At 55.5% G+C, this 113794-nt stretch carries 114 protein-coding genes, 1 tRNA gene and 1 pseudogene (1 of these 116 cut by a window edge); 79 read left to right on the forward strand and 37 right to left on the reverse strand.

Annotated features, from left to right (window positions below; all coding sequences use genetic code 11):
- Positions 1 to 171: 171 nt before the first annotated feature.
- Positions 172 to 1164: a hypothetical protein gene (locus ABLN87_RS12675; protein ID WP_353010750.1), complete on the reverse strand. Its 993-nt coding sequence runs from the start codon at positions 1162 to 1164 to the stop codon at positions 172 to 174.
- A gap of 349 nt (positions 1165 to 1513) precedes the next feature.
- Between ABLN87_RS12675 and rpsJ the strand changes: the two genes are divergently transcribed.
- The 10 genes from rpsJ to rplP all read left to right on the forward strand — a co-directional run bounded on the left by rpsJ (position 1514) and on the right by rplP (position 7766).
- Positions 1514 to 1828: a 30S ribosomal protein S10 gene (rpsJ, locus tag ABLN87_RS12680; protein ID WP_008756422.1), complete on the forward strand. Its 315-nt coding sequence runs from the start codon at positions 1514 to 1516 to the stop codon at positions 1826 to 1828.
- An 18-nt stretch (positions 1829 to 1846) separates the two neighbouring features.
- Entirely contained in the window at positions 1847 to 2572 is a 726-nt protein-coding gene (rplC, locus tag ABLN87_RS12685) for a 50S ribosomal protein L3 (protein ID WP_008758167.1), read from the forward strand.
- Positions 2569 to 3186 carry a 50S ribosomal protein L4 gene (rplD, locus tag ABLN87_RS12690; RefSeq protein ID WP_010437039.1) on the forward strand — a complete coding sequence of 206 codons (618 nt, stop codon included), beginning with the start codon at positions 2569 to 2571 and terminating at the stop codon, positions 3184 to 3186. Before rplC ends, rplD begins: the two co-directional genes overlap by 4 nt.
- Positions 3183 to 3479 carry a 50S ribosomal protein L23 gene (locus ABLN87_RS12695; protein WP_008757532.1) on the forward strand — a complete coding sequence of 99 codons (297 nt, stop codon included), beginning with the start codon at positions 3183 to 3185 and terminating at the stop codon, positions 3477 to 3479. The genes rplD and ABLN87_RS12695 overlap by 4 nt, the downstream gene beginning before the upstream one ends.
- Positions 3480 to 3679: 200 nt before the next feature.
- The gene (locus ABLN87_RS12700) at positions 3680 to 4906 is read left to right on the forward strand and encodes a hypothetical protein (RefSeq protein WP_353010753.1); all 1227 of its coding nucleotides are present in this window, start codon (positions 3680 to 3682) and stop codon (positions 4904 to 4906) included.
- Positions 4907 to 5121: 215 nt separating this feature from the next.
- Positions 5122 to 5964 carry a 50S ribosomal protein L2 gene (gene rplB, locus ABLN87_RS12705; protein ID WP_120633917.1) on the forward strand — a complete coding sequence of 281 codons (843 nt, stop codon included), beginning with the start codon at positions 5122 to 5124 and terminating at the stop codon, positions 5962 to 5964.
- 3 nt (positions 5965 to 5967) lie between these two features.
- A complete protein-coding gene (gene rpsS, locus ABLN87_RS12710) occupies positions 5968 to 6246 on the forward strand; it encodes a 30S ribosomal protein S19 (RefSeq protein ID WP_005980699.1) in 279 nt (92 codons plus the stop codon).
- A 3-nt stretch (positions 6247 to 6249) separates the two neighbouring features.
- Positions 6250 to 6630 (forward strand): 50S ribosomal protein L22, encoded by a 381-nt coding sequence (rplV, locus tag ABLN87_RS12715; protein WP_039538267.1) that lies wholly within the window; start codon positions 6250 to 6252, stop codon positions 6628 to 6630.
- Positions 6630 to 7340 (forward strand): 30S ribosomal protein S3, encoded by a 711-nt coding sequence (rpsC, locus tag ABLN87_RS12720; RefSeq protein WP_008758042.1) that lies wholly within the window; start codon positions 6630 to 6632, stop codon positions 7338 to 7340. Before rplV ends, rpsC begins: the two co-directional genes overlap by 1 nt.
- Positions 7341 to 7352: 12 nt before the next feature.
- The gene (rplP, locus tag ABLN87_RS12725; protein ID WP_010437070.1) at positions 7353 to 7766 is read left to right on the forward strand and encodes a 50S ribosomal protein L16; all 414 of its coding nucleotides are present in this window, start codon (positions 7353 to 7355) and stop codon (positions 7764 to 7766) included.
- A gap of 104 nt (positions 7767 to 7870) precedes the next feature.
- Here the strand turns inward: rplP and ABLN87_RS12730 are convergent, their stop codons facing one another.
- Positions 7871 to 8542 carry a DUF1194 domain-containing protein gene (locus ABLN87_RS12730; protein ID WP_353010755.1) on the reverse strand — a complete coding sequence of 224 codons (672 nt, stop codon included), beginning with the start codon at positions 8540 to 8542 and terminating at the stop codon, positions 7871 to 7873.
- A gap of 325 nt (positions 8543 to 8867) precedes the next feature.
- On the opposite strand from ABLN87_RS12730, the gene ABLN87_RS12735 reads away from it, so the two are divergent.
- From ABLN87_RS12735 to ABLN87_RS12885, 31 genes are all read left to right on the forward strand, one after another.
- On the forward strand, positions 8868 to 9488 hold the full coding sequence (locus tag ABLN87_RS12735; protein ID WP_353010757.1) for a 2OG-Fe(II) oxygenase family protein: 621 nt from the start codon (positions 8868 to 8870) through the stop codon (positions 9486 to 9488).
- A 75-nt stretch (positions 9489 to 9563) separates the two neighbouring features.
- Positions 9564 to 10346 carry an SDR family NAD(P)-dependent oxidoreductase gene (locus ABLN87_RS12740; protein ID WP_353010759.1) on the forward strand — a complete coding sequence of 261 codons (783 nt, stop codon included), beginning with the start codon at positions 9564 to 9566 and terminating at the stop codon, positions 10344 to 10346.
- A 270-nt stretch (positions 10347 to 10616) separates the two neighbouring features.
- Entirely contained in the window at positions 10617 to 10823 is a 207-nt protein-coding gene (gene rpmC / locus ABLN87_RS12745; RefSeq protein ID WP_037311745.1) for a 50S ribosomal protein L29, read from the forward strand.
- A gap of 4 nt (positions 10824 to 10827) precedes the next feature.
- Positions 10828 to 11058 carry a 30S ribosomal protein S17 gene (gene rpsQ / locus ABLN87_RS12750; RefSeq protein WP_008757253.1) on the forward strand — a complete coding sequence of 77 codons (231 nt, stop codon included), beginning with the start codon at positions 10828 to 10830 and terminating at the stop codon, positions 11056 to 11058.
- A gap of 75 nt (positions 11059 to 11133) precedes the next feature.
- On the forward strand, positions 11134 to 11502 hold the full coding sequence (gene rplN / locus ABLN87_RS12755; protein ID WP_008757934.1) for a 50S ribosomal protein L14: 369 nt from the start codon (positions 11134 to 11136) through the stop codon (positions 11500 to 11502).
- Between the two features lie 2 nt (positions 11503 to 11504).
- A complete protein-coding gene (gene rplX, locus ABLN87_RS12760; protein WP_170531626.1) occupies positions 11505 to 11816 on the forward strand; it encodes a 50S ribosomal protein L24 in 312 nt (103 codons plus the stop codon).
- Positions 11809 to 12369 (forward strand): 50S ribosomal protein L5, encoded by a 561-nt coding sequence (gene rplE / locus ABLN87_RS12765; RefSeq protein WP_353010762.1) that lies wholly within the window; start codon positions 11809 to 11811, stop codon positions 12367 to 12369. The genes rplX and rplE overlap by 8 nt, the downstream gene beginning before the upstream one ends.
- Before the next feature lie 19 nt (positions 12370 to 12388).
- On the forward strand, positions 12389 to 12694 hold the full coding sequence (gene rpsN / locus ABLN87_RS12770) for a 30S ribosomal protein S14 (RefSeq protein WP_010437098.1): 306 nt from the start codon (positions 12389 to 12391) through the stop codon (positions 12692 to 12694).
- 13 nt (positions 12695 to 12707) lie between these two features.
- Positions 12708 to 13100, forward strand: coding sequence for a 30S ribosomal protein S8 (gene rpsH, locus ABLN87_RS12775; RefSeq protein WP_039523381.1), 393 nt, complete (start codon positions 12708 to 12710; stop codon positions 13098 to 13100).
- Positions 13101 to 13111: 11 nt separating this feature from the next.
- Entirely contained in the window at positions 13112 to 13645 is a 534-nt protein-coding gene (gene rplF, locus ABLN87_RS12780) for a 50S ribosomal protein L6 (RefSeq protein WP_353010764.1), read from the forward strand.
- 11 nt (positions 13646 to 13656) lie between these two features.
- The gene (rplR, locus tag ABLN87_RS12785) at positions 13657 to 14016 is read left to right on the forward strand and encodes a 50S ribosomal protein L18 (RefSeq protein ID WP_039523386.1); all 360 of its coding nucleotides are present in this window, start codon (positions 13657 to 13659) and stop codon (positions 14014 to 14016) included.
- Positions 14017 to 14128: 112 nt separating this feature from the next.
- Positions 14129 to 14698, forward strand: a complete 570-nt coding sequence (rpsE, locus tag ABLN87_RS12790; RefSeq protein WP_170419378.1) for a 30S ribosomal protein S5 — start codon at positions 14129 to 14131, stop codon at positions 14696 to 14698.
- A gap of 12 nt (positions 14699 to 14710) precedes the next feature.
- Positions 14711 to 14899, forward strand: coding sequence for a 50S ribosomal protein L30 (rpmD, locus tag ABLN87_RS12795; RefSeq protein ID WP_008757946.1), 189 nt, complete (start codon positions 14711 to 14713; stop codon positions 14897 to 14899).
- Between the two features lie 193 nt (positions 14900 to 15092).
- Complete coding sequence (locus ABLN87_RS12800) at positions 15093 to 15863, forward strand: VOC family protein (protein WP_353010767.1); 771 nt, start codon at positions 15093 to 15095, stop codon at positions 15861 to 15863.
- 242 nt (positions 15864 to 16105) lie between these two features.
- Entirely contained in the window at positions 16106 to 16321 is a 216-nt protein-coding gene (locus tag ABLN87_RS12805; RefSeq protein ID WP_170531617.1) for a DUF1127 domain-containing protein, read from the forward strand.
- A 202-nt stretch (positions 16322 to 16523) separates the two neighbouring features.
- The gene (rplO, locus tag ABLN87_RS12810; protein WP_353010770.1) at positions 16524 to 16997 is read left to right on the forward strand and encodes a 50S ribosomal protein L15; all 474 of its coding nucleotides are present in this window, start codon (positions 16524 to 16526) and stop codon (positions 16995 to 16997) included.
- Between the two features lie 109 nt (positions 16998 to 17106).
- Positions 17107 to 18471 carry a preprotein translocase subunit SecY gene (secY, locus tag ABLN87_RS12815; RefSeq protein WP_170531614.1) on the forward strand — a complete coding sequence of 455 codons (1365 nt, stop codon included), beginning with the start codon at positions 17107 to 17109 and terminating at the stop codon, positions 18469 to 18471.
- A complete protein-coding gene (locus ABLN87_RS12820) occupies positions 18468 to 19043 on the forward strand; it encodes an adenylate kinase (protein ID WP_353010772.1) in 576 nt (191 codons plus the stop codon). Before secY ends, ABLN87_RS12820 begins: the two co-directional genes overlap by 4 nt.
- 412 nt (positions 19044 to 19455) lie before the next feature.
- Positions 19456 to 19824 carry a 30S ribosomal protein S13 gene (rpsM, locus tag ABLN87_RS12825; RefSeq protein ID WP_008757392.1) on the forward strand — a complete coding sequence of 123 codons (369 nt, stop codon included), beginning with the start codon at positions 19456 to 19458 and terminating at the stop codon, positions 19822 to 19824.
- 15 nt (positions 19825 to 19839) lie between these two features.
- Positions 19840 to 20229, forward strand: coding sequence for a 30S ribosomal protein S11 (rpsK, locus tag ABLN87_RS12830; RefSeq protein WP_008757289.1), 390 nt, complete (start codon positions 19840 to 19842; stop codon positions 20227 to 20229).
- Between the two features lie 114 nt (positions 20230 to 20343).
- Positions 20344 to 21360 (forward strand): DNA-directed RNA polymerase subunit alpha, encoded by a 1017-nt coding sequence (locus ABLN87_RS12835; protein ID WP_353010775.1) that lies wholly within the window; start codon positions 20344 to 20346, stop codon positions 21358 to 21360.
- 118 nt (positions 21361 to 21478) lie between these two features.
- A complete protein-coding gene (gene rplQ / locus ABLN87_RS12840; RefSeq protein WP_170334079.1) occupies positions 21479 to 21898 on the forward strand; it encodes a 50S ribosomal protein L17 in 420 nt (139 codons plus the stop codon).
- A gap of 142 nt (positions 21899 to 22040) precedes the next feature.
- On the forward strand, positions 22041 to 23426 hold the full coding sequence (locus tag ABLN87_RS12845) for a trypsin-like peptidase domain-containing protein (RefSeq protein ID WP_353010777.1): 1386 nt from the start codon (positions 22041 to 22043) through the stop codon (positions 23424 to 23426).
- Positions 23427 to 23430: 4 nt separating this feature from the next.
- Complete coding sequence (locus tag ABLN87_RS12850) at positions 23431 to 24744, forward strand: replication-associated recombination protein A (RefSeq protein ID WP_353010779.1); 1314 nt, start codon at positions 23431 to 23433, stop codon at positions 24742 to 24744.
- Positions 24745 to 24924: 180 nt separating this feature from the next.
- The gene (locus ABLN87_RS12855) at positions 24925 to 25968 is read left to right on the forward strand and encodes an RluA family pseudouridine synthase (protein ID WP_353010781.1); all 1044 of its coding nucleotides are present in this window, start codon (positions 24925 to 24927) and stop codon (positions 25966 to 25968) included.
- A complete protein-coding gene (locus ABLN87_RS12860) occupies positions 25965 to 26636 on the forward strand; it encodes an HAD-IA family hydrolase (protein ID WP_353010783.1) in 672 nt (223 codons plus the stop codon). Before ABLN87_RS12855 ends, ABLN87_RS12860 begins: the two co-directional genes overlap by 4 nt.
- 3 nt (positions 26637 to 26639) lie before the next feature.
- The gene (locus ABLN87_RS12865) at positions 26640 to 27347 is read left to right on the forward strand and encodes an ATP12 family chaperone protein (protein ID WP_353010785.1); all 708 of its coding nucleotides are present in this window, start codon (positions 26640 to 26642) and stop codon (positions 27345 to 27347) included.
- A 207-nt stretch (positions 27348 to 27554) separates the two neighbouring features.
- On the forward strand, positions 27555 to 28571 hold the full coding sequence (locus tag ABLN87_RS12870) for an amino acid ABC transporter substrate-binding protein (protein WP_353010787.1): 1017 nt from the start codon (positions 27555 to 27557) through the stop codon (positions 28569 to 28571).
- A 122-nt stretch (positions 28572 to 28693) separates the two neighbouring features.
- Positions 28694 to 29926, forward strand: coding sequence for an amino acid ABC transporter permease (locus ABLN87_RS12875; protein WP_353010789.1), 1233 nt, complete (start codon positions 28694 to 28696; stop codon positions 29924 to 29926).
- Between the two features lie 3 nt (positions 29927 to 29929).
- A complete protein-coding gene (locus ABLN87_RS12880) occupies positions 29930 to 31228 on the forward strand; it encodes an amino acid ABC transporter permease (protein ID WP_353010791.1) in 1299 nt (432 codons plus the stop codon).
- Between the two features lie 12 nt (positions 31229 to 31240).
- Positions 31241 to 32032, forward strand: coding sequence for an amino acid ABC transporter ATP-binding protein (locus tag ABLN87_RS12885; protein WP_353010793.1), 792 nt, complete (start codon positions 31241 to 31243; stop codon positions 32030 to 32032).
- Between the two features lie 46 nt (positions 32033 to 32078).
- Here ABLN87_RS12885 and ABLN87_RS12890 read toward each other — a convergent pair whose 3' ends face one another.
- The 13 genes from ABLN87_RS12890 to rpmH form a co-directional block, all read right to left on the reverse strand.
- Positions 32079 to 32576, reverse strand: coding sequence for a SixA phosphatase family protein (locus tag ABLN87_RS12890; protein WP_353010795.1), 498 nt, complete (start codon positions 32574 to 32576; stop codon positions 32079 to 32081).
- Positions 32573 to 33247: a ferredoxin gene (locus ABLN87_RS12895; RefSeq protein WP_353010797.1), complete on the reverse strand. Its 675-nt coding sequence runs from the start codon at positions 33245 to 33247 to the stop codon at positions 32573 to 32575. Before ABLN87_RS12895 ends, ABLN87_RS12890 begins: the two co-directional genes overlap by 4 nt.
- Positions 33248 to 33265: 18 nt before the next feature.
- A complete protein-coding gene (gene argB / locus ABLN87_RS12900) occupies positions 33266 to 34129 on the reverse strand; it encodes an acetylglutamate kinase (RefSeq protein ID WP_353010798.1) in 864 nt (287 codons plus the stop codon).
- Between the two features lie 114 nt (positions 34130 to 34243).
- Entirely contained in the window at positions 34244 to 35647 is a 1404-nt protein-coding gene (locus ABLN87_RS12905; protein WP_353010800.1) for a PepSY-associated TM helix domain-containing protein, read from the reverse strand.
- A 66-nt stretch (positions 35648 to 35713) separates the two neighbouring features.
- A complete protein-coding gene (locus ABLN87_RS12910; RefSeq protein ID WP_353010802.1) occupies positions 35714 to 36082 on the reverse strand; it encodes a DUF2946 domain-containing protein in 369 nt (122 codons plus the stop codon).
- A complete protein-coding gene (gene yihA / locus ABLN87_RS12915) occupies positions 36079 to 36732 on the reverse strand; it encodes a ribosome biogenesis GTP-binding protein YihA/YsxC (protein WP_353010804.1) in 654 nt (217 codons plus the stop codon). The genes ABLN87_RS12910 and yihA overlap by 4 nt, the downstream gene beginning before the upstream one ends.
- Entirely contained in the window at positions 36729 to 37466 is a 738-nt protein-coding gene (locus tag ABLN87_RS12920; RefSeq protein WP_353010806.1) for an MOSC domain-containing protein, read from the reverse strand. Before ABLN87_RS12920 ends, yihA begins: the two co-directional genes overlap by 4 nt.
- Positions 37463 to 39292, reverse strand: coding sequence for a membrane protein insertase YidC (yidC, locus tag ABLN87_RS12925; protein WP_353010808.1), 1830 nt, complete (start codon positions 39290 to 39292; stop codon positions 37463 to 37465). The genes ABLN87_RS12920 and yidC overlap by 4 nt, the downstream gene beginning before the upstream one ends.
- Positions 39293 to 39403: 111 nt before the next feature.
- On the reverse strand, positions 39404 to 40957 hold the full coding sequence (locus ABLN87_RS12930) for a putative bifunctional diguanylate cyclase/phosphodiesterase (protein WP_353010810.1): 1554 nt from the start codon (positions 40955 to 40957) through the stop codon (positions 39404 to 39406).
- Positions 40958 to 41021: 64 nt separating this feature from the next.
- The gene (ttcA, locus tag ABLN87_RS12935; protein WP_353010812.1) at positions 41022 to 41915 is read right to left on the reverse strand and encodes a tRNA 2-thiocytidine(32) synthetase TtcA; all 894 of its coding nucleotides are present in this window, start codon (positions 41913 to 41915) and stop codon (positions 41022 to 41024) included.
- 57 nt (positions 41916 to 41972) lie between these two features.
- Entirely contained in the window at positions 41973 to 42218 is a 246-nt protein-coding gene (yidD, locus tag ABLN87_RS12940) for a membrane protein insertion efficiency factor YidD (RefSeq protein WP_353010813.1), read from the reverse strand.
- A complete protein-coding gene (rnpA, locus tag ABLN87_RS12945; RefSeq protein ID WP_353010815.1) occupies positions 42215 to 42640 on the reverse strand; it encodes a ribonuclease P protein component in 426 nt (141 codons plus the stop codon). Before rnpA ends, yidD begins: the two co-directional genes overlap by 4 nt.
- A gap of 26 nt (positions 42641 to 42666) precedes the next feature.
- The gene (gene rpmH, locus ABLN87_RS12950; RefSeq protein WP_005980833.1) at positions 42667 to 42801 is read right to left on the reverse strand and encodes a 50S ribosomal protein L34; all 135 of its coding nucleotides are present in this window, start codon (positions 42799 to 42801) and stop codon (positions 42667 to 42669) included.
- Positions 42802 to 43096: 295 nt separating this feature from the next.
- Between rpmH and ABLN87_RS12955 the strand changes: the two genes are divergently transcribed.
- The 5 genes from ABLN87_RS12955 to ABLN87_RS12975 all read left to right on the forward strand — a co-directional run bounded on the left by ABLN87_RS12955 (position 43097) and on the right by ABLN87_RS12975 (position 48261).
- Positions 43097 to 43828 carry a TVP38/TMEM64 family protein gene (locus ABLN87_RS12955; protein ID WP_353011071.1) on the forward strand — a complete coding sequence of 244 codons (732 nt, stop codon included), beginning with the start codon at positions 43097 to 43099 and terminating at the stop codon, positions 43826 to 43828.
- Between the two features lie 4 nt (positions 43829 to 43832).
- Positions 43833 to 45251, forward strand: coding sequence for a dihydrolipoyl dehydrogenase family protein (locus ABLN87_RS12960; RefSeq protein ID WP_353010817.1), 1419 nt, complete (start codon positions 43833 to 43835; stop codon positions 45249 to 45251).
- A 67-nt stretch (positions 45252 to 45318) separates the two neighbouring features.
- A complete protein-coding gene (locus ABLN87_RS12965; protein WP_417750399.1) occupies positions 45319 to 46653 on the forward strand; it encodes an ATP-binding protein in 1335 nt (444 codons plus the stop codon).
- A gap of 64 nt (positions 46654 to 46717) precedes the next feature.
- Positions 46718 to 46794: transfer RNA gene (locus tag ABLN87_RS12970), tRNA-Arg, on the forward strand.
- 432 nt (positions 46795 to 47226) lie between these two features.
- Positions 47227 to 48261 carry a winged helix-turn-helix domain-containing protein gene (locus tag ABLN87_RS12975; RefSeq protein ID WP_353010821.1) on the forward strand — a complete coding sequence of 345 codons (1035 nt, stop codon included), beginning with the start codon at positions 47227 to 47229 and terminating at the stop codon, positions 48259 to 48261.
- On the opposite strand, the gene ABLN87_RS12980 is transcribed toward ABLN87_RS12975, so the two are convergent.
- The 3 genes from ABLN87_RS12980 to ABLN87_RS12990 all read right to left on the reverse strand — a co-directional run bounded on the left by ABLN87_RS12980 (position 48248) and on the right by ABLN87_RS12990 (position 52356).
- Entirely contained in the window at positions 48248 to 50119 is a 1872-nt protein-coding gene (locus tag ABLN87_RS12980; RefSeq protein ID WP_353010823.1) for a hypothetical protein, read from the reverse strand. The genes ABLN87_RS12975 and ABLN87_RS12980 overlap by 14 nt on opposite strands.
- A gap of 3 nt (positions 50120 to 50122) precedes the next feature.
- Complete coding sequence (locus tag ABLN87_RS12985) at positions 50123 to 51403, reverse strand: HD domain-containing protein (protein ID WP_353010825.1); 1281 nt, start codon at positions 51401 to 51403, stop codon at positions 50123 to 50125.
- A gap of 353 nt (positions 51404 to 51756) precedes the next feature.
- Positions 51757 to 52356, reverse strand: a complete 600-nt coding sequence (locus ABLN87_RS12990; protein WP_353010827.1) for a helix-turn-helix domain-containing protein — start codon at positions 52354 to 52356, stop codon at positions 51757 to 51759.
- A 275-nt stretch (positions 52357 to 52631) separates the two neighbouring features.
- Between ABLN87_RS12990 and ABLN87_RS12995 the strand changes: the two genes are divergently transcribed.
- The 12 genes from ABLN87_RS12995 (at position 52632) to ABLN87_RS13050 (ending at position 66685) form a co-directional block, all read left to right on the forward strand.
- Positions 52632 to 52826, forward strand: a complete 195-nt coding sequence (locus ABLN87_RS12995) for a helix-turn-helix domain-containing protein (RefSeq protein ID WP_353010829.1) — start codon at positions 52632 to 52634, stop codon at positions 52824 to 52826.
- Between the two features lie 209 nt (positions 52827 to 53035).
- Positions 53036 to 53734, forward strand: coding sequence for a hypothetical protein (locus ABLN87_RS13000; RefSeq protein ID WP_353010831.1), 699 nt, complete (start codon positions 53036 to 53038; stop codon positions 53732 to 53734).
- Positions 53731 to 55866, forward strand: coding sequence for a hypothetical protein (locus ABLN87_RS13005; RefSeq protein WP_353010833.1), 2136 nt, complete (start codon positions 53731 to 53733; stop codon positions 55864 to 55866). Before ABLN87_RS13000 ends, ABLN87_RS13005 begins: the two co-directional genes overlap by 4 nt.
- Positions 55853 to 56809 carry a TniB family NTP-binding protein gene (locus ABLN87_RS13010; RefSeq protein WP_353010835.1) on the forward strand — a complete coding sequence of 319 codons (957 nt, stop codon included), beginning with the start codon at positions 55853 to 55855 and terminating at the stop codon, positions 56807 to 56809. The genes ABLN87_RS13005 and ABLN87_RS13010 overlap by 14 nt, the downstream gene beginning before the upstream one ends.
- The gene (locus ABLN87_RS13015; RefSeq protein ID WP_353010837.1) at positions 56806 to 58611 is read left to right on the forward strand and encodes a TniQ family protein; all 1806 of its coding nucleotides are present in this window, start codon (positions 56806 to 56808) and stop codon (positions 58609 to 58611) included. The genes ABLN87_RS13010 and ABLN87_RS13015 overlap by 4 nt, the downstream gene beginning before the upstream one ends.
- Positions 58612 to 58677: 66 nt before the next feature.
- Positions 58678 to 59025 carry a hypothetical protein gene (locus ABLN87_RS13020; protein WP_353010839.1) on the forward strand — a complete coding sequence of 116 codons (348 nt, stop codon included), beginning with the start codon at positions 58678 to 58680 and terminating at the stop codon, positions 59023 to 59025.
- Between the two features lie 671 nt (positions 59026 to 59696).
- The gene (locus tag ABLN87_RS13025; protein WP_353010841.1) at positions 59697 to 60923 is read left to right on the forward strand and encodes a phage tail tip lysozyme; all 1227 of its coding nucleotides are present in this window, start codon (positions 59697 to 59699) and stop codon (positions 60921 to 60923) included.
- A 13-nt stretch (positions 60924 to 60936) separates the two neighbouring features.
- Complete coding sequence (locus ABLN87_RS13030; RefSeq protein WP_353010843.1) at positions 60937 to 62268, forward strand: YcbK family protein; 1332 nt, start codon at positions 60937 to 60939, stop codon at positions 62266 to 62268.
- A 224-nt stretch (positions 62269 to 62492) separates the two neighbouring features.
- On the forward strand, positions 62493 to 63545 hold the full coding sequence (locus ABLN87_RS13035; RefSeq protein ID WP_353010844.1) for a hypothetical protein: 1053 nt from the start codon (positions 62493 to 62495) through the stop codon (positions 63543 to 63545).
- 314 nt (positions 63546 to 63859) lie between these two features.
- Positions 63860 to 64336 (forward strand): glycine cleavage system protein H, encoded by a 477-nt coding sequence (locus ABLN87_RS13040; protein ID WP_353010845.1) that lies wholly within the window; start codon positions 63860 to 63862, stop codon positions 64334 to 64336.
- 151 nt (positions 64337 to 64487) lie between these two features.
- Positions 64488 to 65390: a GTP-binding protein gene (locus ABLN87_RS13045; protein ID WP_353011073.1), complete on the forward strand. Its 903-nt coding sequence runs from the start codon at positions 64488 to 64490 to the stop codon at positions 65388 to 65390.
- A 116-nt stretch (positions 65391 to 65506) separates the two neighbouring features.
- Positions 65507 to 66685 (forward strand): hypothetical protein, encoded by a 1179-nt coding sequence (locus ABLN87_RS13050; protein WP_353010847.1) that lies wholly within the window; start codon positions 65507 to 65509, stop codon positions 66683 to 66685.
- A gap of 887 nt (positions 66686 to 67572) precedes the next feature.
- Here ABLN87_RS13050 and ABLN87_RS13055 read toward each other — a convergent pair.
- Positions 67573 to 68457, reverse strand: coding sequence for an ImmA/IrrE family metallo-endopeptidase (locus ABLN87_RS13055; protein WP_353010848.1), 885 nt, complete (start codon positions 68455 to 68457; stop codon positions 67573 to 67575).
- A complete protein-coding gene (locus ABLN87_RS13060) occupies positions 68454 to 68840 on the reverse strand; it encodes a helix-turn-helix domain-containing protein (RefSeq protein WP_353010850.1) in 387 nt (128 codons plus the stop codon). Before ABLN87_RS13060 ends, ABLN87_RS13055 begins: the two co-directional genes overlap by 4 nt.
- 135 nt (positions 68841 to 68975) lie before the next feature.
- On the opposite strand from ABLN87_RS13060, the gene ABLN87_RS13065 reads away from it, so the two are divergent.
- Positions 68976 to 69914 carry a hypothetical protein gene (locus ABLN87_RS13065; RefSeq protein ID WP_353010852.1) on the forward strand — a complete coding sequence of 313 codons (939 nt, stop codon included), beginning with the start codon at positions 68976 to 68978 and terminating at the stop codon, positions 69912 to 69914.
- A gap of 600 nt (positions 69915 to 70514) precedes the next feature.
- On the opposite strand, the gene ABLN87_RS13070 is transcribed toward ABLN87_RS13065, so the two are convergent.
- The gene (locus ABLN87_RS13070) at positions 70515 to 71030 is read right to left on the reverse strand and encodes a hypothetical protein (protein ID WP_353010854.1); all 516 of its coding nucleotides are present in this window, start codon (positions 71028 to 71030) and stop codon (positions 70515 to 70517) included.
- Positions 71031 to 71241: 211 nt separating this feature from the next.
- Here ABLN87_RS13070 and ABLN87_RS13075 point away from each other — a divergent pair, with 211 nt between their 5' ends.
- The 7 genes from ABLN87_RS13075 (at position 71242) to ABLN87_RS13105 (ending at position 79293) form a co-directional block, all read left to right on the forward strand.
- Positions 71242 to 71466, forward strand: a complete 225-nt coding sequence (locus tag ABLN87_RS13075; protein ID WP_353010856.1) for a helix-turn-helix domain-containing protein — start codon at positions 71242 to 71244, stop codon at positions 71464 to 71466.
- A gap of 258 nt (positions 71467 to 71724) precedes the next feature.
- On the forward strand, positions 71725 to 72420 hold the full coding sequence (locus ABLN87_RS13080) for a TnsA endonuclease N-terminal domain-containing protein (RefSeq protein ID WP_353010857.1): 696 nt from the start codon (positions 71725 to 71727) through the stop codon (positions 72418 to 72420).
- The gene (locus ABLN87_RS13085) at positions 72417 to 74555 is read left to right on the forward strand and encodes a Mu transposase C-terminal domain-containing protein (protein WP_353010859.1); all 2139 of its coding nucleotides are present in this window, start codon (positions 72417 to 72419) and stop codon (positions 74553 to 74555) included. The genes ABLN87_RS13080 and ABLN87_RS13085 overlap by 4 nt, the downstream gene beginning before the upstream one ends.
- Complete coding sequence (locus ABLN87_RS13090) at positions 74548 to 75540, forward strand: ATP-binding protein (RefSeq protein WP_353010861.1); 993 nt, start codon at positions 74548 to 74550, stop codon at positions 75538 to 75540. Before ABLN87_RS13085 ends, ABLN87_RS13090 begins: the two co-directional genes overlap by 8 nt.
- A gap of 35 nt (positions 75541 to 75575) precedes the next feature.
- Complete coding sequence (locus ABLN87_RS13095; RefSeq protein WP_353011075.1) at positions 75576 to 77363, forward strand: TniQ family protein; 1788 nt, start codon at positions 75576 to 75578, stop codon at positions 77361 to 77363.
- Positions 77364 to 77496: 133 nt separating this feature from the next.
- A complete protein-coding gene (locus ABLN87_RS13100) occupies positions 77497 to 77847 on the forward strand; it encodes a hypothetical protein (protein ID WP_353010863.1) in 351 nt (116 codons plus the stop codon).
- 459 nt (positions 77848 to 78306) lie between these two features.
- Positions 78307 to 79293 carry a LysR substrate-binding domain-containing protein gene (locus tag ABLN87_RS13105; RefSeq protein ID WP_353010864.1) on the forward strand — a complete coding sequence of 329 codons (987 nt, stop codon included), beginning with the start codon at positions 78307 to 78309 and terminating at the stop codon, positions 79291 to 79293.
- Positions 79294 to 79301: 8 nt separating this feature from the next.
- Here the strand turns inward: ABLN87_RS13105 and ABLN87_RS13110 are convergent, their stop codons facing one another.
- On the reverse strand, positions 79302 to 80198 hold the full coding sequence (locus ABLN87_RS13110) for a LysR family transcriptional regulator (protein WP_353010865.1): 897 nt from the start codon (positions 80196 to 80198) through the stop codon (positions 79302 to 79304).
- A 184-nt stretch (positions 80199 to 80382) separates the two neighbouring features.
- On the opposite strand from ABLN87_RS13110, the gene ABLN87_RS13115 reads away from it, so the two are divergent.
- The 3 genes from ABLN87_RS13115 to ABLN87_RS13125 all read left to right on the forward strand — a co-directional run bounded on the left by ABLN87_RS13115 (position 80383) and on the right by ABLN87_RS13125 (position 84661).
- Positions 80383 to 81780 (forward strand): aspartate ammonia-lyase, encoded by a 1398-nt coding sequence (locus tag ABLN87_RS13115; protein WP_353010867.1) that lies wholly within the window; start codon positions 80383 to 80385, stop codon positions 81778 to 81780.
- Positions 81777 to 83210: an aspartate/glutamate racemase family protein gene (locus tag ABLN87_RS13120; RefSeq protein ID WP_353010868.1), complete on the forward strand. Its 1434-nt coding sequence runs from the start codon at positions 81777 to 81779 to the stop codon at positions 83208 to 83210. The genes ABLN87_RS13115 and ABLN87_RS13120 overlap by 4 nt, the downstream gene beginning before the upstream one ends.
- Before the next feature lie 152 nt (positions 83211 to 83362).
- On the forward strand, positions 83363 to 84661 hold the full coding sequence (locus tag ABLN87_RS13125; protein ID WP_353010870.1) for a dicarboxylate/amino acid:cation symporter: 1299 nt from the start codon (positions 83363 to 83365) through the stop codon (positions 84659 to 84661).
- 998 nt (positions 84662 to 85659) lie between these two features.
- On the opposite strand, the gene ABLN87_RS13130 is transcribed toward ABLN87_RS13125, so the two are convergent.
- From ABLN87_RS13130 to ABLN87_RS13180, 11 genes are all read right to left on the reverse strand, one after another.
- Entirely contained in the window at positions 85660 to 86964 is a 1305-nt protein-coding gene (locus ABLN87_RS13130) for a TRAP transporter large permease (protein ID WP_353010872.1), read from the reverse strand.
- Entirely contained in the window at positions 86957 to 87466 is a 510-nt protein-coding gene (locus ABLN87_RS13135; protein WP_353010874.1) for a TRAP transporter small permease, read from the reverse strand. Before ABLN87_RS13135 ends, ABLN87_RS13130 begins: the two co-directional genes overlap by 8 nt.
- A gap of 3 nt (positions 87467 to 87469) precedes the next feature.
- Entirely contained in the window at positions 87470 to 88453 is a 984-nt protein-coding gene (locus ABLN87_RS13140; protein WP_353010875.1) for a TRAP transporter substrate-binding protein, read from the reverse strand.
- A 237-nt stretch (positions 88454 to 88690) separates the two neighbouring features.
- Positions 88691 to 90601, reverse strand: a complete 1911-nt coding sequence (locus ABLN87_RS13145) for an FAD-binding monooxygenase (RefSeq protein ID WP_353010877.1) — start codon at positions 90599 to 90601, stop codon at positions 88691 to 88693.
- Between the two features lie 158 nt (positions 90602 to 90759).
- On the reverse strand, positions 90760 to 91932 hold the full coding sequence (locus tag ABLN87_RS13150; protein WP_353010879.1) for a LysR family transcriptional regulator: 1173 nt from the start codon (positions 91930 to 91932) through the stop codon (positions 90760 to 90762).
- A gap of 115 nt (positions 91933 to 92047) precedes the next feature.
- Positions 92048 to 93100 carry a 4-oxalomesaconate tautomerase gene (locus ABLN87_RS13155; RefSeq protein ID WP_353010880.1) on the reverse strand — a complete coding sequence of 351 codons (1053 nt, stop codon included), beginning with the start codon at positions 93098 to 93100 and terminating at the stop codon, positions 92048 to 92050.
- Entirely contained in the window at positions 93093 to 93764 is a 672-nt protein-coding gene (locus tag ABLN87_RS13160) for a 4-carboxy-4-hydroxy-2-oxoadipate aldolase/oxaloacetate decarboxylase (RefSeq protein WP_353010881.1), read from the reverse strand. The genes ABLN87_RS13155 and ABLN87_RS13160 overlap by 8 nt, the downstream gene beginning before the upstream one ends.
- Complete coding sequence (locus ABLN87_RS13165; RefSeq protein WP_353010883.1) at positions 93764 to 94729, reverse strand: VOC family protein; 966 nt, start codon at positions 94727 to 94729, stop codon at positions 93764 to 93766. Before ABLN87_RS13165 ends, ABLN87_RS13160 begins: the two co-directional genes overlap by 1 nt.
- 17 nt (positions 94730 to 94746) lie before the next feature.
- Positions 94747 to 95478: a PIG-L deacetylase family protein gene (locus tag ABLN87_RS13170; protein WP_353010884.1), complete on the reverse strand. Its 732-nt coding sequence runs from the start codon at positions 95476 to 95478 to the stop codon at positions 94747 to 94749.
- 1168 nt (positions 95479 to 96646) lie between these two features.
- Positions 96647 to 98014: a sensor histidine kinase gene (locus ABLN87_RS13175; RefSeq protein WP_353010885.1), complete on the reverse strand. Its 1368-nt coding sequence runs from the start codon at positions 98012 to 98014 to the stop codon at positions 96647 to 96649.
- Complete coding sequence (locus tag ABLN87_RS13180; RefSeq protein ID WP_353010887.1) at positions 98011 to 98679, reverse strand: response regulator transcription factor; 669 nt, start codon at positions 98677 to 98679, stop codon at positions 98011 to 98013. The genes ABLN87_RS13175 and ABLN87_RS13180 overlap by 4 nt, the downstream gene beginning before the upstream one ends.
- Before the next feature lie 139 nt (positions 98680 to 98818).
- On the opposite strand from ABLN87_RS13180, the gene ABLN87_RS13185 reads away from it, so the two are divergent.
- The 5 genes from ABLN87_RS13185 to ABLN87_RS13205 all read left to right on the forward strand — a co-directional run bounded on the left by ABLN87_RS13185 (position 98819) and on the right by ABLN87_RS13205 (position 104377).
- Complete coding sequence (locus ABLN87_RS13185) at positions 98819 to 99907, forward strand: tricarboxylate transporter (RefSeq protein WP_170714077.1); 1089 nt, start codon at positions 98819 to 98821, stop codon at positions 99905 to 99907.
- Positions 99908 to 99983: 76 nt separating this feature from the next.
- On the forward strand, positions 99984 to 102014 hold the full coding sequence (locus ABLN87_RS13190) for a tripartite tricarboxylate transporter permease (protein WP_353010889.1): 2031 nt from the start codon (positions 99984 to 99986) through the stop codon (positions 102012 to 102014).
- 10 nt (positions 102015 to 102024) lie between these two features.
- Positions 102025 to 103113: a 4-oxalomesaconate tautomerase gene (locus ABLN87_RS13195; RefSeq protein ID WP_353010891.1), complete on the forward strand. Its 1089-nt coding sequence runs from the start codon at positions 102025 to 102027 to the stop codon at positions 103111 to 103113.
- A gap of 50 nt (positions 103114 to 103163) precedes the next feature.
- Complete coding sequence (locus ABLN87_RS13200) at positions 103164 to 103400, forward strand: hypothetical protein (protein WP_353010893.1); 237 nt, start codon at positions 103164 to 103166, stop codon at positions 103398 to 103400.
- On the forward strand, positions 103397 to 104377 hold the full coding sequence (locus tag ABLN87_RS13205) for a D-2-hydroxyacid dehydrogenase family protein (RefSeq protein ID WP_353010895.1): 981 nt from the start codon (positions 103397 to 103399) through the stop codon (positions 104375 to 104377). Before ABLN87_RS13200 ends, ABLN87_RS13205 begins: the two co-directional genes overlap by 4 nt.
- On the opposite strand, the gene ABLN87_RS13210 is transcribed toward ABLN87_RS13205, so the two are convergent.
- Entirely contained in the window at positions 104346 to 105410 is a 1065-nt protein-coding gene (locus ABLN87_RS13210) for an AbrB family transcriptional regulator (RefSeq protein ID WP_353010896.1), read from the reverse strand. The genes ABLN87_RS13205 and ABLN87_RS13210 overlap by 32 nt on opposite strands.
- A gap of 78 nt (positions 105411 to 105488) precedes the next feature.
- On the opposite strand from ABLN87_RS13210, the gene ABLN87_RS13215 reads away from it, so the two are divergent.
- The 4 genes and pseudogenes from ABLN87_RS13215 to ABLN87_RS22580 all read left to right on the forward strand — a co-directional run.
- Positions 105489 to 106169, forward strand: a complete 681-nt coding sequence (locus tag ABLN87_RS13215; RefSeq protein ID WP_353010898.1) for a GntR family transcriptional regulator — start codon at positions 105489 to 105491, stop codon at positions 106167 to 106169.
- Positions 106170 to 106180: 11 nt separating this feature from the next.
- A complete protein-coding gene (gene tcuA, locus ABLN87_RS13220; RefSeq protein WP_353010899.1) occupies positions 106181 to 107575 on the forward strand; it encodes an FAD-dependent tricarballylate dehydrogenase TcuA in 1395 nt (464 codons plus the stop codon).
- Positions 107565 to 108644, forward strand: a complete 1080-nt coding sequence (gene tcuB, locus ABLN87_RS13225) for a tricarballylate utilization 4Fe-4S protein TcuB (protein WP_353010900.1) — start codon at positions 107565 to 107567, stop codon at positions 108642 to 108644. Before tcuA ends, tcuB begins: the two co-directional genes overlap by 11 nt.
- A gap of 673 nt (positions 108645 to 109317) precedes the next feature.
- Positions 109318 to 109392 (forward strand): annotated as a pseudogene (locus ABLN87_RS22580) (IS6 family transposase); the annotation flags it as partial.
- Between the two features lie 82 nt (positions 109393 to 109474).
- Here ABLN87_RS22580 and xylB read toward each other — a convergent pair.
- The 3 genes from xylB to ABLN87_RS13240 are packed head-to-tail and all read right to left on the reverse strand — an operon-like array spanning position 109475 to position 112741.
- Entirely contained in the window at positions 109475 to 110938 is a 1464-nt protein-coding gene (gene xylB / locus ABLN87_RS13230; RefSeq protein WP_353010902.1) for a xylulokinase, read from the reverse strand.
- A 34-nt stretch (positions 110939 to 110972) separates the two neighbouring features.
- A complete protein-coding gene (locus ABLN87_RS13235) occupies positions 110973 to 111713 on the reverse strand; it encodes an HAD family hydrolase (protein WP_353010903.1) in 741 nt (246 codons plus the stop codon).
- Positions 111714 to 111724: 11 nt separating this feature from the next.
- Positions 111725 to 112741, reverse strand: a complete 1017-nt coding sequence (locus ABLN87_RS13240) for an ABC transporter ATP-binding protein (RefSeq protein ID WP_353010905.1) — start codon at positions 112739 to 112741, stop codon at positions 111725 to 111727.
- Positions 112742 to 112888: 147 nt separating this feature from the next.
- Here ABLN87_RS13240 and ABLN87_RS13245 point away from each other — a divergent pair, with 147 nt between their 5' ends.
- A protein-coding gene (locus tag ABLN87_RS13245) for an ABC transporter substrate-binding protein (RefSeq protein ID WP_353010906.1) crosses the window boundary here: on the forward strand, positions 112889 to 113794 show its 5' portion. Its footprint extends 438 nt past the window's final position; the window shows 906 of its 1344 coding nt (coding positions 1-906); the start codon lies at positions 112889 to 112891; the stop codon falls past the right edge of the window.

A 113794-nucleotide genomic window follows, 5' to 3' on the forward strand; every position in this document is an offset into this window, starting at 1 on the left:
GTAAGGCGCGCTTGCCGCGCCTGGTTGCGGCAGGCGATTTTCCACAGGAAAATCTGCCGAGAGCAACTCGGTTGAACGAAAGAAGGCCGTCCCAAAAAGGGGCGGCCTTTTCGATTACTCTAACGATACGCCGAAGAACCTTGGCTCAGAAGGCGGTGCAGCCGCGAATTTTTATAGTGTGGAAAAATCGATGTTGAGATAAAGTAGCTCCTCCCCGTCTTCGCTAAAGGTGGCTCTCACACCCATGCCATAAGGTACTGCCTTTAGAATGCGAGTCACAATGCCGGATGTTGGAAAGCGTGGGCCATTTCTCTTGATCGACCATCCGCCGTCGACGCGTAATGTGCCATCTCGGTTCTCATAGGGTTTTTCGGAATTGAAATTCTCGCCCACACGAAAGCCTTGGGCTTCTAGCCAAGATGCAGCCTCAGCCACTCCACCCCATTCGTGTAGCAACCTGAACATGCAGACCTTTGCGTCTCCGGTCGTCGAAATCTCATCCCAATCCATTCGCAGCAGATCTTCGCGGATTCCAGCATCTGCGCCGCTCTCAAGGCAGGATTGTGTATCTGGAAACCTGTATGATGCACGCACAACACTGATGTTCATTCTGTGTGAAAACTGTAACTGGAACTCTGGCTGACCAGTATTTAATGGCACCGCTGAAAAATACAGTGCCGTTGCGAGTGATTTCAGAAAGTAAAGAAGTAGGCCCAGAATCAAGAGTGCAAAGGTTTTCTTTGGGAGGTTTGCATTCCGAAAACCCTCAGGTTGCCAGAGATACTCTTGCTTGATCTTCGGACTTTTCATCCAACGAAGCGCCACCAAGCTTAGTAAGGCCAGAACAAGGAATACGCCCAGCAAAATGTAGGAAAAGCCCATTGGCGCACTTAGTAAAAGCGCGATTGCAAGTAACATGGCCCAAGGTGCAACCAATCGTTCTGGATCGATGATTCTGGGCGAAAGACAGAAGGCGAGAATTGAACCCAAAAGGAAGAGGGGGGAAGTCAAAGTAAACAACAGCATCAGTAAAAAAAACTGTATAGCGATTGCGTGGGTATAATGGATGTTGGGATCGTCGTTAAACAGGTGTGCAATATCAAACGCGCCCACATGCAACAAAGCGGGGAAAACAAGTGAATTGGATAACAAGGCTTCCGTCAAAGCGTTGGGTTTCCCACTGATTATAAAAGCAAGTGCGGGTAAGTCTGTCAGATACTTAGAGCCAAGGACTACTCAGTTTAGAGTGGTATTCAAGTCGGGTATTCCCAACCATAAAGTGAAAATTCAGATGCTTCGCGTCGATGTCGTTCTCGGTTCGACACGTGTGTCTCAGCTGCCGTCTGAGAGAGAACCAACTTCGCCCTTGCCAAACCCCACCAACCCCACTAATACGCGCGAGTTCTCACTAAGAACATCAAGGCGGGGTGATTCCCGCCTTTTGGGTTCGATGAGGGTTGGCGATGCGCGTCTGTCCTCCTCTCAACCTCAACGCCTAAAAAAGGCTGTTAATATGCAAAGCCAAAACATCCGTATTCGGCTGAAGGCATTTGACTATCGCGTTCTGGATGCCAGCACGCAAGAGATCGTCAACACTGCCAAGCGGACCGGCGCGAACGTGCGCGGCCCGATCCCGCTGCCGAACAAGATCGAGAAGTTCACGGTTCTCCGTGGCCCTCACGTTGACAAGAAATCCCGCGACCAGTTCGAGATCCGTACGCACAAGCGTCTCTTGGACATCGTTGATCCGACCCCCCAGACCGTTGACGCGCTGATGAAGCTCGACCTCGCTGCTGGTGTGGATGTCGAGATCAAGCTGCAGTCGTAAGATCGGAGGGTATAGATTATGCGCTCTGGTATTATCGCAAAAAAAGTTGGCATGACCCGCCTGTTCATGGAAGACGGCAAGCAGATTCCTGTGACCGTTCTTCACCTGGACAACCTGCAGGTCGTTGCACAGCGTACCGCTGACAAAGACGGTTACACCGCCGTTCAGCTGGGCGCCGGTGCTGCCAAGGCAAAACGCACCTCGAAAGCCATGCGCGGTCACTATGCCGCTGCCAAGGTTGAGCCCAAGCGTAAGCTGGCCGAGTTCCGCGTCTCCGAAGATGGCCTGATTGATGTGGGCGCCGAGATTTCGGCAGAACACTTCCTGGAAGGTCAGAAAGTTGACGTTTCGGGCACCTCGATCGGTAAAGGCTTTGCCGGTGCGATGAAGCGCTGGAACTTCGGTGGTCTGCGCGCCTCGCATGGTGTTTCGATCAGCCACCGTTCGCACGGTTCGACCGGTCAGTGTCAGGACCCGGGCAAGGTTTTCAAAGGCAAGAAGATGGCCGGTCACATGGGTGCTGCCCGTGTAACCACCCAGAACCTGGAAGTCGTCAAAACCGACGCCGACCGGAACCTGGTCTTCATCAAAGGCGCCGTTCCCGGACCGAAATCGGGCTGGGTCACCGTCAAGGACGCCGTGAAGAAGAAAGCACCGGAAGGCCTGCCTTTCCCGGCTGCTGTGAAATCGGCTGCAACCGAAGCACCTGCGGAAGAAGCTCCCGCGGAAGGTGGTGAAGCATGAAACTTGATGTAATCAAACTGGACGGCGGCAAAGCCGGCAACATCGAGCTGGATGCAGACCTGTTCGGCCTCGAGCCGCGCGCGGACATCCTGCACCGTGTGGTCCGTTGGCAGCGTAACAACGCGCAGGCCGGCACCCACAAGGTGAAGACCCGCTCGGAAACAAGCTACTCGACCAAGAAGATCTATCGCCAGAAGGGCACTGGTGGCGCACGCCATGGTGACCGTAACGCGCCGATCTTCCGTGGTGGTGGTATCTACAAAGGCCCCGTCGTGCGCTCGCACGGCCACGACCTGCCCAAGAAGTTCCGCAAGCTTGGCCTGCGCCACGCTCTGTCGGCCAAAGCCAAGGCAGGTGAACTGGTTGTGATCGAGAACGCCGAAGCCGAAGGCAAGACCGCCGCTCTGGCCAAACAGGTTGCAAACCTGGGCTGGAAACGCGCTCTGGTCATCGACGGCGCGACCGTGAACGAAGGGTTCCTGAAAGCGTCCAAAAACATCGAAGGTCTGGATATCCTGCCGTCGATGGGCGCAAACGTCTATGACATCCTCAAGCGTGACACCCTGGTGCTCACCAAAGCGGCTGTCGAAGCACTGGAGGCTCGTCTGAAATGAGCGCGAAGGCAGAACACTACGACGTGATCCGCAAGCCGATCATCACCGAAAAGTCGACCATGGCGTCCGAAAACGGCGCGGTTGTCTTTGAAGTGGCGATCGACAGCAACAAGCCGCAGATCAAAGAGGCCGTTGAGGCGCTGTTTGGTGTCAAGGTCAAGGCGGTGAACACCACGGTGACCAAAGGCAAGGTCAAGCGGTTCCGCGGCCAGCTGGGCCGTCGGAAAGACGTCAAAAAAGCATATGTGACCCTGGAAGAGGGCAACACCATCGACGTGTCCACCGGTCTCTGATCGGACCCGTCTTTGGAGAGAGATAAAGGCCCCCGCGAAAGCGGGGGCTTTTTTTGGTTCTAAATCTAGCAGCGCCTGCTGGCGTATGCATAAGGTGTGCAGAATGTAGGATGAAAGGGCTTAAGTTGTCTCGCTGGTCGAATGAATTTGAGAGTCACCCACTTCACGAAACGCTTCGTCAATCGACTGAGTGGTTGGATATGGACGTAGTAGACACTGATGCAGAGTTTGAGGATGAGCGCCGTCGCCTCAAGAAAGTACTTAGCAGTATCCAAGAAATTGTCTCGGGCTTGGATGCTGAATTCTACCCAAAAGCCTGGCTTGACCAAATCAATCAGCATCTACGCAATGGGCAGTTCTTCCAGCAACTTCAAAACTATTCCAGTTCTCCCCAGACTGCTCAGCTGCAAACGGCAAATAATCACCTTACGCAATATGCACCGCAAGTATTCCACTTGGCAGCAATGTCCCGGATACCAGAGTCTGAAAAGGTAATTAAGAGCGCGGAAGAAGCCTACCGTTCTTTCTCTGAATCGATGGACGATTTCACAAAGAAAGCGGAAGAGAAACTTGAGGAAAGCGCCGGTGAGCATATGAAGCTCGAAGGCAAGGCTCAAGAGCTAGAAAAAAAACTTGGAGACTTAGCTGCGGTTGCTGATGCCAAGCTCTCGGAGTGGCAATCAGAGTTTACAGAAAAGCAAACGACGCGAGCAGAAGAGCATTCTGAAGCACAAATAAACCGCGAAGCCAAGTTCGAGGATTTGCTGTCAGAGTGGCGAAAAGCTATTGAGAGCCAACACACGGTAATTGGCAAGGCGCAAACCGACAAGCTAGTAGCGTTATTAGATCGGTTCACCAAACAAGGTGAGGCTGCCCTGAAAGACGTTAACGAGAAGCATCAATCAGTACTGGAAATTCACAAGCTGGTCGGGAGAGATAGTGTCGCAGGCGGTTATCAAAAAAGCGCCGGAGAAGAAAAAAAAGAGGCAGATCTATGGCGCTGGATATCTATGGGCTCACTCGCGGCCGCTATAATTTGGCTAGGCTTCAAGTATTGGATGGGATTTGAACAAATCGACAACGGTGCCCTGAACTGGGCCAGCATTATTACCGCGTCGTCGCTGACGGCAATCCTCCTCGTAGCTGCTGGATATGCTTCTAGGCAGTCCAAGTTGCATCGAGACAACGAAAAACAGATGAGATCGTTTGCGCTTGAAACAAAAGCACTCGACCCCTTCATCGCCAATTTAGGTGAGAAAGAGCAAAGGGAAATCAAGGCTGAGTTGATTAGAAGGATGTTTGGTCAACAAAATAGCCATAATTCACTTCCAGCGGGCAGAATTGATGATGAAACTCTACAAACCGTTGCAGAGAGCGTTTCAAACAAAGTTTCGCAGACACTTTTGAAGTTGGTCGATAAAAGTTAGCACAGCCTTGGATTTGAGCTTATTTAGGCCCGTTTCCACTATAGACACCCACCCCCAACCCTGTTACACGCTCCCAATCTTGCGGCCTCGGATTCGTTCCGGGGCCTCTGATATTTGTAACCGGGGACCTTCGGGGCCCTATACCCTTGGCACCTACGGGGGCCTATCACATAGCAGGGAAATCCCCTGCACTTGCTAAACGGAAGACAGAAAGCATGGCACTCAAGTCGTACAAGCCGACGACGCCGGGCCAGCGCGGGCTGGTGCTGATCGACCGTTCGGAGCTTTGGAAAGGACGTCCGGTCAAGTCTCTCACAGAGGGTTTGACCAAATCGGGCGGCCGGAACAACACCGGACGGATCACTTCACGCCGCCGCGGCGGTGGCGCAAAGCGTCTCTACCGGATCGTTGACTTCAAACGGAATAAATTTGATGTCGCGGCAACCGTCGAGCGGATCGAATATGACCCGAACCGGACCGCATTCATCGCACTGGTAAAATACGAAGACGGCGAGCAGGCATATATCCTGGCTCCGCAGCGTCTGGCTGTTGGTGACAAAGTCGTGGCTTCGGCCAAGGCCGACATCAAGCCGGGCAACGCAATGCCGTTCTCGGGCATGCCCATTGGTACCATCGTCCACAACATCGAGATGAAGCCTGGCAAAGGCGGTCAGATCGCACGTGCGGCCGGTACTTACGCTCAGTTCGTTGGTCGCGATGGCGGCTACGCTCAGATCCGTCTGAGCTCGGGTGAGCTGCGCATGGTCCGTCAGGAATGCATGGCCACCATCGGTGCCGTGTCCAACCCCGACAACAGCAACCAGAACCTCGGTAAAGCCGGTCGTATGCGCCACAAGGGCGTTCGTCCGTCGGTTCGTGGTGTTGCAATGAACCCGATCGATCACCCGCACGGTGGTGGTGAAGGTCGTACCTCGGGTGGCCGTACGCCGGTTACGCCGTGGGGTAAGGACACCAAGGGTAAGCGTACCCGCAACAAGAACAAAGCGTCCCAGAAGCTGATCATCCGCTCGCGGCACGCCAAGAAGAAGGGACGTTAATCTATGTCTCGCTCTGTTTGGAAGGGTCCTTTCGTCGATGCTTACGTGCTGAAAAAAGCCGAAGCAGCGCGCGAGTCGGGCCGCAACGAAGTCATCAAAATCTGGTCGCGTCGTTCCACCATTCTGCCCCAGTTCGTGGGTCTGACCTTTGGTGTGTACAACGGCCAGAAGCATATCCCCGTCAACGTCTCGGAAGACATGATCGGTCAGAAGTTCGGTGAATACTCGCCGACCCGTACCTATTATGGCCACGCCGCAGACAAAAAAGCGAAGCGGAAGTAAGTCATGGGCAAGGAAAAGAACCCCCGCCGCGTGGCTGAAAACGAAGCAATGGCGAAAACCCGCATGCTTCGCACCAGCCCGCAGAAACTGAACCTGGTTGCGCAAATGATCCGCGGCAAGAAAGTTGAGAAGGCTCTGACTGACCTGACTTTCTCGAACAAGCGTGTCGCGCAGGACGTCAAGAAGTGCCTGCAGTCCGCAATCGCGAATGCCGAAAACAACCACAACCTGGACGTTGACGAGCTGATCGTCGCCGAAGCATGGGTTGGCAAGAACCTTGTTATGAAGCGCGGTCGTCCGCGTGCCCGTGGCCGTTTCGGCAAGATCATGAAGCCGTTCTCGGAGATCACCATCAAGGTGCGTCAAGTTGAGGAGCAAGCCTAATGGGTCATAAAGTAAATCCGATCGGCATGCGCCTGCAGGTCAACCGCACCTGGGACAGCCGCTGGTACGCCGACACCAAGGACTACGGTGATCTTCTGCTGGAAGACCTCAAGATCCGTGAGTTCATCAACAAAGAGTGCAAGCAGGCCGGTGTTGCCCGTGTGATCATCGAACGTCCGCACAAGAAGTGCCGCGTTACGATCCACACGGCTCGTCCCGGTGTCATCATCGGCAAGAAAGGTGCAGACATCGAAGTTCTGCGCAAAAAGCTTGCTCGTATGACCGACAGCGAACTGCACCTGAACATCGTCGAAGTGCGCAAGCCCGAGCTTGACGCGCAGCTGGTTGCCGAGTCCATCGCTCAGCAGCTGGAACGTCGTGTTTCGTTCCGTCGCGCAATGAAGCGCTCGGTTCAGAACGCCATGCGCATGGGCGCCCTGGGTATCCGGGTGAACGTCGCTGGTCGTCTGGGCGGCGCCGAAATCGCACGGACCGAATGGTACCGCGAAGGCCGCGTGCCTCTGCACACGCTGCGTGCCGACATCGATTACGCACATGCCGAAGCGATGACTCCTTACGGGATCATCGGGATCAAAGTCTGGATCTTCAAAGGTGAGATCATGGAGCACGATCCGCAGGCACGTGACCGTAAAGCACAGGAACTCCAGGACGGCCCTGCACCTCGTGGTGCTGGTGGCGGTCGTCGCTAAGGAGGGAAAGATATGCTTCAACCAAAGCGTACTAAATTCCGCAAGATGCACAAAGGCCGGATCAAGGGTCTCGCCAAGGGCGGCTCTGATCTGAACTTTGGCACCTACGGCCTGAAAGCTCTTGAGCCTGAGCGTGTAACTGCACGCCAGATCGAAGCTGCACGTCGTGCCATGACGCGTCACATGAAGCGTCAGGGTCGTGTCTGGATCCGCATCTTCCCCGACACTCCGGTCACGGCTAAGCCGATCGAAGTTCGTATGGGTAAAGGTAAAGGTTCGGTCGACCGCTGGGCCTGCAAGGTCAAGCCTGGCCGCGTGATGTTCGAGATCGACGGCGTCAATGACGACATCGCCCGCGAGGCCCTGCGCCTGGCTGCGATGAAGTTGCCGATCAAGACTCGCGTTGTGATCCGCGAAGACTGGTAAGCGATCCGGGGACACCCGTTCGTGACTAAATTGACCCCCGTTGGGAAACCGGCGGGGGTTTTCTTGTTGGCGACCATCTGGCTTCAGGCGCGCCACCGCGTGCCTCAGTCGAGACGCGACAGATTCGGCGTAAGCTCTCGCAGCAATTTCCGCTTCATTGCTTGGTCGTAGTCATCATAGCTATGCGTTACTTCCACAAAAGACAGAGGCCCGCGGACAACTTCGGACAAGTAGTAGACCACCGGATCAGGGCGGGCCCCTGCAACGACCAAACCATTTATGGTGATTCCCCGTGTGGCAATCGTGTCCGAGATCGGTTTGGCCTCGGGCCCGGCGTTCGAGATCCCATCGCCTGACACATCAATCACCTGACGTCGACAGGGATTTTCAAGCTGATGAAACATCAGGTCGGCATGAAGCAGGGCCTCGGAAACGGATGTTTCAGCCATCCAAAAACCACGATTGATCGTGATCAGATCTTCGACAAATTCGATGACGCTTTGCCGGTTGGACAGTCGACGCCAGGCGATCGGCTGACGCTGCTGACCAGAACCACCCCACTGCGTTACAGTGACCTGCATGCCGCCGGGCATCCAGGAAATCAAGCGAATGATATCGTCATCCAGAAACGCGTGGCCGATGCCATTTCGCATCAGAACATATTCGAACTTGTCGACCGAGCGCGATACGTCGAGCGCAACAACCAGCGCAATTTCACACGCACGGGACCCCAGCGGCACAAGCGTGATAAAAAGTGATAGAACCAGAGCTTTCACAGGAAAAGACGCTAGCAGTGGCCGCTGTGATCGGCAATTCAATTCATCGAGACCGGTTTCGGTTGCCGGCATAGCGAAGAGCAAACAGAAGCCATTCATCCCATATTTGGCCAGGTTGAATGGGTCCAGACTTATTTGGACGGCCTGCTCGGGATCATGGCCCAGAAGACCAAGAAGCACATCGGGTTGGACAAGTTCGCGCTCCTGACCCTGTTGGTCGCAAACGACTAGACCTGGCTGCACTTCTTGTGAAACACCCCCAAACACGCGATTTTCTAAGCCGGCTGGTCTCGCTCTCCTGTCCCGGCTGGTCTATAGCCGGGGCATGGCACAGATTGAATCGCTCTTCGTCACCCGTCTATACCGCGCCGCTTTGTCCGAGTTCGATCCCAAGATCGACCCGGAAGAACTGGAAAATTCCTGCATTGTCATCGCCGAGGATGATGAGGCCGGGCAGGAATGGTGTGAGGAGAACGGCTATCCCGGTTATACCAGCTATGCCTCGCTGACCGATCTGCCGTGGCGGTTCCCGATTTTTTCCGATCTGGTTGCGGCGCTGGATCAGCACGTCGCCGCATTTGCCAAGGATCTGGAGTTTGATCTGGGCGAGGGGAAGCTGGTGCTGGAAGACCTTTGGATCAACATCCTGCCGGAGGGTGGAATGCACTCCAGCCACATCCACCCGCACAGCGTGATCTCGGGCACGACCTATGTCGCGATGCCTGAAGGGGCGAGTGCGTTGAAACTGGAGGACCCCCGCTCAGGCCGCATGATGGCTGCACCAACGCGTCTGAAGGGCGGACGGCGCGATTTGCAGCCTTTTATCTATGTGAAGCCGAAGGTGGGAGACGTTCTGCTGTGGGAAAGCTGGCTGCGTCACGAGGTTCCGATGAATATGGCGGAAGAAGAGCGTATTTCGGTGAGTTTCAACTACAAGTGGGAGTGAGCGTCTAAGTTTCCTGAAGAAAACCGCGCGGTTCTGGAGTATTATCATTTCAATCTGAATTGATCGGAGAACACCATGCCGAAAATCGCACTCGTCACCGGCGCATCTTCGGGAATTGGTCGTGAAATAGCCCGATATCACGCGTCGCAAGGCGGAGATGTCATTATTACTGCGCGGCGTGCCGACGTGTTAGACGCTTTGAAGGCAGAGCTTGAAGCCGCCTACAGTATTACGGTCACTGCGATTGCGCTCGATCTGGGCGCACAAAGTGGGGCAAAAAAACTGTATGAGGCCGTCAACGCCGAGGGTCTGAAGGTTGATTATCTTATCAACAATGCCGGGTTTGGAGGGCACGGGGCCTTTCTGGATCGTGATCTTTCAGAGGACCTGAGCATGATCCGCCTGAACGTCGAAGCGCTTGTCTCTCTGTGTCACATGTTTGGCAGGGATATGGTTAGCAGTGGCGGTGGCAAGATACTAAATGTCAGTTCGACCGCGGCGTATCTGCCGGGCCCGCTGCAAGCCACTTATTTTGCTACGAAGGCCTATGTTTCTAGTTTCAGTCAGGCTTTGGCCGAAGAACTGAAAGACAAAGGTGTCTCCGTTACAGCCCTGGAACCCGGCTATGTAGCGACTGCGTTCGCCGCATCAGCTGATCTTGAGGGCACTAAACTCGTATCCCAGAAAGGGGCAACTGCTGAAGCTGTGGCCAAGTTTGGCTATGACGCCATGATTGATGGAAAGCTGGCCGTAATAAATGACAGGCCTCTCGCATTTATGACGGGTTGGATCATTCCATTGCTGCCACGCAAGACTCGTCTGAAGATGGTTCGGAAGATGCAGGAGAAAGGGACCTGAACAGAAGGTCGTTCTGGTTTGAATCAAACTGGATTGGCCTAGCAGAGCTAACTGGCGGTGCTGCTTCCGGCCATCGCCAAAATTTGTCGGAAGCCGCTTGCAAAGACAGCGCCAAACTTTCCCTTGCCACCCACCCCCCAAACCCTTATACGGCGGCATCCTACGATCTCCCGGCGTTGTCGGGCGATTCGTATGTCTATCATTCATCCACCAGGTCCAAGGTGACCCTGCAAGGGGGCCTTCTGGTGTTTTGAGCAAAGGAAAAAGGCGATGAACGCCCAAGAACTGCGTGACAAGACCCCGGACCAGCTCCGCGAGGAACTGGCCAACCTGAAGAAAGAAAGCTTTAACCTGCGCTTTCAACAGGCCACCGGTCAGCTGGAAAGCACAGCCGGCATCAAAGCGGCCCGCCGCAACGCTGCCCGCGTCAAAACCATTCTGAACGAAAAGGCCGCTGCTGCGGCATCCGAGGAGTAATCAGATGCCCAAGCGTATCCTGTCCGGCACCGTAACCAGCGACGCCAACGAACAGACCGTAACCGTATCCGTCGAGCGCCGCTTTACGCATCCGGTTCTGAAGAAAACCATCCGTAAGTCCAAGAAATACCGGGCTCACGATGAAAAGAACGCCTTCAAGGTCGGCGACACAGTCCGCATCATCGAATGCGCGCCGAAATCGAAGACGAAACGTTGGGAGGTTCTGGAGGCGTAAGCTTCCAGGACTTTTCATTTGTCGAAACCCTGGGGGATTTAACGAGACCAGCCCCCACAGGTCGGGAGAAACCACATGATCCAGATGCAGACCAATCTGGATGTCGCTGACAACTCCGGCGCACGCCGAGTTCAGTGCATCAAGGTCCTGGGTGGTTCCAAGCGTAAATACGCCTCCGTTGGCGACATTATTGTCGTCTCGGTGAAGGAAGCCATCCCGCGCGGCCGCGTAAAGAAAGGTGACGTCCGTAAGGCCGTCGTCGTACGCACCGCCAAGGAAGTCCGTCGCGAAGACGGCACCGCGATCCGTTTCGATCGCAACGCCGCCGTCATCCTGAACAACAATAACGAGCCAGTCGGTACACGTATCTTTGGCCCCGTTGTTCGTGAACTGCGCGGCAAGAACTTCATGAAAATCATCTCGCTGGCTCCGGAGGTGCTCTAATCATGGCTGCTAAACTCCGCAAAGGCGACAAGGTCGTCGTGCTGGCCGGCAAGGACAAGGGCAAAGAGGGAACCATTTCCTCGGTTGACCCGAAGGCCGGTAAAGCTGTTGTCGAAGGCATCAACATTGCCATCCGTCACACCCGCCAGTCGCAAGCTTCGCAAGGTGGTCGCCTGCCTCAGGCAAACCCGATCCAGCTGTCGAACCTGGCACTGCTGGACAAAAACGGCAAAGCAACCCGCGTTGGCTTCCGCATGGAAGGCGACAAGAAGGTGCGCTTCGCCAAGACCACAGGGGACGTGATCGATGCTTGATAACGCAACCTATACCCCGCGTCTGAAGGCTCAGTACGCTGAAACCATCCGTGCTGCTCTGAAAGAAGAGTTCGGCTACAAGAACGACATGCAGCTGCCCAACGTGGAAAAAATCGTTCTGAACATCGGTTGTGGTGCTGAGGCGGTCAAAGACTCGAAGAAAGCGAAAGCTGCTGTCGAGGATCTGACTGCGATTGCTGGCCAGCAGGCCGTTGCAACCAAGGCGAAGAAGTCGATCGCGGGTTTCCGTGTTCGTGAGGACATGCCGCTGGGTGCGAAAGTAACCCTGCGCGGTGACCGGATGTACGAATTCCTGGATCGTCTGATCACGATCGCAATGCCGCGTATTCGTGACTTCCGCGGTGTGAAGCCGTCTTTTGATGGTCAGGGCAACTTTGCCATGGGCATGAAAGAACACATCGTGTTCCCGGAAATCGACTTCGACAAGGTCGACGAGGTCTGGGGCCTGGATATCGTAATTGCCACCACAGCGAAAACCGACGCTGAAGCTAAGGCACTGTTGAAAGCGTTCAACATGCCATTCAACGCATAAGCGCCGGGAGGATTGAGACATGGCTAAAAAAGCAATGATCGAACGCGAGAAGAAGCGCGAACGCCTGGTGGCCAAATATGCCGCAAAGCGTGCCGAGCTGAAAGAAATCGCGAATGACGAGAGCAAGCCGATGGAAGAGCGCTTCAAAGCGCGTCTGAAACTGGCGAAACTGCCGCGCAACAGCTCGGCTACCCGTCTGCACAACCGTTGTCAGCTGACCGGTCGTCCCCACGCTTACTACCGTAAGCTGAAGGTCAGCCGTATCGCGCTGCGCGAGCTGGGTTCTGCTGGTCAGATCCCCGGCATGGTGAAATCGAGCTGGTAAGGGAGACATAGATATGAATGATCCTATCGGCGATATGCTCACCCGTATCCGCAACGCGCAAATGCGCGGCAAGTCCACCGTTTCCACCCCCGCATCCAAGCTGCGCGGATGGGTTCTGGACGTGCTGGCGGACGAAGGCTACATCCGTGGCTATGAAAAGACGACCGGTGAAAACGGTCATCCGGCCATCGAAATCAGCCTGAAATACTACGAAGGCACCCCTGTTATTCGCGAACTGAAGCGGGTCTCGAAACCCGGTCGTCGCGTGTACATGGGCGTCAATGACATCCCGCAGGTCCGTCAGGGTCTGGGCGTGTCGATTGTCAGCACTCCGAAAGGTGTGATGTCGGACCAGAACGCTCGCTCCAACAACGTTGGCGGCGAAGTGCTCTGCACCGTCTTCTAAGGAGGTCTGCAATGTCTCGTATTGGTAAAAAACCGGTCGAGCTGCCCAGCGGCGTTACCGCCTCTGTGTCGGGTCAGACCATCGAAGTCAAAGGTCCGAAAGGCACCCGCAGCTTCACCGCAACTGATGACGTAACGCTGTCGGTCGAAGACAACGTTGTGCAGATCAACCCTCGCGGTATGTCCAAACGTGCCCGCCAGCAGTGGGGCATGAGCCGCACCATGGTTGCCAACCTGGTAACCGGTGTGACCCAGGGCTTCAAAAAAGAGCTGGAGATCCAGGGTGTTGGTTACCGGGCTCAGATGCAGGGCAACACCCTGAAGCTGAACCTGGGTTACAGTCACGATGTTGATTTCACTGCTCCGGAAGGTGTCACCATCACCGCGCCGAAGCAGACCGAGATCGTTGTGGAAGGTATCGACCAGCAGCAGGTGGGCGAAGTCGCGGCCAAAATCCGCGAATGGCGCCGTCCTGAGCCGTATAAAGGCAAGGGCATCCGCTACAAGGGCGAGTTCATCTTCCGCAAGGAAGGCAAGAAGAAGTAAGGACGCAAACAATGGCAAACAGCAAAAGAACCCTGTTTCTGAAGCGCCGCCTGCGCGTTCGGAACAAACTTCGCAAAGTCAACGCCGGCCGTGTACGCCTGTCGGTTCATCGTTCGAACAAGAACATCAGCGTTCAGCTGATCGACGACGTTCGTGGCGTGACCCTGGCATCGGCCTCGACCCTGGAAAAAGATCTGGGTGTTGTTGGCAAGAACAACGTCGAAGCGGCCACCAAAGTGGGCGCGGCCATCGCCGAGCGTGCCAAGAAGGCAGGCGTCGAAGAGGCCTATTTCGATCGTGGTGGCTTCCTGTTCCATGGCAAGGTGAAGGCAGTCGCCGACGCCGCGCGTGAAGGTGGTCTGAAGATCTAAGACTTGCGGGCAGCTTTGTGGCTGCCCCGATGATCCGGGGGCCTCGGCAACAGTCGGGGCTCACTTGGATTGAACAAACGGCGCCGAGCGCCACAGTAAAAGGGATGCCAAGATGGCAGAACGTGAAAACCGTCGGGGCCGTGGCCGCGACCGTGAAGAAGCACCGGAATTTGCTGATCGTCTGGTCGCAATCAACCGCGTGTCGAAAACCGTAAAAGGTGGTAAGCGCTTTGGCTTCGCCGCTCTGGTGGTTGTCGGCGATCAGAAAGGCCGCGTCGGCTTTGGCAAAGGTAAAGCGAAAGAAGTACCTGAAGCCATCCGTAAGGCGACTGAGCAAGCCAAGCGTCAGATGATCCGCGTGCAACTGCGCGAAGGTCGTACCCTGCACCACGACATCGAGGGCCGTCACGGCGCCGGTAAAGTGGTTATGCGCACCGCACCCGAGGGTACTGGTATCATCGCCGGTGGTCCGATGCGTGCTGTGTTCGAAATGCTGGGCGTAAAGGACGTTGTGTCCAAGTCGCTGGGCTCGCAGAACCCCTACAACATGATCCGCGCCACCATCAACGGCCTGCAGAAAGAGCAGAGCCCGCGTTCGGTTGCACAGCGTCGCGGCAAAAAAGTTGCTGACATCCTGCCCAAGCGGGACGAAGCCCCAGCTGCTGCTGAAGCAGAAGCATAAGGAGAGCGACCCATGGCAAAAACCATCGTCGTCAAGCAGATCGGTTCTCCGATCCGTCGCCCCGCCGAACAGCGCGCAACTCTGATCGGTCTGGGCCTGAACAAGATGCACAAAACCCGTGAGCTGGAAGATACCCCTTCGGTCCGTGGCATGGTCAACAAGATCCCGCATCTGGTTGAGATCATCGAAGAACGCGGCTAAGCGCGAGCTCATTGAAGAATTTGAAACGCCCTCGACATTGTCGGGGGCGTTTTTTTGTTCGCACTCTAGCTTGTTCGGGAACTCTTCTTCTAGCCCGGGCCTCCGAGGTGCGATGTTCTGATTGATTTGTATCAATGACCATTTGGATTGTGTTGGACTACCCAGCGCGTGTGGCGCAGGAGGTTTTTTTAAGATGAATGCGGATAATACAGGACAGATCGTATGGCATGACCTCTTCACGCCTGATCTGAGCGCTTCTGAGACTTTCTATGGCAGTGTAGCGTCGTGGGATTTTATCAAGGAAAGCACCGATGAATACGTCTGGGGCCAAGGAAAAGGGGAGTTCACTCTTGCTCTTCTAAAAGGAGAATCCGGAAGCGGATTGGTTGAAACTCCAGCGGGCTTTGATGCCGGATGGCTTCCCTATTTTGAAGTTCCCGATGTTGATAGGTATGCAGGGCGTGCTGAGAAGCTGGGCGCACGTGTAATTCGGAGCCCCTTTGATGTGCCCGGAGTCGGGCGAAACTGCTTATTATTGGACCCGTCGGGCGCCAGATTTGGCATTTCCGTTTCACAACACGAATACCCAATACCTACACAGCAGTTTGCGGCAGAGATTTATCTAAGCGGAGGCTCGGAGTTTCCTGTTGAATTCTACCAGGCGTTGTTTGATCGCACATATTCGACGACGGATGGCGGTGAAGGTGCCGAGTCAAGCCGGTGGCTTTCGCAAAGTCTTGTGGTTGCTTCACGAGATATGAAGATGCGCGAGAAATGCGCCTGGCTGCCTGTGATCAAAGTGGTCGCAATCGAGAAGGCGGTTCGTGATGCTTTGACGCTTGGAGCGTCTGAAACGCGTGTTCGATCACTGCAAAGTGCTCAGCAGGTGCCGCGTGTATTTCGTGATCCGATGGGACTTTATTTTGCATTTCAGCAGGTGGACCCAACTCTAACAACAGGCTAGCGGTCTGCAAAAACGCAGATGGCCATCGAGCTGATCAGCAGGTCAGCTGTAAGTTACGTGCCAATTGAATAGCAACCAGGCTAGGAACAAGCCAACCATCGAAAGTTATTCGCAAAATGCATAGCGGCTAGACCAAAACGCGCGTTGTTAGCGGTATCGACTATGCCTATCTGAGCTTTGTCCACAAAGGAACAAATGGAAACAACCGGGGAATACGCCTCGGAACAGAAAGGAATAAAGATATGGCACATACAGCTACACTGACACATGGCGGCTTCAACCTGAGCGCCCGTTTCGCGAACCTAGTTGAGCGCGTCAAAGCGGCCCGCGCACGCGCGGCGGAATATCAGCGCACTTACACCGAGCTGCAGCGTCTCACCAACCGTGAGCTGGACGATATTGGCGTCCGCCGTTGCGACATCGCGGATATCGCGCGTGAGCATGCGTACTGCTCCTAACAATACCCCACCACTCACAAAGAAAGAGGCGTCGTTCGGGCGCCTCTTTTGCATCGCGCTCCAATTGACAACAAACCTTGCATCAAAGGCCGCAACGCTGTAGAGCGCTCCGGTGGATTTCCGTCCACGAGAATCAAAACCAAGAAATGCCGTGGTTGGCCCATCACGCTTCGGGGGTCACATCCGGCTAAGGAGAAGCGAAATGAAACTGAATGAATTGCGCGACAACCCCGGCGCAAGCCCGAAACGCACTCGTGTTGGCCGTGGTCCGGGTTCCGGCAAAGGTAAAATGGGTGGCCGTGGTATCAAAGGCCAGAAATCCCGTTCGGGTGTGGCTATCAATGGCTATGAAGGCGGCCAGATGCCCCTGTACCAGCGTCTGCCCAAGCGTGGTTTCAACAAACCGAACCGCAAGGCATTTGCTGTTATCAACCTGGGTCTGATCCAGAAATTCATCGATGCCAAGCAGCTGGACGCCAAAGCCGCGATCACCGAAGACGTGCTTGTTGCATCCGGTCTGGTTCGCCGCAAATTGGATGGCGTGCGCGTTCTGGCCAAAGGTGAAATCACCGCCAAGGTGAACCTGGAAGTGACCGGTGCTTCGAAAACTGCCATCGAGGCAGTCGAAAAAGCGGGCGGTTCACTGAAAGTCACAAAAGCTGCTGCGGCAGAGTAAGCGCTTGTGAGCGGGCTCAGACCCGCTTACATAGACGTCAGAGTTTTCCAAGACGCCGTCCGAGCCGGAAAACGGTTCCGGGCGGCGTTTGCATAAGAGAGACCGACTTATGGTATCAGCAGCAGAACAAATGGCAGCCAACACAAGCTGGGCTGCTTTGGGCAAAGCCACCGATCTGCGCAACCGCATCCTGTTCACGCTGGGTTTGTTGATCGTCTATCGCCTGGGCACTTTCATTCCGGTGCCGGGGATCGACGGGCAAGCCCTGCGCGAGTTCATGGAACAGGCGGGGCAAGGCATCGGCGGCATGGTTTCGATGTTCACCGGCGGGGCGCTGGGTCGAATGGGTATCTTTGCCCTCGGCATCATGCCTTATATCTCGGCCTCGATCATCGTGCAGCTGCTGACATCGATGGTTCCCGCGCTTGAGCAACTTAAGAAAGAGGGCGAGCAGGGGCGCAAGAAGATTAACCAATACACGCGTTTTGGTACCGTGGCGCTGGCCACCGTTCAGGCTTATGGACTGGCCGTTTCGTTGGAATCGGGTGATCTGGCAACCGATCCGGGCCTGTTCTTCCGCATGTCCACCATGATCACACTGGTTGGGGGCACCATGTTCCTGATGTGGCTTGGCGAGCAGATCACCGCACGTGGCATCGGCAACGGTATCTCTCTGATCATCTTCGTCGGCATCATCGCCGAGGTTCCGGCTGCCCTGGCTCAGTTCTTTGCCTCTGGCCGTTCGGGCGCAATCAGCCCTGCTGTTATCGTTGGCGTGATTGTCATGGTGATCGCTGTGATCACCTTTGTCGTGTTCATGGAACGCGCCTTGCGCAAGATCCACATTCAGTACCCGCGCCGTCAGGCCGGTATGAAAGTGTATGAGGGCGGCTCCAGCCACCTTCCTGTCAAGGTCAACCCAGCGGGTGTGATCCCGGCCATCTTCGCAAGCTCGCTGTTGCTGCTGCCGGTCACCATCTCGACCTTCTCGGCCGGGGCGACCAACGGTCCGATCATGTCGTGGCTGCTGGCCAATTTCGGCCCGGGTCAGCCGCTTTATCTGCTGTTCTTTGCCGCGATGATCGTGTTCTTCGCCTATTTCTATACGTTCAACGTGTCGTTCAAACCGGATGATGTGGCGGACAACCTGAAGAAGCAAAACGGATTTGTGCCGGGGATCCGTCCGGGCAAAAAGACCGCCGAGTATCTGGAATACGTGGTCAACCGCGTTCTGGTTCTGGGCTCGGCCTATCTGGCAGCGGTTTGTTTGCTGCCTGAAATTCTGCGGAACCAGTTTGCTATCCCGTTCTATTTTGGCGGCACCTCGGTTCTGATTATCGTCTCTGTGACCATGGATACCATCCAACAGGTACAGAGCCATCTTCTCGCGCATCAATACGAAGGTCTTATCGAAAAGTCCCAATTGCGCGGTAAAAGCAAGAAACGCGGAAGGAAGGGACCCTCTCGTCGATGAACATTATTCTTCTTGGCCCCCCGGGGGCGGGCAAAGGGACGCAAGCCTCCCATCTGGTCAATACACGCGGCATGGTTCAGCTGAGCACCGGCGATATGCTGCGCGAAGCCAAAAGCAGCGGTACCGAAATGGGTAAGCGCGTAGCCGAAGTGATGGACAAGGGCGAACTGGTTACGGATGAGATCGTGATCGGCCTGATCCGCGAAAAGCTGGAGCTGGGTGCCGATGGTGGTTTTATCTTCGACGGCTTTCCCCGGACCCTGGCGCAAGCAGATGCACTGGGCGCCTTGCTGGCCGAGAAGGGCGAGACACTGGATTTTGTGATCGAGCTTCAGGTGGATGACGAAACGCTGGTTCAGCGCATCGTCAACCGCGCTGAAGAAGCCCGCGCCGCTGGTCAGCCTGTACGCGCAGATGACAACGAAGACAGCGTGCGCATCCGCCTGATGGAATACTACAAAAAGACCGCTCCGTTGATTGGCTACTATCACGCCAAGGGCGATCTGCGCCCGGTGGATGGTCTTGCGGATATCGGTGACGTTACCGCTTCGATTGAGGCCGTTCTGGGCTGAGCGCCCAGCGATGGCGCTTCGGAGAGTATACACCAAAACACCTCTATGGTTCGTCATTGGGGTGTTGGTGGGCCTAATATTTGGCACTTTGATAGGTGGGCTGAGCGTGGTTGGCCTGGGTGGGTTGAACACCCATATTGATTTTTGCTCAGACCAAACCAGCAAACATTTCATCTTTGATCAGCATGTCAGAGAGAAGGTTTGCTGGCCGGACTGATAAGGGCTTGACGGCCCCTTCAAAACCCCATATCGACCCACATCCCTATGGGAATCGCACTTGCGTGTGGGATTCGCCCCGCGCGCATAAACTACCTCGTACAAATGCTGGACCCTCTGGCCTCACTGCCAAGGTAAAGTGTTGTGAAAAAAGGTTCTGGAGCTACGGAACCGCAACAAAAAAGGAAAGTGACACGTGGCACGTATTGCCGGCGTAAACATCCCGACTGCAAAGCGGGTACCTATCGCCCTCACATATATCACCGGTATCGGAAACACATCGGCCAAAGCGATCTGCGAAGCCGTAGGCATTGAAGCGCACCGTCGCGTCAACGAACTGTCCGACGCCGAAGTTCTGGCCATCCGCGAGCACATCGACGCGAACTTCACCGTCGAAGGTGACTTGCGTCGTGAAGTTCAAATGAACGTCAAGCGCCTGATGGACCTGGGCTGCTACCGCGGTCTGCGTCACCGCCGCAACCTGCCGGTTCGCGGTCAGCGCACCCACACCAACGCTCGTACCCGCAAAGGCCCCGCAAAGGCCATCGCTGGTAAGAAGAAATAAGGGAGGGTCTGACTGATGGCACGTGATAAGACTCGCGTTAAGCGCAAAGAGCGTAAGAACATCGCATCGGGCGTTGCCCATGTGAACTCGACCTTCAACAACACCAAGATCCTGATCTCGGACGTACAGGGCAACGCCATTTCATGGTCGTCTGCCGGTACCATGGGCTTCAAAGGGTCGCGGAAATCGACACCCTACGCTGCTCAGATGGCTGCAGAAGATGCAGGCAAGAAGGCGCAGGAACATGGCGTCAAGACGCTGGAAGTCGAAGTTCAGGGTCCCGGTTCGGGTCGTGAATCGGCTCTGCGCGCGCTGGCTGCCGTGGGTTTCAACATCACGTCGATCCGCGACGTGACCCCGATCGCTCACAACGGCTGCCGCCCGCCGAAGCGCCGCCGCGTCTAAGCGATTTTGAATTCAGCTGGGGCTGCGTTTTTACGCGGCCCCAGCACGTCATTTTGAACCTCGGGCGTCTGCACCTTGTTGGTCATGGGGCGCGGACAGGAATGGAGGGATTACATGATCCACAAGAATTGGGCAGAATTGATCAAGCCGACCCAGCTTGACAGCAAGCCGGGCAACGACCCTGCACGTCAGGCAACCCTGGTTGCCGAGCCGCTGGAACGTGGCTTTGGCCTGACCCTGGGCAACGCGCTGCGCCGCGTTCTGATGAGCTCGCTGCAAGGCGCGGCCATCACCAGCGTTCAAATCGACAATGTCTTGCACGAGTTCTCCTCGGTTGCGGGCGTGCGTGAAGACGTCACCGACATCATCTTGAACCTCAAAGGCGTGTCTCTGCGCATGGAAGTCGAAGGACCCAAGCGTCTGTCGATCAATGCCAAAGGCCCCGCAGTTGTCACCGCTGGCGACATCAGCGAAAGCGCTGGCATCGAGGTTCTGAACCGCGATCATGTCATTTGCCACCTGGATGATGGCGCCGACCTGTTCATGGAACTGACAGTCAACACCGGCAAAGGTTACGTCTCGGCTGAGAAGAACAAGCCAGAAGACGCACCCATCGGCCTGATCCCGATCGATGCGATCTATTCGCCGGTCAAAAAGGTTGCTTATGACGTTCAGCCGACCCGTGAAGGTCAGGTTCTGGACTATGACAAGCTAACCCTGAAGATCGACACTGACGGTTCGATCACGCCGGAAGACGCGCTGGCTTTTGCCGCTCGTATTCTGCAGGATCAGCTGTCGATCTTCGTCAACTTCGACGAGCCGGAATCGGCTGGCCGTCAGGACGAGGACGATGGTCTGGAGTTCAACCCGCTGCTGTTGAAGAAAGTCGACGAGCTGGAGCTGTCGGTCCGTTCGGCAAACTGCCTGAAGAACGACAACATCGTTTACATCGGCGATCTGATCCAGAAAACCGAAGCCGAGATGCTGCGCACCCCGAATTTCGGTCGCAAGTCGCTGAACGAGATCAAAGAAGTGCTGTCCGGCATGGGTCTGCACCTCGGCATGGATGTCGAGGATTGGCCGCCCGACAACATCGAAGATTTGGCGAAGAAATTCGAAGACGCGTTCTAAGCGCGTCTTCCCCAATGCCCGGGTTGCCGGGGACTGTAAGGGCACTTCCGCCCCAAGGAGAGCCGGTGACACGCATCGCCGGCCAGACAAAGCAAAACGCGAAAGAAGGAACTAGAAAATGCGTCACGCACGTGGTTACCGCCGCCTGAACCGTACTCATGAGCACCGCAAGGCTCTGTTTGCGAATATGGCTGGCTCGCTCATCGAGCATGAACAAATCAAAACAACTCTGCCCAAGGCAAAAGAACTGCGCCCGATCATCGAAAAGCTGGTCACTCTGGGCAAGCGCGGCGACCTGCACGCCCGTCGTCAGGCCGCAGCACAGCTGAAAGAAGACAAAGACGTCGCAAAGCTGTTCGAAGTTCTGGGTCCCCGCTACGCGGAGCGTCAGGGCGGTTATGTCCGTATCCTGAAAGCTGGCTTCCGTTATGGCGACATGGCCCCGATGGCGATCATCGAATTCGTTGATCGTGACGTCGACGCCAAAGGCGCGGCTGACAAAGCCCGCGTTGCAGCCGAAGAAGCTGCAGAAGAATAAGCCGATCCGTCGATCTGATTGTGAAACCCCTGCGTCCCGGACGCGGGGGTTTTCTTTTTCTTGTTGGCAGTCGCGGGTGCCGAGCTTGCAATGCCGGCTGTCTGGCCGCATATCCTACGGGTCTCTGAAGATTGAGGTCGGAATGCTTCGCGCGACAGTTTTAGCTTTCTCCATTCTATCGGCATCCTTTGCCACGGCCGAAACACGGGTTCCGCAATCGCAGGCCGAAATCAGTCTTGGTTTTGCGCCGGTTGTGAAACAGGCGGCGCCGGCGGTGGTGAACATCTATGCCAAGATCATCCGACAGGGACGTAACAATTCCCTGTTCTCGGATCCGTTCTTTCAGGATTTCTTCGGCGGTGGATTTGGGGCGCCACAGCCGCGCGTCCAGAACTCTCTGGGTTCTGGCGTTATCCTGTCTGGTGACGGGTATGTTGTGTCAAATTTCCATGTTGTGGGCTCGGCGACCGAAATCCGTGTGGTCACAACTGACCGGAGGGAGTTTTCGGCGACCGTTGTTCTTGGGCATGAGGAAAGCGACATCGCGATCCTGCGCCTAGAAGAGGCTTCCGATCTACCCCACCTGAACTTGCGCGATTCCGATCAGGTTGAGGTGGGTGAACTCGCGTTGGCGATTGGGAACCCCTTTGGCGTTGGGCAGACCGTATCGTCGGGCATCATCTCAGGGTTGGCCCGCACAGGCACGGCCACGGGTAACGCACGGGGCTATTTCATTCAGACCGACGCGGCGATCAATCCGGGCAACTCGGGCGGCGCGCTGATCGATGTGAATGGCGATCTGATCGGAATCAATACCTCGATTTTGACCCGGTCGGGCGGCTCGAACGGGATCGGATTCGCGATACCGGCCAATCTGGTGGCGGAATTTCTGCGGCAGGCGCAAGAAGGCAATAACAGTTTCATCAGCCCATGGGCCGGGATCACCGGCCAGCACATGAGTGCCGATATCGCCGAGTCGCTGGGTCTGGCCATCCCATTGGGTGTCGTGATTTCCAACCTGCATGAGCTTAGCCCTTTGGCAGAAGCCGGGCTGAGGGTTGGCGATGTCGTGACCCATGTGGACGGGGATGAGGTTAACTCTCCAGCTGAAATGAAGTTCCGCATGTCAGTTGCGGGGGTTGGCGGGACATCGATACTGACTCGGCTACGCGGCGATGAGAGTGCCGAGGTCGAAGTTGCACTGATTCAAGCTCCAGAAACACCGGATGCCGAGAAAACGACCACAACCGAAGACACCGTGCTGCCCGAATTGACGATTGCACGGGTCAACCCAGCGGTGGCATCTGATCTGGGCTTGCGCATCTCGCAAACGGGGGTCGTTGTTGTTGACCCCGGCCCGTATGGTGCGCGTGCTGGTCTGCGCGCCGGAGACATCTTGGGGGAAATCAACGGTGACAGGATTGAGCGTCCGCGCGATGCGGTTCGCGCCCTGACCGATCCCGGGCGTCGGGTGCAAATGACGCTAGAGCGTGATGGGCGTTCTTTGTCATTGCGGTTCAGGCTCTAGGGGCATGAGCGATCTGTTCGATACTACAGGTTCAGACTCCGCGCCGGCCAAGCACCGTCCGCTGGCAGACAGACTGCGACCGCAGACACTGGCCGAGGTCATCGGGCAGGAACAGGTGCTTGGGCCGGAGGCTCCCCTAGGGGTGATGCTGGCCTCTGGCAGCCTGTCCAGCCTGATCTTCTGGGGGCCGCCGGGCGTTGGCAAGACAACGATTGCCCGATTGCTGGCGCAGGAAACCGATCTGCATTTCGTCCAGATCAGCGCGATCTTCACTGGTGTTCCAGATCTGAAGAAGGTGTTCGAGGCTGCCAAGATCCGGCGTCAGAACGGGCAGGGCACGTTGTTGTTCGTCGATGAAATCCATCGGTTCAACAAGGCCCAACAGGATGGGTTTTTGCCTCATATGGAGGACGGCACCATCCTGCTGGTAGGGGCAACGACCGAGAATCCTTCATTCGAGCTGAATGCCGCTGTGCTCAGCCGGTCTCAGGTGCTGGTGCTTGAACGGCTGGGGTTGGCTGATCTGGAGCGGTTGACACAGCGTGCAGAAAAGGAACTGGGCAAAGCGCTGCCTTTGACACCCGCTGCGCGGGATGCGTTGCAGGAAATGGCAGATGGGGACGGGCGGGCCCTGCTGAACCTGATCGAACAGGTGGCCGCCTGGACGGTGGATGCACCGCTGGACCCGGATGCACTGTCGACGCGCCTGATGCGCCGGGCCGCGAAATACGACAAATCGGGTGATGAGCACTACAATCTGATTTCGGCGTTGCATAAATCCGTGCGGGGCTCGGATCCTGACGCTGCGCTCTACTGGTTTGCCCGAATGCTGGCCGGGGGTGAAGACCCACGTTTCTTGGCGCGGCGTATCACCCGGATGGCGGTCGAAGATATCGGGCTGGCCGATCCGCAGGCGCAGGCAGTTTGCCTGCAGTCTTGGGAAACCTACGAACGGCTCGGTTCACCCGAGGGTGAGTTGGCGCTGGCACAGGCGCTGGTTTATCTGGCGCTCGCACCGAAATCGAACGGGGCCTATGTGGGCTATAAGGCTGCGATGCGGTTGGCCAAGAAGACCGGCAGCACGCCACCGCCCAAACACATCCTGAACGCGCCGACATTGCTGATGAAGGATCAGGGCTATGGTGCGGGCTATGCTTATGATCATGACGCCGAGGATGGGTTTTCTGGCCAGAACTACTTTCCCGACGGCGTGGAGCGAGAACCGCTCTATCAACCGGTCGAACGCGGGTTCGAGCGTGAGTTGAAGAAGCGGCTCGACTATTTTGCCAAGCTCCGAGCGCAGCGCAACAGCGGGTAACGCAGGATAGACCAGATGCTTCCACACCAGAGTTGGTGGAATTGGTGTTTGCCGAGCATTTGGTGGGCCGCCGGTTGCTTGACTCTTGCGCCGTTGCAGGCGACAGACGCGCATGTTTTCTAGGATAGTTGGCAAAGCACAATCCGGGCGGGACAGACGCCCGGTACGAAGGGCAATGGCATGAGCGGTGTTCAGATGATTACGGTCGCAGAGGGCGACGGAGATCAGCGAGTGGATCGCTGGCTGCGCCGCCTGTTCCCGCATGTCAGCCAGGGGCGTATCGAAAAGATGTGCCGCAAAGGTGAACTACGCGTGGATGGCAGCCGCGCTAAGGCCTCGACTCGGCTGGAGGTGGGGCAGATTGTGCGCGTGCCGCCTTTACCTGATGCGGATCACAAACCTGTTGAGGTGAAACGACGCGTTTCCGATGCGGATGCAAAAATGATCCAGTCCTGCGTGATCTACCGCGACGATCATGTGCTTGCGCTGAACAAGCCGCATGGCCTGCCGGTCCAGGGTGGCAGCGGTCAGACACGCCATGTGGACAGCCTGTCCGAGGCCTTGCGCTTTGGCTATGATGAGAACCCGCGGCTGGTACATCGCTTGGACAAGGACACCTCGGGCGTTTTGTTGTTGGCCCGCACGCGTGAGGCTGCCAAGGGTCTGACTGCTGCGTTCCGCCACCGCGATACACGCAAAATCTATTGGGCTTTGGTTGCTGGGGTGCCGACGCCTTATCTGGGCGAGATCAAGACTGGTCTGGTCAAGGCATCGGGCCATGGCAAGCAGGGTGAGGGTGAAAAAATGATCCCCGTCCATATGGGTGACATCGACAGCACGCCCGGTGCGAAACGTGCCCATACGCTTTATGCCACGCTCTACCGTGTTGCAGGTCGTGCCGCCTGGGTGGCGATGGAGCCAATTACAGGTAGAACCCATCAACTGCGCGCACATATGGCTGCGATCGGGCATCCGATCATCGGAGATGGCAAATACGGCGGCTCTGGTCAGGAAAACCTTGGTGATGGCTGGGGCGCGCAACTGGGCGGGATTATCAGCAAGAAACTGCATCTGCACGCACGCAGCGCGTCTTTCCAGCATCCCGTGACGCGCAAGCCGGTCACAATCGAAGCGCCCTTGCCCGAGCATATGAAACACAGCTGGGACACGTTCGGTTGGACCGAGGATCTGGCCTCGGATGACCCGTTTGAGGAACTGCAATGAGCACACCCTTGCGATTGGTCCTGTTCGATGTCGACGGCACTCTGGTCGACAGTCAGGGCAGCATCGTCCATTGCATGACCACGAGTTTTCAGGACGCATCAGTCCCCGCTCCGTCGCGTGAGGCAATCCTGTCGATTGTGGGCCTATCGCTGCCACAAGCGATTGCGCGACTGGTTCCGGATCAATCCGATTTGGTGCAGGCGCAGTTGGTCGATGGCTATAAGCGGGCCTTCCACGCGCATCGCTCGAACCTTGGGGCGGCCAGTTCGCCGCTCTATCCCGGTGCGCGCGCGGCGATTGAAGCCCTGCATGCGGTGCCGGACATCCTGCTGGGAGTGGCAACAGGCAAGTCGCAACGTGGACTGGACGCGTTGATCGAGGCGTATGGGCTCCAAGGGTATTTCGTCACCCGTCAGGTGGCTGATCATCACCCGTCGAAACCGCATCCTTCGATGGTTCAGACCGCGTTGGCCGAAACCGGGGTTGAGGCCGTGAATGCCGTGATGATCGGGGATACCAGCTATGACATGGATATGGCTGCCGCAGCAGGGGTGGCCGGGATCGGTGTCGATTGGGGCTACCATGATCGATCTGCATTGAACGCGGCTGTCTGCGTTATTGAAACCTTCGACCAGTTGCCTGAGGCGCTGGCCCATATCTGGAACTGACACATGAGCGATTGGAAACCGAAACGCTTTTGGACGCACAGCGCAGTGGTCAAGGTCGATGGTGGGCATACGGTTGAGCTGGATGGCCGCCGGGTCAAAACCCCTGCTAAACAGGCGTTGATCTTGCCCACAGAGGCCATGGCCATGGAGATCGCCGCCGAATGGGACGCGCAAGAGAAAGAGGTGGATCCCGCCACCATGCCTTACACGCGTTCAGCCAATGCTGCTATTGATAAGGTTCGAACCCAGCATAGCGAAGTGGCTGCGATGTTGTCCGACTATGGGGATTCCGATCTGCTCTGCTATCGCGCAACGCATCCTCAGGCGCTACAAGACCGTCAAGCGGTCGAATGGGACCCGGCCTTGGATTGGGCCGCTGAAACCCTGTCAGCCCGGTTGGTCCCGGTGTCAGGCGTCTTGCACAAACCGCAATCCGAAGACGCGCTGGAGCGGCTGCGGGAACGGGTTCATGGGATGGATGCGTTTCAATTGGCTGCATTCCATGACCTGGTGGGTCTGTCGGGGTCGTTGATTCTGGGCTTTGCAGCTGCCTTGAATTGGCGCGAACCGGATGAGATTTGGCGCATTTCGCGTCTGGACGAAGACTGGCAGATCGAACAATGGGGCCACGATGACGAGGCCCACGCCGCAGCCGAGACCAAGAAAGCGGCCTTTCTGCATGCTAAATCCTTCTTTGATCTATCGTTTTGATCGCTCTCGGCTAAAAAACTGGCCGTGTTAACGCTGCCGTAGGGTGTGATAAATCGATTTCCATGATCGGGCACTTGACGTTTGTTTATGAATGCGACCAAACTCGTGCCCACTAAAGGGGAGACACCTTTGGGGTAACCTTACCGGCATCCACTTTGCCGGATAGAGCCGTCCCGCAAAGGGGCGGAAAATCAGGAAGAGGTAAAAATGAAAAAATCCGTAATCTTGGGCGCGGCAACAGTTGCCGGTCTGGCCGCAAGCGCTGCAGTGGCGGGTACTATCGATGACGTCAAGGCGCGCGGTACTCTGAACTGTGGTGTGACCACCGGTCTGGTTGGCTTTGCGGCACCAGATGCGAATGGCGAATGGAAAGGCTTTGACGTTTCGCTGTGCCGTGCCGTTGCAGCCGCAGTTCTGGGCGATGCAAACGCTGTTGAATTCGTGCCGACCACCGGCAAGACGCGCTTTACCGCGCTTGCGTCGGGTGAGATCGACATGCTAGCCCGTAACACCACATGGACCTTCAGCCGCGACGTTGACCTGAAATTCGAATTCACTGGCGTGAACTACTATGACGGTCAAGGCTTTATGGTTCCCAAGGCATTGGGCGTGACTTCGGCCAAGGAGCTGGACGGCGCAACCGTCTGCATCCAGACCGGCACCACAACCGAGCTGAACCTGGCCGATTTCTTCCGTGCCAACAACATCAGCTACGAACCGGTACCGATCGAAACCAACGCCGAAGCCCAACAGCAGTATCTGGCTGGCGCATGTGACGTTTACACCACCGATGCTTCGGGCCTGGCCGCAACCCGCGCCACGTTCGAAAACCCCGGTGACCACGTCCTGCTGCCCGAAATCATCTCGAAAGAGCCGCTGGGCCCGCTGGTCCGTCACGGCGATCACGAGTGGGGCGATGTTGTCCGCTGGACCCTGAACGCGCTGGTTTCGGCTGAAGAGCTGGGCGTGACCTCGGCGAACATCGACGAGCTGGCAGCTGGCACCGACAACCCGGAAGTGAACCGTCTGCTGGGCACCGAAGGTACCCTGGGCGAGATGCTGGGTCTGGACGCACAGTGGGCTATGCGCGCCATCAAGGCGGATGGTAACTACGGCGAAGTGTTTGCCAAGAACATCGGTGAAGAAACTCCGATCGGTCTGGCACGCGGCCTGAATGCTCAGTGGACCGAAGGCGGCCTGCTGTATTCGCCGCCTTTCCGCTAAGACATCCACGGGAAAGGGCGCGGGGCAACCTGCGCCCTTTTCTTTCATAACAGCTGCGGACGCTACAGAGCGGGGAATACCTCGCCGGGGTTAAAAGTCCGCAAGCCACGGGGATTCCATATATGTCGACTATGACTGACCCACCGAAAGCTGATTTTCGGTTGTCGATGCTCATTAACGATACCCGCTACAGATCACTCACATTCCAGGTGATTGCGGCCATCGCTATTGCGCTATCCATTTGGTATCTGGGCAACAACCTGATCCAGAACCTTCGGGCCGCAGGGCTCAATATCTCATACACGTTCCTTGGCGATGCCGCCGGATATGACATCAACCAGCGTCTGATCGAATATGACAGCCAGGCCTCGCATGGCCGTGCTGCTGTCGTTGGGATCCTCAACACGCTGCTGGTAGCATTTCTCGCCTGTATCACTGCCACGGTATTCGGTGTGATCGCGGGTGTCTTGCGCCTGTCCAACAACTGGCTCGTTTCAAAACTGATGGCGGTGTATGTCGAGATTTTCCGGAACATTCCGGTTCTGATCTGGATCATCATCATCTTCACCATCATGACAGCCGTGCTGCCGGGGCCACGCGCCTTCCGAGGTGAAGATCCGACGTCGACGATGCTGTTTGACGCGTTTGCCTTCACCAACCGGGGTGTTTACGTTCCGCGGCCAGAATTCACGAATGCGTTGTTTGGCTCAACATTGCTAAGCTGGCTTCTGGTGATAGCGGGCCTTGTCGGGTCCTGGTTTGCCTCACGTGAGATTGAAAAACGCGCGGCGCTTAAGCAGGAACAAACAGGTGAACGGCCGCAGACGCTCCTGGTGAAACTAGGCGTTTGGCTTGTTCCTTTTGTGGTTCTGATGGTCCTGATGGGGTTGACCTGGAATATTCCAGAGCTCAAGGGCTTTAACTTCAGTGGCGGTATCAAAGTTGGTGGTCCGCTGATCGCCCTATGGTTTGCCTTGTCGATCTACACCGGTGCCTTCATCGCCGAAAACGTGCGGGCAGGTATTCAGGCGATCAACAAAGGTCAGACCGAGGCCGCAGCGGCGCTGGGCTTGCGCCCGGGTCGGATCATGAACCTTGTGGTTCTGCCTCAGGCCTTGCGGGTGATCATCCCGCCGCTGATTTCGCAGTACCTCAACATCACCAAGAACTCGTCGCTGGCGATTGCCGTGGGTTACGCAGATATCACCGCAACCTTGGGCGGTATCACGTTGAACCAGACAGGTCGCGCGATCGAGTGTGTTCTGTTGCTGATGCTGTTCTACCTGACAGCCTCGCTGCTGATCTCGATGGTGATGAACCTCTACAACGCATCCGTCAAGTTGAAGGAGCGCTGAGCCATGACCGATCAAACAACAAATCCGATCGCATTTGTGGCCGACGGGACCATTCCGCCTTCACCCCCACCGGCAAATGAAGTTGGTGTGGTCAAATGGATGCGCGATAACCTGTTCTCGGGTGTCGCAAACACCATCCTGACAGTTCTGTCGCTGATCTTGATCTACATCCTGCTAAAAAACACGCTACCATGGTTCCTGAACGGGGTCTGGAACGCGAACTCTCTGGCTGAATGCCGCGAGATTCTGGCGGGCAAGACAGGGGCGTGTTTCGCGGTTCTGACGGAACGCTGGCCACAGCTGATCTATGGGTTCAAATACCCGGTTGACGCCTATTGGCGCCCAAATCTGGCCTTTGTGCTGATGTTGGTTGCCTTCGCACCGGTGCTGTTCTTCGACCTGCCGCGCAAGATGCTGATCTTTACTGGTCTCTATCCCTTCATTGCCTTCTGGCTGATCTGGGGCGGTACGATCCTGGCACCTTTGGTGGCGCTGGTGGGCTGTGTGGCTGCAGGTGCAGTCTTCCAGAAGTTTGGCAAGAACAGCTTTGCCGCCGGGTTCTTTGGCGCCATCGTGGTTGCACTTGTTATCTGGAACGTGGGCGCTGCTCTGATCCCGGAAGGGGCGTCAGACGATGCCTGGCTGACATACGTGCCCAGCCGTGATCTGGGCGGCTTCATGCTGAACATGATGCTGGGCGTAACCTGTGTGTCCCTGTCGGTGCCTCTGGGCATTGCCCTGGCGCTGGGCCGTCAGTCAGACATGCCGCTGATCAAGTGGGTTTGTGTCATCTTCATCGAGTTTATCCGTGGCGTGCCTCTGATCACGCTGCTGTTTGTGGCTTCGGTGATGCTGGCCTATTTCTTCCCGCCTGACAGCACGGTCGACCTGTTCCTGCGCGTTGTGATCATGATCACCATGTTCTCAGCCGCCTATATCGCCGAGGTAATCCGCGGCGGTCTGGCAGCGCTTCCACGTGGACAGTATGAGGCAGCAGACAGCCTTGGTCTGGATTACCCTCAGGCGATGCGTCTGATCATCCTGCCACAGGCTCTGAAGATCTCGATCCCCGGAATCGTGAATGTGGCCGTTGGCCTGTTCAAAGACACCGTTCTGGTTTCGGTCATCTCAATGTTCGATCTGTTGGGCATGATCCGGGGTCCCATTTTGGCATCAACCGAATGGAATGGTGTGTATTGGGAACTCTTAGGGTTCGCTTCGCTCCTGTTCTTCGTCGTCTGTTACGGCATTTCTCAATATTCTCAGTGGCTCGAGCGTCGCCTTGCCACAGATCATCGTTAAGGAGTTCAACACATGTCTGAACTTGCAATTGAACGCGAAATCGACCGCTCGAAGATGCAGGTGAGCGACGAGGTCGCCATCGACATCAACGGAATGAACAAGTGGTACGGCTCGTTCCACGTGCTGCGTGACATCAATCTGACCGTCAATCAGGGCGAGCGGATCGTGATCGCGGGCCCGTCGGGCTCGGGCAAATCCACCCTGATCCGCTGTCTGAACGCGCTGGAGGAACACCAGCAGGGCAAGATCGTGGTGGACGGGATCGAGTTGTCGAATGACCTGAAAAACATCGACAAGATCCGGTCCGAGGTTGGCATGGTGTTCCAGCACTTCAACCTGTTCCCGCACCTGACCATTCTGGAGAACTGCACGCTGGCCCCGATCTGGGTGCGCAAAACGCCGAAGAAAGAGGCCGAAGAGCGCGCGATGCATTTCCTGGAAAAGGTGAAGATTCCGGATCAGGCGCTGAAGTACCCCGGTCAGCTGTCCGGTGGTCAGCAGCAGCGTGTGGCGATTGCCCGTTCGCTCTGCATGATGCCACGGATCATGTTGTTCGATGAACCGACATCGGCGCTGGACCCCGAGATGATCAAAGAGGTGCTCGACACCATGATCGAGCTGGCCGAAGAAGGCATGACCATGCTGTGCGTGACCCATGAAATGGGCTTTGCCCGTCAGGTCGCCAACCGCGTGATTTTTATGGATGCTGGCCAGATTGTTGAGCAGAATGAACCGGAAGAGTTCTTCAACAATCCGCAGAGCGAACGGACCAAGCTGTTCCTGAGCCAGATTCTGGGGCACTGATCCCAGAGAAACGAATAGAAAAGGCGGGGTTTGACCCCGCCTTTTTTCATGCCAGAAGCTCACGCGGGATCGTAAAGCCCAAAACCAACCCACTGTTCCAATTCACTTGCGCCCAGTCATCGCTTTCAAAGCGGATCACAGTCGTCGCACAGGTAGGGTAGTCGTAGAAGCGCGGGTGATCCGGTGGCTGGCGAACAATGCGGTTGGCGAAGTCGGCAATGCCGGGGTTGTGTCCCAGCATCAGAACGGTGGGCTCGGTGGCCCCGGATAGCACGTCTAGCATATCCTTCGGGCCTGCGTGATAGAGCGTGCGCAGAAAACGCGCTCTATCGGCTTGCAGCCCCATCCGGTCCCAGGTTTCGCGCGTACGAGCTGCAGTGGAACAAAGCACCTCATCCGGCAGCCAGCCATTGCTGCGCAGCCATTCGGCGACTGCCGGCGCAGATTTACGCCCGCGTTTGTTCAAGGGCCGGTCGTGATCCGGCAGTATGAGGCTGTCCCAACTGGATTTTGCATGTCGGGTCAGGATCAGCGTACGGGTCATGAGGGGTGAAATGCTCTCATATGGTGGGCGGATTGTTCCGGGTCCCGCCCGGACTGCGCGCTGATCGGGCAGGCCAGCCGAGCAAGGCAGCCGCCTGTCATGCAGGTTTGGCCTTCGGGTGTGGAAAGGTGCTGGTGGCAGGTGTCCACATTGTAAAAACTTAGATCGTTCAAGGCCCCCACCGGGCAGGTTTGCGTGCAGGGCGCAGTGCAGGTAGTGCAAGGAGATGCCGCTTCGGCTTTGGGGATGTCAAACTCCTGCAAAAAATGCAGCGCGCCGCGAAATGAGATCATCATGCCCATAGTATCATGAACCAAGGCGCCAACAGGGCTACTGAAGGTCCGCCCGGATTTAAGCGCCCAATCGATGAATGGGGCATAGGGCGGGCCACCGAATGGGAAATGTGCCTCGGCACGCATCTGCTGCGCCAACTGTCCGACAACGCGCAGAGACCAACTGTCTACCGGATCGCGACCTCGCCACTCAGGTGCGGATTTGAGCGCGGGCCAGAACTCTGGTCCTGCGCCCAGCAGGATCAACGTTCCCCCGTCAAGCTGCTTTGCGTCGGTCTTATGCGGATGCAGTGCGCCCATGACAATCAGGCCGACCTGCTGCGCCGCGTGTTCAACGCTTTCATATGTGACCTCTGCGGAGTGTGCCTGGTCTGTCATATCCCCTCCGCGCTCAGATCAATCGGGCCGGATCAAAGACCCGGCACCGTGTTCGGTGAACAGCTCCAGCAGCACCGCATTGGGTGCGCGCCCGTCCAGAATGACCACCGCGCGAACGCCACTGTGCAACGCGTCTAGCGCCGTTTCGGTTTTGGGGATCATACCGCCTGCAATCGTGCCTTCTCGGGTCATTTCGCGGATTTGACCGGCTTTCAACTCGGTGACCACGTCACCGGCCGCGTTTTTAACGCCAGATACGTCGGTCAGCAGCAACAGGCGATCCGCTTTCAGGGCAGAGGCGATAGCCCCGGCAGCTGTATCGCCATTGACGTTGAATGTCTCTCCGTCTGTGCCAGCGCCCAGCGGTGCGATGACCGGGATCACATCATGCGAGAACAGGTCGTGCAGGACCTTTGGGTTCATCTCGGACGGCGTGCCAACAAAACCCAGTGAGACATCTGTCTGCTCGCAGGTCATCAGGTTGGCGTCCTTGCCGGACAGGCCCACTGCGGTGCCCCCTTGACGGTTGATCGCTTGAACGATGCGTTTGTTGACCAGGCCAGACAGGACCATCTCAACCACCTCAACAGTGGCTTTGTCGGTGACACGTTTGCCGTTCACGAAGTCCGATTGGATATCCAACTGCTTCAGCATCGCGTTGATCATTGGCCCACCGCCATGCACGACGACCGGGTTCACACCTACCTGACGCATCAACACAACATCGCGGGCAAAGCTCTCCATCGCTTCGTCACTGCCCATGGCGTGCCCGCCCAGCTTGATGACAACGATGGCGCCGTCATAGCGCTGCAGATAAGGCAAGGCGCTATTTAGGGTTGCAGCAGTGGCGATCCAGTCCCGGTTCATGTCTCGTGTCTTCATGGCTGTCAGTCCTTTGATCCACCCTGTTAGGGCGTTTGGACCGGGCTGCCAAGACCATACCGGGCAATTGCCGCAATCTGAGGCCGCGCCGGCTTGGCGCGGCCCGTGTTCAGGTTAGCTCATCGCGCGCTTCATCGCGGGAATGTTGCTGAGGATGAGCAGGTCAAAGGCAAGAACGGCCACTAGGGTCAAACCGACCAATGGGAAGGCCATCGCCGTGAACAACCCGATCAGAACAGCACCTTTCCATAAGGGCAATTCTGCCGGCATTGGAGGTGCAGCCAGACGCCCGGCCTTTTGCGGGCGTCGCTTGACCCACATCACCACGCCCGAGACGCAGACAAAGATCACCGACAGGCAGAAGACCAAGTTCAAGACAAAGTTCCATATGCCCATCAGCCCCATATGCAGCGGGATGCCAACAGCCATGGCCTTGCCCATCAGCGAATAATCCGCATACCGCACATCGGCCAGGATTTTGCCTGTGTACTGATCCACATGTACGGTCCGATCGTTCACCGGATCGGTCGAGTCACTGCTCATGCTGTCGCGGTTCAACGTCCATACCGCCGCTTCTCCGCCGGGATAGGCCACCCGGAACCGTTCAGCCATGCCCAGAGCAGTGCCGAGTTCGACCAACGCGTCGATATCGACGGTTGCCCCCTCTGGCACGCCTGTGATCCCCACATCCGAACCCGAAGCGGGCATTGGGGTCTGTTCTAACACCCAAGGGACATCGTTCTGATGCCCATGGTTCATGCTGGCGTGGATTTCGTCCGATAGCGGAACATCGTCCCATTTCTCGGCGGGGAAACTGCTCCAGGGTTGGACGATCATGCCGCCCCAGACCCCGGCCCAAGATAGGCCAGAGATCAGGAATACGATCAGCAGCAGCGACATCCAGAAGCCAACCACAGCGTGCAGCGATTTCCAAAGCCCCCGACCGCGCGCCTTCAGGTTCGGGACAAGGGCGGCCAGTGTATTGCCACGGGGCCACCACAGATAAAGGCCAGTGAAGACCAGAACCAAACTTAGACCCGCAGCAATTTCCAGAATACGGTCACCGGTGGTGCCGATCAAAAGGGTTGAATGGATATTGTCCGCCAGATCGTACCAACCCGCACGGCGATCCCAGACTTCGATCACCTGACCGGCATAGGGGTCGACGGCAACCATACGGTGCCCGGCTTCGGTCTTGATGCGGAACACGGTGGCCAGATTTTCGGCCTTGGGACCGATCCATTCCACGACCTGACCGGGCATTTCATTCAGCGCGACCTCGGCCTGTTGCGAGACGGGCAGGGCGGTGCCGTCAATCGTGACGCCGATTTTTTCTCCGTCACGTCCATCGAACTGGGTGATGAACATCATCATCAAACCGGTCACGGCCAATATGATGAGGAACGGGATCACGAAAATCCCGGCATAGAAGTGCCACCGCCAGGCGGCGAAGTAGAATTTTTGCGCAATTGTATCCTGCGCTTGGGCCGTGCCCGGATTTTGGCTATCGATTGCCATTAGAAAATCTCCATATGCAGACATGCCCCGCACGCGTGGCACGCAGGGTGAAAAGTGGTTGCTGTTTCAGGAGACTTGAGGTGGCCCGCGGGCGTCGTAGCGCGTGTAGAAACCAGCGCTGCGATGGGTGAAGTCCGAATGGTCCCAGCGAGGCTGAATATGAAGATCCGCCGGAATGATCACAGAGTAACTGGGTATGTTTGCGTCAGCTGTCAGCCCTGCAAAAGGGCACATGATGCGCGTGTCGCCATCGTCGTGAACTGGTTCATCCGCGTCTAGGTCGACCCATTGTTCAACTGTGCCTTCTCCGGTGCAGAGCACCAGCAGTATCTTGCCGTTATTGTCCTGCGCTGGCATCCAACCCTGAGGGATTGCACCGGTCGTCAGCAGTGCAAGCAGGGTCAGAGCGCCTATGGCACGCAGGATCAGGGTCATTCGAGATGTGCAATTATAGAGCGGAGTGTTGGGACACCGTCACCCTTCTCGGACGAGGTCAGCACAATCTCGGGGTAGGCTGCTGGATGTTTGGACAGGGCCGTGCGGACCTGATCCAGCACCTTTTCCCGATCTTGTGCTTTGACCTTATCGGCCTTGGTCATCACGCATTGAAAAGTCACCGCGCTCGTATCCAGCAGCTTCATGATCTCATCGTCGACGGCTTTTACGCCGTGGCGTGAATCGATCAGCACAAAGGCCCGTCGCAGGGTTTGCCGCCCGCTTAGGTATTGTTTGAGCAGTCGCTGCCATTTCTCAACCACCTTAACCGGAGCGTTTGCGTAGCCATAGCCGGGAAGGTCTACCAGATACAGCTCGGGGCCCTGGGTGAAAAAGTTGATCTCTTGCGTGCGGCCGGGGGTGTTTGAGGCGCGTGCCAGACCCTTGGTCCCGGTCAGCGCGTTGATCAGGCTGGATTTGCCGACGTTGGACCGCCCGGCAAAACAGACCTCAAGCCTGTCAGGGGCAGGCAGGCCGTTCATGGCCACGACGCCTTTGACGAATTCCGACGGTCCTGCAAACAGCTTGCGCCCGCGCTCCAGCGAAATTTCATCTGGGTCTTCGGTTAGGGGAAAGGGCAGGACGGTCATAGCACCTGAACCTTGTCATCCAGGCTGATCCTGCCGCCTTTGATCACCTCGGCATAGACGCCGAAATCCTGATGATCCCAGCTGTTTAATGCGCCCAGCGTGTCTGCATCCCGCACACCGGTTTCAGGATTGGCTGTGGTGGCCATGCAACGCACGATCCGCTCGCGCACATGCAGCACGGCCTCGCCAATCTGAACCTTCTTGCCCAGCCACTCGAATTCTTCCCACAGAGGCAGACCATCGAACCAGATATTGCCGCGCCAGCGTGCGATCGACAAATCCTGCCCCAGCTTCTGCGCAACCGCGCGGTGCGAAGCCATGTTGCACAGGCTGATTGAGGGGTAGTCACTGTCCGTCATGCCGCGACCGGGAACACGAATGATCCGCGCCGAGGCGGCTCGGTCAGCAGGCATCAAAGGCTTCACCCAGTCCAGAAACACCTCCTGTTCATTCTCCGGATCAAAGCGCAGATCGGGCCTGTCGGGATGGCTGAGGGTAAGTGTTTCCCCTTCAAGCTCAGCCGATATCGCCATCAGGCCGGGCGCTTTCGACCCACGGCTGAAATTGGCGCAGGGCACCCATTTTGATCCATCAGCCTTTGAGGCTTCATGTGCGACCGCCCAGACGCGATCCCCGGGCATGGTCTGCCCGGGGGTCAATGTCACTTCAGTCAGGCTCTCCCGCCCATGGCTTTTGATGGGATGCCGCCATATGCAGCTTACCGTGCCGCTCATTTGTCATCCGTCTTAGGTGTGCGCTTGAAGCCCGATTTAATATTGCCGAACACATCCGGCGTATATCCCTGGCTGCGCATGATCAGATATTGCTGCGTGAATGTGATGGTGTTGTTCGCAATCCAGTAGACGACCAGACCGCTGGCAAACCCGCCCAGCATGAACATGAAGACCCAAGGCATCCAGGCAAAGATCATCGCTTGGGTCGGGTCGGTTGGGGCCGGGTTCAATTTCTGCTGCATCCACATCGAGATACCCAACAGCAAGGGCAGGATGCCGATGAAGACCAGTGCCATCAGGCTTTCGGGCGCAGGTGCGGCCCAAGGCAGCAGACCAAAGAAGTTGAAGATCGAGGTCGGATCAGGCGCGCTGAGGTCTTGGAACGGGCCGAACCAGGGGGCCTGCCGCAGTTCGATGGTGACAAAGATCACCTTGTAGAGCGAGAAGAAGATAGGGATCTGCATAAGGATCGGCAGACAGCCCGCAGCCGGGTTCACCTTTTCCTTCTTGTACAGCTCCATCATGCCCTGCTGCATCTTCTGACGGTCATCGCCAGCGGCTTCTTTCAGGGCCTCCATCTGCGGCTGCAATTCCTTCATCTTCGCCATCGAGATGTAGGATTTGAACGCCAGCGGGAACAGAATGGCCTTGATGATCAGCGTCAGACCGATGATCGACCAGCCCATATTGCCGATCAAGGCATGGATATTGTGAAGCAGCCAGAAAATCGGCTTGGTCAGGAACGAGAACCAGCCCCAATCAATGCTCTCAAGGAATTTCTGAACGCCCGCAGTTTGATATTCGCGAATGGTTTCCCACTCTTTCGCTCCTGCAAACAGCTGCGTCGTAGCCTCTTCAGTGGTCCCCGGAGCAACGGTGATCGTGGGCAATACCGTCTCGGTCTGATAGATTTTGCGGCGCGCGTCGTATTTTGCCGCGGCCTTGAAAGTCGCATCTTTTTCTGGGATCAGGGTCGTCATCCAATAGTGGTCTGTGAAACCAACCCAGCCGCCGTCTTTGATTTGATACACCTCCGCCTGTGCGCGTTCGTTCGGATCGATGTCGAAATCGCGGACTTTCTTGTAGGCAACTTCGTCTAGAACACCGTCTGCCATGACCATCACGCCTTCATGCAGGATGAAGAAGTTTTTCAAGCCAGGCAGATCGCCATCCTCGCCAATGCCGTGGCGGGCCAGAATGCCATAGGGGGCCATGCTGACCTCGGACGCGGTGGCGTTTTCGACGGATTGGGTCACCGAGAACATGTAGTTGTCATCAACCGAGATGGTGCGGCGAAAGGTTAGCCCGTTACCGTTCTCCCACGCCAGCGTTACGGGGCTGTCCGGGCTCAGGGTTTCACCCTTTTCGAGTACCCACAACGTGTTGGGGCCGGGGACGTCTTCGCCCGAAACGCCCGTGCCCGGCGCCCAGCCATACAGCGCGTAGTAGGCAGAATTTGATCCAACCGGCGACAGCAGTTCGACAATCGGTGCGTCTTCTTCAATCGAGACCTTGTAATCTTTCAGGAACAGCTCATCGATACGTCCGCCCGACAGTGAAAGGCTGCCTTTTAGGCGGGGCGTATCGATGTCTACGCGCGGGGCCTGTTCTTCGGGTAGCGTGTCTTCGGCGGCGGCGGTTGCTTCACCTACGGTGCCACTTGCAGTGGCGCTGGGCGTTTGAATCTCGGCCTCATCTATTGCCGCGATCTCGGCATCCTCTGCCACTGTGCTGGGCTCCGGCGGGGGGAACAGCACGAACCAGACCAGGATCACCAGAAAGCTGAGCGCGGTTGCGAGGATGAGATTCTTATTCTGATCGTCCATCTGGGACAGCCACCTTGAGCAGTGAAAGACACCCGCAGGGTTCAACAGAGTGCAGACCCAAAGGTCAAGCGGAATCGGCTGTCAATTCGTCACGGATCACCCATATAGGGCCTAAAATCCTCCTTGTGATCCCGTTTGCCGCCCGATCTTCGGAACGCCGTTGACCTTGTTGCGATGCGCGGCAATCCAATCCAGTGTTTTTTCAAAGGGCATGGGTTTTCCGATGCCGAAGCCTTGGACGTGATTGCAACCAAGCTGTGCCATCAAGGCGTGCTCCCCCGGGGTTTCCACACCTTCGGCCAGGGTTTCAACCTTGAGACGCTCCGCCATGGTCAGGATCGCACTTGCAAGCTGCTGCTGGCTTGGGTCCTGATCGGATTTGGCGACAAAGGATCTGTCGATCTTGATCCGGGAGACCTGGAACCGTTTTATCGACGCGATTGAGGCATGTCCGGTGCCAAAATCGTCCAGATCAATACAGCATCCAAGCGCGACCATGCTGGTGACATTCCGCGTGATTACGTCATCGGGTCTGCGGGAAAAAACAGTTTCCAGAATTTCAACAGCCAGCCTGTCCGGGGTGAGGTCGAATTGATCCATCTCCCATTTCAGGCGGTCGATCAGACCGGGGTCTCGCAGCTCATCTGAAGAGAAATTAATGCCGATCCGCGGCACGACAACTCCGGCCCGATCCCAGTCACGCATGGCTTTGAACGCATGATGGCGGATGGTCTGTCCGAACCGTTCCATCATCTCGGCCTGTTCCGCAAAGGGCAGAAACACATGCGGGCCCAATACGCCTTTTTGCGGATGCTCCCATCTTGCCAGCGCTTCAAACCCCGTGACCTTGCCGGTATCGGTAGAGATTTGAGGCTGAAACCACGGGCGGATTTCGCCGCTGTTCAGCGCGGCCTCGAATTCTTTCTTTAGATTAGTGCGAATGCGGGACCGGCGGCGTGTATCCGACGAATAGGCGCGAATCGTGGATGGGCCATTCTGTTGCGCCTCAATCAAGGCGTTGTTGGCGGCATCCTTCCACATTTCCGGGGTCCCGTCAAGTTCGCCTGAACTGAGGCAGAACCCTATGGAGCACGAGAGATAGATGCCGGTGCCGTTCAGCGGTATCGGATCTTCGATGGCTGACTGAATGCGCCCCGCCATTTGTATACAGGCCTCAAGATCCAGGTGCTGCGCCGGGCGCAGGGCAATCAGAATCCTGTTGCCTGCCATCCGGGTTACAAAGTCCTGGCTGCGAATGACCGAGAGAATGCGATTGCAGACCTGCTGCGATATCAGGTTCATCGCCGCCTGACCGTGCAGATCAAGAAGTTGGGTGTAATCGTCGATCGCAATGGCAATACAAGCGGACATTTCCCCGCTTTGTTTTGAACCGTGAAAGACCGCCTCCAACTCTGCGTCGAAGCGGTCGTTGGTGAGAAGACCACCTGCTTGGTCAGCCCCAAACGTCCCACCAGCCTTTGACCCAAACCGGCCGGCTGCCGCGGCGATCAAAGGCAGGCCCAAAGCGGCGGCGACAAGCGCACGCTCACCCCCGATCCAGAACGCACCAAGGCTGAGTGCGGGAATGAAGACGAGGGCAGATGAGGAGTTCAGCAGCGACGCGAGGCTACGCGACAGACGGTCAAAAGAAGGTAGGTTCCGCATCGGTTTCCAGGCCCTGAGAGATGATCACAGGCCCCGACCGTATGAAACCAATCTGAGTCAGCCGTTAACACAGATGCGGAATTTCACCTAAATCTTCGGGTTTTTTGTCCGAATCCAAAGAAAGCCCTGCAAAATCGAACAGTTTGGGGTCCAGCAAGTGCGACGGTCGGGCATTGGTCAGGGCGCGGAACATGACCTGCCGTCGACCGGGACTGTTCTTTTCCCATTGGTCCAGAATCTGTTTGACCTGCTGGCGCTGCAACCCGTCCTGACTGCCGCACAGATCGCAGGGGATGATCGGGTAGCGCATTGCATTGGCAAATTTCTCGCAATCCGCTTCGGCCACATGGGCCAGTGGGCGAAAGACGAACAAATCACCCTCTTCATTGATCAGCTTGGGCGGCATCGTGGCCAGACGACCGCCATGGAACAGGTTCATGAAGAAGGTTTCCAAAATATCGTCACGGTGATGGCCCAGCACAACGGCTGAACACCCTTCTTCGCGTGCGATACGATACAGGTTGCCGCGACGCAGGCGAGAACACAGCGCGCAATATGTACGGCCTTGAGGGACTTTGTCGACTACGATCGAATAGGTATCCTGATACTCGATCCGGTGGGGTACATCCATGCGTTCCAAAAATTCGGGCAGGACGGTGGCGGGAAAACCGGGTTGCCCCTGATCCAGATTGCAGGCCAGCAGATCGACGGGCAGCAGGCCGCGCCATTTCAACTCATAAAGAACGGCGAGCAGGGTGTAGCTGTCCTTGCCCCCGGACAGGCAGACCAGCCACCGGGGCGGCTTGCCATCTTTGTCATGGGCGGTGGGGTCCACCATTCCGTAGTGTTCGATGGCTTCACGGGTCTGGCGCACAATACGCTTGCGTAGTTTCTTGAACTCGGTGGTCGAGGGCGCGCCAGCGAAAAGCGGGTGGATATCATCTGCTTCGTCAAACATGGGCCTGCCCTAAAGAGTTTGAGGCACCCCGGCAAGATAAATGCCAGGTTTTAGGCATCAGGTTTTGTCTTTAAACGTCTGGCACTCCGGAACCGGATCGTACCCGTCGCCGCCCCAGGGATGGCACCGTCCGATTCTGCGCGCGGCCAGCCATGCTCCCTTTATGGCCCCGTGCTTTTTCAGCGCTTCCAGCGCATAGGCGGAACAGGTGGGTTGATAGCGGCAGTTGAAGCCAACCCAGGGGCTAAAGATCAGCCGGTAGGCTCGAACGGGCAGGGCGACGATATGTGCCAGAAAGGTCATTTGCCCATGCCATGGATTTTGCGCAGCGCGTATCTCAGATCGTTCAGCAGAGAGTCATAATGGCAGGCCCCGGTGATCTCGGCGCGTCCGATCAACACATAATCCCATCCGCCTTGACCTTGGGTGGGCAGGATGGCGCGCGCCGCTTCGCGCAAGCGCCGTTTTGCGCGGTTGCGGGCGACCGCGTTGCCAACTTTCTTGGAACAGGTGAAGCCGACCCGTATTCCGGACGCTTCGTCCGGCGCGCGCTTGCGAGCCTGCACCATCATCGACGATGTGCTTTGCCTGCGCGCGCGCGCGGCTCTCAGGAAATCAGGCCGGTTCTTAAGTACAGTCAAAGATACTGGCGCGCAAACAGAAGCCGCCGGGGGCTTTTCCCGGGGGTGGTTCTTACCAACCTCAGGGGCCTCCGGCGGCGTCATGTTCAGTACCTGACAGGTCGAGCGGTTTACGCGCTCAGCGACTTGCGGCCACGTGCGCGGCGCGCGTTCAGGATTTTACGGCCGGCCTTGGTGGCCATGCGCGCGCGGAAACCGTGGCGGCGTTTGCGAACCAGGTTCGAAGGCTGATAGGTGCGTTTCATCGCTCCGTCTCCAATCTATAGCGGTGGGTGCGGCGCGGATTCGCCTGGCCCTAGTGTTCGAAGCCCGTCCTCTACTGCTAAGCGGGGGGTAAGTCAAACCCCAAGACGGGGGTTTTGACGCCTTTTGCAACAATTCTGTAGTCGGGTCGTCGAAAAGGTTTCAGATTCCGGGTTTTGCGCCCGAAACCCTCACATTCCCTGCCACATAGTTCAAGGCCGCGTGAGGGACCTGTCGTTTGGCGGTCGGGCAACGCATGTTGGGGTCAGAATGAAACAGATCAAGCCGGACGAGCCTATGAGTGAAACGACCCAGCCACCGCGCAGCGGCGTTGCGCGCCATATCCCATTGCTGGTGATCCTTGCGGTCGCAGCGCTCGGGTTCTTCACGCTTGGCGATTACCTCAGCTTCGAAACCCTGCGCGACAATCGTGAGGCGCTGTTGGCTTGGCGAGACGCAAATTACTGGGCCATGGCGGCTGGCTTTGTCGCCATCTACATTGTGATTGTGGCCTTTTCCTTGCCTGGCGCGGCTGTCGCCTCGATGACTGGTGGCTTCCTGTTTGGCTTGTTCGCGGGAACGGTTTTCAACGTTTTCGCGGCGACGATTGGCGCATCGGCGATTTTCCTGGCTGCCCGTTGGGGTTTGGGTGAATCGTTGACCGCGCGGCTTGAATCTTCGGAAGGCACGGTCAAAAAGCTGAAAGACGGGCTGCGCGAGAACGAGATTTCTGTGCTGTTCCTCTTGCGGCTAGTTCCGGTGGTACCTTTCTTTGTCGCCAATCTGGTGCCTGCACTGGTCGGTGTGAAGTTCCGTAACTTCCTGATCACCACAGCGCTGGGGATTATTCCGGGTGGGATCGTGTACACGTGGATCGGCGTCGGGCTGGGCGGTGTGTTCGATCGGGGTGAAACGCCTGATGTATCCCTTTTGTGGGAACCGTTTGTGATCGGCCCGATCATCGGTCTTTGTGTGCTGGCCGCGTTGCCGATTGTGATCAAAGCCCTGCGCGGCAAAAAGGACACCTGAACGCATGAAGAAAGTGAAGACGGATATCCTGGTGATCGGAGCCGGATCGGGCGGATTGTCAGTTGCCGCAGGAGCCGCACAGATGGGGGCCGACGTGATCCTGCTGGAAGGCCACAAGATGGGCGGTGACTGCCTGAACTTTGGCTGCGTCCCGTCAAAGGCGCTGATCGCAAGTGGTAAAGCGGCTTACGCGCAGGGGCACGCCACGTCGTTTGGAGTGGCGAATGTTGTGCCTCAGGTCGACTATGGTGCAGCGAAAGATCATGTTCATGATGTGATCGCTCAGATCGAGCCGATGGACAGTCAGGAGCGGTTCGAGGGCTTTGGTGTGACAGTCATCCGAGAGTTTGGCACCTTCTTGTCGCCAACCGAGGTGCAGGCCGGGGACACCGTGATCACCGCGCGCCGTGTTGTGATTGCGACCGGGTCATCTCCGTTGGTCCCTCCGATCCCCGGTTTGGAAAATGTGCCGTATTATACCAACGAGACCGTTTTCGATCTGCGCGACAAACCGGACCATCTGCTGATCATCGGTGGAGGGCCTATCGGCATGGAAATGGCGCAAGCGCATATCCGGTTGGGCTGCAAAGTTACAGTGATCGAAGGCATGAAGGCGCTGGGCAAGGATGACCCCGAGGCTGCGGCCGTGGTTGTGGACAACCTGAGGGCGGAAGGCGTCGACGTCCGCGAGCAAGCCATGGTCGCTCAGATACGTGGTGAGGACGGTAAGATCGAAGTTGTGACCGAGAACGGCGATATCATGTCAGGCACCCATCTGTTGATGGCCGCCGGGCGCAAGGCGAATGTGGATCGTCTGAACCTTGAGGCTGCTGGTATCGACCGCACCCGCACCGGTATCAAGGTTGACGACGCATTGCGTACGACCAACCGCAAGGTTTACGCGATTGGTGACGTCGCAGGTGGGCTGCAATTTACTCATGTCGCAGGGTATCATGCTGGCATCATCATTCGCTCAGCGCTGTTTGGGCTGCCCTCGAAAGCCAAAACGGCGCATATCCCATGGGCAACTTACACCGACCCAGAATTGGCGCAGGTCGGATTGACAGAGGCGCAAGCCCGCGAACAACATGGTGAGGCGATGGGAATCGCCCGGTTTGACTATCACCACAATGACCGCGCGATTTCTGAACGCAAGACAAAGGGTTTCATCAAGGTGATGGTCGTCAAAGGCCGCCCGGTTGGCGCAACAATCGTGGGACATCAGGCCGGAGAGTTGATCAACTTGTGGTCTCTGGCGCTGGCAAATAACCTCAAGATGGGTCAGATCGCCGCGATGGTTTCGCCTTATCCGACGATCGGAGAGCTTAACAAACGCGTCGCGGGTGCTTATTTCTCGCCGAGGCTGTTTGAGAATCAGACAGTTAAACGTGTGGTCAGGTTCGTCCAGCGCTGGATTCCCTGACCCAAAGAAGGAGCGTCAATTGAACTCGCTGTCGGGCCGTTTCCTGATCTTGACGACGGTCTTCGTGATGCTGGCCGAAATCCTGATCTTTGTCCCGTCAATCGCGCGCTTCAGGGAAGACTTTCTGCTAAACCGGCTGGAGCGCGCGCAGATCGCATCTCTGGCGCTGTTGGCAGATGACATGCTGGCCGATGAGCTTGAGGCCGAACTGCTGGAAAACGCGGGCGTCTATAATGTCGTACTCAGACGTGATGAGGTGCGTCAGTTGATGCTGTCCTCACCCATCCCTGAACAGATCACCAATACTTACGATCTGCGGGATGCAGGCCCCTGGATTCTGATCCGTGACGCGATGACCCGGATATTCACCGTCGAAAACGAAGTTATCCGTGTCATCGGCGAACCTGTCAAACGGGCTGGTTTGTTGATCGAAGTGACCATGGAAAGCGCACCCTTGCGGATGGCGATGGTGGACTATGGTCTTCGAATCCTTGGCCTGTCATTTGTGATCTCGATCATAACGGCGTCGCTGCTGTTTCTCGCAGTGCGTGTTGTTCTTGTTCGTCCGATCAAAAGTGTTGTCGGCTATATGCAGCGCTATGCCAGCGCGCCCGAAGATGCGCGTGGTATCATCTCGCCAAGTTCGAAGGTGACCGAACTGCGCGAAGCGGAAGAAGCCTTGCAGATGTTGCAAACGGACCTGACACAGGCGTTGAAACAGCGCGAGCGATTGGCACAATTGGGTGGTGCCGTGGCCAAGGTCAGCCACGATTTGCGGAATATCCTGACGTCGGCGCAGCTTTTTACGGACCGGATCGAGGCGAGCGATGATCCGTTGGTCAAACGCATGGCGCCGAAGCTGGTCAACTCGATCACCCGAGCGGTTTCCCTGTGCGAAAGCACACTTGCCTTTGGCCGTGCAGAAGAACCTGCACCGACACTGAATATGGTAAAGGTTCGCGACATTGCTGCGGACGTGGCTGCAAGCGAACAATTAGCGGTGGCCGACGCCTGCGTTGAGATTGCGAACGAAGTACCTGACGATCTGGTCGCAAGTGCCGACCCAGAGCAATTGTACCGAGTCATCATGAACCTTGTCCGCAATGCGCGGCAGGCGCTGGTTGCCTCTGGAAAACCGGGTCGGATCGTCATCGTGGGGCGCGAGCTGGAGAGCACCTGGTGCATCGAAGTCAGCGATTCAGGCCCCGGGCTGCCACCCAAAGCGCGTGAAAACCTGTTCACCCCGTTTGAGGGTGGTGTGCGCAAGGGCGGATCTGGCCTAGGTCTTGCAATTTCGCAGGAACTGGTGCGCGGCCATGGCGGGGATCTGGTGCTGAAAGACACCGGACCCGATGGAACAACCTTTGAAATAAGGTTGCCGCGTGGAGACGAGACTTTTTGAGGATTTTTTACAGAATCGACTTGCACGTCCACCGCCCCGGGTCTACATAGCGCCTCACCAACGCGGACCGATAGCTCAGCTGGATAGAGTACTTGACTACGAATCAAGGGGTCGGGGGTTCGAATCCTCCTCGGTCCGCCACTTTGGTTTTATAAAACACCAGAGATGTTTGACTTTTCCGTCACAACATTGACCCAAGTGCCTGTTGAACCCAACTAGGCACAGATCAGTCGCTTCATCTCAGCGGCTGTTACGGCGATGAGATTTGTGTGGTGGAGCAGGTCTAAAAACTCAATTTAGACAAAGCGGTCAATGGGGTAGCGTACCTTTCGTAGCGCTCAATAAGTCTAGGTGTTTCTATATCGTGCGCGGCGCGATTGTTGTGTTCGACTATTGCTAGAACCGTTGCTTCCGGCACATGTTCGCCAGACGACCGAGTACGCTGTGGCTTGGTCGGTAATCAAAATGCCTAAGCTGATGCCCCATTTTGACCGTCAGTGAATTCGCGCGGGTTGCGCGCTCTCGGTCAAGAGGTTGAAATAAAATAAAAAATTAGCAATCCGGAGGCTGTCTTTGAAGGGTAGCCAACAAAGTCCCTTCGTCATACAATCAAACGATAGGCCTCACGTATTCCACCGTGAAGAATCAACAAATAAATCTACTGCTCAACGAAGGTTTGCCCGCAAATTCCTAACCGCCATGAACTCCTATCTTCAAATCGCCGAAGCGGTCCTTAGAAAAACTAACCAACCTCTATCGGCTCCCGAGATATTGGAGGCCGCCTACCGGCTGCAGCTAGTTCCAGAACACCTATTTGGAAAGACGCAGCATAAAACCCTGCAAGCTCGCCTGTCGGAAGATTTACTGCGAAATCGGGGTCGTACGAGTTTTGCCAGAGTTGCACCCGGCAGGTTTATTCTCAGGTCGCGTTTAAGCGCCGAAGACCAGTCATCAGAAGAGTTCATTGCACCTCTAAGGGCATATCAACTCAAGAAGTTCGACGTCATATGTGCAGAAAGAGAAGAGCTGGAAAACCTTTGGAAAGACAACGAAAGCTTTGTTCCCCTGACGTCGGTGTTAGCAGCGTTCTCGAAGCAGATTCCATTGGTCGAAGCAGAGAAGTCTTTGCAATTGGTTCACCTCCGGCTCTTGGTGTCAATCAAGAGCCTTGGCCGGGTTTTGACCTTAAACTCGCAACGTGATCCTAGTTACGGCCAAGGAAGGTCGTTCGGCTTCCTTGGCTACCTTAAAGGCATTGATATCGACCTGTTCTCTAGAGATCACTTAGGCTTGAAAGAGGCGTCATTCCGCACACTCCAAGAGCAGACAGGTTTGCCACGCCAGATCGTAGAACAGATTACCAATACAATTCAACTTGATGCAATCAGTTGCTTGCGCCTCTTGGACATCTCAGAAGCACAAAATTCGGTTGTGGTGCTGACCTCATTCGAGTGTGATAAGCCTGAAGAATTTGCATCACATATACCTGCTCACAGAAACCCGAGATGGGTTCGGTTGCCAAGTGAAATCAATGATTTAGATGCGTTAGAACCCCTGTCCAAAAAGATATTCGCAAGCGAAAGAGCTTTTGCTTCTATGAGTTCTTAGCAAGGTCAATTACCTGTCTTAAAGGAAGTCGTTTCACGAGTTCCGCGAGCGTTTTCATGCCAGTTGCCCGCCATTGATCATCTGCTTTCGATGGGTCTGCCATATCTGACACTACTCGCAGCACTGACACAGGAACGCTAGACTTATGAGCGGCTGCGCAAACTCCACCAGCTTCCATTTCTACACCAAGAAGCTTATCAACAATTGCAACCATCTTGGCCCTGTGATCATCACTCGCTACGACCTCATCGACGCTAGCGATTTTTCCCTCTTTTAAAGAGGGAACACGACCGGCAGGCCAGTCAAAGTTCTTCCGGCAGTACTTTTCCCAATCGTCGATATCAAAATCCGCTGATTTCGCTACAGAGTATACCGTCTTGTTGCAATCGAAGTCTCGTCTTCTGAATTTGGAGTTCGCATTTCCATCATCATCATCCGATACTTTGCGGTTCGCTAGATCGACAACTGTATCGCAGCAAATTACCGTTCCCGGATCAATCTTGGCTTCAGAAAACCCCCCGGCAAGGCCGATACAAAAAACCATCTCCGGTTTAGTCTTAGATTTGCACAAATACTTAGTCATCTCGACCGCTGCCGCAACTCGGCCCATTTCGCGAGGGCAAAGCACATCGACCGTAATTTCGCCAATTGAACCGCTTGCACCGCCACTTGCATTGCGCTCAAAATTAAGCTGACGAAGCAAAACATCGAGCTCTTCTTCCAAGGCTACAAATATTGCTATCTTCAATTTTTTATCTCCAGTGGATCTGATGGGCGCGGTTGCAAAGGGATCGTTTGAACCTTCCGCTCGTCCAATTAGCCCGTGCTCAGCCGATAACGAAGTCGCAAGTTCAGCACAAGCATCTGCAATTTCAATGGATTCTAATTCAGTGGGATCACTCAATGCGCCGCTTCTTCTTGACGCAAGATCGTCCCACTTGAAGTTCGCCTTTTCGACTGAACGTCGAACATGGTAGGCTAAATCCCCATCACTGGGGAACAAGTTTGCTAGTTGTACATACGCATCGAATAGGTCAGTAAACCCTGTAGTTCGTCTCATTCGAGCTATGAATTCAGCGGACGTACTGAGGAACAGTTCCGTCCCACGGAAGGCCTCAAGGAACACTTTCAACCTACGGAAGCTGTACACCCTACGATCCGAAGGTAAGAAAAAAAGTTCTGGCATGTGAGGCACATCTGACAACAAAATCAACCTGAACTCGCTGCAATACTCTCTAAAGTACACATGTTGTAGCGCGTCCCTCATCTCCCTATGCATCGGTGTAGTTTCATCGATTAGATGAGGTAAGATGATCGACCAAGTCAGGGCTTTACCTTGATCTGCAAGAATTGCTGGCGTTTCTCTGAGATTGGCAATTGCCTCAATTGAAGCATTTTCTTTGATGCCTTTCCAAATTTTTGCGGTGGTATCAACTCCTCTTTCGAAGCCTGTGATTATGGCGGGTCCGATTTGCGCCTTTCGACCAACCAGCGCATCGCTGTATGAAGATAAAGACATAAGCCTGCTGTCGTCGAACAACCCAGAGTATCTACTCCTTGCGGGGGCATATTCACCGCGCTTTTTCTCGGCATAGTCTGCCAAACTCCGCTCACGAATAGGCAACTTCACCAGACCCGTGCGAAGGTAAGCCGACTGGCCCTCAAACAATTCAAACGCAATGTCATCTTCAAGCACAAATCCGGGAGGCGCGTAGCACGCATCTTCGCAAAGAATGGCAGCAGCGTTCAGAGGTTGGCGCAAGATCGCCGCATGATCAGGTCGCTTGAACACATCATAAACTCGAAAAATCTCGCGAGTATCACGGTTCAAGAAATGGAGAAAAATGTTCTTGCGCATTTACTATCCGATCAGAGTCCTGACGGAGTTTTCAAGCGCCTCAATGTCACCGCTGTTTTCGACGGTGTAGTCCACATCCACTTCGTCCAGCTCAGTTTCGGACCGATGTGAGCCATCTTTCACCAGATCATATCTCTGCCCTCTTTGGGTCAGTCTCGCAACCCGCACGTCGTCAGGTGCAATTACTCTTACAACAGTGAAACCACGTCTCTTCGCAATTTCATAGTCAGACTTAAACCGCAGAGAATCCAGACATATCGGACGCCCAACTGGCGCGGTGAGCAGTGCAGCATTCACAAAAACTGATGGATCGATCTTTGTCAGCGCATCATCAAGTGTCTGGGTGGTCGATTTGTCATCATTTCCAAAAAGCAGTTTTGCGATCTGTCGGCATATCGCACCAGAAGAAATCCTTTCTGCACCCGCGTGGTAGTTTAGTAGCTTAGCCACAGTCGACTTACCCGCCCCGGATTTGCCGATCAGTGCCACTTGCCTCAAATGGTCTCTAGGTGGAATAGAATTACCATCCAAAATGTCGCAAACCAACTTGCAATAGGAGTGGAAGTTTGCCGGAAAGACTCGTTCAACGTCCGTCAGCAGATCCTCCAAAATCAAACTAAAGTGCTGTTGCAACTGTGGAAATTTCTTAACCCCTTCTCGAGAATATCTGATGGTGAAGGAAAGATGAGAGGGGCCGAGGTCGCCAACTTTTTTAACCCTGACAAACGCCAAGGCTTGGAGTTTGTCGATGGCTTTGACAAACTTCGCCTCCAGTGTTTTCTCCGCAGTAGCCTCAGAGATCAAATCATAATACAAAACGGCGGCATTCGGAGCTAAGTTGCTTGCAAAGTCCTTAAGTGCCGCTGCTTCTTCAGCAGTTTTCGCCTCCCGTTCGGACACACTGAATGCGTGAGTGTCTGAACCGTCGCCATATCTCCCCACTGGGTCTTTGTCCCCAGTAATCATCTCAAGTTGGTCGTGAACGATGGCTAATTCGATTGCTTTAGCAATGTCGAGATTTGGAAACCGGCTACCCAAGAGCATAACGGTATTGGCAACCTGGAAAGAATGCGCCGCGACATTTTCTAGTTGCAACAGTCCGGGTCTTGCACTCTCAAAGCGGCTTTCATTTTCCCAATACCGCTGCCCAAAAAACCGTATCGTGCGCTCTAGGTCAAACAACTTATAGATTTGGTCTACGTCTTGCCTCGCTTCCGCGTCGGCGACAGAGCTTGAGGCTTCTAAAGTCAGGCTCTTCAAGAGTACTTCAAGCTCGTCAGACAAATCTTGCTTCCCGAACAAATAGCAAAATGAAATCAACTAAATCTCGAATCATTCGCACGCGCTGTCAACCAACACGCGAGGCCAAATAGTGCAAGTTCGATTGCCTAGGAGCGCGATCTCGTCGCTTAAGGCAATTGGTCTGGTGCGATGATCGATACGCAGTCTGTTGGTTGTTTGCTTTGCCTCTTTCGATGCTTTTTTGCAGTTCCCGCAACAATTTACCTCAATCCGCCCGCAGCATCGAGAGTTAGGAACGGTGTATTTAAGTTAGTTGCCTACGTTCGAGCAGAAGTTTTGCGCATGGCGGGCATCAGAGGGACCTATGAAAACCTCGCCTGGCTTTGCGCTGCGGATCATAGCTGAGACTTCTTGCGCCGCAGCAGATGCGTCGCAACTTTCATCAATGGGAGTTCTAAAAGCAACGAAGGCAACAAAATCACAATCAAAACCATCGATGCCCCTACCATCCAGTCCGGTCTATAGAATTCAGGCACCAGTGGTACACCGAGTTCCAGACTGAGCTGCACCAGGCCAAAATAGATTGATGACACGGCGTACAACTGGTCTCGTATTTGCAGCAAAATCTGAGCGGGTTTTGAGAAGTTATTCTTCCTATGTGCGCGGCATTCCAGACGTAGCTGCCTCAGGAGGCCCTTGCCTTTCGCAGTTGCGCGGCTGTTGGGGTCGGCTACCTCAGGTGGTCGAAGGCCGAGTTCCTGATACAGCATATTCGTTGGCAAAGGATCGACCTGAAACTCGTCGATGAACCTGAGACGCGTCGCCTGCGTTAACTCCCGAATTTCGTATTCGTAGTTACGAAGGGTCCTCGCGGAAATCCCGATCCGTGCAGCAATTTCAGCCTGGCTTAGATCTTCCGAATCTCGGAACTCCTTCAAGCGCTCTGATGCGATCTTACGCACAATGACGTCATATTTCTCCTTGTCGCGCGCCATCGCATTTTCCCTCAAACCGTCGGGCACTAAGATACTCAAGAACCTTAGTTGATGAAATCTTCGGGATTTCAGGTGGATAGCCGACACCGGAACAATTATACCCTGCGGAACAACTGTTCCGATTTGAAAATTGTTTAAATACAGCATCTTGCAGTGTTGACCATTGGTGATGGAGTTCCTTAGCTGGTGGCAATTTTTCTTTTGTTGCGATCTATCGATTGGACACATCCTGCATGCGAAAACCCACGAAAAGCGACCTGGACGCCCACGAAAGAATGAAAGCTGAACTGAGAATCAGGGGAACATCTCTGGCTCAGTTGGCCCGCGATCTGAGGGTGACTGACTCTGCCTTGACGTTGGTCGGAAAGCGTATGTGCCGATCTCAGAAAATCGAGAAAGCACTGGCTGATGCGCTCGGCGTAGCACCGGAAGCGTTGTTTCCAAATACTAGAGAGGGGGAAGCCCAATGAACTAAAAGTAAAAGGCCATCGAGAGCTGGCACCCTCGAAGGCCTTAAAACTTGGTGCATTTAAGTTTGGAAGCCCAAATGCACCTCTTTCATGACCCAAAAACCGAGACCGGTCAAGCCTGCAGGTAAGCCTGCGGGGCGGTCCCGCTCATCTACATCTGAAGGAGGACCTGTGAGTTGCCGGTTATGCCGGTCCTCACTGATAGTCACATGACTGAAAGCAACATCGACGATCACGCATATTGTCCACCGTCTGAGAGTACAGGCATCAGAAGCTTCGCGGCTCGGTCGAAATCGAGCGTCAGGGGATTTGCCATCTTCGAGATGCCAGCAGAAAAACACCCGCGACAAATCATCTATGAAAGCAATCTGGAGCGGAAAACGCTCCTGACGCTCTGCGCCCAAGCCGATATCTGGAATGTTCACGATCAGCCGGGACGAATTTCTTTCGAGGGTCTTACTGGCAAGCTGGAAACGCACATCCCCGACTACTTGGCTCAGTTTCGATGCGGATTGAGAGTAGCGATTGCAGTTAAGCCATATGATCGGGTCCAGAAGATCAATTTCCGAGCCACGCTTCGCGCAGTCGAAAAGTGCATGTCGCCTAGCTTTGCCGATCGCTTGGCTTTGGTGACTGAAAAGAGCCTAAATCCCGCAGAGGTCCAGAATGCAGAGTTTCTGCATTTGTGTCGCCAGCATAAAGACCGTGAAGCTGATCTCTTGGTTGCAAATGCGGTTGCCGGTCTTGTCGCTTCAACCAGCATTGCGGATCTGGTAAGCGAGGTTGGTTTGGGTGGGCGCGGCTTCCGAGCCGTTTTTCGAGCCATTTATGATGGTCGGTTGTCTGCAGAAAAACGCAGTGTCATCACACCTTTGACAAGCGTGTCATTGCCAGAGATGCAGCCATGACGAAACTGCGGATTTCAACGTGTGATGCCATAGTCGCGCGCGGTGAAGTACATATTGTCGAGCACGCAAAAGAGCACTCGGTACAAATCAAAGCGCTGTACGGCGATGGGGAACGCGTCAACCTTACCCATGAAGAGCTTCGGCAACTCATCGACGAGGGAACGTTTTCAATCGAGTATGGGTATTTTGCGAGTCGGCAGGTGGCACGACGTGCATCTGCTGGGCGAACTCTGATTGACAGACTTCCACAGACCGAAAAGTGGCTGGTCTTTTGGAAGGAATTGTTCGTACGGCTGTTCTTGGCTGCAGAGGCTCAAAATGAAGTATCGCGCTCCGAGGCGTCGTGCATCAAGTTCATTCCTGAACTTCATCGACGTGTCAATAAGCAGATTTTGACTGATCTGTCGAAATCAAAAATCGATGATGGATTTGCTGTATCCCTTTCATGGCCTGCACCCGGTCGGGGGAGTTTGATGAAATGGGTGCGCGTCTGGGCTCCCACGCGAGATCCAATGACGCTGGTGCGCAAAACGATATTCAATGGCGCTAACGCGAAAGGTATCGACGCCGAACGCGAAGCTATTATTGAATCCCATTTGCCCGAGTTTCTCCACGTCAGTGAGATCTCCGTCACTCAGCTTCACCTCGCGATCTCGGGTGACATTCGAGAGCGAAACAAGATCCGCAAGTTGAGCGATCTTCCTCCGCTGAAGGACGTCTCCGAAAGTACGGTGCGCCGCCGGGTCAAGGCCTTAGATGAGTTTGAAGTCGTTGCTGCTCGCAAAGGTCTTTCGGTGGCGAAGAATAAACTTGGAGCTCACTCAGGCGGTCTCGACGTCAGAGCCCCACTGGAACGCGTGGAGATGGATGAGTGGCAGATCGACTTGATGGCCATTCTTGCGGAGGCCGGTATTGACTTTACTAATGACAGTTTGCGTGACGTCGAGATTGGTCGATATTGGATTTGCGCAGCTTTAGACACAGCCTCAAGATCCATACTGGGCCTAAAACTCTCGCGCCAACCCAGCTCAGAGGACGCAAAGGCAGTCCTTTGGATGGCGATGCGCGACAAATCTGACATCTCAAAGCAACTCGGTTGCGAAACAAACTGGAAGCAATTTGGTCACGTCCATCATGTAGCTGTTGATAACGGTCATGCCTTCGTAAACGTGGATTTCAAGGCGGCAGTTTCGGACCTGTCGATTGGATATTCAGTCTTGCCAGCTGGCGTACCAAAGCTGCGTGCCCGAGTGGAACGTATCTTTCTAACCCTGGCCATGATGCTGATGCCTTACTTGACAGGGCGCACATTCGGCAACCCAGTCGAAAGGGGGGACTATCCATCAGAAAAATATGCAGTTCATACGGCCGAGAGTATCATTGAGCTGTTAGTTCGGTTCATTGTTGATGTCTATCACGTCAAAAGCCACCGCGGACTGGAATATGCTTCGCCGAATGACGCATGGGACAAGCTTTGTAACCAGTTTGGCTGGTCCCCCGCTCCCAGCGAGCACAAGCTGAGGCACGTTCTTGGTCTGGATATGACCCGCAAATCCGGGAGACATGGAGTCCTCGTCTGCGGGATCAACTATCATTCGACCGGCCTTTCGCATCATTTCAAAAAACATGGCTCGCAAGAACTTGACCTGCGCATTGATCCGGAAAATCTTGGTCATGTCTCTATTTGGTTTGATGACGCTTGGCGCTCGGTGCCCGCGCTCATTGACGGCGTTGAGGGGGTGTCTTTTGCGTCCTGGGAGCGGACGATCTCAGATGTGCGCCAGAAAAATCGAGCGGCGACCGACATTAATCAAGAAACCATCGACAGGGCCATTGCACGGATGAAGGCGATAGATGCTGAGCAACGTGCCTGGCGACGCCTGGGGCCGATCAGTGTGTCTGCACGTGAGATCCAGCGTGCAGAAAACGAGACATTCTGGGGTCTGAATCTCAAACCTGATCCCGAAAGCACAGAAGCACACCTAGAGATGAGCCCGAAATCGAATGGCGGGTTCCTGTCAGACGTCATTAGTGATCGCACCAATGGGAAAATCGAACCCTCAAACGAGAGTTTCGATGTTAACGACGATGATCCAGTCGAGTTTTGGAGGTTCAGTGATGACGATGAATAATCCTCAAATCAGGCGGATCGTTCAGGATTTGCGGTCTGCATATGTGCCAACCAAGGCTTACCGAAAGCTGGAGCAGAACTTTCAAATGCTGCTGGACCAACGTCGGGCGGACTTGGCGGAGGGCATCACGTCTAATGTTCGTGGAATTGTCCTTATTGGACAGTCTGGCAGCGGCAAATCAACCGCAATCCGGGAACTGGTCAAACAAAACCGGGCCTTGATTGCGTCGAACCCGGAAGAGGAAGTCTGCGAGTTCATCGGGCTACAGGTTCCTTCCCCAGCGACGATGAAGTTCGTGGGGGCGGCAACCCTGAACGCGTTGGGATATCCTTATTCCGGAAGCCAGTCGGGGCCAGTGGTTTGGGATATGGTCAAACGCCAGTTGGAACTAAGGCGAACACTGTTCTTGCATCTGGACGAAGCGCAGGATTTGGCGCGATATCAAACCGACAAAGAACGCCAAGCGGTCGTAAACACACTCAAGTTTCTGATGGAAAACAGTCAGTGGCCGGTTGGGCTTGTTTTGACCGGGATGCCTGATCTCAAAAACATCGTTAATCAAGATGCGCAGCTTGCACGACGGCTGTATCCGATTGAGATTGATCGATTGCATGACCTTCGGCATGCAAAGTCCGTAGTCGATCTCGTAAAGGGATATACCCGTCGCGCAGGCATTGCCATTTCAGATGAACTAAAGTCCGAGAGCTTTGCGCGCCGCCTTATGCATGCAGCGGACTATGAGTTTGGGCTTCTGGCTGAATTGACGGTTCAATCTATTACGGAGGCGATTACGTCCGCAGGTCTCACTGTGGCGTTGCAGACTAAACACTTTGCGGAGGTGTTTCACGCGCGGTCAGCAGCCATTGATGGGCTCAACCCTTTCATTGCGGAGGATTTCACACGGATTCGTGCCCGTGATGTTCTTGGCGGGGTAAGTGTATGACAGCTCCTCTTGTGCTCGCGCCCCCTCTTATTGAGGGAGAGTCACTCAATGGATACGTGAGCCGATCTGCGCAGCTTTTCGGGAGGACACCGCGTGATTTCTGCACGGACCTTGGAATGCGTTGGCCGTATCTGTGCAGCGGGCATGATGATCAGATGGAACGTTTGGCCTGGTTAATCGGTGAAAGCCCTGAGAAGCTTAGTGCGCATACTGCAGGGAAAGTAGGAGAGGGTCGTTTCAAGCTTGGACAGACCGTTGTGACCCTTGGAACGATGCGTCGAACTGCCGTACGTTTGTGCCCGCAATGTGTGGTGACGGCATTAACTGAAATCGGACCTCATGGTGTGTTTCAACTTCTGGAATGGGCCGTCACGTCTCTTCATACATGTGGGCGGCACAAGTGTTATTTGATGACACTCCCGCCCGCCAATCATGCTCATACAAACTATGATTTTGTTGCCCGGGTACTGGACAATATTGATGCCGTTCAAAGTGCCTGCATGAGCCCTGAGACAGCGCAGCAAACTGCATTCGAACGGTATATTCGTGAGCGAATTCAACGAGGCCCAAAAAACGACTGGCTGAAAGATCTCGATCTGACGCAAATACACCGCCTTTGTCTGAACTTGGGTGCTGCAATCGAAGGTTTCAAAATGAAGATCATGAAGACCCTTGGTAGCCAGCAAGAACGCAGCTTGTGCCAACTGGGCTTCAAAAATGTGCGCGCTGGACCGGATGGCTTCAAAGCCGCGCTGAAACGTTTGCACCGACAAAGCACCTCAGATCGACCCTACTTCAGTGCAGATATGGGGCCTTTTTATCAATGGCTCAGAGAGTATTATGAAGACCCAACCTTGGCACCGTTGGTTGACCTGACATGCGACCATATATTCGAAACCTATCCAGTACCGACAGGGAAGGAAGTCTTCGATCGGGTGGCTCCCAAGCAGACCTTGCTGAACATGCATGAGGCGCGAAAGAGATCGGGTTTCGGCGTCATGTTCCTGAAAGGGCTGCTTGGTCATTTAGACGGTGTGGATCTAGCAGAAGCCAACTTGCGAACTGATGTTCGAGTGGATGAGCTTGCACGCGCACAGGCATACGTTGAAGGTCTGATCAATCTCGAAGATGCAGCACGGATGCTTGGTCTCTCTAGGCCTCAAATTAAGGCGCTACAGTCATGCGGCGTTCTCGACATGATCAAAATCACGTCTTCACTCCGATATGTACTGCGAAATCAAGCGGAAAAGCTGCTTGATAAACTCAAGGGTTTGCCAACTGCACTGCCCGACAGATCAGTTGTCCCGCTGAGGGAGTTTTGCCGCTCAAAGCAAGTTACTATGGTTCAAATCATCGACCTTTGGGTGCAGGGCGAACTCGACGGAAAGCTCTGTCGTGGTGAGGGGGTTGGGTTGCAAGCAATTGAAGTTGAGTGGTCCCTGCTGTCCGAAAAAGTTCTGGTCAAGCTCATTGGGGACCTCTCTGCCGATGAAGCTGCGAGGTATCTCAAGGTCAGTGTGGCTTTCATTCGGCGGTTGCGAGATGAGGGGTACTTAGAGGCAGTTTCTCGAAGGAATCCTGACACCAATCATGTGAAGCAATTCATCACCAAACGAAGCATCTCAGAATTCGAACAGCAGTATGTTACGCTCGGGCAGTTGGCGGAAAACCTTAAGATGATGCCATTTCATCTCGCTCGCAAACTTGATCGTGATGATGTATCGCCGATCAACTGCCGGATAGTACAACTAAGAGTTTATTCTAAAGATGCGTTACGCAGATGGTATGGTGAAGATGCCTGAAGGCCAGATCATCCAAAGATCTCAGGCCTTGCTTCGTGAAATCTCAGTGGTCGGCACATCGCAGCCGTGTTGCTGGCGCTGTGGAATGTCGGAACAGATTGGGAGTTGCAACAACCCGCCATGAATGAAGACCAACCTCAGAAAAGACTGCCCATGCCCAGTGCACGTGACTTTCGGAAGGAGCTTCGTGAGCTGAAGCGCACGGGTGAAATTTCGACACCGGCGGGGCAGGAAAGGCTGCGCGAAATTCTCAAGATATTGGGGGTCAATCTGGATAATCCCGGCGGGGAGTACGACACTCACTTTGAAGTCCGAACGGAACCTTTTACAGATGAAGAGTTGTGGGAGAATACCCCTCCGTGTTTTCGGCATTTGTTGCCGCCGGAGGTGATCCAGAAGTTTGATACAGAGTAGCTGGGCAGGTGGTTGGGTTTCAGCTCCTGGAACTTCCCATGACCTCACTTTGCTTGGACGTTCCTCAACCTACGATCGCTTCACATAACACCCCTTTAAGACGTACGCAGTTCGTGACTTTGTGCACTATTAAGCTATGTTGCTGGGGCATGGCGATCTTTCGCAGCGGCACTGCGAACGACAATCACCTCGTGGCAATTGCGGGTGCAGTAGGCGTCGCCAGTCGCCACTGAACTAACTTGCTCCTCCGTCAAAACATGGTCAAGCAGTTCGGGTAAAACCGGCGCATCCACATTGTTGCTACGGATGATTCCGACGACTCGAACTTGTTGGGATTCCTCGCCGATGACAATATGTATCTTGCGCTAATTGCGGCGGTTGGGCCCGCGATGCTGCCGGACGTCTCACTCGCCTGCGGCCTTGGTGCCGATGCTTTCGATGAGCATGTTCTACGGTCCTCCGCTGAAGCGATAGCGGGTGTCTTACAATCGGCAATTTTGAATGGGATAGCTCCATCATTTGGGGGCAGCGGCCTGCCCAAACTTGAAGCTGAGGGTGAAACATGGCACAATGTTCCCGTTTAAGCAGTTTTTTAAGTGCCGGCAATGCCTGTTTTTTTGGCTGTGCAGGAGAAACAACATTTGGACTGATCATTTTTTGGAGTGCTTTTTATGAGCATGCTTTTATCAGGATTGCTGGGCTTGGCCGTGCAAGTCGTACCTAGCCTGTTCAAGGTCCTGAAATCCGACCGCCAAGATGGAGATATCCAGACAGCCGCCATCGCGACTGTAAAAGAGGTTCTTGGCATCAATAAAGATAAACCCACTCAAGCTGAACTTGCTGCAGCAGCGAAACGCCTCGAGGAAGACGAGAAAGCTGAGGCCAAGTTGCGCGAAAAACTGTCCGCTCTCGAGGTCGCAGCTCTTGCAGAACAGGAACGCACGCTCGCGGCCATAAGGGAAATTGATCTGGCCTTCATCGAGCTCGAAATGGCCGAACGCGAGCAACGCCACCTACAGAAGATGGATCGGCTTGATGCGGAACGCAAAAGCGTCGAAGCTGCGCGAGATCACGCACTAGAGGCCGCCGAATCCGACAAGTTTTGGGTCGCGGCAACCAACCCGGTGCTATCGCTCATCATCATCATGGGCTTCATCTGCACACTGGTTTTTATCATCCTTACGAAAGAAGAACTAAAAAACGAAGAGATTTTCTATACTGCCATCGGCACACTTGCCACAGCTTTCGCCACAATTATCGGTTTCCATTTTGGTTCTTCTTCCGGGTCGAAACAGAAGGACGAGCTTCTCATCGACGTTCCGGCGGCAGCACTGCCTACTCAACCACGAGTCAATCCGCGCGAAGCAGCGAGTGCTATCGTTGCCTCGGTCGCGGTTAGCCAGGAAACGGAGCCCGAGTCGAGGCCCGACCCGGGCGGTACATTCGGGCTATTCCGCATTAAATCTCCCGAAATTGCCAGTAGCTTGATGACTGATTTAGGTCTCACACTGGACCAAGCGTGCGGCGTCCTTGGCAATATCGGCCATGAATGCGCGGGCTTTAGAACAATGCAAGAAATCAAACCCATTGTGCCTGGTTCTCGCGGCGGTTGGGGTTGGTGCCAATGGACTGGTTCGCGCCGTCGCGCTTTCGAAGCTTGGTGCGAGAAAAACGGTTTCGACAATCTGTCAGACGACGCCGCTAACTACGGCTTTTTGAAGCACGAACTCGAAACGACTGAGAAGCGGGCGCTCCAACATTTGCAAGGAACGGGCTCGCTCGCCGACGCCACACGCAGTTTCATGGATAAATTTGAACGGCCCGGAATCAAGCATTTTGATGGTCGCCTGAATTGGGCCCGCGAGGCAAAAACGGCGTTCCGGGCAAGCCACAATTAGCAGGAATACGGTAATGAACGCTAAATTGCAGAACCTACTGGATATTGCCAAACTCGTCCTGCCTCCCATCGGTGCTTTAATTGATGACGACGATGGAGAACAGATAGCTAAGGACGTAGCCGATATAGTTGAGGCGGCCATCGGCCACCTCGAGCCCGAACAACAGAAAAAGTTAGTCCAAGAAGACCCCAAGCTTCAGGCTGAACTGAAGGTTCAAATTGAAGAGGTCGCGAATCGTATGGCCGAGGCTGAAAACCGCGCTTTCGAAGCCATGCGTAGTGAAGAGTTGGAGAGCAAACGCAACGAACTGGCTAGCGAACAGCACACACATGAGCAAGAGCTAGCGGAATTCCAAAAGACCCTTGAAGACACCGAAGCTGCCCGCGCGCATGCCGATACGGCGGCGTTATCTGATCGCTGGTGGGTTTCAGGTATCAACCCATTGCTTTCGTTCATCATCGTCATTGCGTTCTTTATGTTCCTTGCCTTGATTGCGCAAAATCCAATCGGCAAGGAAGTCTTAGTCAATGTAAAGGGTGAGGTAATAAATCCTGAGGACGTCCGCTTTAACGAAGAAAGCGAAATGGTCGATGCGGAGGGCGACCCTATCGTACGTCGGATTACGGGTAATAACCTAGAGGTTTTCTACATCGCTTTCGGAGCCATGGCGACGGCCTTCGTAACAGTCGTGGGTTTTCACTTTGGTTCCTCATACGGGTCAAAACGCAAGACTAAACTGCAAAGGCTATATGGCACCCGCGGCATCCTTTCAGCGAACGCGGCGGCTCCAGCAGGCGCACAGGCAGCTTCCGCTACCGGTGGAGGCACCGGGGTAACCGGCAGCTTTAACCCCCACCCTGTTGAATCGGCAGTTGCGACGATAATTTCTGGAAAAAGCAATCTTCACCCTTTCGAACTGTTCTGGACGGAAAACCTGTCCCACATTCAACACTTTAACTGGCGAGAGTTGTTGGAAAAAGGTACGAACAATACTGGCGTTGGCCTGAATACTGATCCCCCGCGTGAACTCTACCAAAATGTTGTGCCGCTCGTAAATGCGCTGGACCGGATTCGAAAGGAACTCGGGGCTCCGATTCAGCTGATCAGCGTGTACCGCAGCCCGGAATATAATCGCCATGTAGGTGGCGCCACGTCGAGCCGCCACATGCAGTTTGATGCTGCTGATTTCCGTGTATTAGGAGGGGGTGCAGGTAATTCGGGACGTTGGAGCAAGGTCGCAAAGAAACTGCGCAGTACAGGCGCCTTTCGCGGGGGTGTTGGCATATATCCGACCTTTGTGCATATAGACACGCGCGGAAAAAATGCTGATTGGGACGAAAGATAGGCGGTGGTTGACCTAACTCGATCCCTGCCGTTGTTGATGCGACGCTTGCTGAATAAGCAGATCGTAATTTCGCATCGCAATGTTATGCAACCGCCGTCATAACTTGTATTTGCCGCAAAAACAAAAATAGTGGTTGGTCAACTCCACCCAGGCACGAGAGCCGCAACGGAAAGCCCTTACTGTCTTGACATATGAAAACAACAAATTTGATTGGGTGTTTTGCGATGAAAATAGATCACGATTATCTTCAGAAATTAGAACTTGAGATAGCCGAGCGGGTTCATTCTGATGTCGAAAGACGCCTATTCCGAAAATACCTCTACATGGGCACATTCGTGGGAGCAGTGTTAGGTGTGTTTGGTTGGTCTGTGGTCGATACGGTCAGGGACCAGGCCGCCGATCTTGCGACTGATGCCGCGCAACCTGCCATTGAGCAGGCCGAACGGGTGATCGAAGATGCGACCAGAGCGGCCTCAGACGCACGATATGCGGCTGAGGCCGCTGCTGTAAGGCTCCAAAGCATCGATGAATACCTGGAACGTCGTGAGCAGATTCTAAGGGAGGTCAGATCTGACACGCGCGCGCAACGCCGTTTAGCCGAGGAAATGCAGGAGGAAACTGAAATATTCTTCCAGGCTACCAGAGAAAAGTCTGAAGAGCTTGACGTCTCGCGACAAAACCTAGCTGATGAGTTTCAAAAGCTGAATAACAACTTATCTGACTATCAGACGCGAACAGAACAGTTCGGAGTAGAGTTGAACCGGTTAGCTAGCGCAGGTGATTTAGAAACGGTGGCGCGGTCTGTTGACACGCTCGGAGCTCAATTGGCAGCGATGAATAAACAACTGCTTGAGTTAACCCAGAAAGCATCAACGACTGAAGCGTTAGTTCAGCAAGGAGCGGATGGTGCAGCTATCCAAGAGGCAGTTACAGAAGTTGCTTCTGAAACGCTTGGCTCTTTGGCGACTACAACTGTCTATTTTCAGTTTGCAGGCTCCACGCGCGAGTTAGCTGAAGCAATATCAGAAAGGCTGAAAGCTGAAAGCTACATCTTGCCTGGAGAGGAACGTACGTCGATTGCCGCAGGTAAACACGAAGTTAGATTTTTCTTTCCGGAAGACTTCGACCAGGCTCAGAAACTGGTCGAAGACGTAAATTCTATTTTGCTGTCAATGGGACTACAGGCAAATGTATCTGTCTCCGACTTCACTGACTTTCAGAGAGCAAAGCCTCGCCGAAATACGTTAGAACTCTGGTTGGAACCTATAGCGCTTTAGGTAATGAACCGTCTCGAGTTTGCCGGAATCTTCAACTCGTGAGTGGGATGAAGCCATTATGAGAAAGACAACAAAAAACCTTATTTTGAGACCTGATGACCTGCCCCCCGAGGCTCCCTCGTTCATACCGAGAGCCTGCGTGTCTGGTCTTCACATTCGTCGTTATAGGGTTGGGCCTCGCGTACTTGTAGATTTTGAATGAAAGCTTCGGGTAAGTGGCAAAAACAGCGGGTTTTGTCGCCACTCCGGTTTGAAACGTAACGGAGCTAGATCAAGAAAAAGGCTTGGTGTAGTATTTTGACTATTCTTTAGAGATGTCTCGGAGAGTTTCATTGGTTTGGAAGCAACTCAGAGCATTGCTGGCATCAGCCACCACCTGGGCCCCTCTGTCATCTGCGTTGGCCGAGGACCCGACAGTACTGTATAGCGCAGAACACATGTGGACCCGGTATGACGGAGAGTACATCCTAGTCGGAATTTCCTCCCATTTGAGCTGCATGCTAGGCAAAATCACACTCATTGAATTGGGAGTGAGCGAGGGCGATAATCTAGGCGAGAATTTCGAGTTTGCGGTGGTAGAGTCAGACAAGGCTGCGACAGAGTTGTCACTTCCGGTTGCGGGTAGGCTGGTAGATGTGAACGACGCGGTTCTGGAAGCGCCTCACCTTCTTCGAGATGACCCCGAAGGATCAGCTTGGATACTTCAGATGCTTCCAACCGACTTAGAACAAATCGAAAAACTTTTCAGGAAGGATGCTTACGTCCAATACGTTGGAGGCGTTTGCGAATAGTATTGGCTTGGACTTCCCTTGTTACCTGAATCGTCATGCTTCCACACCTATGATCAAGGAACGGGTTTCCACCATGAAAATTGAACTTTCTAGACGCCACGTAATCGTTTCAGGATTAGCTTCGAGTTTGTCGCTGACTGCACCGCACAGTTTGGCGCGCAGCCGGTCAGAGAACCCGAGCTTGGCTATCATTGGACACATTGGCCACGGCAAAACTACGCTAGCGGCTGCGATTTCAAAAATCCGTGGCAATGGCGTATCATACCAAGATATTTCTCGACCATCCAAGGTCAAATTTGACTTTGGAGAATATCAGGTTGCCTCAATTGAGACGACTTGGAGAGGCGAGAGAGCGTCTCTATATGATTGCGCTGGTCATGCTGATTGGGTGGCTACACTTGTCACCGGTGCTATTCAGGTCCAAGGAGCGATCTTGGTTGTAAACGCCGCCGACGGCCCAATGCCGCAGACGCGAGAGCATATCCAACTGGCCGCTCGGGTTGGAATACCAAAGATCTCCGTTTTTCTGAACAAGATCGATCAAGTAGAAGACGCGGAATTGCTTGAACTGGTTGAAATGGAAACGCGCGAGTTGCTTAGTGCTTATGAATACCCCGGAGATCTTTTACCCGTAGTTGCGGGGTCCGCTTTGGCGGCTCTCCAGGACCGAGAGCCAGAGACAGGTGTAAGAAGTGTGGCTGCCCTAATGGATGCGGTCGACTTCTATATGCCTCCTACAGGTGGGTCAAACCGTCAAAGCGCGCCGACCGCTCAACTAAGGTTTGAGGCCGAAGCCTATTTGCTGACCAAGGAACAGGGCGGTCGCAGCGGCCCGATTTTCTCAAACTTCCGCCCGCTGTTTAGCATCGGAGACAAGGTGGTTCCTGGACTTGTAGTTTTACCAGAGGGGACCGAGATGGTCTTGCCAGGCGACAACCAGTCGTTCGAAGTTAAATTGGATACACCAGCTCCTATGCATAAATTCCAAAAGTTTTCGATCTTTGAGGAAGGTCGAACCATTGGCGCTGGAGTCATCGCGAACATCATGGAATAGATTTGCCGCACAATTGGCAATAAATTGTCGGTTGGTCACGGTGTATGATATTCACAATCGGCAGATAGTGAATGCGAGCAGAAGTAACCTTCAGTTATGTGAGTTGAGCAACTAGAATGGATAACTTCATAAAGAGAATAAGATATATTTCATTTATTTCTGCTGTGTCCGGGGCTTATGTGCTATTGGCATTGTTTGATTTTGTCGGTTTTCGCAACAACTATTCCCAGTTGGAACGGGCGTTCTTGGCAAGCGTTTTGAGCTCCCATGATTACGAAGCAGAGGTCATTATCGGAAGCTTCTCAATTGATGCGCAAAGGAATGCTCCTGATGAATACTTCGAGAGGTTTGCTAAGTCGTCACCACCGGCAAAGGCATACATAGGACAGCTTTCTGAAGCGATCAGCGGAAGAGTAATTCTCAAAAACGGGATTGAATATCAATTTCAAATTACGGAGACGATCGCCATGTCGCCTGAGGGCGAACTGGTCTGGTATCCGCTGCCAGAGGAAGAAGGTGCAAAAGAGGCAGGGGTCCAACGAGAATTGCGTGACGAAGATATGTATGTCAGTGGATATGGCCGAAATTGTGCAGAATTTAGATTCAGGCGGGATACGACGGCTGAAGCTTGGAACCTGACGTGTTTCGGAGTGTGGAAAGCCGGTCAGCCTGATGGGATTCAATACTTATGGTTTTTGGATGGGCGAGCGGAAACAACACCATTTGACGTTTTCAAGGCCACTGGGGTTTTTTCCCTGGCAGGTTCTATGACCCTCACCGAAGCTGAAGCGCGTGCCGAACTTGCAAGGTTTGTAGACCGTAGGGCAATTGGAGAAGTTGAGCCCGAGAAATCCTTTTTCAAAGCCAGATCCCAGTACTTCAACTGGAGTATCAAGCTCCCTATTATCAATTTCGAAATTCGAATGGGGTGGTTCTTATTGAGTTATTCTATTGTTGGAATGCTCTTGGCAATTTTCTCTCTTCATGCCGTCATAGGGCTTTCGGATCGGGCGACGAACATACGCAGTGATGAGCCTTGGATAATATTGAATGACGCTCCAAGGGGCCAATTTGATCGGATTATCAAATCACTTCTGTTCGGAATTGGAGTGGTTTTTCTTTTTGCCTCATTCCTACTTCAAAGCCTTCCTACGTTTGGTTTCTTTGTGCTTTTGGGCGGTAGTAGTAGTCTTCCAAATGCAAGTCTGACGTTGGCAATAGCCACGCTTATCATCACGTTAATTTCCTTTCTGTACTTATTTGGAATTTTTGAGAGATCACGCCATTCCAAGTAGCCGAACTCGGGAGGCCTATTCAGAAAGTTCGACCTCATTTCCAATCACGAACTGTCTTTTGTCACTAGCCCTCGGCAAAAAATGGTTTGGATTTGGTGCTGTAGTGGCCGGGTTCCAAAAAACTGTGGTTCGTGTAGTGAGCAGCATCCTGCAATTTGGGTTCTTTCGGTACTTTCCCGGCAGTTTCGACGAAGGTTAGGTTTTCTTGTTTTGGGTCAGAAATGCCTGACGTTTGGGTCGGAATTGAATGATGTGGTTCACTGATTTGTTGAGGTTTTGATCGTCGATTGAGTCAAAGGTCTGCGACGTTCCACAGGTTTTTGTCAGGCGACACATAGTTCTGCCACCAGCGACAGAACCTTTCCATTTTCGCCTCACATCCTTCATCCAGCACCTCGACCGGTTTCAATGATCCTGACTTCTCCATTGGGAAAATCAGGGCTGATTTGCAGATCAGTCGCCGAAGGCGCCTGTTCCTGCTGATCTGCCACGTGGCGAACGCGGATGGGGGCGAGGCAATGCTATTCGACAATAGTGGTGCGGCCCGCAAGCGTAGCCGAGGACACGGTGTTGTCTAATAGGGTTGCCCGAGGGGGAAGGCAGCGCCTTACCCCTGATGGCCAGGGGCGTTTGGCTTGTCCAAATCCCGCTGCACCAAAACAGGTGCAGCGGAGCAGGCTGCGCCTTTACTGTTTGCGCAAGAACGCGTTGTTATTTTAATGAAACGGGCGGTAACCGGACTTTCTCCGCGAGTGCGAACACAAAGTAAATTACGAATGCAAGCTGACGTTCAGTTTGAGGAAATGACGATCTTGGCTCTGCATCGCCGCGGATCGGCTCGGAGCCCTTAGCCGTCATTGCTGATCCAACAGGGCGCTGCGTACGCATTAACGTCCGTAGGCAAATTTCGGCGTCCAGCTGTCCAGAAGCTTCGCTTCCTCGTCTTCTTCCTCATAAGGATCTTCATCCACGGCTTCACTGGAAAGGACAGTGAGGGTGTAACCGTAAGACCCAAGGCCAACGATCTCTTCATCAAGTGGCAGGTCTTTGTCACCACTAAACCAGTGAGAAGAGGATGATTGTGCACACTGCTCTCTTCCAAACTGGATGTTTGAGGGGTCAGCATTGAATTCTCGAGTTGCACTCTCTGGCAAAGGCATCCCTTTTCGTGGGTACGTTAGACTGCCTAGTCTTTTGAAACTTTCAGACAAGAAACCGTAGGCAATATTGGTTCCCTGGCTGACGATGACAGCCATAGGGAAGCTTGCGCATTCGGCTGCACGTATGGCTGCTGAGGTAAGGGACGTTTCTGCATCTCGGCATAAAGCTTGAATGCCTGGTAGGCCGACACCGGACTTAGCTAGCCGCTTTCTCACAAGATTTGTGGGCATCAACATTCCGGACGCGAAGTGGTCGGCCTCGATTTCGATGGAGTTGCCGCCTTGATTGAAGCCTGCCTTGGAAACGTGAGCTCCACCAGTTTTCAAGATTTCTTCAGGATGGTCATCCAAAAAATAGTGGCCCAATTCATGGGCCACAGTAAATCTTTGAAAGCCTTCGCTTCGGATCGATGTGGAGTAGATTATCCCCACCCCGTCATTGGTGAAGATGATACACCCACTCATACCCTGCTTCTCGGGATGCTTTGCTTCGACAAAGATTTCGTTGTCGGCTGCAATCTTAAAAGGATCTACAGGAAAGCTATCGAAGCCGTGTTCTTTAGCGATCTGCTCTCCACGTTGACGAGCCATCTTAAGTCTGAATTTTGTCAATCACCTTTCTCCTGGTTCCGTTTGCTCAGCGTGTCGATCATTAACTGAATGCTCTCTCGGTCCGATGCGGAAAGGTTTTCTGCATTTCTGAAGGCTGTCGCGGCTCCTTCCATCGATGATGATCTTCCTAAAAGGAAATCGGAGGTCACGTTCAGGGCCTTTGATAGGGCTCTAATATTAGCGAATGATGGCTTTCGTCTTCCGCTTTCGAAGTGCCCAATCGCAGATGGTTGAAGTTTGGCCAATTTAGCTAGCTCAGTTTGGTTAAGTTGCCGTTTTTCGCGCGCAGACCGCAGTCTGTCACCAAAAACCTCATTGGAACCACTTGAAGTTGACACGACGCCCCTCGATATGTTACTATGACGATAACGTAGGAATTGCATAGCGCCATTTTGGCGTTTTTATTTGGCGAAGTATCCTACGGTTTCGTCAATAAATGTATGACGAACGGCAGACTCGGTCAAGGAAAATAGTGTCACGCGAGCAAGCCAAACCGTCGAGCATAAGGAACGATAAACATGATGATTCGAAAGAAACGCATCCGAAATGTAGCAAACTACCTTGCGGGAATTGCAGTTGGAGCCGAGCTCCGGCCGGTGGTTCAGCTCAACGAAGGCCTTCAGAAACGACTGTCTCGCGCCGGTTTTCCAAGTAATCCAAAGATTGGAGATACCGTATTGCCGAACGCAGTTGGGCCGATCAGCCGGTTCAACGCGGACGGGCGCTGGAACGTGCACAGGGAGCGACCCAAAGAGGAGCGTTACGTGCGTACTGTTCGCTGGCGATGGAAACAGTGGGCCGGAGGCGGTCACCAGGAGGAACACGAGGATTTCCGGGACATATATCAACAGTGCTATCCTCGCACTCATATTGAGCAGCCCGGAGTCGAGCTAAGCTACGTCGAGCAGGGTGGTGATGCATTCATTGTGAGCCCCGTGTTGCGAAATATCGAAGGCAACTACGAAGCCATCTGCCATCAAATTAATCTCCTGCTGGAACTGTTTGGCGAGTGTGAACTGGTTAAGGCGGATCTCAATCGATACACAGCACTCAAGGTCAATCGGCTTAACTGGAATATGTTACCTCCGGGCAAACACCCGTGGCCAGAATTGCACGCACATCTGAAAGGTTGTCTCGGGCGGCTGTCGGAGAATACACAAAGCGTGATTTTCGACCGCCAGAAAACTATCCTCGATTTTGAGCCGGATGAGCAATTTATCGGGGCCGGAGGCTTCTCCGACTACATCGCCTATGTGTTTAAAGATCGCGGTATCGTTGTTCTGGAAAGCATCCGCAAAGGGAATGCGATCTACGTCTTTGGTGAGAATTGGGCGCAGTTTTCGCGTCTGAGCAAAGCAGAGGTGTTGAACAAAGATCTGCACCTTACGCGGCTGATTCACACAAAAGGTTGGAAAACAAAGTTCGCGCGGCTGATGGACGGTCGCGAAGCTGCGTGACCAGTTACTGGCCCGGTTTCTAGCCGGGCCAAATTCCCTCCTCAAATATCGAAAGTTGAATGAAAATGACCAGAAACAGAAATACCGAAACCACGAGTAAACGAGGCGCCTCTGCCGCTGCCAAGACTTTACGGAATCCTAAAGCCAGCAAAGCGGCAAAGTCTGCGGCTGGATCGGCTTTGACGCAAGTGCGTAGTCCTAAGGAAGTCACCAGTAAAAGGGCGGCAAGCGCGGCATCTAAAACACTGCGAAACCCGAATGCATCCAAGGCTGCAAAATCTGCCGCGGGTTCGGCACTAACACAGCGACCGAACCGTAAGAAATAGAGGTTTACTCTGCCTTAAGCATCGGACGGCTCAGAACCCGCGCTAGGCGACAGCCGCAGACGTGGTCTTATCCACTTTGGGCCGTCCGTTGAACTTCGCAAAGCCTGCTTTCTACGCATTACTGCCATTGTGGACGTATGATGATGCGGCAGCAGCTAACGGCAGTAATGCGGGCTTCAAACGCAGCATTTCAAAACGGCGCTCAATGACCTGTGTGGGCCGGCCGTGACTAAACTAGATTTTCTGAAACGCCCCTGAGGCGTATACGAAAAACCTACGGCGGCCGTGATGATTTTGAGAGTTTTCTCGGTCGACCTTTGCAATCTACAATCAGCTTTTCCTCCTCGAGCAGATGTAGTGCCGTTTTCCAATGGATTTTGAATTTTTGCGCCACCCTGTCGATTACTTGGGTCTCTGTCCAGATGCGGCGCAGCTTATGTATTGGCACTTTGGGTCTGCGAACCCCACGCTGTACCTCAAAGCCTCGTTCCCTAAAGAGTTTGGACAGTGTTGCAGGCTTCATCCCGTTTGCGTTGGCAATATCTGAGCAGGTTTTTCCCTTTTTATATTGCCTATTGAGGCGTTGAACATAATCGACGCCAAGCAAGTCCAAGAGCCGTCGCACAACCAACGGGCTAATTCCGAGCCGCGTGGCAAATTCCTTATGGGTTTTGCTAAGTTTGAGTAGAGCGAGGAGTTTGCGGCGCAGGTATGGCTGCCACGCATTTGGCGTCTCTCGCAGGAAAATAGTCGGAACTCTGCCGAATTTTATTTCGACTACTGTGTTCAAGCCTTACCCAGTTCCTTCAACGTCAGATACCTCAACTTGCGTCTCTTGGCGCAAAGCCATCGGCGTTTCAGCAGCTTAGCTGATTGTCTTCCGACATGGCATTGAAACTTTGGGGCATGAATGTGTAACACATTGCTAAAAAACAATAAAAATGACATATGCGAGGTCTTTTGGTAGGTTTTGGTAACCGGAATCAGTCGGAACCTTTGACATGACAGCGAATTTGATTGTCGATCTCGCCAAACATGAGCAGATCAAATGTGACCTTCGGCTTAAGGGCAGTTCACTGGCGAAGCTGAGCCGAGACATCGGCCGTTCCATCAGCTCGGTGTCTACTGTGTCACAAGGATACAGGCGCTCCGACTACGTCCAGAAAGCCATAGCAGAAAAGCTAGGGAAAACACCTGAGGCCCTGTGGCCGGAACGCTATGGATAATGGAGGTGCCCAAAGATGAGCTAGCAAAACCGTATTAAATGGAAGAAAAGGTAAGGCCCCGAGGGCGGCAACCCATCGAGGCCTTTGAATTCAGTATCGATACGCAACCGATACACCTTCTTCCCCCGCCATGATCGCAAAGTCAACTGTTTCGTCGTCGCTTTTGGCGATGAGGTGGCTTGGCTTTGCCCAAGCAACACCAAAAGAGGGTGGAGAGGCACGATCAGCCCAAGCTGGTCGGCGCTCCAAATCACAGACATGAAAGATGAAGAGTTCAAACTGACGGGCGAGATGTCGCCTGAGCCCAGCCGTGCCACACGGGGTATCCCCCGGAGATCGACGCATAGCTCCAGAGGCGGTGTTGTTATGCAATTGCCTGGGCAAAACCGCCCGAGGGTCGTTCAATTTGAAAGCAAACTGGAACAGCGAGTGTTGTTTTTGCTGCTGGCTAACCCTGCAGTGACCAATGTTTGGGAACAGCCACAATTCATCAGCTACCGCGATCAATCAGGCAATCGGAAAACTCACTTCATTGATTTTTTGGCGGAGCTAAAAAACGGTCGTCGGTTGGCCATAGCGGTGAAACCGCGGAAGGAGGTTCAGGAAAAGAACTTCTGCCGCGAGCTGCAGCAGATCCGCGCGGCGATGCGCAAGGATTTTGCTGATGACATCGTATTGGTGACGGAGCGCGATTTCACCCGCGCGGAGGCCCTCAACGCACAACGTTTCGTTGAGTTCTCAAAGACGCGAAATTCAGAGCATCAAGCTCATCTCAAATCCATCATCCGTGACGTTTGTTTTCCAGTAACGGTCGACGAGCTGTGCCAGTTGTTGGCGCTCGGAGGCGCAGGGTTCAGGAGCATCGTGATCGCGGTCTTTGAAGACGCTCTAACGGCCGACAGAAAGCACCTGATTGATCTCGACACTTTGCTTTCGAAGGGAGGTGCAACATGAACCTGCCTTTCAGAGTGAGTGTCTTTGGCCTTCTGACGGTAGATGGCCGGATGTACAAATTAGACCGGAAAACCGACTTTGGTTACCACTTCGAAGATTTTGATGAGACTGGCCGGAACCTGTCTCTCACATTCGACGAATTTGCCGACCTCCTTCAAAGGCCTGATGTGACCTTTGATCCCGGGTATTATCTACCTGAACGCCAGGACGTGCGAATGAGTGCGGGTGTTGAAGCAATAGCAAGCTTGCCAGATGACGTGAGATCCGAAGTAGTCTGGCGTTTCTCTTGGGTTGACGGGTTTTACCAGTTCGAGCGTGTCGATGAGGCGAAGCGGACAGATTTCTCGCTTCAAAGCGTCATTCCTTCCATCGAGGTCCATGTAAACAAACAGGCACGGGCTGCCCAAAGCAATTGGCGGAACCCGAGGGCCGGAAAGAAGAACGTTTATCGGGACCCACCCAGTCCAAGAACCTTAAGAGAATGGGTGAAACGATACGAGAAAGCAGGCGGCTCTCCGCTTGGATTGATCCCGGGTACACATAGGTCTGGCAACCGGACTGCGCGGTTCTGCCTGGAGGCTTCGAGATTGCTGGGCGAATGCCTCGAAGCCTATTTGACCCGGAAAAGACTAACCAAGAAGAACGTCGCGGATGTGTGCCGGGACCGGTTTAAAACTGTGAACGAGCAACGAATGGTTGAGGGTAAGCCGGAGCTCACAATTCCTTCGCGGCGCAAAGTTGAGCGCGCACTTTCTGAGCTTGATCCGTATTTCACATGCGTCCAAAGGCACGGCGTGGACTACGCCAATCGCAAGTTCGCGCTCTATGAGGAAGGTGTAACAGCAAGCTATCCAATGGAGCGTGTTGAGATAGATGAATGGTGCGTTGATCTAATCACGATACTTGCTGAAAGGGGCGCGCTGGATCATTTGAGTCCCGAAGAGCTCGCCAAGCTGGATCGTGGGCGTCGTTGGCTTTACCTCGCGATCGACTGTGCCACGCGATGTGTGGTGGGTATGAGACTGGCGGAAAAGCCGAATTGCCAAGACGCCATGGCTCTTTTGTCTGACATCACACGCGACAAATCGGACCTTGCGATAGCGGCTGGCTGCAAATCGACCTGGCATCACTACGGCGGGGTGAGTTCCCTGGTGACCGATCTTGGCGTTGCTTTTGTGGACGACGCGTTTCGAAGTGCGGTCTTTGATGCGCATGGGGTTGTTGAGACGCCTCGCGGCGGGCTACCGCGTTTGCGCGGGCGCGTGGAGCGTATCTTTCGAACCTTTGGGACGGCCCTGATGCCTCTCCTCGCCGGTCGCACATTTTCCGATCCTAAAGAGCGAGGAGATTACCCTTCGGAAGAGATGGCTTCTCTTTCAGATGACGTGCTGATGGAAATCCTCATCAGGTTCGTTGTGGACGTGTATCACAACATGCCGCACCGCGGGCTGAACGGCGAAACCCCCAATAATTGCTGGAAACGCCTCGCCGATAAAATGGGTATTGTCCCCCAGCTTGCAGAAACCACCCGACGCAAAGCCTTTGGTGTGAGGTATCGCAGGCGTGTTTTTGGCAAAGGAGTGAGGCTGTTTGGCATCGACTATACCTGCCAGGCACTGCGTGAGTTTTATGTGCACGACCGTCGCCGTCACGTTCATCTAAAAGTTGACCTGAACGATCTCGGTTGGATCATGATTCAGATCGGGAAAAAGTGGTATGCGGCGCGCGCTCTGCAGAAGTGCTTTGACGCCGTGTCTTATGAACAGTGGGAAGCGACTGCGCGTCAGCTGCGGCTGAAACACAAGGCTGAGGCCGTGCTTCAGGAGAAGACGGTCTCTGACGCGTTGCACGCCATCATCCAAAAGACCTCCGATGAGGAACGCCGGTTCGGGGCTGTCCTGAAGCGTCAGACACCGGCAGGGCTTAAACGGGCCAGAGAAGATCTGTTCCTGGGTTTGAGCATCGAAACGGATGATCCTGAAAGCTTTGACCTTCCGCCGGAGCCAGATCTGTTCGGCCGTTTCATCCCGTCAATGGACGAAGGAGAAGACACCACCGAGGACACAGCTGACCAGGGACAAAGCCCCACTGGGGATCGTCCCAGAACTTCGAAATGGAGGATTGAAAATGACTGATCTCCCTGGCGATCCATCTGATGAGATTGACGCTCAGATTGCGCGTCTTCGAAACATGTTCGTTTCGCATCAGGTGTTCCACGATCTCAAACTGGTTTTTGATCGTCATCTGCGCCGAAGACGAGCGGCTATCCGAATGGGTAGTCGCAGCGAGGCGCGTGGTCTTGCTCTGATCGGGGCGTCCGGCAGTGGGAAATCCACTCTCGCAGACCGCTTGTTTGACAATCATACGGACCTGATCCTGCCAACGGAGGGACAGGATGTGGCGGAAGTGATCCGGCTACTGGTGCCGTCACCAGCGACGCTAAAGAATGTTGGCATGACGATCCTGTCCGGTTTGGGATATCCGCTCGCTCGGGACAAATCGGTTGGGATCATCTGGACGCAGGTGCGTCAGTTTCTCCAACTGCGAAGGACCCTGTTCGTGCATCTGGACGAGGCTCAGGACCTTTACATCAGCAAAGGCGTCAAAACCCGCAATGATGTGGTGAACACCCTAAAATCGCTTATGAACGATAAGGACTGGCCGGTTGGTCTTGTTCTGTCTGGCACGCCCGATCTGATCGAGATGATCAATTCTGATGTTCAGCTTAAAAGGCGCATAGATGTTGTGTACCTGGGTGCAGTGAGCTGGATATCCCACGAACCCGAGGTCACAGAGATCTTTACTGAGTTCGTTGAGAAGTCTGGTCTGACACATTCCAACGAACTTCAACAGAGAGAGTTTCTCAAGCGGCTGGTTCACGCAGGCGGCAATGAGTTTGGAATGATCATCGAAATGTGTCTGAGTGGGATAGAAGAGGCGCTCTACGACGGAGAAACCCAGCTCCGACTTGGACATTTTGCAGAAGCATTCCGGCGCAAGTCGGGTTGTATACCTGCTTTCAACCCATTCCTTGCCCAAGACTACATTAGCATAGATGTTAGGACCATCATGGGCTGGTTGGATCACGGCGACCCCTCGTTGGACGGAGGGTTGCAATGAAACGACAACTCGCTCTCACTCTGCCTCATCATCACATGGAGACGCCTGCTTCCTATGTCGCCCGGCTGTCACGTCGCAATCTTAGTGTTACAAGGGAGTTCTGTTCAGATCTGGGTCTGAGATGGCCCCATATCTGTTCAGCCCATCCGGATCAGCTGGAGCGGCTGTCACAACTGGCTGGGGTGCCACTTGAAGCGTTGGAGTTGGCGGCGGCCAGATTGGTTGGCCCCTGTCGGTACCGCGTCGGGCATTCCTTTGCCACCTCGGGTTCGTTCCGCCGGGCTACCACCCGAGTCTGTCCGAAGTGTATTGTGGATGCCATAAATGGGTCGGGTCCTGAGAATGCGTTTCAACTTCTTGAGTGGTTGGTGCTGCCGATCGGGACCTGTGCCAAGCATGGCGTACCGTTGCTCCAGCTTCCCAACGCGTCGCATGCGCATCTCACCTACGACGTGGTTGAGCAAGTGACGCGTCACCAGGATCTGATCTTTGAAGCCGCTCAAGACGCAACAACGCTTGGGCGATCCTCGTTTGAAACCTACCTGAGCCGCCGTATTGAGTTTGGGGTCGCCGGTGACTGGTTAGATTCGCTGGAGCTGACGCATCTTCATCAGTCCGCTCTGACATTAGGTATGGCGATTGCTATGGACCGCGGCGTCGGCCGTTCGGATTTGGACTTCGAACAGGAGCGTACTTGCATGTCGACTGGTTTCGAGGTTCTGAAGAGTGGGCCGGAAGCCCTGAAATCTGAGTTGGAGCGTGCCAGGCGCCAGTCTTCCTCTAAACGGTCTTATTTCACAACAGATATGGGCGAATTCTATACCTGGCTGAAAGAAACTGAAAAGGACCCGGCGACAGCAGTGCTCAGGTCTTGCGTGCAGGATTTCGTTCGGGAGAATTATCCGCTGCAGACCGGTGCGAAAGTTCTGGGTACGGAAATCACAGCACCCAAACTCACCACGCTTGAACGCGCGCGGGAGCTACATGGGGTCGGCGAGGTTCGGGTGCGAGGCATTCTCGCTCATCTTCGCGGTATAAATGCGAGCGATCTGTCATACATGAAAGATGTCAGCCATGAGGATCTGGCTGCCGTGCTCGACTTCTGGTCTGGTTTGCAGAATACCAAATCCACCGCGGTCCAGCTGAATATCCATCCGGTCCATGTTAAGGCACTGATCCGGCACAATGTTCTGGAAGCCTATCGTTTTGGAACGTCTCTGCGCTATGTTCCATCGTCCTCGGTACAGACCTTGCTGACTAGGCTTGAAGGCCTGCGCATTGCCTCTCGGACACGTCATAGGTTGCCCCTCTCGGAGTACAGCCGACAGAGCAGGGTGGCCCTGGCTCGCGTTGTCGCCGATTGGGCAGCAGGCCGACTGACCGGCGTTTGGAGAGATCCGGACGTAGAGGGGTTGGCTGGAATTCTTATAGACTGCGCTGAGATCTTGGAAAAAACGGAGCGCGTGTTTTCTGGCGATCTGTCGCTTCTGGATGCGGCGGCGCGCTTGAGAATTAGTATCGGGTCAATCCGGCTCTTGCGGGATTGTGGATACCTTAAGCAGGTAAAGCTGCGAAGCCCGGACACGCAGCACTACCGTTGCTACATCACTGAAGAGAGTATTCAAACGTTTGAAAAATCCTACGTAACGCTGGGCCAAATGGCAGAGCAGTTTGAGATCGCCGCGATCCATTTGGCTCCGGCGCTGGACCGAAGAGGAGTTGAGACAATTTCCTGCGAGGCTGGGTTCGTTCGTGCGTACCCGAACGAGACACGGGACGTGGTTCGAGAACTGACGATTGGGGGGGGTAAAACGTCAATCTAAACTGACTGCTTTAGTCAATAAAAGCTGGTGGCGGAGCTAAGTTGATGTTCCGCCGCTCATGCTCATCAGTTTTAGTGACGGTCTATCGATTGGGGCAACTACGTTGAACTGCTGTACTGCGAGGTGAAGAAACATGACTAGTAGTCGAAGAAGTCTTACTGAACGGCTTCAACCAATATGGGAGGCCGTAGGCAAGCTGGGCGCGAATAGTCCCGAGCTTAATCTAAAGGCCTATCTCGATGAGATGTGGAGCGAAGACGAAACAACTACTGTTTCTTTGAGGACTGGAAAGGGTCTGGCTCGACGAGACGAAAAAATTGCGGAAGATCTTGAGGCCCAATTCAAGATGATTGCGGTCGCCTTTGCCACTGGAGAATTGGATGAGATCGACCGCGTAGTTAACTACCTAGCGTTCATACGTCGCATGAAAAAGCAGGGTGTTTACGAAATTGGACACTGGAGCGATGAGGACCCAGATGGGTGACGATGTAACTAGAAGGTGGTTCACGTAACACCCGTTCAGCAATGTCCAATGGCTTTTATCTAAGGCCTTCCCTCCGAGAACTCAAAACCTGACATTTAGGCGGGACGCGGCGAATGGCTCGAAGGAGCCCACAGCAGAAGCCTTTGAATTTCGCTGCCAGCGCTCGTAGCAAGATAATTGCCGCAGGCACGAGTGTGGCACTGCTGCAAGGCGACGGGAACAGCTGCCATTTAGCCGAAGTGTTCAAAATCTGCTGTGAGTGGAAGCACTGTGGTTTTTTCCAAAAGAGCTAATAGCTCGGCGCTGCAATACGGAGAGCAACGCTACCGTTGGCGTGCGGCAAAGTGGAATTCTTAGCTCAATTGGTACCGGCCTTTGCGCAATACACGTCTTTGGTCAAGGTCCATACGGAAGGACGCCAAAACGCATTCGGTATTCTTCGCAACACGATTGCAATGTTTGCAACTCATCCTTCCCTTGCCAACGGTTACAATTACTTGTGATCTATGGAGCAGACCTATGGAAGTTGATTGGCTGGAAGATTTTCTCGCCTTAGCCACGGCGGGTGTTTTCGCAAAGGCCGCCCATAGCCGCAGAGTCAGCCAATCTGCATTTACAAGACGTATCAAAAATCTGGAACACTGGGTTGGCGCTCCGCTTTTTGACCGCAGTGTTCACCCGGTCGTACTGACATCAGCAGGAGAGTCATTTCGTTCGACGGCGTGTCAAACACTCAACGCGTTGCAACAGGCTCGGGCAGAGCTGACTCAGCTTTCAGGCGTTGCCGGAGAAGTGCTGAAGTTTTCGGTTCTGCACACGATCTCTATATCATTTGTTCCTTCTTGGATCAGGAGAATATCCAAGTCCATCGGCCCGGTCAGGACCAATTTCGTCGTCGATAATTTTTCAGACTGTGTTGAGACACTGACCGCAGGCAACGTTGACTTCATGCTGAGCTATGACCATGCCTCAATGGCGGTACTTACCGAGAATTCGTGGTACCCATCCATCACGGTCTCTGATGATTGTCTGGTTGCTGTCTCCCGCGCCGATACAGACGGCACAGCGCTATTTCACTTTGACCAGAAGGGTCGTCTGCCCTTTTTGTCCTACCCCTCGGAGAGTTTTCTCGGCCGTTTAAGCCGAGACGTGATTGAACGGGCCGATTTGGCTGACAGGCTGGACACGCAAAGCGAAAACTCGGTTGCCGAGGCGCAAAAGGCGGCATGCCTTGAGGGGCTAGGCGTTGCCTGGCTTCCCGAGATGGCCATCAAATCCCAGCTTGACGATGGAACTCTTGTGAGGATCAGCCATCCCGATGCAGAGCATCAGATGCCGATCAAGCTGTTTCGTAACATGCAAACAAGCCGCCCTGCTGTCGAGCGCTTTTGGACATTGGCCAAAAACTCAAGTGTCGATTTTGAGATCGCAGAAGTAGCACTATGAGATCGGAGCTACTGTGGCCTTTGGCTGAGCCTCCAGAACCGTTCCAGTTGCGGTCTGGACCGTTCGATTGAACGATAGAGTTTGACGTATATCTCAACTTCGAAACCTGGCTTGCTGACCTTCGTCAGTTTGCCTTCAGCCAGTTCGCGTTGCACGGATACTTCTGGGAGAAACGTAACGCCGTGCCCTTCGAAACACGCCGATTTGAGCGCCTCCGCAACAGAGTTTTCATAGGTCGGAGACAGGGTATCCTGTAAGTTGCCCCGATTCAGGCAGACTTGTGATATGCGCCCTAGGAAAGTGTCGGGTGGGTAAGACAGGTAAGGTACTTCGCCCGGTTCATCCAGGCTGAACACAGGTTCGTTTCTGGAATTCACAGCGCTGACAGCGATAATTTTATCTTTGGCAATTGTCGTTGAGGGGTATCGGGCTTCATCCGATATCGTCGGTACAGAAGGATGTGAATAACACAGCATGAAGTCTGCGCTGCCATTGAGTATAGCCTCGGCGCAACCAGAGAAATTCTCGGCAACCAGCCGTGTTTTTACAGGGCCAAGGTAGCCCGTCATCTTGCCCAGCCAAGCCGGAAAGAATGAGATCGCCAGTGTATGCAGGGCCACAAAGTCCAGTGTATCGGCTTCGCGGCGCGACAGGCTGCGGATGTCATCCTTTGTCAGGGTCAGTGCACTTACCGTATCAATTGCGGTCTGTCGGAACGCCTTGCCCGCAGCGGTGAGTTCTACCGGGTGAACGCTTCTGTCAAACAATGGGGTACCAGCCCAGTGCTCTAGGTTCTTGATGCGCCGGGTGAAGGCGGATTGACTGATGTTGCGGGCATCAGCCGCCCTTGCAAAGACACCGGCGGTCGCAAGGGCCAGAAAATCCTCAAGCCAATCAATCTCCATGTCAGGTTCTTTCTGGTGGCATGGTCATAAGACCATATACTGTTGCAAGTTTTGCAATGATGATGCGCCAATAGCGTTGGCGCTGCAACAGTTGAAATCTTAGCTTGCGGAGCAACCCCAATCCACATCGGGGATGTGACCGCTCTTTTTCGGGCACATAAGATTTCAAGCGAAAGGCCGTTGGATGACCACAACTCGAACCGAAACGGACAGCCTGGGTGCAATCAGTATTCCGCAGGCTGCTGCATGGGGGCGTCAGACCCAGCGCGCATTGGAGAACTTCCCGATCACGGGGGTTGCAATCAGTCATTATCCCGAGCTGATCACAGGGCTGGCGGCGGTCAAAAAGGCCTGCGCGCTTGCCAACAAGCAGCTTGGAGAGCTTGCCGACCAAAAAGCTGATGCCATCGTCGCGGTTTGTGATGAAATCCTGGAGGGTCAGCATCACGAACACTTCGTTGTCGACGTTATGCAAGGAGGCGCAGGCACATCCACTAATATGAATGCCAACGAAGTTATTGCGAATCTTGCCCTACAAAAATTAGGGCTGGAAATTGGTGAATACCGCCACCTTCATCCAAACGATGATGTAAACCGCTCTCAGTCCACAAATGACGTCTACCCGACTGCGATCCGGCTGGCAGCTCTCGCCCGGATCAGCCCGCTCATTGAAGCGATGCATTCTCTTAGTAAATCTCTGATGGCAAAAGCTGCGGAGTTTGACCACATCATGAAGGTCGGACGGACCCAGCTGCAAGATGCTGTTCCAATGTCTCTAGGGGCCGAATTCCGGGGATTTGCGACGACAATAAACGAAGATGTGGATCGCTTAGGCGACTTGTCGCGCCTGCTGACCGAGGTAAACTTGGGCGGTACAGCGATTGGAACGCGTATTAACGCGCCAGTTAAATTTGGTGAAACAGCCGTCGCCCATCTGCGGGATATTTCGGGTGAGCCCCTGTCACTCGCTGCAGATCTTATTGAAGCGTCCTCTGACCTTGGAGCATTTGTTATGTTCTCAGGCATACTCAAGAGAGTCAGCATCAAACTGTCCAAGGTCTGCAACGACCTGCGCCTGATGTCGTCTGGCCCGCGTGCCGGAATTGGTGAGATTATTCTACCGGCGGTGCAGGCCGGGTCGTCGATCATGCCTGGCAAAGTGAACCCCGTGATCCCGGAAGTCGTAAATCAGGTTTGCTATCAGGCGATCGGAAATGACCTCACCGTTACAATGGCCGCCGAGGCGGGGCAGTTTCAGCTGAACGCCATGGAGCCCGTCATAATCCACAAGGTTCTGGAAACGATGGGATCTTTAACGAACGCAATGAATGTCCTTTCAACCCGGTGCGTGGATGGCATCGTTGCAGATGAAGAACGTTGCCAGGCCCTGCTGGAAAACAGCCTTGTACACGTCACCGCACTGGCGCCGATCATTGGATATGAGGCGGCAACAAAACTTGCAAAACATGCTCAGGCGAACGGTCTGAGCCTGCAAGCAGCAGCTGAGCCAGTGCTACCTAGCGAACAGGCTGTGATCGCGCTGTCGCATCTGAACTTTGGCGAAGCGAGTATTGTCGAGTGAAACAAGCCGGAACTCTACGCCTTGGTATCGTCGGTGGGCTTGGTGCGCTGTCGGGGGCTGATTTGCTTTATCGGATCGTGGAATCGACCCCGGTCAAATCGGAAGGTGACCATCGCGAGCTGATTTTCGAACAGAAACCGATGCGCGAGCCCGTTGCGCCAATGGAAAGCGCCTATAATCCCACGCATCGAAAGCTGTATGTGTTTGACACCCTAGCAAAAATGGAACGCGAGGGATGTCACGCAGCGTTGCTGCCGTGCTTTATCACCCATTGCTTTCTACAGGAATTGGAGGATGAGCTTGAAATCAGGCTGATCAGCATGACCGATGCCATCAAAGAGGCGATTGATGGATTACCTTCTGCACCATCAAGGATTGGAGTGCTGACAACGCCTTTCGTTCGAAAAAGCGGGCTATTTGAAGCGCTGTTTGGCGACCTCGTTTCAGTCATTTACCCGTCCGCTGAGTTGGAAATGAGTGTCATGAAGGCGATCTATGGTGTCGGCGGCTTCAAGTCAGGAAACAGGGGGCCTGAGACTACTTCCCCGATTGATCAGGCCCTTGACGACCTGTCAAAGCAGGGGGCGGAAGTTTTTGTTCCGGGCATGACGGAGTTGCCGTTGCTGTTGGATCAACTCACGATCCCTGAAGGAATGGCCGCTGTCGATACGGCTGCTGCGTATGCACGGCACGCATTGGACGCAACCAAGGTCGACCGGCACCACAAGTTCAAAGTGGGAATCGTCGGCGGCGTCGGGCCGGCTGCAACTGTAGATTTTATGAGTAAGCTTGTGGGGGCAACCGAAGCGTCGCGAGATCAGGACCACATCAAAGTTCTGGTCGAACAAAACCCGCAAATCCCTGATCGTACCGAGAACCTAGTCAGCAATGGTACAGATCCCACAGTGGCTCTCTATTCCACCTGTAAAAAGCTGGAACGGGGCGGCGCTGATATGATCGCCATCCCCTGCAACACTGCCCATGCCTATGTGGATCGCATTCAGAGGCACTTGGATATTCCGATTGTCAGCATTCTTTCCACAACAGCAGACTACATTACCGAACAATCGCCAGAAACACGCCGCGTGGGCATCCTGGCAACAAACGGAACCATCCACAGCTGCCTGTATCAGCAAGCGCTCTCAAACGCTGGCCTGCAGCCGATTTTGCCAGACGAAACCCATCAGGCTTTGGTCATGGACTCCATCTATGGGCCGCAGGGGGTGAAAGCCGGATACACTGACGGGCTTTGTGTCGAGCAGATTGCGCAGGCATTCGGGCATCTGGTCGAAAATGGGGCAGAAGCAATCATTCTGGGATGCACAGAGCTTCCTTTGATTGTCGATGCCAGTGACCCGAGACTGGCCGCATTACCAGTCGATCCTACTGATGTGCTCGCCCGCAAATGCGCGCAATTAGCGAGTACGTAAACTCAAGTGCTTTTGACGGTTTGGAAATGGCGTTGCAAAATTTGCAACGTCATTTCTCCATTTGGGACCTAAGGTCGATCACTAGGCTGTTAAAGAAAACATGATTGCTCGCAGTTCGACATACTGACTGCCCAGTGGAAAGGGAGGTAATCATGGAAACCGCAAATCAAAAAACAGGGTTTCTCGCGCCCTGGAGAAACCTGCTTCTGTGGAAGCAAATCGTTATCGCCCTTGTTCTTGGGGTCATCGTCGGTGTCATTTTAAACACAACCGGCAACGAACAGTTTGCAACAACAATCAAGTACATCGGGACGTTGTTCCTTTCGCTGATCAAAATGCTGATCGTACCGTTGATCTTTGTGTCGCTGGTTTGCGGTATGACCTCGGTCAGCGACATGGCGCGCATGGGCAGGATCGGCCTTAAATCGGTCGTCTTCTATCTCTGCACAACTGCGTTCGCGATTGCCATCGGGCTTGTTCTCGGGACACTTTTCCAGCCTGGTGTAGGCATCGACCTAGGCGCCGCCGCTGCGATGGAAGCAAAAACTGCACCACCATTCATTGATCAGCTTATCGCGATCGTGCCCAAAAACCCAATTGCGGCAGCGGCTGACGGTAAAGTGCTGCAGATCATTTTCTTCGCCATCATGTTCGGCCTGTCTATCAACCTTGTTGGGGACGCGGGAAAACCGATCCGGGATTTCTTTGAAGCCCTGAATTCGGTCATCCTCAAACTGACGGAAATCGTCATATCGTTCGCACCCTACGGTGTTTTCGCCCTGATGGCTTGGGTTGCAGGCACTTACGGTCTGGATCTTCTTCTTCCGTTGGGTACGATCATTGCGGCACTTTACATTGGCTGCATCCTACACGCATTGTTCGTCTATGGTGGTCTGGTTACATTCCTTGGCCGTCTGAACCCGGTGCGGTTCTTCCAGGGCATCGTTGAACCTCAGATCGTGGCCTTTACCAGCACGTCTTCCTCGGGAACGCTGCCGGTCACCATGACAGCTGTACAGAAAAATCTGGGTGTAAATCGTTCCGTAGCCAGCTTCACGCTTCCTCTTGGTGCGACCATCAACATGGACGGCACGGCGATGTATCAAGGTGTTGCTGCACTCTTTGTCGCGCAGGCGTTCGGCGTTGACTTGGGCATGTCCGAATACATCACCATCATCCTGACATCGACGCTTGCCTCGATCGGTACCGCCGGCGTTCCCGGTGCTGGTCTTGTCATGCTGTCGCTGGTTCTGACATCGGTTGGGCTGCCGCTGGAAGGCGTTGCAATCGTTGCGGGTATCGACCGTATTCTCGACATGGCGCGGACATCGCTCAACGTCACGGGGGACGCGGCGTGCACCGTTCTGATCGCCAAGTCCGAAGATCAATTGGACCTCGAAGCATACAATACGCCGCATGTTTTGGCGGCACCTGATCTTTCTAAAGCATAGATCGTAAATCTCCCCGACTTCAGTCACCCCGATAGGGGTGGCTGCTTTTCGTTTTTGATTAGCCGTTTAATAACATTTTCGATTTCAAAAGCTTGGATTGAAAAAGTATGACTAGTCTACCTAGTCAGACAAACCACACCCAGGGATGGCTGGATCAGCGATGTACGCTGCGTTGCAATAATAGCGTGCCGCAGCCGCGTGAAATTTCTGCGTCGACAATCGCCATATAAGCGAAAGGCGGCTCCGTTGCTTGTCTAGGTTGTTTGACGTGGCAGCAGCGAAAACGGTTGAAATTTGGGTATCGCAATTACGCTGAATGACCGGTTTGATGACTTCGGCTTCAACGCAGCGATGAGCGCGCTGCACTTGCGAATGGATGTCGCGTCAGCGAACATCTGAAAGGACAACGGCGGCAATGTCCCGCCTGTGAGTTGTCGAATAGGCCAGCGGCGAAAGCATGGTCCCGGATCGCGCCAAGAGCAAGCCGGTTAATGACCGGTTTGACGACCCACCGCTGCGCAGCGGCAATCATACTGCCGCATGTGCGAACAATCGCTGCGTCAGCAAAAACCGCGTGTGCACAAGTCCGGTTTGTCCCGCACAGCAGACCTTGAGCGTTTTTCGCCAAATGTCCGCAATTCGGACATCGATCGATTTTCTCCAAATAACCGCTCTGCGGACTGGAGCCGCCTTGTGCGCGCGCAGCTATTTCTCATGCAGCAATCTCACGCATCTGCGGCAAACCGTTTGCTGCGATGCAGTCTATTTTCGCCAGAGCGGTCGTTGAGCCGTGCGACAAAACGCGTTCATCGAGACTCGAACGGGTTGCAAGCACCAACAATGGCGACTGGAGACTTGGTGCTTTGAAAAAAGAGGCAGCTATGTGACGTTCCCCGGAAACTTTTTTCTCTTGCTGCAAGCGTTTGCAGCCCGCCGACCCACGCCGCCATGGCAAGCACCCGCAACACGGCGAAATGAAACGCTGCCGGTTCGGCCCGTCACCCGAACATTGAGTTCGGGATGACCAAGGCGATCCCCGGGAACAGGATGACCAGTAAAAGGGTTGCGATCATGGCGAGCAGGAAGGGGAAAACACCAGCAAATATCGTTGAAAGCCCCACGTTCCCGGCCACGCCACGGACCACGAAGACATTCAATCCGACCGGCGGTGTGATCATCCCCATTTCGATGACGATAACAGCCACCACGCCGAACCAGATCGGATCGAAGCCCAGGCCGGTGATCACTGGGAAATAGATCGGAATGGTCACGACCAGCATTGCCAGCCCGTCAAGGAACATGCCCAGCACGACATAGCTCAGCAGGATAAGAACAAGCGTCCCATAGGGGCCCAGCCCGAAGGTGGTCAGCATCTCGCCCAGGGCCAGGGGAATGTCGGTGATCGCAAGAAACGGGTTCAACACATTGGCGCCGATCACTATCATGTAGAGCATGGCCGAGGTGCGCACCGTATCCTGAACCGCCTTGGCGAACCCTTGCCGCGAAATGCTGCGCGATATTACGGCCAGCAGGATCACCAGACCTGCGCCAATCCCTGAGGCTTCGACCGGCGTGAAGACTCCCAAATAGATTCCGCCGATAGACACCAGAATGACACCCAGCAAAGGGGCGGCCCGACCAAAGGCCCGAAAGCGGTCGACCAGGGGGATAGCTTCGCCCGGGGGGCCGGCCTGCGGGTTGCGCAGGGTGACCAGCCAGATGGCCAGAATGAACAGGCCCGACATCAGCAAACCGGGCAGGATCCCCGCCATGAACAGGCGGCCGATCGATTCCTCGGTCAGGATGGCATAGATCACGAAGCCGGTTGAGGGCGGGATCAAAAAGCCCAGGGTGCCCCCTGCTGCGATCGAACCGGTGGACAGGCCGGGGGCATAGCCAAAGCGTTTCATTTCCGGCAAGGCAACCCGCCCGATGGTGACCGCCGTCGCCACGGAAGACCCGGATACCGCCGAAAACGCCGCGCACCCGATCACCGAAGCCGAGGCAAGCCCGCCTCTGAACCGCCCAACCCAGGCATGTGCGGCATCGTAAAGCGCGCGGCTGAAACCGGCCTCGGAGGCGATGTTTCCAAGCAGCACGAACATCGGCACCACGATAAGATTGTAGTTCGAGACCGAGGAATAGGTCTCGGTGAACATGATCGCCGCGGCCCGGCGCAACCCGTCCAGCATCCATATGCCGAAGAACCCCGTCAGCAGCATGGCAAAGGCCACAGGCGTGCGCAGGATCATCAGGGCAAATAGCCCGGCAATCCCGCAAATTCCAATCATCAGATCAGTCATCCGCACTTCTCCATCCGACAATCAGGGCGAAGGCTTCCAACACGTAGACCAACGCGCACAGCGCCATGCCAACGAAAACTGCGCCGAAAAACGGCCAGATCGGCAGTTCGAGCATGTTGGTGACATCTCCGAATTCGATCGCCTCGGCGGCTTTCTTCCAGGCCTGGCGACACAGGTGGTAGAGCGCCACGATCGCAAGCCCCCGGAACAGCAGATCGCTCAGGAACCGCCCGGCCCGCCCAAGTGCGTTGTCAAACAGATCGACCCGGATATGGCCGCCCGAGGCGGTACACTGCGGCAGGGCCAGCATGGCTAGGGCGACGGCGGTTAATTGCACGATCTCGTTCACGCCCAGCAACGGGCTGCCAAAGGCATAGCGCATGATCACGCCCAACATCACCACGATCACCATGGTGATCAGACAGATGCCCGCACCAGCCGCCAAGAGGACGGGAACCTGGCCGACCAGTGCCGACCAGGAGGGTTTCTTGAGAAGTGCCAAGGCTTACTCGCCCATCAGCGCGTTGATAAAGGCTTGAGCGGCAATGCCCTCGGCCTCCGCTTCGGCAACGATCTGTTCGACCACAGCCGCCGAGGCCGCGTCGAACCGCTCGGCTTCTTCGGGTGACAAGGTGATCACCTGCTTGCCTTCACTCGCGGCAAAGCTTGTCAGCGCCTTTTCCGCGATACCCATCCATGCGGTGTTGCCGTTCAGCGATGCCTGGCGTCCGGCCGCCAGAACCGCCTGCTGCTGGTCATCAGACAGTTCGGCAAAGGCATCGCGGTTCATGATCATGAAGAACAGCGAGATGGTCGTATCCATCCCCTGGGTCACATGCTTCGTGACCTCGGCCAACCGGAACGCGCCCAGCGTGGTGGCGTCGGTCATCGCGCCGTCGATGACGCCGGTCTGCATCGCGTTGTAGATTTCGGGTGCGGGCATCGACACCGGGTTTGCACCCCATGCCTGAACCACCAGCCCAGCGTTGCGCGAGGGCACGCGAATGTTCAGCCCCTTCAGGTCATCGATGCTGGTGATTGGCTTGTTACCCATCAAAAGCAGGTTGGGCGCGTTGTTCCACAGCCCGACCAGAACCACGCGGCGATATTCTTCCGACAACAGGTCCATGTTTTCGACGATGGTTTTGGTGCCGGTGTCGGCGGCGATCACCCCCGGCAACTCGGCCAGAAGGGTCGTGGGGAAGGTCGAAGCTGTGTAGCCGGGCAGGCCAAAAGCAAGATCGGCAACGCCATCGACAACCCTGCTGTATTGCTCCTTCGGGCCCGGCCCAAGCTCGCCGCCCATATAGGCCCGCAGGGTCACTTCTCCGCCCGTGGCTTCAGAGATCGCATCGTTGAACGGTTCATAGACCGCCCCCAGAACAAAATGTTGCGGCGGCTGGAAATCCGCCAAGGACAGTTCCTCGGCACTCCCCCCGGTGGCAAACAGGCCAAAGGCAACGGCAGCTATTGTTGAAGTCAGGCGCATGAAATCTCCTCCTTATCGACTCGCGCGGATCATTTGCAGGAAATGATTGCTGTTGATTGTCCCCGATTATCGCTAGCCAGACCAATTCGAAGCTTTCGAGATTGGATAAGCTGACGCTAATCGACTTCCGGAACCTGGGGGGCACTTTTCCCGGGCTGCCAGGTTTTTAGTTTAGATTCAGGGCGTTTTGATGCCCTGCCGTCTTAAGCGACCGATCCACATCGGCGCCGGGCCGCCTCAGGCCTGTCGCAGGAAACCGGCGAAGAATTCGGCCAGTTCATCGAACGCATCCAGTGGCAGAATGCTGGCCACATGCTGATCCGGGCGCACTACTACAATGCAGCCTTGGCTTCGGTCGATACCGCGCATGTCGAATATGTCCTCACCCAGTTTCACATCCGCGCAGAAGACCTTTTCGTAGTCGCACAGCCCAAACCGCCCCTTGTGCGGTCGAAGCATGGAGGGCATTTCCGTGTATTCCAGATCGCGGAACCCCTGCTGGAACACTGCCCTGAAATCGATCACGGCGTCCACGTCCTCGTCGCGGCGCGTGTGGTGCCGGATCGGCGAATTCGGGGCGTTTTCAAGGAAGTCGCACAGATCATGGATGGCGCCACCCTCTTGGCCGGCATCCCCGGCACCGGCAAAGGCAAAGACCCGCCAGCGCGCATCCGCCTCGACGACATGCCCCATATGCATCGGTTTGGCGTCGGCCAGCCGGATCACCGGGGCCGAGTGGAACCGCATGCCGATCTCAAACTTGCTTGCCAGGGCCTGATGGCTGGCATCACCGATCAGCGCCGAGGGTTGATACTGGATCGTCAGACCCGAGGTATAGCGCAGGTTCTTCTTGAACTCGCGGGCAAAGCGCGGCAGCTCTTCGTCGGCGTCATCTTCGAACCGGGTCCCGACGATACGCGACCATTCATGGTCGAAATCGACCAGCCCCTTGGCTGCGGCCCAACGCTCGGCGCTGTAGCTGTGCAAGAGCGAGGGGTCGGCCCGTCCGGTCAGTACCGAGATCAGCTTCCAGCCAAGGTTAAACGTATCGCCCATCGACACGTTCATGCCCTGACCGGCTTTAGGACTGTGCGTATGGCAGGCGTCACCAGCCAGCATGACACAAGGATTGCGCGTCGACACCTGATCCTCGGGCACGTCGTCGAACTTGTCCGTCAGTCGATGCCCGATCTCATAGATCGACCACCAGACCACGTCCTTCACATCAAATTTGTAAGGCGCGTAGATCTGTTGGGCCTTTGCAATGATGTCGTCGATGGTCAGGCCACGATCCGCGGCACGCTCTTCCTCACCGAGGCTTTCCAGTTCTACATAGTGGCGCACCAGATAGCCGCCCTCGCGGGGCAGAACCAGCATGGTGCCACCGTTGCCGGACTGGATCAGCGCCTTCATCCGGTAATCGGGAAACTCGGTCACGGCCAGAACGTCCATAACCCCCCAGGCCTGATGCGCCGCGTCGCCATGCAGAGTGCCACCGATCGCGCGGCGCACATTCGACCGCGCCCCATCGCAGCCAACGACATAGCGAGCGCGCACGGTTTCGCGCTGCCCCTCGCGGTCGGGATCGGTGCGTTCGAGCGTCACCGTCGCAGGGTAGTCTTCGGCCTCGGGATCCACCACCACATCGACGACCTTGATCCCATAGTCGGGCTCTAGCCTCGACGGCGCGTTGCGCATGATATCGAGATACAGTTCATGCACTCGGGCCTGGTTGATCAGGACGTGGGGCATTTCGCTCATCCCGTCCTCGACATCCTGTACGCGACCGGCACGGTGGATATGGCTCTGGTTATCCGGAAGGGGGGTCCAGAACGTAGCCTCGTTGATCCAGACTGATTCCCGCTTGACCTTGTCGGCGAAACCGAAGGCCTGGAACATCTCCATCGAGCGCACATTGATGCCATCGGCCTGACCCTTCTCCATCGGGGACAGCTTGGGCTCAACGATCATGGCGCGGATCCCCGACACCCCGGCCAGTTGCGCCGCAAGGCACAGGCCTGCAGGCCCGCACCCCGCGATCAGGACGTCCACCGTTTCCGGAAGAGCACCCGCAGGGTCGCGCCATGGTTTCGCGGGCAGGTGCACATTCGGGTCACCGGGCGTAAATCCATTGAGATGATATTGCATGGTTTCCTCCAGTATGCGATCTCAAACGCCATCGATTGCGGGGGGCACAAAAGTCGCGACGCCCGCTGGCACGATGGCTCTGCCCTCTTGTGCTCAACTGGGGCTGACAACACCAATTCGAAGATATCTGAGCGGGATAAGTATGAGCTATAGAGCGGTCATCCCCTTGCCACCTCCCGCAATTTGTCCAGCAATAGCCCCTGTGCTTTCGTCGGCACCCAGCCGCTGCGATAGGTCGCTCCGATATCGCGGCTAGGCCAGTCGATCCCGGCGTCCAACTCGACCAGCGTCCCGGTTTGAACCTCTCGTTGCGCTTGCTGACCGGAAATGCAGCCCAGAAGATTGGAATTGAGCAAAAGCTCCCGCATCAACAAGATGGAACCGCATTCGACAATGCTTTCGGGCATCGGCATTGCGCGTTCCGCGAACAGCGTATCGAATTGCTCACGCGTGGGTGTGCCGGGGCGGGGAACCACCCACGGATGTTCAACCAGCTTTTCAAGGGTCAAGCCGGATGCCTTTTCCAGCGCATGTCCGGTCCTTGCCAGTATCACAAGATAGTCGGTGAACAAAAACTCCTGCACCACGTCCTCAACCGGCAGCGGATCGCGCAGGGCCCCGAGGATGAAATCGATGTCGCCGCGCCGCATCCCTGCGAGCATCTCTTTGTAAGTGCCATCAATTACAGTGATGGACTGCTTCGGGCGCAACTGCCGAAACCGCGCAATCGCCTCTGGCAGCAGTTTGGCGCGTGGCAAAGGCAAGGCGCCGATGCGGATACTTCCTACTTCACGTCCGTCGAAATCGGCCAAATCAGCATCGATCTGATCGAACTCGGCAAACGTCAGGCGAGCAGCTTGCGCAATGTCACGGCACGGGCCGGTTGCGACCAGTCCGAATGAGGTGCGTTCGAAAAGGGAACGGGCCGCTTCCTGCTCGATTTGGGAGACTGCCCGGTGCACAGTCGGCTGCGCCAGACCCAGATTGCGGGCGGCCAGCATGAAACTCTGGGCTTCGCTCATCGCGATGAGCGCCTGAAGCTGGGCATAGGTTGCTGTCACCGTCAGGCGCGGCGAGACTTCGGTCAAGGCGGCATCCAGCCGCGCCATAGCACGTCGCAGGCGCCCATCTACTACTTCGCCGCGCTGCGTCAGGAAGAATCCCTGCCTGGTGCGCTTGAACAAATTCCCGCCGGCCTCTCGCTCCAGCTTGGCCAAGGCCTGGGTAACGGCGGGTTGCGAAACAAGGCATTGTTCAGCGGCTGCGGTGGGGGTGCGCAAATGCCCGACAGCCAGAAAAACCCGAAAATGCCTCAGATTCCGAGACAGCACGCCAACCCTCCTTCTTCAGCAACCGGACAAGCGCACTTGCTCCTCCTGTAGCCCCTTCTTATCGAAAAGACCGGGCGATTGAAATTTTGGGCTTTGTGGGCGCGACAGGCCGGACCTATCGGAACACTTTGCCGTCCAGCAGTTTGCGTGCCGTGCGCAAAACCTCGGTGCGGGTGACCTCGCCGTTTTCCAACGTGCCCATCACCGTCATTTCCCCGGTGGGGTGTTCGATGCGCAGCTGTTTGAGGTTTTCGGGGGGGCGCACTGCCAAGTCGTGGCCGATGGCACCCGGTGTCAGACAGGCAGTGGCAACGCTGACCGCCCCAAGAACGCCAATGGTATTGTGACACCGATGCGGGATGAACGTACGGGTCGAGATGGTGCCCCCCTGATGGGCTGGCGACACAATCGTCATTTTTGGCACCGACTTTTCCGCAACATCGCCCAGGTTCATCATCGATCCGGCTTGCAGGCGGATCCTTTCCAGACGGGTCCGCAGCGCGTCGTCCGCCTCCAGTTCCGACGGCGTCTCGGACCCCGTTATCCCCATGTCCGCGGCACGCAGGATCACGCAGGGCATGCCGTTGTCGATCAGCGTCGCCGGGACACCGTCAATCACATCCACGACCTGGCCCGACGGAAACAGCGCGCCGCAGCTGGACCCGGCGGTATCCTTGAAGGCAATCGGCACCGGCGCAGCCGTCCCCGGCACACCATCGATCCGGGCGTCACCTTTGTAGGTGACGCGCCCATCGGGTGTGCGGACCCGGGCGGTGGCGATCTGGCCGGTGTTTTCCATGAAGATGGTCACCGGTGTCTCACCAGGATGAGCAGGAACCAATCCGGTCTCGATGGCGAAGGGACCAACACCGGCAAGAATATTGCCGCAATTCTGCGCATCCGTGACTTTCGGGCGGTCCACGAAGACCTGCAGGAACAGGTAGTCCACGTCGACACCATCGCGCTGCGAGGGTTTCACAACGGCCACTTTCGAGGTCAGCGGATCGGCCCCGCCGATACCGTCGATCTGGCGCGGATCGGGCGAGCCCATGACGCGCAAGAGCAGTGCGTCGCGTTCGCGCGGATCCTCCGGAAGGTCCGCAGCCAGGAAATAGGCCCCTTTGGAAGTCCCGCCACGCATCCACATAACCGGCGTACCGTCAGACATATTTCAGGCCCTTCTCGGCCAGACGCGGGCGCATGTCGTAGATGTCCAACCCCAGCTCGCCCGCGGTCAACCGCTGGCGTTTGGCCTCTTCGGCATCCAACCGGGTCTGGGTTTTCTCCATGACCTCGGCGGCGCTGGCACGCGGCACGACGCAGACCCCATCGTCATCGGCCACGATGATGTCGCCTGGGTTGACCAGCGCGCCGGCGCAGACCACCGGCACATTGACCGAGCCAAGGGTTTCCTTGACCGTCCCCTGTGCCGAGATGGCGGTGGACCAGACGCCGAACTTCATCTGCCGCAAGTCGCAGGTGTCCCGCACGCCGGCGTCGATGATCAGCGCGTGGCAGCCACGTGCTTGGGCCGAGGTCGCCAGCAGGTCGCCGAAATAGCCCATGTCGCAGGGCGCGGTCGGGGCCAGCACCAGCACATCGCCCGGTTGCAGCTGTTCGATGGCCACATGGATCATCCAGTTGTCCCCCGGCGGGGCCGAGATCGTCACAGCCGACCCTGCCAAGGCCAGATCCTGCTGGATCGGCCGCATATGCGCGGCCATCAGGCCAGTGCGCTCCTGCGCCTCGTGTACTGTGGCGACCCCGGCCGCGCCAAGGCGGCGGATTAGATCGGGGTCAGCCCGCTTGATGTCTTGAACAACGACACCCATCACACCTCTCCGACCGGCGGTGTGCCATGTGTGTGGAAGCTTTCGATGGTTTTCAGCCCCCAGGCTTGGCCCTTCTTGCGGTCCTTTTCGGTCCAGCAAATCGGTTCCCAATCGGGCGCCAGAATCAGGCGCGCGCCGGCATTGGCCAGTTCCACCCGGTTGCCGGCAGGCTCCCAGACATAGAGAAAGAAGGTGCCCTGAACCGCGTGCTTGTGCGGGCCGGTTTCGATGTGCACCCCGGCCTCGAGGAACAGATCGGCGGCGCGCAGGATGTCTTCGCGCTGATCGGTGGCATAGGTGACGTGGTGCAACCGCCCCACGCCGCCGCCATGCTCTTCGGTGCAGGCAAGGTCGTAGGTTTTGTTGTTCACGGTGAACCAGCAACCGCCCAACCGGCCATTGTCGAGTTGAATATACTCGGTCACGCGCGACCCCAGGCAGGTTTCCATGAAGCGCTTGAACTCGGTCACATCCGACGACAGCAGATTCAGGTGGTCAATCCGACGCGGCGGTACGCCGGTGAAACGGCTGGCAGTGTTTTTTAGCGCCGGGGCGTCGGCCCCCTCCGGCTCGGCACGAAGGGTGTCGTAATAGATTTCAAACACATGGCCGAACGGATCCTCAAAGCGGAAGGCCCGTCCGTGGCCCATGTCCCCTTCGTTCCAGCCATGCACCTTGTAACCAATGTCTTCGATGATCTTGACCCTGCGCTCCAGCGCCTCGGGGCTGGCGGCGCGATAGCCGATATGGCCGACACCGGTGGTGTGATGGCGGGTCAGCTTGAGCGAGTGATACTCGTAGTCATCCCAAGCCCGCAGATAAGCGCTGTTTTCGTCCAGGCCTGACAGTTTCAGGCCGTAAACCTCGGTGAAGAACGCCAGACTTTCCTCGAACTTGTCTGTCAACATTTCCACATGGGCCAAGTGCGCGATGTCAAAACTGGGATTGGTGGGTGTGGTTGTCATGATCTCTCCTCCGGCGATCAAAGTTCATCAACGGTGCGCGGGAAGATCGACTGGAAGCCTTCGGCATATTTGCAGTCGCGCCCCCCGGCCATCCCGCCGGAATTACGTTTGAAGTGATTGGCGCGCTGCTGGGCGGCGCGGGTGTAGTAGTCCCACAGATGGATCTGCCCCTCGTTGCATTCCATGGCGGCACGCTTTTGATCCCAGACCTCGGTGATGTCGAGGAAGGTGTCGGGTTTCCAGCCCATCTGCTCGGTCTGGTGCGGCTCGAACAGGTAGAGCTGCGGCGCACCCAAGACCTTTTCTCCAGGGTTGTGACCCCAGGCCTGGGCGATCATGCGGCAGGTCAGCGTGAACTCCGTCGTGCGCATGTGATCGGTGTTATAAGGATCGTACTGGGAATGGCTGAGCATAAAGCTGGGCTGAACCTTGCGAATGGTATCAACCACCCGGTCCTGGGCCGCCGCGCCCAGATCCAACGGGTAGTCTCCAAGGTCCAAGAACTGAATTTCGTGCACATTCAGCGCGGCGGCGGCGTTTTCGGCCTCGTTTCTGCGGATCGACTTCACTTGCTCCAAAGACTTGCCTTCCTTCCAAAGCCGCGCGCTTTCTCCGCGCTCGCCATAGGACAGGCACGCAACGGTGACGTCGTATCCGCGCCTTTGGTGCAACGCGATAGCGCCACCACAGCGCCAGACGAAATCCGCAGCGTGTGCCGAGATCACCAAAACCGTTTTCTTGCCGGGCATATTCTTAGTCTCCAAACCTTCTGGAATTGGCCCAAGCATCCCGCGAGCGAGGCTGGAATACCATTTCAAACCTCTACCCTCAGCATAAGATTTGCCTAAGAGGCCATGCGCCGTCCGCGTCCCAGCCCGCACCCCAACCAGACAGGCTGGATCTGTCCGTCATCCAATCAGGCGGTCAGACTGAACTGACAGTTTCGAGGACAGCTTGAAAACTGCTGCGATGGAATTCTTTGAAAGATCGGGGCGAGCGACGCAGCAGCGCCGCAGACCGGGCGCCGCTGCAAGCGCAAGTATTTCCTTGTACTTACTGAATATGAATTTTGCTGCATGTATTGAGGTCGACGAAGTCCCGCACCTGGGTCATTGGCCTCACGAATCTCGCTGCAGTAAGCATGAATGGCCGGCATCTACGCTGCACTGCGACACCCCAAATCGCGCAAGTGCGGCATATTTTGCTCCGCGAGCGTACGCAGCGAGATTTGAGCACTTCTGCAGTGGGCTCTTTCTGGGCTTTCTCTGCACCTGAGACCAATGGCTGATATCACTCTGCTCTGACGCGATGGACAATCTTTGAGTCGCAAAAGGCAAAACTAGTGCATCGAGGAAAATCCAGTTGATTCAAAATCAATGACTTGGCCGCGTGCCAATGGCAAAACTATGTGTCGCCCGACAGTTTTGTGTCAGGCGACACATAGTTCTGCCACCAGCGACAGAACCTTTCCATTTTTGCCTCACATCCTTCATCCAGCACCTAGACCGTTTTCAATGATCCTGACTTCTCCATTGGGAAAATCAGGGCTGATTTGCAGATCAGACGCCGAAGGCGCCTGTTCCTGCTGATCTGCCACGTGGCGAACGCGGATGGGGGCGAGGCAATGCTATTCGACAATAGTGGTGCGGCCCGCAAGCGTAGCCGAGGACACGGTGTTGTCTAATAGGGTTGCCCGAGGGGGAAGGCAGCGCCTTACCCCTGATGGCCAGGGGCGTTTGGCTTGTCCAAATCCCGCTGCCCCAAAACAGGTGCAGCGGAGCAGGCTTCGCCTTTACTATTTGCGCAAGAACGCGTTGTTATTCTAATGAATCGGGCGGGAAGCAGCCATTCGCTGCAATCGCAAAAATTCTCTTTGATTGTGACAGGTTTCGGGTTCCGAGCAGAAATAGAAACAAACTATAGGGCTATGGGAAGCTCGAGCGTAACGCTTGCTCCTTTTTCGACTTGGTTGATCGCGACCACTCCTCCGTGACGCTTCGCGACAGCTGAGACAATCGACAACCCTAAACCGCTACCTTCGGAATATTCCAGCTGCGAGAATCGACTGAAAACGGCTTCGCTTTGTTCGGGTGAAAGGCCGGTTCCGTCATCGGATACGGTAAGCTTTACGTTCTCGCCATCAGAGCGCAGCGCGACTGAAATTTGGCTCAACTTAGTCCCGCCGTGCTTAACTGCGTTGTCCAGCAGGTTTTTGATGGCCTCAGTTAAAAAAACCTGATCTCCTGAAACCGTTATTGTCGAGTCCGGCATCGTAACATCAAAATCGATCCCTTTTGTGAGGATATGAACGCCCATGTCAGCGCAGGCCTCTTCCACAACCGCACGGAAATCAATCTTGTCCATCTGATCCTGATGCGTAGGCTGCCGCAACCGCTCCAGCGACAATAGCTGCTCGGCCACTGTGGCGGAGTTTTTCGCCGCTGACACAAGTTCGATAATCCGTTTGTCCTTGTCCTCATCCGTTTTTGCGTCCCGCAACGCCTCGGCCATGGACTGAACCGCTGCCGCCGGATTTCGCAGCTGATGCGCGGCTTCGGAGATAAACACCTGATGGGCGTTGATGCTGTGCTCGACCTGTCCAAACAGTCGGTTCAGGGTTTGAACAATGCCATGAACCTCGACCGGGACCGGGCGTTTGATCTTGCTGAGATCGTCGGGTGAGCGTAGGTCGATCGCATCCTGCAAATCCAGCAAGGGGCGCAACCCGCGTGCGACCCCGAACCACACGACAACAGCAAGCGTGGCCAGCAGGATACCCATCAGGATCGCGGCGCGGATCGACAGTTCGTTCGCAAAAGCGTTGCGGTCCGCGACGCGTTGCCAGGCCGTAACTGTCGCATCGCCCACCAGGTTATCCAGTGTGACCCGCTCGGTCATTTTCAGTACGCGCACCAACTCATCCCGATAAACTGCTTCGAAAAACCGCGGCTGGTACGTGTCCTGTTCAGACGGTTTTGCAGCGGCCGGAGGATATGCATACCCTGTGACGTAGATGCCACCTGGTCCGGTCACGTGATAAAAAATCTCACCGCCTGAAGCATCGCGGATCAAGCTGCGCGTGGTGGGCGACAAGGCATCACCTTCTGACACAGCCACGTCGCGCGAAATGGCCAGACCGGCGGATAGCAGGCTGTCGTCAAACAACTCCTGCGCCGTTTGCTGGGCCACGGTATAGCGCCAGTATCCAAGCAGGATTGCGAGCAGCACCAATGGCGTCAGGATCAGAATGAAAAGCCTGAGCCTGAGTGAGCCGTGCCGGATCACTTCTGCACCTCAAGCAGATATCCAAGGCCACGGGCGGTCTTGATCCGGATACCGAGGTTCTGAAGGCGCTTGCGCAGCCGCGATACATGCGGCTCGACCGCTGAATCGTCGACATCGGCACCCACGCCGTAGACATAATCAGTTAGTTGGCTTTTGGGGACGATTCTGCCGCGACGCTCAAGTAGGCATTCAAGCACGGCCATTTCTCGGCGCGGCACGTCTAGCGCCTGTCCATTCGCGCTAACCTGTCGGGTGGCGCGGTCAAATTCCAGGTCTCCGACGGTCTCGCGCGCGCCATAATCCAGTTGTTTGCGACGGGAAAGCGCGCGGATGCGAGCCTCAAGCTCATCCATCTCGAAGGGCTTCACAAGGTAATCGTCTGCGCCCATATCCAGGCCCGATACGCGATCGCTGGTCTCGGTGCGCGCGGTCAGCAGGATGACAGGCGAGCTATCACCCCGATGGCGCAGCGACCGCAAGATCTCAAGCCCTGACCGACCCGGCAGGTTGATGTCCAGAACGATCAGATCCGCGCCTTCTTGTTCCAGATATAGATCGGCGGCATCGCCATCTGTCAGCACATCAGCGGCATGGCCTCGATCTCGCAGGCGATAGGCAATGGCGTTGGCGAGGGTCCCGTTATCCTCGACGATGACAATCCGCATTCGGGCTCCTGCAAGTTTCGCGCAAGGTTGGCGTTCCATGATTGCCAGATGGGAGGGGGAATCAACCCCACAGTTCTAATTGCAATCATGGTGGCGCGAGTGGCGCTGACGTGGTTGTCTGGTCAACAGGGAGGAACCAATGGCCATTTCCAACTTCACCCGTCGCGCCGTCGTGGGGCTGATCGCCGCCGCCGGACTCGCGGCACCCGCCGCTGCCGAGGTCGATTTCTCGGGCAAGACCATCGAATGGGTCATTCCGTTCTCAGAAACGGGCGGGTCTGCCAAATGGGCCAATTTCTTCGCCCCGCTTCTGTCCGAGGCTCTGCCTGGTCAGCCGACTGTTGTGGTAAAGTTTATGCCCGGTGCAGGATCGACCAAGGGCGCGAACTGGTTTCAGGAGCAGAGCCACGACGACGGCACGCTGCTGTTCGGCACCTCTGGCTCGACACAGTTCCCCTATCTGCTGAGTGACCCGCGCGTCCGCTATGAATACAATGACTGGATTCCTGTCATGGCGTCGGGTACCGGCGGTGTCGCCTATCTGAACGCAGAGGACGGAGCCAAATTCGATGGCTCTGCCAATGCGCTGAAAGACACCAATTTTATCTACGGCTCGCAGGGCGCGACCCGGCTGGATCTGGTCCCGCTGCTGGCCTGGCAGATGTTGGGTATGAATGTGGAGCCGGTCTTTGGCATCAAAGGCCGTGGTGATGGTCGCCTGATGTTCGAACGTGGCGAAGCCAATATCGACTACCAGACCTCGTCCGGTTATCTGGGCGGGTCGGCCCCACTGGTCGAGGCTGGTCAGGCCGTTCCGATGATGACATGGGGCGCGCTGGATGCGGACGGCAATATCGTGCGCGATCCGACTTTCCCGGACATTCCAACCTTCAAAGAGGTTTGCGAGGCCACCGATGGTTGCGAAACCAGTGGTGAGGCTTGGGATGCCTGGAAAGCCTTCTTCGTGGCGGGCTTCCCGGTTCAGAAACTGGCGTTCTTGCCCGGGGACACACCACAGGAAGTGGTGGACGCATACACCGCAGCGTTCCAAGCTGTGACCGAGCGTGGTGACTTTGCGGACATTTCGTCCAAGCGCGTTGGTAAGTATCCTGTTTTTGTCGGCGAAGGCTCGAAATCTGCTCTGCAGACGGCGACCAATGTGGATGACAATGCCAAGCAATACGTCCTGAACTGGCTGAAAGAGGCCTACGGCGTCGAGCTGAACTAAGCTGACACGTCGTCGCGCGCCCAACGAAGGGCGCGCGTTTCTCTACATACAAAACAGTTAATGAAAGGCGGCCGCTATGGAGGTTTTCGCCACCGCTCTACCTGCGCTTGGTGATGCGTGGGCTCTGATCCTGCAACCTATCGTGCTGGGCTATCTCATTCTCGGCGTCGTGATGGGGCTGGCCGTGGGCGTCTTTCCGGGGCTGGGAGGCATCGCCGGTCTGTCCCTGTTGCTGCCCTTCATGTTCGGTATGGACCCGATCCTTGGACTGGCGCTGATGATCGGTATGGTCGCGGTGGTGCCGACGTCGGACACTTTTGCGTCCGTCCTGATGGGCATCCCCGGCAGCTCGGCGTCGCAGGCGACCGTGCTGGACGGCTTCCCCATGGCGAAAAAGGGCGAAGCGGCAAGGGCGCTGTCGGCGGCTTTTTCCTCGTCCCTCTTCGGCGGGCTGGTCGGCGCGACCTTCCTGACCATGTTCATTCTGATCGCGCGACCCATTGTTCTGGCCTTCGGTCTGCCCGAGATGTTGATGATCACCATTCTGGGTCTGTCGATGGTCGCCATTTTGGCGGGACGCATTCCCCTGAAAGGCGTCGCCGCCGCCGGATTGGGCCTGATGGTCGGCACGATTGGTGAGGCCGACGCGGGCGGTTCGCTGCGCATGGCGACTTATGACATTCCTTATCTGACAGACGGTCTTAAGCTGGTCATCGTTGGCTTGGGCATCTTTGCCGTGCCCGAAATCGTTTCGTTGCTGCGGCAGGATCGGTCGATTGCCAAAGGGGCCTCACTGGGCGCCGGTTGGCTGGACGGTGTCAAAGACTGGTTCGCTAATATCTGGCTGTCGGTCCGCTGTTCGATCATTGGCGTTGTTGTGGGCGTCATTCCCGGCCTCGGGGGGTCTGTGGTCGACTGGATCGCCTATGGCCATTCGGTTCAATCCACCAAGGACAAGAGCAATTTCGGCAAAGGCGAAGTGCGCGGGGTCATCGGCCCGGAAAGCTCGAACAACGCCAAAGAGGGTGGGGGGTTGGTGCCGACCTTGCTGTTCGGCATTCCCGGTTCCGGTTCGATGGCGATCTTCATTGGCGCGGTGGCCCTGCTGGGGTCGGGCGATATCGAGGTCGGTCCGAGCATGCTCAAGGACAATCTCGACATCACTTATTCGATCGTCTGGCTGCTGGCGTTGGCCAACGTGGTCGGCACCATCCTGTGCATCGCGGCCTCGGGCGGGATCGCCAAGTTAACCACGATCCGTTTCACCTATCTGGCGCCGTTCCTGTTCATGTTGATCAGCTTTGCGGCCTTCCAGTCCGGTCAGAACTTCGAAGACCTGCTGGCCTTGTTCGTGATCGGCCTGATCGGCATCTTTTTACGCCGTTTCGACTGGTCGCGCCCGGCCTTCCTGATCGGTTTCGTTCTGTCGAACCCGGTTGAGAAGCTCACCAATCAGGCGTTCCAGATCGCCTCATTCCGTTTCCGCAAAAGCTTTGGCGAGGGGATGGAATATGTCTTCAGCCCTATCGTCATCGTGCTGATGGTGGTCACGGTTGTTTCGGTCATTCTGGGTATCCGGCAGGCCAAGATGATCATGGCCGAGGGTGATGTTCAGGCCGGTACCAAACGCGCGCCGCTTATCTTTCTGCTGGTGATCATGGCCTATCTGATCGTCGCTTTGGTCAACGCCAACATGATCCCCGACTACAATATGACCGACAAGATCATCCCGCTGGTTATCGGCAGCGTCTCGCTATTCTGTTGCGTGATCCTTCTGATCCAGATGATGCGACGTCCCGAAGGCGACGTGATCTTTGCCGACAAGGAAATCGCCGGTGAAGACGCCAGCGCACCCCACGGTCTGTGGTCCACTCTGGCGTGGTTCGCCAGTTTGATCGCAGCCACGTGGGTGGTCGGCTTCATCCTCGCCCTGATAGGGTTCCTGATCGCCTTTCTCCGTATCCGCGCCGGGTCCAGCTGGCAGATGACCCTGATCCTGACCGCCTGCGGCATCGGGTTCATGTGCCTGATGGCGGGCGCTCTGAACCGCGATTTCCCGCCAGGTCTGTTGCAGGACATGGTCAGCCTGCCCTGGCCGTTGAAGTGAGGGGTTCAAAATGACTCAAACCGCAATCCCTTATATCTTGATGCGTGGCGGCACGTCGAAAGGCCCGTATTTCCGCCGCTCGGATTTGCCTGAGGATCTGGACGCGCTGGCCGAGGTGCTGATCGCCGCTCTTGGGTCCGGGCAGTCGCTGAACATCGACGGCATCGGCGGCGGCGCGGCGGTGACCACAAAGGTCGCGATGCTGTCGGTTAGCGAGGATGACTGGGCCGATATCGACTATTTCTTTGCGCAGGTCTCGGTCGAGGACAAGCTGGTCGATTTCAAACCGACTTGCGGCAACATCCTGTCCGGGGTTGCCCCTGCGGCTATCGAGATGGGCCTGTTCAAACCGCAGGGCGATGAAACCGAAATTCGCATTCGGGCCGTCAACACTGGGGCTCGGGTCGTGGCCAAGGTGAATACACCCGGGGGCGAATTGACCTATGAGGGTGATGCGGAAATTGCAGGCGTTCCCGGTCATTCCGCGCCGGTGCGGCTGAGTTTCATGGGCGTGCTGGGCTCGGCCACCGGAGCGTTTCTGCCCACAGGCAACCTGCGCGATACCGCTCAAGGTATTGAACTGACTTGCATGGATGTCGCCATGCCGATGACTATCGCCCGCGCCTCGGATTTCGGGTTGACGGGCTATGAAAGCGCCGAGGAGTTGGACGCAAACCGCGCGTTCTTTGACCGGATGGAGGCCGTTCGGATCGAAGCCGGGGAACAGATGGGTATGGGGGATGTGTCCAAATCGGTCACCCCTAAGTTCGGCCTTGTCGCGTCTGCCAGAGACGGCGGAACGCTTGCAGTGCGGTATTTCATGCCGTGGAAAACCCACCCGACCATGGCCGTCACCGGGGCGCAGTGCATGGCGTCTTGCGCTTTGACGCCCGGGACTGTTGCGGACGGTTTGCTGGATCGCCCTAAGACAAGCCCGGCTGAGGTCGTGTTGGAACACGCATCGGGCAAGATTGACGTGTTGGTGGATTTTTCAACCGATGAGGGATTCACCGTGAAAGCGGCGGGCTTGGTGCGAACCGCACGCAAGCTGGCGGACGGGCATGTTTATGTGCCGAAATCGGTGTGGAAGGGGAGTTGATCGGGCAGCCCAGACTAAGTATACTGTAGTATACAATAGCGGAGGTCGAGATGGACAATTACTCAGAATGCCTCGATATCGCGCGTCAGGAACTTAGGTTGGCGCAAGCGGTCTTAAGGCGGGATATCGCGGAGTACCCGACACCGATCGCTGGGTGCGATGAGCAGTTCAACCATCTGCTGGACCAAAGCGAACGGGTCCGAAACGCTCTGGCCGCCCTCGACGCGCCGCATTTTGTGCCAACCCCAAGAAAGCTGAACACCGGTCAGGGTATTGAAAGCCGATGAACGTACATATTCTGGATGATTGGTTTGACACGCTGCGGGGCCTGTCGTGCTTTGAGAAACTCACCGGTCATGAAGTGACAGTATGGACAGATCATGTTGAAGACACTGATGTACTGGCCGAACGACTGCATGACGCGGAGGTGCTTGTCCTGTTCCGCGAACGTACCAAAGTCACTCGCGCCTTGCTGGGGAAGTTACCGAACCTGAAACTGATCAGCCAGCGCAGCGTTTATCCTCATGTCGATGTTGAGGCCTGTACAGATCACGACGTGCTGCTGTGCTCAAACATGCATGGCGGGACGCCGTCATATGCTGCAGCTGAACTTACTTGGGCGTTAATCATGGTCGGGATGCGGGATTTACCCGCACAAGTGGCCTCGGTCAACGCAGGGCGCTGGCAGGCGGGCGTGGGCAAGACGTTGAGGGGGCGTCAGTTGGGGCTCTATGGCTATGGCCGCATTGCTCGCGCCATTGCAAGTTATGCCGAGGCCTTTGGGATGAATGTGGTCTGGTGGTCATCCGTAGAAGGCCGAGCGCGTGCGCAGGCGGATGGCGCGCAGGTCGCGCCCAGCCGTGAAGCGTTCTTTGGCAGCAGCGATGTTGTCTCGGTCCATGTGCGCTTGAAACCGGACACGCGCGGGATCGTCACCGCATCGGATTTCGCACAGATGCAGCCGGGGGCGCTGTTTGTAAACACCTCGCGGGCTGGGCTAATCGCGCCTGGTGCTTTGCTTGAGGCGCTGAACGTCGGTCGTCCCGGCAAAGCGGCGATTGATGTGTTCGATACCGAGCCACTGACCGATCCGACCGACCCGCTTTTGTCACATCCCAACCTGATCGCGACACCACATATCGGCTTTGTCACTGAAGACGAGTTCGACCTGCAATTCGCGGATGTTTTCGATCAGGTGAACGCCTATGCCGAAGCCGCTCCGATCCACATGATCAACCCCGAGGTTTGGACCAAAGCAGAATAAGATTTGCGGCGATGGGCGCACCAATGATCACCAACACGATCCTTGTCACATGGTGGGTGATTACAAAGCCCAGATCCGCGCCCGAGACGATGGCCAGCACCGTCATCTCTGCCTGCCCACCAGGCGCATAGGCCAGAAACGCCTCGACCGGTTGGCCGAAGCCCAACGTGGTGACAACGGCGGTGAATGCTGCGGCGAGCACCGCCAGAACAACCACATAGGCGCAGCCCGCCGCCACGACTTCGCGCAGCTCTACCCAAGTCACGCCCACAAACTTCACACCAATTCCGCAGCCAATGAAAAACTGCGCTGCAAGGATGGCCTCGCGAGGCGGTCGGGTATGAATGAAGTCGCCCAGTGACAAGGCGGCCGTAAGGATCATTGGCCCCAGGATTGACGCCCCGAACAGGCCGATCCGCTCTCCGCCTTTCCAGCCAACAATGGCGGCCAGAACCATCAGCGCCAATTCATGTATTGGCAGGTTGTGCGCGGGCTCGCCAATCGGATTGGTGAGTTGGGCATCATAGAACACGGTGAGGAACAAGGGGGCCAACGTCACGATGATCAGCACGCGCGTACCGTGGATCAAGGACAAGGTACGCGGATTGGCCCCCGCCTCAGTGCCAAAGATGATCATGTCTTGCAAACCGCCCGGCATGGCTGCGTAGAAAGCCGTTGTGGAGTCAAAGCCCCAGAATTTGCGAAAGAATGGCACACCTGCCAGCGCGATTAGCAGGATGAAGAACGGGATCAGCGCAATTGACGCGGCCATTTTTGGCAATTCAGCAAATAGAGCCGGCGTAATCGATGCCCCTACCGCCACGCCCAGTATAGTGCGGGCGGCAACCGAGACCTGTCCAAAGCCTTCCATCGGTGCGTGCGCAAGAGCTGCAACCAAACATGCGCTCATTGGCCCGAACAGAAAAGGTAGCGGCAGGTTTAGCGCCCAAAATATCCCAGTGCCCAACACCGCCAGGCCGAGCGTGACAGCCCGTTTCTTCAGAAGAGAGGGGGTATCGGTTTGGCTGTGCAAGGTAAGCGTTCCAGCTTTGTTGACTTATAATGTATCCATATGTATACAACTGGACGCAAGGTGACAAGAGAGCCCGCGATGACCCTTCAGGACGACCCGTTACAACCTGGCCCACAAGGCAATTCTGCGTATCAGCGCCTGCTGGACGAGATTCGCGACGGCACTCTTCTGCCCGGCGACCGGCTACGAGAGATTGAGCTGTCGGAACGGTTGGGCGTCAGCCGTACCCCGGTGCGCGAGGCGATAAGGCAGTTGGAGGCCGATGGGCTGGTCACACATGTGCCACGGCAAGGTGCCACCGTGCGCAGTCTGGACTACGCCGAGGTCATGGAACTCTATGAGATGCGCGCGGTGCTTGAAGGGACAGCGGCCCGTCTGGCAGCCCGCGCGGCGTCTGATGTCGAACTGGACGAGCTTGAAGTTCTGAACGACCGGTTGGCCGAGGCGGGTACTGGACCCGATGCGGCCCAACTCAACAAGATCTTTCACGCAACACTTCTGGATGCGGCCAAGAACCGGTTTCTGGCAAAATCCATGTTGTCCTTGCAAAAGGCGCTGTTGATCCTTGGGCCGTCTCAACTGCTGGATAGCGACCGCGCCGAGGCTGCAGTGGCCGAGCATCGGCGCATCATGGCGGCTTTGAAGGCCCGCGATGGCGCAGCGGCCGAGACAGAGATGCGCGCGCATATTCAGGCGGCACAACGGATGCGCATCCGCGCGTTGCAGGACCGCGACCGCTCAATCGACGAAAGCCAGTAGGTAGACAGGATATGGCCACCGCAAAGGAAGCTTACGATATCGCTGTGATCGGTGGCGGCAATGCGGCTCTCTGCGCTGCGATGACTGCAGCCGAGGCAGGCGCCCGTGTTCTGATCCTTGAAACGGCGCCAAAACCTTATCGCGGCGGAAACTCCCGCCACACCCGCAATTTTCGCTGCATGCATTCAGGCCCCTTGGGTCCGCTCGTCGAGGCGTATGGCGAAGATGAATACCTCTCGGATCTGCTGAAAGTCACCGGCGGCAAAACCGATGAACATCTGGCCCGCCTCGCGATCCGAACGTCGGAAGAATGCTTGCCGTGGATGCAAGAACACGGGGTCCGGTTTCAGCCGTCGCTTTCCGGCACATTGTCATTGGCACGGACCAATGCGTTTTTCATGGGGGGCGGCAAATCTCTGGTGAATGCCTACTACCGCACGGCGGCAGGTTTGGGTGTAGATGTGCTGTACGAAGCCGCCGTCACGCATTTGGAACTGAATGGGGATCGGATCGAATGGGTCGACTATAGCTATGAAGGCCAGTCCCATCGCATCGCGCCCAAGGCGGTCATCGTTGCCTCCGGCGGCTTTCAGGCCGACACAGATTGGCTCACCCGCGCCTGGGGTGAGCCTGCGAAGAAATTCCTGATCCGGGGAACGCCGTACAACCGAGGCGTAGTCCTGTCTGATCTGCTGGACCAAGGAGCAGAAAGCGTCGGTGACCCGACCCAATGCCATGCCGTTGCCATCGACGGGCGCGCGCCGAAATTCGACGGCGGTATCGTCACCCGTCTGGACTGCGTTCCGTTTTCCATCGTCGTGAACAAACATGCCGAGCGGTTCTATGACGAGGGCGAAGACGTTTGGCCCAAGCGCTACGCGATCTGGGGCCGTTTGGTGGCGGCGCAGCCGGATCAGGTGGGATATGCCATCATCGACGCCAAGTCGCTGAACCTGTTCATGCCGTCCGTGTTCCCTCCGCTAAAGGCGGACACGTTGGACGAATTGGCCGGGATGATGGACCTGCCCACAGAGAAATTGAAAGCAACCGTCAGCGCATTCAACGCCACCTGCGGTGACATCAGCGGGTTCCACCCGACCGAACTGGATGGCGTCGCGACCTCGGGTCTGACACCGCCCAAGACCAACTGGGCGCGCCCGATCACCGAACCGCCGTTTTATGGCTACTCGCTGCGGACCGGCGTGACCTTTACCTATCTGGGGCTAAAGGTTGACGATACGGCCCAGTGCTCGACCCCCAGAGGCAAGATCAAAAACCTTTGGGCGGCTGGGGAAACGATGGCCGGATCGATCCTTGGGCAAGGCTATCTGGCGGGCTTCGGCATGACCATCGGAACTGTTTTTGGACGCATCGCAGGGTGTGAGGCCGCCGCTTATGCAAACTGATCTTATTCAGGAAGCCCGCCGACAGGCCGAGATTTGCAACGCCTGCCGTTATTGCGAGGGCTATTGTTCGGTCTTTCCGTCGCTTCACGCCGAACGCGCGTTCTCGGATGGGGACATCACGCAACTTGCCAACCTATGCCACAACTGCCGGGGGTGCTACTACGCCTGTCAGTACACCGCCCCGCACGCGTTTGACCTGAACCTGCCCAAGGCACTGGCCGAAGTGCGGCGCGACAGTTGGGAAAGCTTGGCATGGCCGCAACCGCTGGCACGCCGGTTCCACACCCATGGCGGGGCCATCGCTCTGGCGTTGGTGATCGGATTTGCCCTGTTGTTCTGGGCGACCCGCGCCATCGGTTCCAGTGGAGGCGAAGGGTTTTATGCCGTCCTATCGCATAACGCGATGGTCGCGATCTTTGCGCCCGCATTCCTGCTGCCTCTGTTCAGTATCGCCTTCAGCCTGAGGCGCTATTGGGCAGAGGTTGGTGGCAAACCGATCCAGATTTCTGATCTGACGGCTGCGCTCAAACGCGCGGGTAAGATGCAGGATCTGGCTGCAGGCCATGGCGAGGGTTGTAACTTCGAGGACGAAGACCGGTTCAGTCAGGGCCGACGCCACATCCACCACGCCATCATGTATGGCTTCCTGCTGTGCTTTGCGTCGACTTCGGTGGCGACGGTCATGCACTATGTCTTCGGAATGCACGCGCCTTACGGGTTCTGGTCTTTGCCGAAACTATTCGGGATTTCCGGGGGGCTGCTGCTGACAGTGGGATGTGGTGCGATGGCGCTGCTCAAGCAAAAGTCAGACCGAGACCTCGGCGATCCGTTGGCCTGGGGAGGGGATATCGGCTTCATCCTGTTGCTCGGGTTTGTAGGGCTCAGCGGGCTGGTTCTCTATGCCCTCGGTTCAACGCCTCTGATGCCCGCACTGCTGGCCATCCATCTCGGATCGGTCCTTACGTTTTTCCTCCTTACGCCCTACACAAAAATGACACACGGCTTCTATCGGCTTGCGGCGCTGGTCCGAGACGCACAACGGAAAAGAGATGTGTCCATGGTCCGTTAACAGCCCGTCGCGCCTGTGTGAGCAGAAAGAACATGCAATTGGATCAAAAATTATATTGAAGATTTCTGCGCCGCAGAACTTCGAGTTGCGGACAACGTCCGGAATGGGCCGTCCATTGTACGACCAACGGCAGCGACGCACGCTTCGCACGTATTTGGGCCGACCGCAGCAATTTGCACTCTGGGCTCAATTGAAGCCTTAGCCGCAGAGTCTATGAGTGGCCGCTCTTCGTGCTAGGTCAGAAATGCTTGACGTTTGGGTCAGAATTGAATGAAGCAATTTGTTCGTTTCTTGAGGTTTTGGCGACCGATTGAGTCAAAAATCAGTGACGTTCCACAGGTTTGTAAAGGCATTGATAACATTTAAGTTTCTGGCGTCGCCTGACGGCGAACCCAACATTTCGCCTATCAATTTTGCTTTGATGCCGCGAGCCCTTAGAGACAATCGGGATCTAGGATTTTGCGTGTTGGCCTCTGCCTAACGCCTTTTTCCACCATTATTAAATGGTCGGGGGTACACTGCTTTCAGTGTAACAACCGGCCCGTTGCGTTAAATTGACTGTGCGATTTTGTAAGCGGCAATGGGCCGCCTTTTTGCATGTGTTCAGGATTACACCGATCAAGGTTGGAATGATCACGACTTTTTATCCCTTCCGTCGGGAAATCGGGTGACAAACCAAGAGCGATCTCTAACCAGTCGAGACACCTTCAAGCTGACACGTTCCGCCGCTTTTTCCGATTGGCGCTAAGTATGTGCGGCACATAGGACCGCACTATTGGCGTATTTGGAGCTGGTTTAAGTTGTCTTACAGAACTACTTGCCAAGCACGTCTATCCCCGCCTAGACGATATTTCCTGAAGATGTTCGTATGCCGCGCGGAAACGGATTTTTGCCGCGTTGAAAGCCTCTGCCATATTACTGTCCGGAAGCACCCGCTCACCGATTCTGGGAGGTTTGAGGATGTCCTCTGGCGACGCTCCGGATCCAGCGATCATTGCAAGTCGAGCTGCCCCAAGTGCGGCACCGAACTCACCATCCTGCGGCAACTCTATGGGCACATCCAGAACGGTTGCGATCAATTTTACCCAGTACCGGGATTGCGTTCCACCGCCGATGCCGATCAGACGGTCTATGCTGACTCCAGTCTGCGCCAGCGCATCATACGAGTCGCTCAAACCGTAGGCGACGCCTTCGAGCACCGCACAGGTAAGGTCGCTCTGGTCGGTATCCTTTCCCAGCCCGGTAAAGCTGCCGCGAATGCTGGCGTCGTTATGGGGTGTGCGTTCTCCGGACAGGTAGGGGTAGAACTGCACGCGACCGGGCGCACGCAAATTGTCGCCCAGATTGCGCGTCAGGTCGGATGGATTCTTGCCAGCGATCTGACCGAGCCAGTTCAGGCTATCTGTTGCCGACAACATGACACCCATCTGGTACCAGCGATCAGGAACTGCGTGGCAGAACGTGTGCAGTGCAGAATCAGGAGCAGGGTAGTAACCATCCCGCGCAGCCAAAAGAACGCCTGAGGTTCCGAGAGACAGAAAGCCATCGGCCTCATTCAAAGCCCCTAGGCCACAGGCAGCTGCCGCGTTATCTCCCGCACCACCCGCAACAAAGACGCTGCCACTGACGCCCCAGTTTGCCGCTAGATCGGGCCGTAAGGTGCCGGCCGGCTGGCATCCTTCGACAAGCCTCGGCATCTGTGTTTCGCTCATCTGTCCGGCGGTCAGCAACGTGTCGGACCACGCGCGGCCCGACACGTCCAGCCAGGATGTTCCGGCGCTGTCCGACATATCAGCGACATAGTCGCCGGTCAGGTAGTAGTTCAGATAAGCAGTAGGCAGCAGGACCTTGGCCACGCGGGCGAAACTTTCAGGCTCATGAGCCTTGACCCAGAGCAGTTTGGGCGCCGTGAAACCGGGAAACACGATGTTGCCTGAAATCTCACGAACGCCGGGCATGGCATCCAGATGCTGTGCCTCAATATCCGAGCGCGTGTCATTCCACAGAATGCAAGGCCGGATCACGTCGCCTGTAGAATCCAGCAGAGTTGCGCCATGCATATGTCCTGCGACGCTGACAGCGCGGAGGTCGGTAAACTCGGAGTGACTACCGCGCAATTCGGCAACCGCCATCTCAAGCGCCGTGATCCAATCTGCCGGGTTCTGTTCGCTCCAACCGGGGTGTTTGTGTTCGGATGAGTAAGACTGCTCGGCCGATCCGATCACGCTGCCATCTTCTGCCAGAAGCAAGGCGCGAAGCCCGGATGTCCCCAGATCTATGCCAAGGTAGCTCATACGACTTTGCCCCTCATTGGTACCTGCAAATCGTTTACTGTTTTGCCCGCTGCCTGAAAACCGCAGGCGCGAGTGCTTCATATGATGATATGATCAGATCAGCTCCTTGCTGACTAAGAAACTCGCCATGCTGGTCTTCAATACCGCGTAGATGCGCCCCACCCACAAATCCGGCACAATACATGTTAGCCGTCTTGGCAGCGCGCACGCCATAAGGTGAGTCTTCGATCACAAGGCAATTTCTGGGGGGAACACCGACCTGAGCAGCGGCGTATAGAAACAAGTCTGGTGCTGGTTTGCCGTGCTCAACCTGCTCGGCGCTGAAGACGTTATCAAACAACGCGGTCATCTGCATCGCCGTCAGGGCAACACTGATCCGTTCGAACGTCCCGCTGGAGGCGATGCAATACGGAAGGTTCAACGTAGTCAACACTCCCAAAAAATCTTTGACATCAGCAATAGGTGAGAGTTCCCGCTTGAAACGTCGGAACAACTTGGCCTGCCATGTATGCGCAAAGCCTCTGGCAGAGGTTGTGCTGTGCTCAGCAACAAAAGCTTCAATTGTCGAGAGAGATTTGCCCAGAAATAGGCTTCGGACCTCTTGTGCCTGCAGGTCGATACCATACTCTGTCAGAGTTTCTTTCAATGTGGACAGCGAGATGATCTCGCTATCGGCAATAACTCCATCAAAATCAAAAATAATCAGATCGAACGCCTCAAGCGATAAAGGAGGCTGCGCATCCGGCTTGGAACCCTTGGCGTTGTCGCCTGCCATCGCGCGCACCGTTACAATGCGCGCCCGTCGGCACTAAATTGATGCAGTCGATTTTCGGGGACTCGAACACCTACGGTTTGACCAACAGGTGTATCGTCGTCACCGCCGACGCGGGCTACGATCTCGCTATTGTCAGGGAGTGTGAGGTACAGCAAGCTCTCGCCTCCCAGCTGTTCCTTGACCCTGACCGTGGCGTCGGTATTGCCCGCGTCTTGTTGCACCAGCTCAAGATGTTCGGGGCGGCAGCCGACGAAAGCCGCCTCCGGCTTGATGGTCAATCCGCTCACTGTGTTACTGGGCGCAAACACATTCATGGCCGGGGAACCGATGAACTCGGCAACAAAGCGTGACCGGGGTGAATGATACAATTCCATCGGAGTTCCAACCTGCTCGACGCGTCCGCCATTCAAAACAACGATTTTGTCGGCCATTGTCATGGCTTCAACCTGGTCATGGGTCACATAGATCATCGTTGCGGCGAGTTGTTTGTGCAGGCCTTCCAGCTCGACCCGCATCTGCACCCGCAGTTTGGCGTCCAGATTGGACAGCGGCTCGTCAAACAGGAAGACCTTTGGATTTTTGACGATGGCCCGACCAATGGCCACACGCTGGCGCTGACCACCCGACAGCTGTGAGGGCTTGCGATCAAGATAGTCTTCCAGCTGCAGGATACGGGCTGCTTCGGCGATCCGTTCCTGCCGCAGGGCAGGCGCAAATCCGTTGACTTTCATGCCGAAATCCATGTTTTCGCGCACGCTCATATGCGGGTAGAGGGCATAGGACTGGAACACCATCGCTAGCTCACGGTCGGCAGGTTCAGCATGCGTCACGTCCAGCCCATCAATCTCGATACGCCCCGAGTCGGCACCCTCCAATCCAGCCAGTGTTCGCAAAAGGGTTGATTTGCCACAACCCGATGGCCCTACGAACACAACAAACTCTCCGTCCTTGATGTCCAGACTGACATCGAACAGCGCCTGTGTTTCACCGTAAAACTTGTCGAGCCCTTCAATTCTGATGCCAGCCAAGGCAACCCCTCCCCAACGGCGAACGCTGCGGTCCGCAAATTATCTTTTGCTTATCAGTAGAAACAAATGTATTGACTTTCAAGTCGGAAAAATACTTTTGTATGAACCAGTATGCAAAAGAATTTTGAACTGGGAGGAGACCTGAGAATGAAAACTCTTAGAAACTTACTGGGTACCGCAGCCGTCGCCAGCTTCATCGCGACCGGTGCGGCCGTTGCAGATGATGACTGGAGCCTAAAAAAGGCTGCCGAACCCTATGCGGGCACAACCATTGACGTCGTGTTCCTGCTGCGCCCGGGCTATGAGGCGATCGAAGCCATGCTGCCCGAGTTCGAAGCGGAAACGGGAATTAAGGTAAACGTCATCAAGCATCCCTATGAGAACGCTCTGGGTGAACAGGTGCGGGATTTTGTGGCTGGCGGTGATCTGGATATCGCACTGATCGACCTAGTCTGGATAGGCAACTTTGCAGAGAACGATTGGATCATTCCGTTAGCGGATGTTCAGGCAAAGTTCCCTGACGTAGTTGATCCAGATCTGGACATCGATGACTTTTTTCCGCTGGTGCTGAACGCCTTTGGCGGATGGAATGACACGCTGTATGGCCTGCCGTTCGACAACTATTCCGGCTTGATGTTCTATAATCGCTGCATGCTGGAAGAAGCCGGGTTCGACGGCCCGCCGGAAACTTGGCAAGAGCTGAAGGACACATATGGCCCGGCGCTGACAAAAGACGGAAAATACGCCTTTGCGCTGCAGTCCAAGCGGAATGAAACCCAGTCTGCCGACAGCTTTGCACGGATGCTGTGGCCCTTTGGCGGTTCGTTCCTAGACGATGAATTCAAGTCCAATCTGATGAGTGACGAAAGCCAGGCAGGACTGAAGTTCCGTCAGGAACTGATGGAATACATGCCTGACGGTATCGTGGCTTATGACCATGCCGAAACCGTGAATGGATTCAGTCAAGGCGACATCGCAATGATCACCGAATGGTCGGCCTTCTATTCGTCGGTCGTCTCGCCCGAGACATCGAAAGTGGCGGATTGCGTTGAA

This window comes from Ruegeria sp. SCP10, assembly GCF_040329495.1.
Classification (GTDB): Bacteria; Pseudomonadota; Alphaproteobacteria; order Rhodobacterales; family Rhodobacteraceae; genus Ruegeria.

Excerpts from the sequence above, each read along its gene's own strand:
- ABLN87_RS13140 (WP_353010875.1), bottom strand. The coding sequence starts at position 88,453 with ATGCGCCTGACTTCAACAATAGCTGCCGTTGCCTTTGGCCTGTTTGCC.
- ABLN87_RS12805 (WP_170531617.1), top strand. The coding sequence starts at position 16,106 with ATGGCACATACAGCTACACTGACACATGGCGGCTTCAACCTGAGCGCC.
- ABLN87_RS12895 (WP_353010797.1), bottom strand. The coding sequence starts at position 33,247 with ATGACAGACCAGGCACACTCCGCAGAGGTCACATATGAAAGCGTTGAA.
- rpmH (WP_005980833.1), bottom strand. The coding sequence starts at position 42,801 with ATGAAACGCACCTATCAGCCTTCGAACCTGGTTCGCAAACGCCGCCAC.
- rpsK (WP_008757289.1), top strand. The coding sequence starts at position 19,840 with ATGGCACGTGATAAGACTCGCGTTAAGCGCAAAGAGCGTAAGAACATC.
- rpmC (WP_037311745.1), top strand. The coding sequence starts at position 10,617 with ATGAACGCCCAAGAACTGCGTGACAAGACCCCGGACCAGCTCCGCGAG.
- argB (WP_353010798.1), bottom strand. The coding sequence starts at position 34,129 with ATGAAGACACGAGACATGAACCGGGACTGGATCGCCACTGCTGCAACC.
- ABLN87_RS13000 (WP_353010831.1), top strand. The coding sequence starts at position 53,036 with ATGACTGAAAGCAACATCGACGATCACGCATATTGTCCACCGTCTGAG.
- ABLN87_RS12820 (WP_353010772.1), top strand. The coding sequence starts at position 18,468 with ATGAACATTATTCTTCTTGGCCCCCCGGGGGCGGGCAAAGGGACGCAA.
- ABLN87_RS12905 (WP_353010800.1), bottom strand. The coding sequence starts at position 35,647 with ATGGCAATCGATAGCCAAAATCCGGGCACGGCCCAAGCGCAGGATACA.
- ABLN87_RS13165 (WP_353010883.1), bottom strand. The coding sequence starts at position 94,729 with ATGACAACCACACCCACCAATCCCAGTTTTGACATCGCGCACTTGGCC.
- ABLN87_RS12865 (WP_353010785.1), top strand. The coding sequence starts at position 26,640 with ATGAGCGATTGGAAACCGAAACGCTTTTGGACGCACAGCGCAGTGGTC.
- ABLN87_RS13115 (WP_353010867.1), top strand. The coding sequence starts at position 80,383 with ATGACCACAACTCGAACCGAAACGGACAGCCTGGGTGCAATCAGTATT.
- ABLN87_RS13025 (WP_353010841.1), top strand. The coding sequence starts at position 59,697 with ATGAGCATGCTTTTATCAGGATTGCTGGGCTTGGCCGTGCAAGTCGTA.
- rpsC (WP_008758042.1), top strand. The coding sequence starts at position 6,630 with ATGGGTCATAAAGTAAATCCGATCGGCATGCGCCTGCAGGTCAACCGC.
- ABLN87_RS13065 (WP_353010852.1), top strand. The coding sequence starts at position 68,976 with ATGATGATTCGAAAGAAACGCATCCGAAATGTAGCAAACTACCTTGCG.
- rpmD (WP_008757946.1), top strand. The coding sequence starts at position 14,711 with ATGGCAAAAACCATCGTCGTCAAGCAGATCGGTTCTCCGATCCGTCGC.
- ABLN87_RS13080 (WP_353010857.1), top strand. The coding sequence starts at position 71,725 with ATGAAAGATGAAGAGTTCAAACTGACGGGCGAGATGTCGCCTGAGCCC.
- ABLN87_RS13010 (WP_353010835.1), top strand. The coding sequence starts at position 55,853 with ATGACGATGAATAATCCTCAAATCAGGCGGATCGTTCAGGATTTGCGG.
- ABLN87_RS12740 (WP_353010759.1), top strand. The coding sequence starts at position 9,564 with ATGCCGAAAATCGCACTCGTCACCGGCGCATCTTCGGGAATTGGTCGT.
- ABLN87_RS12735 (WP_353010757.1), top strand. The coding sequence starts at position 8,868 with ATGGCACAGATTGAATCGCTCTTCGTCACCCGTCTATACCGCGCCGCT.
- ABLN87_RS13035 (WP_353010844.1), top strand. The coding sequence starts at position 62,493 with ATGAAAATAGATCACGATTATCTTCAGAAATTAGAACTTGAGATAGCC.
- ttcA (WP_353010812.1), bottom strand. The coding sequence starts at position 41,915 with ATGTTTGACGAAGCAGATGATATCCACCCGCTTTTCGCTGGCGCGCCC.
- ABLN87_RS13090 (WP_353010861.1), top strand. The coding sequence starts at position 74,548 with ATGACTGATCTCCCTGGCGATCCATCTGATGAGATTGACGCTCAGATT.
- ABLN87_RS13235 (WP_353010903.1), bottom strand. The coding sequence starts at position 111,713 with ATGGCAGGCGACAACGCCAAGGGTTCCAAGCCGGATGCGCAGCCTCCT.
- ABLN87_RS13100 (WP_353010863.1), top strand. The coding sequence starts at position 77,497 with ATGACTAGTAGTCGAAGAAGTCTTACTGAACGGCTTCAACCAATATGG.
- ABLN87_RS13160 (WP_353010881.1), bottom strand. The coding sequence starts at position 93,764 with ATGGGTGTCGTTGTTCAAGACATCAAGCGGGCTGACCCCGATCTAATC.
- ABLN87_RS13085 (WP_353010859.1), top strand. The coding sequence starts at position 72,417 with ATGAACCTGCCTTTCAGAGTGAGTGTCTTTGGCCTTCTGACGGTAGAT.
- ABLN87_RS12965 (WP_417750399.1), top strand. The coding sequence starts at position 45,319 with ATGCTGGCCGAAATCCTGATCTTTGTCCCGTCAATCGCGCGCTTCAGG.
- ABLN87_RS13170 (WP_353010884.1), bottom strand. The coding sequence starts at position 95,478 with ATGCCCGGCAAGAAAACGGTTTTGGTGATCTCGGCACACGCTGCGGAT.
- ABLN87_RS13180 (WP_353010887.1), bottom strand. The coding sequence starts at position 98,679 with ATGCGGATTGTCATCGTCGAGGATAACGGGACCCTCGCCAACGCCATT.
- xylB (WP_353010902.1), bottom strand. The coding sequence starts at position 110,938 with ATGAGCTACCTTGGCATAGATCTGGGGACATCCGGGCTTCGCGCCTTG.
- ABLN87_RS13030 (WP_353010843.1), top strand. The coding sequence starts at position 60,937 with ATGAACGCTAAATTGCAGAACCTACTGGATATTGCCAAACTCGTCCTG.
- secY (WP_170531614.1), top strand. The coding sequence starts at position 17,107 with ATGGTATCAGCAGCAGAACAAATGGCAGCCAACACAAGCTGGGCTGCT.
- ABLN87_RS13095 (WP_353011075.1), top strand. The coding sequence starts at position 75,576 with ATGGAGACGCCTGCTTCCTATGTCGCCCGGCTGTCACGTCGCAATCTT.
- rplN (WP_008757934.1), top strand. The coding sequence starts at position 11,134 with ATGATCCAGATGCAGACCAATCTGGATGTCGCTGACAACTCCGGCGCA.
- ABLN87_RS12990 (WP_353010827.1), bottom strand. The coding sequence starts at position 52,356 with ATGGCGCGCGACAAGGAGAAATATGACGTCATTGTGCGTAAGATCGCA.
- rpsJ (WP_008756422.1), top strand. The coding sequence starts at position 1,514 with ATGCAAAGCCAAAACATCCGTATTCGGCTGAAGGCATTTGACTATCGC.
- ABLN87_RS13200 (WP_353010893.1), top strand. The coding sequence starts at position 103,164 with ATGGACAATTACTCAGAATGCCTCGATATCGCGCGTCAGGAACTTAGG.
- ABLN87_RS13110 (WP_353010865.1), bottom strand. The coding sequence starts at position 80,198 with ATGGAGATTGATTGGCTTGAGGATTTTCTGGCCCTTGCGACCGCCGGT.
- ABLN87_RS13195 (WP_353010891.1), top strand. The coding sequence starts at position 102,025 with ATGACTCAAACCGCAATCCCTTATATCTTGATGCGTGGCGGCACGTCG.
- ABLN87_RS12700 (WP_353010753.1), top strand. The coding sequence starts at position 3,680 with ATGGACGTAGTAGACACTGATGCAGAGTTTGAGGATGAGCGCCGTCGC.
- rplX (WP_170531626.1), top strand. The coding sequence starts at position 11,505 with ATGGCTGCTAAACTCCGCAAAGGCGACAAGGTCGTCGTGCTGGCCGGC.
- ABLN87_RS12850 (WP_353010779.1), top strand. The coding sequence starts at position 23,431 with ATGAGCGATCTGTTCGATACTACAGGTTCAGACTCCGCGCCGGCCAAG.
- rplR (WP_039523386.1), top strand. The coding sequence starts at position 13,657 with ATGGCAAACAGCAAAAGAACCCTGTTTCTGAAGCGCCGCCTGCGCGTT.
- ABLN87_RS12910 (WP_353010802.1), bottom strand. The coding sequence starts at position 36,082 with ATGACCCTGATCCTGCGTGCCATAGGCGCTCTGACCCTGCTTGCACTG.
- rplV (WP_039538267.1), top strand. The coding sequence starts at position 6,250 with ATGGGCAAGGAAAAGAACCCCCGCCGCGTGGCTGAAAACGAAGCAATG.
- rplE (WP_353010762.1), top strand. The coding sequence starts at position 11,809 with ATGCTTGATAACGCAACCTATACCCCGCGTCTGAAGGCTCAGTACGCT.
- rplC (WP_008758167.1), top strand. The coding sequence starts at position 1,847 with ATGCGCTCTGGTATTATCGCAAAAAAAGTTGGCATGACCCGCCTGTTC.
- ABLN87_RS13015 (WP_353010837.1), top strand. The coding sequence starts at position 56,806 with ATGACAGCTCCTCTTGTGCTCGCGCCCCCTCTTATTGAGGGAGAGTCA.
- ABLN87_RS13050 (WP_353010847.1), top strand. The coding sequence starts at position 65,507 with ATGGATAACTTCATAAAGAGAATAAGATATATTTCATTTATTTCTGCT.
- ABLN87_RS13130 (WP_353010872.1), bottom strand. The coding sequence starts at position 86,964 with ATGACTGATCTGATGATTGGAATTTGCGGGATTGCCGGGCTATTTGCC.
- ABLN87_RS12845 (WP_353010777.1), top strand. The coding sequence starts at position 22,041 with ATGCTTCGCGCGACAGTTTTAGCTTTCTCCATTCTATCGGCATCCTTT.
- ABLN87_RS12920 (WP_353010806.1), bottom strand. The coding sequence starts at position 37,466 with ATGAGCGGCACGGTAAGCTGCATATGGCGGCATCCCATCAAAAGCCAT.
- yihA (WP_353010804.1), bottom strand. The coding sequence starts at position 36,732 with ATGACCGTCCTGCCCTTTCCCCTAACCGAAGACCCAGATGAAATTTCG.
- ABLN87_RS12955 (WP_353011071.1), top strand. The coding sequence starts at position 43,097 with ATGAGTGAAACGACCCAGCCACCGCGCAGCGGCGTTGCGCGCCATATC.
- rpsS (WP_005980699.1), top strand. The coding sequence starts at position 5,968 with ATGTCTCGCTCTGTTTGGAAGGGTCCTTTCGTCGATGCTTACGTGCTG.
- tcuB (WP_353010900.1), top strand. The coding sequence starts at position 107,565 with ATGCAAACTGATCTTATTCAGGAAGCCCGCCGACAGGCCGAGATTTGC.
- ABLN87_RS12855 (WP_353010781.1), top strand. The coding sequence starts at position 24,925 with ATGAGCGGTGTTCAGATGATTACGGTCGCAGAGGGCGACGGAGATCAG.
- rpsQ (WP_008757253.1), top strand. The coding sequence starts at position 10,828 with ATGCCCAAGCGTATCCTGTCCGGCACCGTAACCAGCGACGCCAACGAA.
- ABLN87_RS13125 (WP_353010870.1), top strand. The coding sequence starts at position 83,363 with ATGGAAACCGCAAATCAAAAAACAGGGTTTCTCGCGCCCTGGAGAAAC.
- ABLN87_RS13040 (WP_353010845.1), top strand. The coding sequence starts at position 63,860 with ATGTCTCGGAGAGTTTCATTGGTTTGGAAGCAACTCAGAGCATTGCTG.
- ABLN87_RS12930 (WP_353010810.1), bottom strand. The coding sequence starts at position 40,957 with ATGCGGAACCTACCTTCTTTTGACCGTCTGTCGCGTAGCCTCGCGTCG.
- rplD (WP_010437039.1), top strand. The coding sequence starts at position 2,569 with ATGAAACTTGATGTAATCAAACTGGACGGCGGCAAAGCCGGCAACATC.
- ABLN87_RS12890 (WP_353010795.1), bottom strand. The coding sequence starts at position 32,576 with ATGACCCGTACGCTGATCCTGACCCGACATGCAAAATCCAGTTGGGAC.
- yidD (WP_353010813.1), bottom strand. The coding sequence starts at position 42,218 with ATGACCTTTCTGGCACATATCGTCGCCCTGCCCGTTCGAGCCTACCGG.
- ABLN87_RS12695 (WP_008757532.1), top strand. The coding sequence starts at position 3,183 with ATGAGCGCGAAGGCAGAACACTACGACGTGATCCGCAAGCCGATCATC.
- ABLN87_RS12960 (WP_353010817.1), top strand. The coding sequence starts at position 43,833 with ATGAAGAAAGTGAAGACGGATATCCTGGTGATCGGAGCCGGATCGGGC.
- ABLN87_RS12885 (WP_353010793.1), top strand. The coding sequence starts at position 31,241 with ATGTCTGAACTTGCAATTGAACGCGAAATCGACCGCTCGAAGATGCAG.
- rpsE (WP_170419378.1), top strand. The coding sequence starts at position 14,129 with ATGGCAGAACGTGAAAACCGTCGGGGCCGTGGCCGCGACCGTGAAGAA.
- rplP (WP_010437070.1), top strand. The coding sequence starts at position 7,353 with ATGCTTCAACCAAAGCGTACTAAATTCCGCAAGATGCACAAAGGCCGG.
- ABLN87_RS13075 (WP_353010856.1), top strand. The coding sequence starts at position 71,242 with ATGACAGCGAATTTGATTGTCGATCTCGCCAAACATGAGCAGATCAAA.
- ABLN87_RS13205 (WP_353010895.1), top strand. The coding sequence starts at position 103,397 with ATGAACGTACATATTCTGGATGATTGGTTTGACACGCTGCGGGGCCTG.
- ABLN87_RS12860 (WP_353010783.1), top strand. The coding sequence starts at position 25,965 with ATGAGCACACCCTTGCGATTGGTCCTGTTCGATGTCGACGGCACTCTG.
- ABLN87_RS13145 (WP_353010877.1), bottom strand. The coding sequence starts at position 90,601 with ATGCAATATCATCTCAATGGATTTACGCCCGGTGACCCGAATGTGCAC.
- ABLN87_RS13185 (WP_170714077.1), top strand. The coding sequence starts at position 98,819 with ATGGCCATTTCCAACTTCACCCGTCGCGCCGTCGTGGGGCTGATCGCC.
- rpsN (WP_010437098.1), top strand. The coding sequence starts at position 12,389 with ATGGCTAAAAAAGCAATGATCGAACGCGAGAAGAAGCGCGAACGCCTG.
- ABLN87_RS13060 (WP_353010850.1), bottom strand. The coding sequence starts at position 68,840 with ATGCAATTCCTACGTTATCGTCATAGTAACATATCGAGGGGCGTCGTG.
- yidC (WP_353010808.1), bottom strand. The coding sequence starts at position 39,292 with ATGGACGATCAGAATAAGAATCTCATCCTCGCAACCGCGCTCAGCTTT.
- ABLN87_RS12880 (WP_353010791.1), top strand. The coding sequence starts at position 29,930 with ATGACCGATCAAACAACAAATCCGATCGCATTTGTGGCCGACGGGACC.
- ABLN87_RS12800 (WP_353010767.1), top strand. The coding sequence starts at position 15,093 with ATGAATGCGGATAATACAGGACAGATCGTATGGCATGACCTCTTCACG.
- ABLN87_RS13155 (WP_353010880.1), bottom strand. The coding sequence starts at position 93,100 with ATGTCTGACGGTACGCCGGTTATGTGGATGCGTGGCGGGACTTCCAAA.
- rplO (WP_353010770.1), top strand. The coding sequence starts at position 16,524 with ATGAAACTGAATGAATTGCGCGACAACCCCGGCGCAAGCCCGAAACGC.
- rplF (WP_353010764.1), top strand. The coding sequence starts at position 13,112 with ATGTCTCGTATTGGTAAAAAACCGGTCGAGCTGCCCAGCGGCGTTACC.
- ABLN87_RS12995 (WP_353010829.1), top strand. The coding sequence starts at position 52,632 with ATGAAAGCTGAACTGAGAATCAGGGGAACATCTCTGGCTCAGTTGGCC.
- rplB (WP_120633917.1), top strand. The coding sequence starts at position 5,122 with ATGGCACTCAAGTCGTACAAGCCGACGACGCCGGGCCAGCGCGGGCTG.
- ABLN87_RS12835 (WP_353010775.1), top strand. The coding sequence starts at position 20,344 with ATGATCCACAAGAATTGGGCAGAATTGATCAAGCCGACCCAGCTTGAC.
- ABLN87_RS12980 (WP_353010823.1), bottom strand. The coding sequence starts at position 50,119 with ATGCGCAAGAACATTTTTCTCCATTTCTTGAACCGTGATACTCGCGAG.
- tcuA (WP_353010899.1), top strand. The coding sequence starts at position 106,181 with ATGGCCACCGCAAAGGAAGCTTACGATATCGCTGTGATCGGTGGCGGC.
- ABLN87_RS12875 (WP_353010789.1), top strand. The coding sequence starts at position 28,694 with ATGTCGACTATGACTGACCCACCGAAAGCTGATTTTCGGTTGTCGATG.
- ABLN87_RS13190 (WP_353010889.1), top strand. The coding sequence starts at position 99,984 with ATGGAGGTTTTCGCCACCGCTCTACCTGCGCTTGGTGATGCGTGGGCT.
- rpsH (WP_039523381.1), top strand. The coding sequence starts at position 12,708 with ATGAATGATCCTATCGGCGATATGCTCACCCGTATCCGCAACGCGCAA.
- ABLN87_RS13215 (WP_353010898.1), top strand. The coding sequence starts at position 105,489 with ATGACCCTTCAGGACGACCCGTTACAACCTGGCCCACAAGGCAATTCT.
- rnpA (WP_353010815.1), bottom strand. The coding sequence starts at position 42,640 with ATGACGCCGCCGGAGGCCCCTGAGGTTGGTAAGAACCACCCCCGGGAA.
- ABLN87_RS13005 (WP_353010833.1), top strand. The coding sequence starts at position 53,731 with ATGACGAAACTGCGGATTTCAACGTGTGATGCCATAGTCGCGCGCGGT.
- rplQ (WP_170334079.1), top strand. The coding sequence starts at position 21,479 with ATGCGTCACGCACGTGGTTACCGCCGCCTGAACCGTACTCATGAGCAC.
- ABLN87_RS12870 (WP_353010787.1), top strand. The coding sequence starts at position 27,555 with ATGAAAAAATCCGTAATCTTGGGCGCGGCAACAGTTGCCGGTCTGGCC.